This is a genomic window from Brakhagea baltica (assembly GCF_052161605.1).
Lineage (GTDB): Bacteria > Planctomycetota > Planctomycetia > Pirellulales > Pirellulaceae > JBKCUI01.
Genome location: NZ_CP197409.1, coordinates 1,441,790 through 1,557,132 on the forward strand (window position 1 = coordinate 1,441,790; position 115,343 = coordinate 1,557,132).

Sequence of the window (115,343 nt, forward strand, 5' to 3'; positions counted from 1 at the left end):
GACTAACGCTTCGTCTTGGTAAGCGAGTCTATGTTTATCTTGGTACTCCGAGACGGCGTGATCTCCGGCCGCCTCGACCTCGGCTGGAATAGGGAGTTCCGAGATGGGACGGCCTTTGTTGAGGCTCTCATCGAACCATGTATCGTAAAGCTCCAGAAAAATCCACTGGGTCCAGCGAAAGTACTCTACGTCTGTCGTAGCCAAGCATCGATCCCAGTCGTAGCTAAAGCCCAGCATCTTGAGCTGACGGGTGAAATTCGCAATATTCTGCTCCGTGCTGACCCGTGGAGGCGTGTTGGTACGAATCGCGTACTCCTCGGCTGGGAGTCCGAATGCATCGTAACCCATTGGGTGCAGGACCGTTTTACCTTGCATCCGGGAGAATCTCGCGGTGATGTCGGTCGCTGTGTACCCTTCAGGGTGCCCTACGTGCAGACCGGCACCGCTCGGATACGGAAACATATCCAGGATGTAAACTTTTTCACCGGCTGGCATTTCCGGGCAACGAAACGTCTTGTTGGACTCCCAAAAGTCTTGCCATTTCGGCTCGATTACCGCAGGGTTATAGCGAGGCATAGAACAACAGTCTTGCTTATAATTGTCGAGAAACTCATTCCAAGGTCGTCAGTTAAACATCTGAATCCCGATTAAGCAAGCTCTAGCTGAGCAAACTCAGGAAATCCGATCTGCCGACCAACTCCGAATGGCTTCGCAAAACCGTCGCATTAGCTCTGGCGACTTGATTCCAGGGGAAATCTCGATTCCAGAGGCGAGATCGATCCCGTCGGGGAGAACTAAGTCCAGGGCGGTTTGAACATTCGCCGGGGTGAGTCCTCCCGCAAGCCAAAACGCTTTACCCCTGAGGGGGGCGGGACGGGGGCTGAGCAAATCCCATCGGGCGACTTTTCCGGTCCCCCCTCTCTGCACCGGATCGTGGGCATCGACCAAGAGCCCCATCACTTGCGGATTCGAGCTCCATGAGCTTGCGATCTCCTCATCCTCGGGGTGGCTCTCCCCGCGCCAACTTAGGGCGCGCAGGATCGGAAAACTCGCGAGCCTAGGTAACTCGCGAGCCTCCTCGAGCCAATCGAGCGTCTCGTCTCCGTGCAGTTGCACGACATCTAGCTCGCAGGACTCTACGACACTCGCCACTTCAACGGGTGTCGCATTCACGAAAACGCCAACACGGGTCGTTCTCCCCTCTGCAATTTTGGAAAGTTCTCGACCTTGCTTTATATCTACATAGCGTGGACTCCTCTCGTAAAAGTTCAGACCAACGGCATCGACCCCCAGCTCACAAGCCACCTCCAGATCTTCATGACGGGTAAATCCACAGAATTTGATCTTCGGGGTGGTTGAACTTAGGCTCGTCATGAAAACTTGAATCAATTTGTGTTGGGTCGTTATGACCGGATCTCGAAACTAAAAATGATCTACCGAAATGATGTGGCCGACAAGTAACCATACTCCGACGAAGAGTGAAGCCATTGCGGTTGACAGAAATTCGATCGACATGATTGGTGGGACCTTTCTGGAAAACTTGTAGAAACGGTCCATCCTTAGATTTAGGTCCACAACGGTAGCGGACCTTTCGCCTTCCTGCGAATTGTCGACATCGGCAGTTCTTCTGCCTATTTTTAGAGATTTTCTAAAGCTCGCTGCTATTTACCTAAGCGGTATGATTTAACATACGGCCCCTTTGCTTTCTCCCTCTGGGTTAATCGAAGATCATGGCGAGCTACCAAGACTCGGACGACGATCATAGTCGCACGATTTATCACGAGGCAGGCCATTGCGTCATGGCGGTTGTCTCGGGGGCAAGGGTCGATCGAGCCACAGTCGCGCCGGAAGAGGATGGATTCCACGGAATCGTTGAGATTCAGTGGTACTCGAAAAGCAAGCGAACAGATCATATCGCGGTGGCTTTAGCTGGCCCGGTTGCGGAGATGATCTATCTAGGGGAACCTTACCACCCTGGCTTTGTACCGGAATGGGCTCACGATTGGAAACAAGCTTGGACGATCGCCCGCACCTCGACTCGTTCCGACCGCGACTGCCTGCAACTGCTCGAACAAATCGTTGCTAAACTATATCGAGTATTCCGCCAAGATCGATGGTGGGCGGCCGTGGCAGCTGTAAGCGATCTGCTAGATGCACACGAGGAAATCGATCACGATGAGATTGCGTACGAAGTAGAAAACTGGATCCACGAGTAGATCAACGAGTCAATCGAATGCCAAAAATTGCAGCCTTTCCCAAAGCTTATATGCAAGCCCTTTGCAAAGACGGAACCATGAACTTGGCCCAATGGTTCGCACTCGCCAAGAGCATTGAGGTTGACGGCGTAGAGTTCTACGCCGGTTTTCTGGAAATGCAGGACCGGAACAATTGGAGCAGTGTCCGAAAGCAACTCGATGAATCAGGTCTGCTTTCACCCATGATGTGCTGCTCCCCCGATTTTACGCATCCCGACCCAAAATTTCGGGCTGAACAAATCGCGAAGCAACGCTATTGGATCGATATGACTGCCGCCGTGGGAGGGCAGTTCTGCCGTGTTCTCAGCGGACAAAGGCGACCTGAACTGACGATGGAAGAAGGAGTCAAGCTGGCTGCTGACTGCATCCATGAGTGCTTGCCTTATGCCGAGCAGCACGGGATTACCTTGATTCTGGAGAACCATTACAAAGACGATTTCTGGGAGTATCCGGAGTTCGCTCAAAAAATGGATGTCTTCTGCGCATTGGTCGATGCGGTGCAAGCTCCAAACTTCGGGGTCAATTACGATCCCAGCAATGCTTATCTGGCAGGCGATGATCCTATCGAATTGCTCAAGCGAGTCTCGCATCGAGTCGTCACCATGCACGCCAGCGATCGCTATTTGATCGAGGGGACACTAGAAGATCTCCGAAACGAAGAGCTCGGTGTAGCCGGTTACGCAAAGCGATTGCGGCATGGAGAGATTGGCAAGGGTCTCAATGACTATGATGCGATTTTCACCGAACTCAAACGAGTCGGCTTCGATAGCTGGATCAGTATCGAAGACGGTGTCGATGGAATAGAACAGCTCGCCGCGAGCGCGAACTTTTTACGACGGAAGGTTTCCGAATACTGGCCGTAACAGCCGAGATTTGGCTATTTCTCTGTAAAGGCAGAAAATCTTTCTTCCGCTTCGGCAGCACTCCAAGTATTTCGATGCAGAATGACTCGATAAGCGAAACTCAGCGATTCGCCTGCTGCTAGCTTGTAACCGCCAATCTTGGGGCTCGCATCGTTGAGCGAACTTGAAGCGGTATCGAGTTTTGGAAAGTCCTTCACTCCAAACGGATCGTGAGCGAACAGCCCATAGGTACGAACATGCCAACGTCCATTCGCTTGGAAGCTATCCGGATGTACAAGGATGGCAATGCCGTAGATTTTGTCAGAGTTTCTTTCGACCCGCCCCGAGTAGTCGACCCAGCGAGCTGGGTAACCCCACGCTTCACCATCCTTGCGGCCTTCGCTTGACAGGATGTGCCCACCCGCCTTGTCTGCTCTCATCGGCTCAGGAATTCGAATCGCGAACATCCCCTCCTTGGTGTCACCAAAATGTAGGTCTTGACTCGCTGTCAGAACGTAAAAGAAATCCATGATTCGCTCATCTTTTGTACCATGGATTACGTAGGTGGCGTCACAGCTTGCAAGCGTCTCTGCGGATTCGGTGCACCCGTCTGTTAACGAAGTGGAGACTGAGCTGACATCTTTTACTCCTCCTTTCCATAAGTGCTTGGCCAGCAAGGTTAGCTTTCCGTTTGATACCACGACTTCAGGATCTCCAACCTGGCATACAACACCTTTGCCTTTTCCTTCGGCCCACAGATCGTGTTCGTTGACCTCTCCAAAGGTCATCCAAACCGAACGATGGTGTGGATGGTCGTGCTCCTCATCTTTTGAGTCTGGGACCATCGGATAGTCGCGAGAAAACTTTTTCCCATCAGGTCCGATCAATGGCCAGAAGATCGGCTTGGATCCGGAACGGTAATGATACGTGGTTATCAACTCTGCATCTTGGTAGATATCGATGCTTTGAGCGTTTTTTTTGATTTCGAAATCTTGGGAGTGGAGTTGTGGCGAATTGATTACGAAGGTGACGTAAATCAGTAGAACGGTCAGGAAGACTTTGCCTTTATGCATGGCGATCTCGAAGTTGTTGTACGGGGAGGATGTGATGCGGGGAGGATGTAGTACGAAAATTCGTGGAAGGAAATAACCATCGACGAATATCATTCTAACGACTCCACGCCCCAGATGTGGGCTGCCAATCCAGCCCCTAAGCAAAAATCTGCTTTACATCAACAGTTACGTCGGTTTGTCCGATGCGAATCGAGGTCTGCATTCCCGCAGTGATAAGACTTGGTGGCTGGAGCTCTGATGTACCGAAAAATGGAAAGCGTTCGATACACTGGGAATCGACATTCGCGATCCAGTATTCTTCGACACCAGCAGAGTGATAAATGGCGGCTTTGGCACGATCTCTTTCTAAAGAGGTTTCGGCAACCTCGATAATTAGTCGCCACAACTAGCTTGGAGTGCTGCAATCCCTACCTTAATCCGATTGTACTTCGCATAGGAAGAGGGCACAATTGCCCGAGGCTATGATCAAGCCTGAAAGGCGTTTGGCTGCCCATGCAGAATTACTGCCTGTTGGGAAAGTTTCTCGGCGAAGGTAGCGTGGGTCCGTTTGTGGGAGGGGGCGTCCCGGGAGTTCCAACTCCGGGCGGACTGGCTGGATAGGTGCCTGCTCTTTGCATGTTGCTTGGCAAACGTCCCTCCAAGCTGCCAAGTGTCGATTCAAAGTTGCCTGTCTTGAGCTGAATAGCGAACGTCCCAACCTTGAGCTTCATTGGATCGTTCGGATTGTCCGCGTTCGGCAAAAGAATCGAGGCGTTCTGAGGAGCACCGCTTATTCTCAATACGTCACTACCTGAATCATATTTTAGTTCATCACCCGATGCAGCGAAAAGTCCTTTGTCGGTTTGCGAACGCACAGTCACCCGTTGTACGGCTTTGACTTCCCAGGAATTCGCTTGTTTGCGTTGGGTGTTGCTGCGATTCCAGCTTAGATCAGAACTGTCAAACAGATCGACACGATCCGCGATCAAATGCGTTTGGTTCTTTGCCAAGGTGTCAGCATACTGAACATTCACCTCTTGATCCCAGTTGGCAATCGGTCCCATCAAGGCTTCGACGCGATCCGAGAAGCTTACTGTCTTAGTACGGAAATCTCCCTCCAAGCTTCGCATAAAGCTCAAGTGCATACACTGAAGTCGATTGTCACTTTCTGACGTTGTTGATGATTGCGCTGCATTGATGCTAGCGAGAGGATTAGAGCCGCCAAACCGTCGTGTCCAAAGTTCGCCTGGTCCATAGCCTTTCATGGTTTGTCCTGGAACGTAAACGTCTAAACGAGGCAACTTCAGATGCTCCCTCGAGATGCGATTCAGGTCTCGATCGGTTTGAAAAGCATTGATGTCAACGTTATTTTCGAAGCGCAGGGTCGCAATCTCCGCCTTGGGAAGCCCGCTCGTTTCCTTCGAGTCCAATGGAATCGGATTCACCATTTCGATCCCCATTGTGCCAGCATGCAATGCGACATGCCAATGAACATTGGGGGAAGTCTCGATTTTGCAATGAAGCGAGATGTTGCCGCCAAACATAGCCTTCTTCCCATCAAACACCATGCGATCCCCCCATTTGAGACGAGGGGCCTCGAGCCATCGAACAGGATTGCTTGGTGCGAGGGTTGGCATCAAGGGAAGGCTGCTGGAGTTTCGCGACGCATCGGCTCCGGAAGTGCTAACCAGCGAGCTTGTAGGTGGTGAGCTTGTAGGTGGTGAGCTTTGTGAACCGAGGAAGCCGCTGAGTGGAACGGCTTCTTGTGGAAGTAGTAGTTCACCTGGATGGTCGATCCAAAACGCATGCTCCGTCTGCGAGAACGAAAACTCAGGTGCAACGATCCAACCGCTCCCCAACGCAATACTCGCAGGAGCTCCAACCAGATGGACGTTGGCGAGATCCTCGGGAGTTCGCTGCAAACGGAATTGTTCCCCACGAGCTTCGAATAGCCAAGGAGACGAATCGGAAAGCTGCTGCCGCTGTACTTTAAAGTCACCTTGAACGGTCAAAGCATGAACCGCTGCTTCGCCACCGGTGTTCCGGATAACAGCCTCTAGACTTTTAGACAAAACGACATAGGGTGTCTGCGGCTTGCTTGGGGAGCCCATATGGGCAGGCGAAGGGCTCACCAGACTGCTACCTGGCTGTCGCACTGCCGGAGTTGAAAGAGCACCTAAAACCGTTGTTGCGTTCGCGGTATCAATTAAGCGATCGAAGACGTTGTTCGTATTGGCTGACTCTGCCCCCCCCATGGCACCGATTGTCTGGGGGGAATTACTTTGAAAGCTGACCGGTGCAACATTCTGTTTTGTTGGCACCGCACCGGCTGCGTCAGAATCCTTGGTTGGATAGATAAACGCGACTTGCATATCCTCCACTTTGGCCTGAAGCGTAGGCGATTGAATAACGACATTTCGATTCGCCACCATGCGATCAGCTAGCCATTGCGGAACTTTGCCATTTTCGTAGAAAGGTTCCAGTTGTTGACGGAGCTTGGCATCCACGGGATGAAGCCAAAAATCTAGGTGGTCGGCCGAGAAATGTCCTTCGCTACGATTGCTAACATTGGCGCTCCCGTCGAGGGTCACAACATCCTTCTCACCGTCCGGGCGGACCAAGAGTTTGTTGCCCCAGGAAATGGTCCAGGGTTCATTCTTAGTTTCCAGTTGAGCCGTTCCTGGACCGCGAGCAGAAACAACACCCAATCGATTACCGCTATTCGACGACGAATTTACCGTTTGTTGAAGGTTAGCGATTTGTGGGTTGTGGTATTGGACCTCGGGACACCATATTTGCAGACCTTCTCGTCGCAAATAAACTCGAGATGAATCCTTGGGGGTTGTCAGTGGCAGCGTATTGCGAAGGGCCACTTGACCGTTGGAAAAGTCCATGAACAAAGTAAGCCCCATAGCTTGGGCCTGCATGCCCGGAGCATTGAGTTTGAGCCAGCGTGAATAGTCAGATTGATCCCGACCTACCGCACCATAAGCAGTTAGCTCTTCGATGGCCCACGGGGATTTGTTTTCCTTAGCCAATTGATCTTGGCCGGGAATTGATGGGATGTTGCCTGATTGGCCAGTTCCCCCAGAGAACCCAACTCTTAGGTGCAACTCTTCGCAATCAAACGTATCAACAGGCAATCCTTGCACGATGTGTTCCATTCGAACGCCGCCGTACAAAACAGCTTCCTGCTGATGGAATTTGAATTCAAATCGACCGCCGCATTTAAGTATCGCATGGGCGGGGCGAAGGGGTGCGCCTAGGGAATCCTTGCTCGGCCACAAGCCACCAGGTTTTAAGCCGACGTGAACTTGATCAACATAGAATAGTTCCATGCTATCGAGTCCCTCAAAAGGGCGTTTTTCCTTGCCGAGTGGGGCTTGATTGGGTTGTTTTTGAGAGAGTAGGTTTTGACCGAGAAGTATGGTTAGGTGTCGACCGTCGATCAAAGTATCGCCCATTCGCATCGAGATAGCTTTGTCAGTCCATATCTTACGGTTCTCGATTCGTATTTCGCTCGTCTCAATTTGGAGCCCATCACCTGAATCGGGAGTCTCCGGGGGGGCATAGAGTAAAGTTTTACCTAACAGCAAGCCGGTCTCGAGTGGAGGTGGAGGCGCGTTCCATTCGGGTCTGTATTTGAATTGAATCTCAGCCCCTTCAGGGTTCTCGATGAACATCGCCCTGCGTACTTTTCCACCTGGTTCATGCCCCTGCGGAATCAGAATTGTAAGGGGCTTGATTTTCCAGCGGCGATCCGAGATCTCGACACGGTCCTTGTAAAGTAGGATACCGGACTCTGTTTCCAACGATTGTGGGCCACGTCTTTGCCAAGAGTCTTCTTTAAAATGAGGCTCCCACCAATTCGACGCCAATTTCAGCGGTGGGGTTTCCCATCGCTTGCCTTGTATTCTCGGAGCCGAATCGATCCACTTCGCAAACGTGAGACTATAAAGGGCGAATAGAATCGCCAAGGGAACGAATGCTCTGAGGTACTCGCTACGAAAGGTCATGACATTCGATTGGGAACAAAATCTTCCCATCGCCCTTTGGCTTTAAGCAAGCGTTCGATCAGCTCTCGTACAGCCCCCCTGCCACCAGGGGTGTTCATAACCCAGTCCGCAGCTTGACGAACTTCGAGCGCACCGTCAGCCGTCGTTACAGCCAAACCGACTTCATAAAGAACAGGGAGATCAGGGAGGTCGTCACCGATATAGCAAACCTCCGACAAATCTAAACCAGACTGCTCGACCATCTCCTTGGCGGCTGGAAGCTTCTCCGCAAATCCCTGCCTGACCATTGTGATTCCCAACTCGGCAGCTCGGATTTTCACGATTTGCGAGTTCCGAGCCGTAAGCAGTCCAAAGTGGAACCCTGCCTTGCACCACAACCGAATGGCATGGCCATCTCGCACATTAAAGGTTTTGCTCTCGATTCCAGCGTTGTCAATTGTGATCGCCCCGTCAGTAAGGACTCCGTCGACGTCTGACAGGATCATTTTGATAGGTTTCGCGGTGTCGAGATCTTTGTTCGCCATGTTGATCGGTCAGCTAGGTTAGTCAGTACTGGATTCGTTTACGCCAAACAGTCGCAGTGTCAGTGGGGCTTCTGGCCAATCGTCGTCGGCAACCTCTGTTGGGGAAGGATCGTGCGCCAAGTGGTGGTAAATGCTACTAGGGCTATTCGGTTGGTCTTGTTGGATCTCAAGAACGTCGGTTACGTCGATGAGACCGACCGGGTGATCATCTTCATCCACCACGGGAAGCTCACTGATCTTGCGATGTGCCATGATGGCCGTGGCGTCCGCTAAGCTCGCCTTGGAATGAATCGCCGTAAACGCCTTGGTCATCAAGTCTCTGATCGGCTTATCCAAGTCGCCATCCCGTCGTTGCTCCATCAGTCGAGCCAGGTCGCTATCCGTGAAGATTCCTTCCAAATGCCCAGCGTCGTCAACGAGCATGACGGCCCCGGTTCGTCGCCCACTCTTGGCTACATCAATAAAAATGTTTCTTATCGAATTAAGGCTAGATGCGACTCGACATTCACTCAATGGACGCATGACGTCGTCCACAGTGGCTAACGATCGACCGAGCGCGCCTCCCGGATGAAACTCGGCAAAGGTTTCTTTTGTGAACCCCCTTGCCTCGCTAACCACCAAGGCTAACGCGTCTCCGAGGGCAAGCATGGCGGTCGTGCTGGTAGACGGAGCGAGATTGTGCTGACAAGCTTCTCGCACGGGAGGCAGGAGCAAGGTCAAGTCCGAGGCGCGTGCCAAGGGACTGTTGCATTTGCTGGTCATTGCGATAATCCCAGCGCTCCGTCTCGACAAATAAGGGAGTAGTCGCACGATCTCTTCGGTGGTTCCACTGTTTGACAGAACCAAAAGTAGATCGTTGGGACCGAGACATCCTAAGTCGCCGTGCACCGCTTCGGCTGGATGAAGAAAATGCGAACGCGTCCCCGTGGATGCGAAAGTAGCGGACAGCTTCCTGCCAACCAAGCCAGCCTTGCCAATGCCGGTCACGATGAGGCTGCCCTTGAGGGATCGAATCTTCTCTACTGCAAGCAGAAAATCCTCATCAAGCGTTTCAGCCAAATGCCTGATCGCATTGAGTGATTGATAGAGGATCTCGACTCCTCTGTCTAAACGCTTTTGTCGATTGGAGGAAACATCTTCCCCTCTTCGAATTGGTAACCCCATATCGCCTTCCTTGGCAATGTCGTACGCTGGCTGATGGATTTGTCGGACGATTAGCCGTTCAATGTAGCAGATCTAAGCCTTTTAGGACAACAGCGAACGACCGAGGATCGCAGATGCAAGTTGGTTGGTTTTTTGCGTTCAAGATGCTTTAAGAACTGACTGGCCGTCGGGCGATTGAGTCAGCGTTTCTTCGCGAAGTGCCGGAAAGCGAATGCTGAATGAAGTCCCTTTTCCCACTGTGCTTTCGACGCGGATTCTGCCATTGTGGTTTTCCACAATCTCTTTGCAGGCGCTAAGCCCCAGCCCTGTACCGCCCTTGCCTGATGTGTCAGGACCATTTTTGGTTGTAAAAAATGGCTTGAAGATCCTTGGTAGGACATCTTTGTCGATACCACAACCGGAATCGCGAATAGAAAGAACCACCGAGTCCGCAGCAGCATCATGGACGATTCTAATTTTGATCATCCCGCTTTCGCCGATTGCCTGTCTCGCATTGGTTAGGAGATTCAGCAGCAGTCTCTGGATTTGATCCGGAGATGCCATAATCATTGGAACTGCCGTCCAATCTTTTTCCACCAGGATGCGGTACTTCTGAAGCTCTCGCTCCATGAGCACAAGCGTATCCTCGACGAGAGAAACTAAATTGGTAGGAACTTTATCACCGGGGCTACTACGAGCCAATCCGAGTACCATACTCGTGATTTTGGCGCCACGATTGGCCGCATCCAAGATTCTTGTAAATGCTTTTTCCCGGGTTGCCTCATCTTTGTTGTGGAGACCCATGCGGGCGTAGTTTAGAACCGTCATCAACAGATTGTTGAATTCGTGCGTGGTGGTGCTGGTAAGCTCCCCTACAGACGCCAACCGCTCTAGGTGCAACAAACGATTCTGAAGCTCTTCAATCCACGCATCTCGAGAGTCCAATGTTGCGGGAGCATCTGGTTCTTTCGAGCTGGATTGAGTCATATTACCGTTGATGATCTTCGTATCGTGTTTCTGGGACGAGCAAAAAGGCTAATGCTTGCAAACAAGTTGCCTTCAGATAGCCAAACGCCGACGACGTTTGCCGAGGACGAAGGCTTGCACAAGAATTTTCCGAAATGTTGAAAAAGCAGTGATCTGGCATCTGCTTTGAGCATCTCGTAAACTTCACCCCGCAAAGGCAGGTCCCCGTCTTCAGTTCGAGTCATAAGGGATTCTCGGTCCTGGAATCAATAGAAATCCAATCGCAACTCGTAAAATACGGTTTATCGCAGAATGCTCGGAACCCTGGATCGTCTTGAAAGATTGCTAGAAATCGTATCCAGCGAGGGAATTCACGTCCGCCGAGAATGGTTGCGGGGCGTCCGCGGGGGGTTGGTGCGTATGGGACACTCCCCGATCCTATTTGTTGACGAATCCCTTGCGATACCGGAACAATTCGAACAGGTTCGTCAGGCCTTGCGACAGCTCGATTGGACCGAAACGGAATATGGATTAGAGATGGAGCAATTGCTGGCCGAGTCGTAGATTTCCGATCGTCGAGCAACACGCTGCTAGATGCAGGAAGTGCCCTATGCTAGCCATAGAATTCCAGAATCTGGAGTCCTTGGGCTAGCCAATACAAGACAAAAACGTTATCTAAATGCACCAATCGGGCGAATCGTCGGATTATTCGGTAATAAATCGATCCGAATACGGCGATGAACGGAGCGATCGCTCTGTTTTGGGTGGACGGCTACGCTTCGGTGCGGCATTCGTATTGGTAGCGTCGCAAACTATCGTCGTTCTCCCCATTTCCCCATGTAATTTACGTAAGCCAAGGTTTGAGGAATCATTGAGATGCCAGTGAGTGAAGAAATCTTTTCCAAGGTCCAGGAAGCATTGACCGATGCGTTGGGAGTCGACGATTCCGATGTGACCGAGGATGCGACTATGGTCGGCGACCTAGGGGCCGAATCGATCGACTTTCTTGATATAGTATTCAAGCTTGAAAAGGCCTTTGGCATCAAAATCGCCACTGAGGATCTGTTTCCTAAAGACATCTTGACGGACGGCAACTACGTTAAGGACGGCAAAGTTACCGAGACGGGCTTGGCCGAACTCAAGAAACGAATGCCTTGGGCTGACCTGAGCAAGTTTGAACAAAATCCGCGAGTTCAAGATTTTGGTGATTTGTTGACGGTGAGCGATCTTTGTCGCTACGTAGAGTCCAAATTGGCTGCTTAAGCAATTTTACTCAGCCTTGGGGATTTATTTCGATGCGTTGGTTTTGGATCGATCGGTTTACGGAGTTTGTTCGCGACACGCGAGCTACAGCCATAAAAAACGTCTGTTTTGGCGAGGAACCGATCGATGACTACTCTCCCGGGCATCCCCATTACCCTCATTCTTTGATGATTGAGGGGATGGCTCAGACGGGTGGGCTGTTGGTCTCCGAGCCGGCTGGTTTTTTAAAGAAAACGGTCTTGGCAAAGGTTTCCAAAGCCGTTTTCCACCGATTGGCTGTGCCAGGTGACCAGCTGATACTCAAGGCAGAGGTGCAGGATAAGCAACCTACTGGGGCGGTGATATCTGGAGTCATCACTGTTTCCGGCGATTTGGTTGCGGAACTCGAACTTTGGTTCGCGTTTCTTGATGAGCGTTTTGGTGAGACAGCTCTTTTTCCTCCAGAAGATTTACTGCGAACTCTACGCATTCTGAAATTGTTCGACGTTGCTGTCGATCAAAACGGCAATAAAATAGAGCCTCCTCCACACATGGTTGAGGCCGAAATAGAAGCAGCCAGAAAATTTGCCAGCCAGCTCTAAAACGACCTGGTCAAGTCGCTGCACTTTTTTGATTCGGTCCGTTTTTTGATAGACAGGAATGTTACTAATGCGTCGACGAGTTGTCGTTACGGGAATCGGAGTGATCAATCCGCTGGGTCACGACGCTGAAACCGTTTGGACTGGCCTGAAGGAAAGCCGCAGCGGCGTAGGTCCAATTACGGTCTTTGATGCGACTGGATACCCGACTACGATCGCCGCAGAGGTAAAGAATTGGGATATCAGCCAATGCGGCGAGAATTCCGAAGAGTGGAAACATCGCGGACGTCACACTCGATTCGCCGTGGGGGCTGCCCACCAGGCCATTAAGCAATCAGGTATTCTCGACTCGGGATTGGATCCTCGGCGATTGGGAGTCTACATGGGGGCCGGTGAAGGCAACCAGGATTTTTACAACTTCACAACGATGATGGCCGCCGCCGTCCGAGAAGGGGACTTTGACCTAGCTGCCTTCCTTCGAAAAGGCCGTGAAGTTCTCGATGTGAACGCAGAACTCGAGCAAGAACCCAATATGCCATCTGCACACTTGGCTGCATTGTTCAATGCTCAAGGCCCTAACTCCAACTGCTTAACCGCGTGCGCAGCGAGCAGCCAAGCGGTTGGCGAGGCGACCGAGCTTATTCGATCAGGAGATGCTGATGCCATGATAGCCGGGGGGGCTCACAGCATGATTCACCCCTTTGGACTGACAGGATTCAGCCTGCTGACCACCCTCTCCCAGCGAAACGGCGATCCCACCCGAGCGTCTAGACCTTTCGATAAAGATCGAGACGGTTTTGTACTCGGTGAGGGAGCTGGAATTGTCATCCTCGAGGAATACGAACACGCACGCAAACGTGGGGCATCCATCCTAGCCGAAGTCTACGGGTACGGTAGCACGGCTGATGCTTACAGAATCACCGATATCCATCCGGAGGGACGCGGTGCCATCGGCTGCATGAAACAAGCAATTGCAGACGCAAAGCTCAATCTGGATGAAATCGGATACGTGAATGCTCATGGTACATCTACCTCAGTAAACGACCGCACGGAAACCCTGGCGTGCAAGGGCGTTTTTGGTGAGCTGGCCAAGTCGGTACCTGTGTCGAGCACGAAAAGCATGATGGGGCATCTCATCGCAGCTGCCGGTGTAACGGAAATGATCGTCTGCATGCTGGCCATTCGGGACGGAGTACTACCCCCTACGATCAACCAGGAAACTCCAGATCCCGATTGCGATTTAGATTATGTTCCGAACGTAGCTCGCCCCTCCAAAATCAAAGTCGCTCTCAACAATAGCTTCGGTTTTGGTGGTCAGAACGTCACTTTGGCAGTCGGCCAGCTTCGAAATTAAAGGCGTTCGCTTATGCACACTATCAGTGACGCAACACTTCTGGCTTATATCGAAGAGTCCCTGCCTACCGAGCAAATGACCAGTTTGGAAGTTGCGCTGCGGAATAGTAGTGAGCTTCAGTCTCGCTTAAGCGAGCTTATCGCGAAGCGAGAGAGCGGCGTCCATTCCGTTGGCGATATTTGGCGTCGTCATCGGATCAGTTGCCCCACTCGAGAAGAGTTGGGTAGTTATTTGCTTGGTGCAATGACAGACGACAAACACGACTACATCAAATTCCATATCGAGGAAATTGGTTGTCGTTTCTGTCAGTCCAATTTGGCCGACCTGTCCGAGAGTCAACACAAAGAAGCTGTTTCGGCCCGACGTAAGAGATATTTTCAAAGCAGTGTCGGTCGATTGAAGACCGAGGGGTAGCAGAAACAATGCGGGTTGGAATCATCATTAAGATCATCGCGGACAAAAAGTTCGGCTTCATCCGAACCGATCACTTTCGCGACGATGTGTTCTTTCATCAATCCGTCTTGAACGGATTGCAGTTTCGACACTTGGAGGAGGGGACCCCTGTAGAATTCGAAATAAACGAGATTCTCAGAATGGACGAGCAAAGACTCGAGGCGACCGTCGTTCAAAAACCAGCTCGTCCCTTGTCTAAGTCTCTGGATGAAAATCCTCAACGGGAAATTCTCGCAGCACATCATCCACGAGCCCGACAGCGAAAACCTACGTGGAGAGAGAAAGAAGATAAATCACCTGAAGAGAACTCGGAGAGCCCCGAATGATACGCGTTGGTTTAGTTGGTGTTGGGTTCATGGGCTGGATTCACCATCTTGCCTATCAACGTAGCGAGAAAGCTCAGTTAGCCGCGTTTTGCTCACGAGATCCGGTCAAGCGAGCCGGGGATTGGCGAACCATCAAAGGAAACTTTGGGCCTCCCGGCGAGCATATATCGACCGATGGTATAGCTGTGTACGAGACCTACGAAGACATGCTCAAATCCCCCGACATTCATGTCGTGGACATTTGCTTGCCACCTCATCTCCACACAGACGCCGCACTCAAAGCCATAGAAAACGGTAAAGACGTCTTTCTGGAAAAGCCGATGGCCCTCACTGCGGAAGACTGCCACAAAGTGCTCGATGCAGCACGAGCCAATCATAAGCTCGTAATGGTGGCGCATGTTTTGCCTTACATGGGCGCATTCGCCCACACAACCGAATTAGTCCAAAGTGGCAAATACGGTAAGCCGATTGGCGGATACTTCAAACGGGTCATTTCCAACCCCACCTGGATATCGGATTTCTTCGAACCAGATCGAGTTGGTGGTCCTCTGGTCGATCTTCACGTGCATGACTTGCATTGGATCCAATTGCTCTTTGGTACTCCCACCAGCGTCGATGTCGTCGGTCGAATGCGAGGCTCCGTCGCCGAATACGTGCACGTTCTGCATCGCTTTTCCGATTGCGGAATTTGTGTCTCGAGTAGCTCCGGAGTGATCGATGCACCCGGGCGACCGTTTACTCACGGTTTTGAACTTCATCTCGAACATGCCTTGGTACAGCATGAGTTCGCGGCTTTTTCCAATGGAACAGAAACCATGAATCTCAGAATCGCCACGCAATCCGGAGAAGTCTTGATTCCGGAGCTGCCAGCCGCCGACGAAATTGACGCGTTCCGTGCCGAAATCGACGACATGGCCGATAGTGTCAAAGCAAGGAAAATTGCACCGCGACTCGACGGTGATCTCGCTTCGCGAGCTGTGGAACTCGCTCTGACGATCCAATCCAAACTGACCAGGTCATGAGGCCGCCAAACCTGATTCGACTGACACTGCATTTGGCGACAATCGTCACAGTCACTGTCTTTGCGTTATCCGCCAAGGAATCGCTATCCCAGTCGAATCGAAATGAACCACGCCAGGAGGACGGTTTCAATAGATTCGAAACCGATCGGTTGACGTTGATCACCGATCTACAGATTGATGACGAGCTCAAGCTATGGCCGGTCTATCTCGATCAAGCAATAGAGCAATGGCAGCGAATCTTTCGACGAGAATCTTCGAAGCAACGTAAATTGCACACAACGGTCCACTTGATCGGCGATCGAAGGAAATGGGAGGCCGCCGGGCTTCTAACAAACGTTCCCGCATTCGAGGAGGGGTATCAGTTTGGTAGCAAGCTCTATCTAGTCGAACAACCATCGACATTCTACCGGCGTATGCTGTTCCTCCACGAAGCAACTCATTGGATCATGTCGGAATGGTTAGGGGGGGCCGGCTCTCCTTGGTTGATGGAGGGAATGGCTGATTATCTGGGGACCCATCGGCTTGAGGGGGATCGGATCACCATGGGTTACTTCCCAATCTCCCCCGACGAAGTCCCGTGGTGGGGACGTATTCTCCAAGTTCAAAAATCTATCGAACAAGGAAATGCGCCGAAGCTGTCGGAAATTTTGTCTTTCCCCAACTCTCGGACGAGCCGGATGGAACAGTATTGCTGGAGTTGGTGTGCCGTATATTTTTTCGACAACCATCCAGAATATAACGAAGACTTCAGGCGACTCTACCGAGGTGATCTGGACTATTCTCTCGCTGCATCGAAACAACTCTACAGCTCGCTCGCAGAGGTATGGCCTAGACTATCCATTCAGTGGCGGTGCTTTTTAGACGATCTGGATTTTGGTTACCAGCCACAACTCATGCTTCGTTGGGGAGAAGAACCGGTTCAACAGCTCAAGCCGAATGATGCTCGCACGATTTCCATTTCCTCTGACCTTGGCTGGCAATCGACGGGAGTTGTCCTGGAACCCGGAGACAGTCTTCTGGTTCAAGCAAGCGGATCAGTCGTGATTCGGCAATTTGGGGACGGAACCACTTGGGAATCAACACCCAAAGGAATATCGGTCGAATACGTCCGTGAGAACCGACTCGGGGCTCTAGTTGGAGCACTCGCTCCGTTGGACGAGGAGCAGCCCAGCCGACCTTGGGAACGAATCTTAATTGGAACAAATCAAACCATCATCGCCAAAGAGCGTAGCTGCTTGCTGTTACGGATCAACGACACCGCAGCCGGCGTGAGCGATAACTCCGGTTCTTATGAAATTGTGTTAAGGCGAGCGGAGAATAAAAAAATACCGGACTAACTGTGGCTGGTTCGGAAGCGAATCCCGCTGGCTCGTCCAGCGGATCGTTAGGGCTCTCGCTAACGAAACGATTGCCCATCATGCCCCTCGAATCCCGCCTCCAATACCGCAGGAGCGGTCGTAGAATGTGAAATGGTCGCTGGTCGAGGCAGCTTCTATGAGTTTTAAATTCTGCCTGCCTAATCCTCTGATGACTCGTTATCCTCAGGCTTTGCACTCTCCGATGCGTTGACCACGTTTTGTGGTACCAACATCGTGTAGTGAGCTCGCCCCTTAGCATCTTTCAAATCAAACTCGTCTTTGCTGTCTACTCGATCCGTGGAAACGACCACTACGCGAGCTAAACCATTGCGAGTTAGGATTCTTGATACGGTACCCAACCCATAGTCGCTGTGAAACTTGCCACACAAATGCACTACCAATACAGGTCGGTGACTGTGACAAGCCAAAAAGTCAGTGATGGATTCCGCCATCGTATCATCCTTCAGACACTGCGACTCGAAGAATAACCGTGCCGCATCGGACCCGTCCATACCGCCATGCCCCTTCATGGCATTCACAAAGTTTTCCCAGTACAAATCCTTACCCGCTGACGTAGATCGGGCGTGAAACGGCGACAATGGACTGGGAATAGATTCCCCCTTGGAAACCATTGATGCGATCTCACGAGGCGTATTGCTTGCAAGGACAGGTAATCGATGAGACTTGGCTAGTTCAATGATCGGTCGATAATGTTGAGCGTAGTTCCGCCATGGGCGACTTGATGCGAGAAAGGCTTCTTCATCGATTCGATCTGCCAAATACTCGTTCAGAACACCTTGGCAATCACGCTCGAACATTTCCGTGCTAATGGCAATGTTTCGCCCCGACTTAACGAGCTCCTCGATAATCGCGAGCTGCATTCGATGAGCTCCATCGCTATCGTGCTCCTCGCCGAGTACCAAGACTTCCACACCGTGTAATTCATCGGCGAACGCCTCAGTTGTCATCTCCGAGCCGTCCTTGAGATCGACGATGACCGAGGTGAATGCAGGTTCATCAGCTATCGCTGTGTGTGGCAGAAACATCAGAATGGCCAAGGCACCAAGCAACGTCTTCTTCATGTCGTTTTATCCAGTTGAGAAGTGTCGAATTAACGGTCCCCTATTTTAGCCTATCGGAAAGGCAATCTATTCCTATTTCCAAGATTGCGGGGCAAACGCTGCTTGAGAGCTGGCATTGCTGAAATGGATGCTTCGCAGGTCATGTGGAACCGATTTTAACGGTTGGGGGACTCTTGCTCCGATTTTTCTTTTGCCCTCAGCACGACGGCGATCGGAAGAGGACGAGTCATGGTAATCCCCCCGGGAAGCCGATCAGAGGGGCGATTCGCGGTTACCAGCTTTGAGGATCCGGCATCCGAGAGAGCCATGATGCTACTCCCTCCCCCATCCAAATTCGCTGCATCCCAGCAGCCTATCTCCAAGAAGAACTCTGCTAACTCGACCGTGGTCATCCCCTCGCTATACCCTGGTTGTCGACCATCGACGACCACAAAGAACATCGATTCTTTCTGTGGATCGAAACCAACACCGGTTCTTGGGTGCAACGAAGAGTCATTTTGAACGATTCGCTCGCCATCCCGGACGATCTGTTGAAAACCGCCAAAGCCCTCTTCGACAGATTCAACATTATCCACGGCATTGTTCATCTCATGACGCCCACTTTTGCCTCGCCAAATCGATACATATCCCTTTTGCGGCTCGCTCCGAACGAGCCCCCGGCTAACCGCAAGACCTGAAATGTCCACGGGTCGACCAGGATACCAGATCGCTTTCTCAGCCGTCTTACCTGACTCGGTTGGCATCTCACTCCATGGGTTGGTGTTCACCACTGCGAGAACGTGATCGGTCTGCTTGGCGAGTTGAAATGGACTCGTAAGTTCTGCTTCTGCCGGGCCATCACCATCTGGATCTTTACCTAACACGACCCGCCATTCCAAATCTTGCTTTTGAAGATTCAGCTTGAGAATGTGGATGTGCAGCGGTCTAGGTTGACTTCGTTCGCGATGCTCATAGGACAAGGCTTCGCTGACAATTTCACGTCGTTCCGCGACGACGCTATCTGTTGGATCGTCGTTCCCCAAGCAGTCTCGATGGACCGATGTGATCCAAACAACGACCAACAAAGAAATAACTAACTGCTGGAAATTCAGCCATACTCCAGTCATACGATGCAGGTCTGGAGAGATCAGATAGGAGATTTGCATACTTCATCGGTCCTAAGGTCATGGGTTAGGAACTGTCACAATTCACTCTTCCCCTAAGAGTAGTCGATTCTACCAAATTTGATTCCTACGGAACGAAAGAATTTCGGGGGCGTTGCTCGTCCCATTAGGGACGAAATGTTGGTAGCACGAGCGTTCCCCCAATCACCCTCGTCCCGTTGGGGACGCAATCCTCTCGCCAAAGGTTTCACACCCAGTACTAGTTGGATAATATGCGCCGTTGGTGGATTCGGTGGCAATTTGGGTAGTTGGGACACTGTCCCTGGTGACACGGTATCTTTTGGTTTTTCAACAAGTGTAGGGAAGTGGTCTGTTCTCAACTAATGCTAGCATTCATTCCGCACTAGAATCACTTTACTCAATAGAAGCAGTCCCGCTGGAGCACTGACTACTCCTCTGCCGTCGAATGAAAGTGAGTACACTTCGACGATCGATAAAAATACTGTGTCCCTTTAGTGGGCACATCAGAAATCTGTAACCAAACTTTTGCGGATGCAGGGAAAATCTTTACGGAGTCGAAATCCGCTAATGAACGTGAATGGGAAAGCAAGCAGACCATAACTACCAAAAGCTTAACCACTACTTGATTCATTTCTAGGCTCGCAAATAGATAGTCGTTTGGAGTAGTTGAGTATTGTGCTTCGATCTTAACACGGGCCGGCTCAAGCTCGAAGCCGATAAAAGTGCTGTGGCTTCAGGTGCTCTTACCAAGCGGTTTCTATACTTCGTATCGGCGGTGTTCCCTCAGCTTGACACGATTACAGCCGAGATGATACACGTCGACATAGGTATGCGATCGAATGCTTTCTGCCGTTAATACTAGGATGTCTTTAGAAATGCGAGCAACAGCACAGTTTGTAATGATTTTATCAACGATGTTTTTGGCTAGCATTTCCTCGTTGCCATATCTTCGTGGGCAAGCGGATATGGAATGCCAGCTTTTGCGTTCGCTCCATATCGACTGCGAAGATTCCCGAGAAACCGCCAAGATTCGCTGGAAGCTCTTGATGAACAACGAACTCAGGAGATCCGCGGCCTCTAAAGACTCTATTGAAAAGCAATGTCAGATCGTCTCGCAAATTCTCGAAGCGAACTATCAATCGGAAGGATTCCCAAAGGTAACTTGCGAAGTCAGGTACGATGAGGATCTGTATTGTCTAGACGTCAAGATTGAAAAAGGCCCTCAATCCAAGCTCTCGGACATACAAATCAGCGGACTCTCACAGGACCATCAAGAATTGCTTAAGAAGAGGCTGACGTCCTCAAACAAAGAAGAAGGTGAAGTCTGGGCCCCTGGCCTCGACGGTCGATGGATGGGACGTCATGCTTTAACATTCAAGCCGGGTGATGTCGCAAGTTTCCCTTGGGAAAGGATCGTGGGGTTGGGCCGAACCATCTCTCCAAACGCTGAACACAAGATGCGAAGCGCCGTACATGATTTCTTTGTCAGCATTGGCTACTTTGGCTCCATCGTTGATGTTCGATTAGAGAAGAACGAAGATACGCTTGAGAACAAGCTACTCATCAATGTCTCGCAACTCGGCACTCCACTCACGGTCCAGGAAGTTCGATTTCACGGATTGAAGATCCATGATGCTGATTCTCTTTCCAAGTTCTTGGAGCTTCGGACGGGAGACAAGTGGAACCACGACCAAGCACTTCGGGTACAGCGAGCTTTGTTCGATTCAGCAAGGTTTCGCTGGCACAATGTTGCGTTTAACCCGTACATTTTTGACCAGTCTAAAGTCGTCGTTGACATTACACTTATCGAGTCACCGTTGTTGCCAACTATCGATCAACCCCTGACAGAACGACAACAGCAATTGATTGCTAAGGTTAATGAATTGACTAATGGCGACATGGCGTTTGAGTTGAGCTGTCTGCGGGAAGGCTCCCATGAACGCTGGCAGGTTTGTAGAGGTGCTCTCTACAAAAAACAGCTTCTCTTGGAGGAGTTTCTCATGGAGGAATTCAGCGAACGTAAAGCCTTTGGGTATCCAAGCCTCGTGATGATAGGTGGCACTTCTTTGGCTAAAGAACACTGTTTTTGCTTGAGTGGAGTGATTCGATCGTCTGAAGAAAGCGAAGGCTACCCACCATTATTCATCGCACCGGTTGTAGTTGCGGAAGCAGCCAATGGAGAAATCGTGTCATCGCAAGAAGGTGATGTCGGGATTCTTGACTGTGGTCGTATTCGCGTGGAGTGGGACATTAAGACAGGAAATCCCCTTTCTGCGATTGTTCGCGACAAAAGCGCAGAACGAAGAGAACGTCGTGTTGAGTTTATGCTCAAGAAAACGGATCCGAATGATAGGCTACAAGTTAGAGAAGATCAAAACCAACTCGTTCATAGCTCGCTTTACGAGAGCGTCCAGCAAATCTTAGAAGCTTATGCTTTTTTCGTTCAAGCGTCTGAATCAAAAGGCGATCAGGGCATCGTCTATCAAGAATTATTCCTTCTAAAGGCTGCGGAATTAGCGATGGACTGGTATGGCAGCGATTCTGATCCCATGCGACTGATCGAAACCATAATGACTTATCGTCCCGAGTCGGATATTCAGGTCACTGCGAGGATCGAGAGTTGCTTTAAAGATTCGCGACCAAGACCTCTTCTGGCTTTGATATTAGGATACGCCTGTCAGGGCGAACGTCAGGGAATGGCGTATCCGCTTTGGTCCTATGCCGCAAGAAACATGACCGACAAGGTTATCGAGAACGAGATCGATGATCTTTTTCGTCGGGTCCCAGGTCTGCTGCAAACGCACGATCGTTTCGTTTCGTTGGTTGGTAGGGTCTCGGACGAGCAATTCAGATTGCTAGAACAAGAACTAGCATTTCCGTATTCTGATCAGTTCAGCTTGCTGCGAACTGCCTGGTCTGGAGAATTGGAAAACAAGCGAATTGATGCCACCGTAAAGTTGCTTGCCAGTTACAGTGGACACATTCGCAGGCAGCTCGATGAGCACTTTGAGCAAGTGGTAGCCGCGCAAGAGAAGGATAAGGAAAAGCGATGGCAGGCGCACCTGGCCAAAACAAAAACGGACGAAAAGAACAAAGGTACGGAAGATAAGTCAAGAACCAAAGAATCTATCTTTGGTCGAACCTCAATCCAAGAACCACTTAGATTCTCGTCACAACAATACGATTTTATCAAGTAACTTAAGTCTCATGCCACATACCATTTGTAAGTAAACTATAGCCGATTCCCTGACTCTTAATCCCAAGTACAAAAAACGCAACCCACTTGCCGCATTATGTTCCACTTCAAATGACGCAAGCACAGTTTGGTGCCATCCACCCGTCCTCGTCATTTCGTAAACTGGAAGCATTGGAACCTGTGCCTGGCGTGCGGAGTCTTGCAAAATTTACCTTAGCCCTCTCTTTCTCGTTCACGCTCTATCTTCGGGTTAGCATGATGTACTCTCGTCGGAAACCATTTTGGTTCTTTGAGACAGCTCCTCCAACAGGCCCAAGATCTTCTGCCATGGAGCGGAACAAGTCATCGAATGTCTTTGCGCCTAGTATTCCTAAAAGCGTCCCAATCGTAGAGTTTTCGAAACTATTTGCCGCGTTCTCTAGCAATGGTGACAAATCCCAATAATCCAATGCAAACGCCTTCCCTGAAAACTGCTCATCCAGCTTCCGTCTAACCATTTGATAGGAGATTGATTCACTCAGGGCATCTTCGGGATTGAGCGGTAGTTCTCGGAAATATTTTTCTGAATTACGTACGATGAAATAGTCTCCACGAATACCATAGTACTTGGGGCGGGGGGCGATCTTAGACTTATCAAGCCCCAATTCTGCGGGGAACTCCACAGGAATGTTGATTATTTCGGTATGATAGACGCTCGCGGATCGTTCCGCTAGTATTGGTATCGCTGCACGACGAAGCCAGAATAAATCCGGTAGTTTTCCATCCGCCGCTCGCCTTCGTGCAGGAGCTTCCGCATGCTCCCGTCAGGTGATACAAGACCGAAAAGATCTGATAGAAGATTCGAATACCTCATCGATCCTTTGGTCACAGACTCGGGACTGTCACAATTCGATCTTCCCCTAAGAGTATAAGAGTCAGCTCGACATCGCTAGCCTTCAAACCGTATTGCTTTTGTATCGCCGTACCATAGGCACGAAGCTGAGGGCCGTGATACATGACGCGCTCACCTATCCACTCACCCAGATCCTTTTTCTTGGGACGCATATCGGTCTTAAAATCGATAAGCTCCGCACGTACCACTCTATCACCATCAATCCCAAGTACACAGCGATCGATGATGCCGGACAAGAGTTGGTCCTCCACAATTTGCAGCAGCCTACGCTCGGTACTGACTTCAAGCTTTAATACGCGAGGGTCTTGCCAGCGGGCGTATCGTGTTTGACTCAAGCACTCTCGGATCGATTTCGATTGGCAGAATCCTAGAAATCGATCAAGCCAATCGTCGATCCGAATATAATTAAGCTCCTCGGCGGTTAAGTGTGATGACGCGATCTCGCGAAGGTGTTTTTTGTTCGGTTTGTAATCTTCGATCCAGCCTCCGATCTCCTCAAACCATCGGTGCACTAATTTGCCAATCGCAGCTCCCGCTCGATCTTCAGTTCGCCATTTCGAAGCCAAAGGAATCCGATCGACCGACTTGTTGAGCGAACTGGGACGCAACCAAGGTATCGTTCGCTTTGCTCCCCCATCTGACTTGATGGCGATACGCCTTTTTGACACCTGAGATTGATTCTCTGTCGATTCCTTTACCTCCTCCGCGATGATATCGCTATGCCAGTCGGGATCCCCCCATTGCTTGATCACTGCTCCCTGCTCAGCCGCTTGTTCTGCTGTGGCAAATATGGAGTGCAACACCGATCCCCATCGCTTCTTGCTCGATTTCGAAGGTGCCGTATACAAATACAAGGCTCGCTTGGCCCGGGTCAGAGCGACGTAGAAGACACACAATGCTTCCGCGAGTTGCTGATTGCCAAATTCTCGAAACGCGATTTGCCATGAATCGCTTAAGAACTTTTGCAAGCCTCGATTCATGTAGCGAGTGACTCCGATCGGTGGTTTCGTCCGGTCTCCGTACATCGCAACATACAACGGTGGGCGAGAGGAAATGGTCTGATCCAAAGTCGGCAAGAAAACGGCATCGAATTCGAGACCTTTCGATTGATGGATCGTCATAACTCGCACTTTGCTGGCCCCTGGCAACGCGACTTTGTGCTGTTCAATGTATTCGATAAATCCGAATAGATTGTCTGCCCCCATTGCATCGTAACGGTATCCTAACTGGATAAGCTGTCGCAATCGCTCTTGGTCACGTTCGTGGCATTCCGGAGCTAATCGGCTAGAAAGCGTACCGAGGGTATGCCCAAATCCTCGCGCGATCAACACCGATCGCACCGCTTCGGACAGCCGATTCGGATTGTTCCATATCTGTCGCGAAAACAATGGTTCGCTCGTGTCATTCGACTCAACACTTGGCATCAAGGGAGAATTTGTCACATGGAAATAGGCCAGCGAATCACTTGGATGATTGGCAAGTCGCATTAAACTTAGCAGCAATAGAACCGCGGCGGAATCAGTTAGTGGGTTTCCTCCCTCCTGACTTGCTTCGACCCCTCGTTCTCTCAGTAACAAGATCATCTTGCCGACATCGTGATTCGTTCGCGAAAGAACGCCAATCTCGACCTGCGGATTGGCGAGATGCAGTTCCGCGATTCGATCGGCGACTTCTTCGAATAATCCTTCGGCACTAGACTCGCCATCATCGCGACGCCCCTTGGGATCGATATTGGCATTTCGAAACTCTACGTAGCCAGGAAGTTCGGCTTTAGCGGTTTCGTGTACTTGATAGTTTCGTGCAACCCAATCGACGATTGCGCGCGTGTCGCCATTCTTGGCATCCTCTTCATCATCGTCGTTGTAGTTTTCGTGGCGATCGAGTTGGGTGAAAACGTCATTTACAAAATTGATGATGATCGGTGAAGAACGTCGACTCAGACTCAACTTTTCCTGAACTACATTTTGGATTTGCTGACCAACCGATTCAAAAATCTCTGCGACCCCACCTCGCCATCCGTAGATAGCTTGCTTAGTATCCCCCACGCAGAAAAAAGAGGTGCGCGACGATTGGTTTTGAACGATCGCCTCGGCAAAAGGCTTCACGATTTCCCACTGTACTGGCGAGGTGTCTTGGAACTCATCCAGAAGCAAATGGCTCACTGGACAATCGAGTCGATGTGCAACAGTGTCCAAACTCACTCGACTCGATTCTATGCCGACCGTTTCGCCTGCTATCTCCTCCATTGATTCGAGATCCTGTTGACTCGTTTCACCATCGACCGTCAACTCCATTTCCGATTGTTTTTGCGTCGTGATACACGCGGCCATCCAATTCGCTAGCCGTTCGGAAATGTCGTCAAATGTGACAACGCGGCGTTTCGCTTTAACAACGTTGAGTTGATCATGAAAGCTTTTGATGACACTAAATGAGGCTTCGTTTTGCGCTCTTCGGCTAGCTAGTTCGCCTGATGCCGCCTTGCGCGATAAGATGCGGATAGCACGAATAAGATCCGCTTCAAAGGGTTTTTTGTAGTAGGTGACGCTATCGTTCTGGCAAGCTCCAACGAAGGTTGTGGTGAGAAAGTCGAGCCAATTACCAGCTTCAAAATTTTCAACCGCTTTATCTCGGGCGGTTAAGTAACTTTTATGACCGATGGCAGAGGTCCGAAAAAACTCGAGGGCTGCGTCTAAATCTTCTTGCTTTGGACTAGTTGGTACATCCAACTGATGCCAAGCCGCCTCGTTGGTTCTGCGAAACAGATCGTAACCATTCGAAACAGCTTGATCGATCTCATTTCGAATGCTTCGTGTGGCTTCGCTTTTCGATAGTTGCGATACGAGCGATTTTAGAGCCGTTCGATCGATATGGTCAAACATGCGATTGATGGCTTCGTGCTTCAACTCCTCGAATTGGAACGGATCGCATAGACTCCAACCGGGAGGCAGCTTCAGCTCTAATGCAAAAGAACGTGCGAGCTGCGAGTAAAAGCTATCGAGCGTGCTGACCCGAAACCGATGCAAATGCTGACAGAGCCTTGCTAGCTGATACTTGGCAGTTTCCCGATTAATCTCAAGAGGTTGGAGCAGTGATTGAATCTGGTTCAATGCCGATTCATCCTCGACCGCATTTGCCAACCACGACAAAACGCGATGCAAAATTTCTCCAGCAGCTTTCCTTGTGAAAGTGGTTGCCAAAATGGAATCGATGGGCTCTTCGGAAAAGAGTAACCGCACCGCACGTGCTGCGAGGCTATAAGTCTTACCTGTCCCCGCTGATGCGAGAATCATCTCGGGTCGAAACCATTTGCTATCAGGAGTTCCGACTGCGGGATGGGGATCGATTCGGAGCTTATGGGGTTCCCAGTTCCTGCCAGGACGTTCAAGTGGTACCGTGCTCTCATCTTTCTCAGAGTGACTTTCGGCATGGCCACTAGGGAGCTCCTCCTCTGAAGCGACTTGCGAAGCTACCGACTCGTCCGAAGCGGCCTCAGGTTCCCAACGACGCGCTACTGTCTGCTGGGTAATCGCTCCATACTCATCCATGGACGCATAACCTGTATACGCCGGAGGCCAAAACTCTGCTTGATACACTTTGCGTGCGAGATCCTTAGCGGACTCGATTGCGGCTCGGTGTTCTTCGAGCGTAAAGTCGGCTTTGACGAACTCGGTGTACTTAGGATCACGGGGCAGAAGTATGTAACCAAACGTAACCTTGGATAGATCGGTAATTCCTAGCTTCTCAATCAGCAAACCGTAGAGTGGTAGCTGCCAATCGATCCATTCGCCGTCCCTTCGCAGGTGATTATCGCGAGGCTTCGTCGTTTTGTCCCCCGTCTTGTAATCCCATATCGCATACTGCTGAGTCTTAGGATTGAAATCGATACGGTCGATCCTGCCATGAATCATCATGAGCTGACCGTTCCCCAAGTCGAGAGGAACTCCCTCATCTCGATTCACATTGAACTCAATCTCTCGAATCTCCCAATCTTCGACGGCGTATCGAGCTTGATGTTCCGCAAAGGCGACAAGTCTCCTTTCCGCTTGTTCAATTTGAATCTGGATGGCTGGTGGAGGATGCACGCCGAAGCTTTCCCGAACGGTCTTTCGGAGCACCTCGATCAAAAAGTCGGATATAACACGAGGTTCGGTCGATCTCTCTGCGATAGAACCCTTTAAGGACTCGAGAACGATGTGTACCAGATCACCAAATCCACCACCATCGAGCTCGAGCCGTTCGTGTTCATAGGTCTTGGCCTTTTCAATACGACGCAGATAGAATCGATAAGGGCACTGCGAGTAACGCTTGAAATCGGTGACCGCCATGTCTCGAATCGAGGCCTCTGGTGAAGGCAACGGAATCGGGATATTCGATTGTCCTTCGCGCGGTCTCCAGATCGTAGCCACCTCTTGCGATACATCGATTGGCTTAGGATCGATAAGCCATCTGACTCGCTTTGCTAATTCCTCCCCTGGTACAGACAGCAACAATCGACTCGGTGGTTGCGGATCCCCCTCAACGCTTAATTGATTAAGAATGATTTGCAAATGTTGGCGTGTGTGTAACAAGGTCAGCATGACATAGCAATCCCGCGCGTACCGACGGAGGTTATCCATCAACCCGAGTGCTGTTCGAAGCTTGTTCGGGAGGAACGCGTCGCCGTTGACCGACTCAGGAATCACACCATCATGCATTCCAGTCAGCATCAAAACAGGTGCATCGTCCAAGGCCAACTCGAGCCAACCGAGCATTTCAATCGCGTCATCACGCTGAATCGGCGGGATGGTTGCGGAGTCCAATTGACCAAGCACCCACGTGTAGGCTTCCCCAAGAGTTACAGCAACATCCAGATGGGAAGGGACCGTTGCCAAGGTTTCGAAAACCTCGTTAAGTCCATCGCTCGCTCTCGCATAAATATTCCCCGCCTCGTCAGCAAGGGAAATTTCTTGGTCGGCGTAGATTGCCTGAACCACTTCTCGAAGCGGTGTTCCCCACTCGGAGATTTTTTGCGAGCTCACTCGAAGCGGTTGGAGCCACTGATCGAGAAGTGACAGTGTGGCTTGTAACGTTTCCAGCCCCTCTTTGCGCGGCCACTCTGGCTGATTTACGCTGTTGATTAGCGTTACAGCTAAATACTTATCGATCTCCGCTAAAAAGGATTTGGGTTTTATAGAGGACGGCTCATTGGATTGTTGCGAGGAGCATTGTTGTTCGGTGAGATTCTTTATGATCCAGTCTTCCACGCTAGGAATTCGAATCAATCGATGAAACGCCTCAATGCTTCCTTCGCTTACGTATTCTATGATCGTATCGATAAGACGGATCGGTGGAGATTGAAGCAATGGCGTCCCCGGGCCATATCGCAACGGCACCCCATAACCTTGCATCGATTCTTGAAGAATAGGAACCAACGTGGGGTCCGGAATTCCAACCGTGATGTTTTGGAGAGAGTACTGCGAACCAAGGTTAGCGAGTTGGATCGCCAATTCCCGTGTAACATCAGTCGGAGTTGAACGCACATGGATCATGTCGGGATCGATCCCAATCTCGAGGTCTTGCCAATATTCAGGTAGCAAGGTCCCTTCATCACTAAAGCCAGGTGAATAGGATTGTGGTGCGCCGACCAGAATGGTTACGTTCATTGAGATCGCGCGGAGGAACGACCGCTGAGCTCGATTCAAGTCGACTGCTCCGAGGACCAGGACTTCTTTATCGGTGTGAACCTCGTTGTGCTCGATGGCAAACTTTCTTGCGGTTTGCACATCCCACAGCCCGGCATTGTGAAGCTGGTCCAGGTACATACGTTGCAGACTCGCGAGTACCTGCCAACGGACCAGTTCCTGCTCTTCGGTGATTTGGCTTGCTACGAACGCGAAATCGGTAAGATCAGATGCCAGCTCGCGATGAAGCTTGCCAAGCATCTTGCCGAGTTCCATCCAAGCCCGAAGCTCGTTAGCATCAGGTAGTTCGAGAAGCAGCGGGCGGATAAAGTCAGGATCTGCAAGACGAAGCACGTTGGTCCACGCCAGAGTTTGTTCCAGTTCATTAGCGAACGGCAGTTTGGCTCGATACAGTTTCTCGGGTAGCGATCCAATAGTAAGAATCTCGGGCGGGCGCAGGACCAAGCCTTGTTCATTGGCGGTGACGGCCATAAGTTGGGCCAAGCGTCTGCCTGCGTAGGAGCCTGGTAGTACGACAATGCACGGATCAAGGTTCCAGTTCGAACCACGAGAGAATCTTTTGAGTAGATAGTCGCGTGCCGAGTGGAGGAGTGGACGATCCCAGCCGAGGTATTCGATCTTCATCGAGCGGTCATCATCGAACAGATTGCGTGTTTTCAGAGGGGCAGTCTTTTTGGTAATCATTTCATACTTCCGTGTGTGGAGCCCCCTCATTGTCATCGTACTCTTGCTGGGGCATTAGTCTATTCTAAAGATATCGCCAGCGAGTGACACGTCTGGTCCCAAGCCTATCCCTGAAGGCGAATCCGGCGGATTTTCTGTCGAATAAATCTAATCCGGTGTACTCCGCGGAGCATGCATCGGTCGGGCGGAATAGGGTGTCGTATGCGATTCTTTACGCGTGAGTGTTTTGGTCGAATCTCCGCGAGTCTCGCGGATCAAATTCTCGAATGGATCGCCATTAAAGCAAACTTCATTGAAAAACGTGAACACGGATGCGTTATTGGTTACGAACATCGGTGCTAGCTTGCCTGCCGTTGTGGTGTAGCTGAAACCGCCAAGGATTTCGCTCGACGCTCCGCTGCGGGATTCGAGCAATGTTCCCCCTCGCTCCGTCTTGTATCCTAGCACCCAAAGCCTCCCTCCATCGTTAACGATATGCGTTCCCTCATTCTCAACATTGAGGTGTCGTGCCCAGACCTGTTGGTTATTGAGGGACAAGTTGTGCGTTACAAAATCTTCGAAAAAGAGTTCGCCACCTCGGGCATTGGGACCAAAAGTCAGATCACAATCGGAGACACTCCGAAAGTAAACCGCGCGATTGGTATCGATTTCGACACCACCGTGAACCGTGGAAAAATGTTCAAACACAACCACGGGTGATTCTCCATCGACAACTCGGAAGTCGGGGTTTGCCTTTTTGAAATAGTCAATCCAGCCTCCCAAGCCGACAACACGGCGAACCTTGGGACCGAGCGTAACGGTTGATCGCAATTCATAGAATCCCGGTAAGAAAACCGTTGTGGCCCCTGAGTCCATGGCTTTCTGGATCGCCGCCGCAGAATCTGTTGCTCCGCTCGGATCGGCACCAAAATCATCCACATTGGCCCACGTTTCGATCGGATCGTTTGGCACTAGTGGTGGATCTTTGACAGGAAGTCTTAGAGACGCTGTGTCTGCGGGAAAAGCCGTGGTGACAGGCAGCGAAGAATATTCATCCACATGTGGGCCCAGACTGCCGGGTTTATCCTCGCCCGAGATTCGTAGAACGGCAACCCAGTCTGGAGTTGCTACATCACCTACCGCACGTGCATAATTTTTTGTCGCAACATCTCTAAGAAAGATTCTTCCACCGTTGTAGTTAATAACGGCTGGCCATCGATTCGCGTCGCCGAATCCAGATAGCTCAGCGTCTATCAAGCAGAATGTACCGTAACTGCGAACGGCTGGTACCGAATTCTCGCTGAGCAGTCCACGTACCGAAATCGCTTGCCCTGCGTTATCAAAGCCGAACTCCCTTTGATTGCGTAACGTGATGTGTTCAAAGGTCTGCCCGTTTACGGCACGGGCGGTACTTATCCCTCGTTGAAATCCAATGACTTCACAATGACGAACGAGCAAAGGTCCATTCATATCACAATGCCCGAGATCGAGTCCAACGATACCGTTATCCCCCTCAGCAATGAAGCGACAGTTGCGGACAGCCCCTGAATTGTTCGAGTAGAACTGCAACGCGATCGCGCCGGGATTGTTTTCGCCTATATCAAAAGTGAAGTTCTCAACGTAGTTATGAAACCAATCGGCGGAGCCGAAACCACCGCACCACATCATACTGGCAGGTTTGTTCGGATCGGTAAACGAACCATCCTTTAAGCGGATTATCGTTTTGTGTGCGTTCTGACCACACAAGAAATTCTTTCCCCAAGCGTTACTTCCCGAAGAGTTCTTATTCGACCATTGCAGAGTGCTCGAAATAAGATAGGTTCCGTTCGGGAAGTACAGCATCTTGTGTAGGCCCATCATGTCAGATAGTGCTTGCTGAATAGCGGCCGTATCGTCGTGCACGCCATCTCCCTTGGCATTGTAGGGTGGTTTTGTAACATTGATGATTCTCGAACTTGGTGGATACTCCACTGATTCGTTGATATCAAACTTTGCACCCAGTTGAGGTTGGTACGCCAAGCAGTTGCAGCACGTTATGCAAAACCAAACCCATAAAATTGCAAACGGTCTAAGCAAACTTGACGGCATGCAAGTAAGCATCGCTTGAAGTGCACCATTTGAGCCAACATCTGCGCCGTGATCGCTTATCGCTGCAGAGACCATGTCTCAACCTTTATTACTGAGAGAAAGACAGAGTTCAAGAGGAATTCACTCGAAGGACGTCAACTGATGGAAATGATACTTCCATCCACGCTCGAAAGGAACGAGGATTTCGGGTACGATTTTGACTATTGAGAAGATGGCGACAAGTATGAAATGAAAATGGATTAACAATGTGGCGATGGATTAAGATTGTAGCTTGGACAACGTTGGCGTTGGGAACCGTTGTGGTTTCGGTGGCAGGATTTCTGTGGTGGTACTATCACCCGGCATTCGATAGGCAGGATGGTGTTCAGTATGGGGAGCGAAATGGAAAAGCGTTGACCATGGATATCATTCGCCCCAAGAATCCAAATGGCTTGGCTGTCGCCTTTATGGTGAGTGGTGGTTGGAAGTCCAAAGCAGCTGGAGAAGCAGAGGCATGGTTGATGGCTCCGCTCCTGCGACGTGGCTACACGATCTTTGCCATCTGCCACATATCTCAGCCTGATTCGACCGTTCCCGAAATCATTGAGGATGTCACTCGGGGAATTCGTACTATTCGTCATCGAGCCAAGGAGTACGGAATCGATCCTGAACGAATCGGAGTTACGGGAGGTAGTGCTGGCGGTCATCTAAGCTTGATGTTGGCAACTCGTGGCAAGGAGCCGCATCCCGACCCTCGCGATGATATAGATCGTGAGAGCGCGAGCGTTCAAGCTGTCGCGATTTTCTATCCGGTCACCGATCTTCTGAATCTCGATGGCTCAACGGAAGATCTCGGCGATGGTGGCCCACCCAAGAGTTTTGTCAATGCCTTTGGACCTGATGCACAGGACAAAGAACGTTGGCAACAAATCGGTCGCGAGGCGTCACCCGTTTATTTTGTCGACAACGATTTGCCCCCCACGTTGATCTATCACGGGGATTCCGACACGCTCGTGCCCTTAAAACAGTCCGAGCGATTCCGCGATTCGGCTCAAGTGTTCGACAGAGAAGTAAGGGTCGTAGTTCACAAGGGTGGCAATCACGGTTGGGCAACCATGGTATGGGATATTCGAACCTTTGGAGATTGGTTCGATCGTCATTTGCAAAATCGATGACCGTCAGTTCAAGCTACTCTTACACAGCTATGAACCATGAAATGCACGGGAGAATGGCTTGCGTGGTTTTGAAGTGGAGAGTTTCTTGTCCGTCTCCCGTGAGGTCCAACCGATCCCCGACAGAAAGCCAATGGAGCCCTTAATACTTTGCGAATGCTACAGCAAGAGGTCAAAGGATTCGTTTCGGTGGAACTAGTGCTGATGAGGCAAGGAGTCCACCGACCAACGAGATGGCGACAACAATCATCCCAAAAGCGAATTCGATTCCTTCCACGGTCTGATGGTGAAGCAACGCCGATAGAGAACGATACCCCAGTGAGCCAGGCACCAATAAAATCAAACCTGGAGCGAGAGGAACCAACGATGGTCTATCCCTAATCCTTGCAAACAAATTGCTGCCTGAACCGACGACTAACGCTCCAAGGAACGAGCCCACCTCAACGCCATATCGGGTACCGAACCAAGTTGCCGTGAAGTAGCCGCTGAGGCTTACAGCAAAGACAACCGGCCACAATGACAATCGAACCCTAAACAATATCGCGAAAGCCGCCGGAGCGATGGACAAGGCAAAATAATGTATCCACTTGCTAACAGGCTCCACAACAGGTGACTCGATTCGCCAATCCCCAGCAACTCGCCATGAGATGGCAACGCCCAGGAACAACGTTACCAACGTCACCGATGCACCTGCAAGTCTAGCGACTCCTGCAGATAAATGCCCAATCGCCAATTCCGTCAATGCCATCGTTAGCGAGAATCCCGGAAGCAAAATGATCAGCGATGCCAAAGTCACCAGCCTGTCATCAATGGGATGGATGAATTGGCTAATCCCGAGGGATGCGATCCCTGCAAAAAAACCTGCCACGGGAAAAAGCAGCCCTACCTCCCAACCAAGCTTTGACTGCGCAAGCTCAATGCCGGCGATGCTCAATCCAATCAAACCAGCTGTGAGTATCTCCTCCCAGCCTCCGCCGAAAAAGACCGCGACGCAGGCACAGCCGATGCCACATACCACCGAAGTCAACCAGGTGGAATACAGCGGCTTGGCAGCGGCGGCGTTCTCCATGAGTTCTGAAGCAGAGGCAATATCAATTTCTCCTCCTTCAAGTCGCTCCAAGATCTCATCAAACTGAATCAGTTTTTCTGCGTCAACCGACCCGGAGTCGACCCTCCGCATAAAGGTCTTTTCTTCACGCCCCTCCCCAAAGGCCGCGACAAGAGCGGTCGGGGTGTAAAGAAAAACACTTTCCACCCCAAGCGTTCGAGCGATTTTCGTCATCACTCTTTCGAGTCGATGTGACGGGGTTCCATATCTATGGAGCATTTCGCCCGTCCTAATGAGAAAGTCATACTTGAGCTGATCCAGCTCAGAAGCTGGAGATAACGAAGGATGCGAGTTCTTTAGATTGAGAGGAGAGCGAAGCATAAAAAGAGTGACACAAAACCCACAATCAGGGTTCCTTAAAATAAAAAAACACCCGCTACCAAGGCGATAGCGGATGCATGCATGTGATCGGAGTTAATGGGTGACTCCCGTTAACTCCGAAAATAAACCATCGAAGTTAAATTGATCAAGCACCGGCTGCAGCAGCAGGTTGACCTTCAGTATTGGGTTCGCGCAATTCGCTCTTGAAATCCAATCGGGTAATCTTGCCATTTTCGTCTTTGAAGACGTCCACGACAATCGTGTTCTTGCCCTCGAAGGTTCCTCGGAGCAATTCCTCGGACAATGGATCTTCGACTCGTTGCTCGATTGCTCTTCGGAGCGGACGAGCACCGTAATCGAGATTCGACCCTTGCTTGATGATGAACTCTTTGGCTTCGTCTGTCAGGATCAAGTTGAACCCACGTTCCTTGAGCCGTTCCATAACCTTTGCCATTTCGAAGTCGATAACCTTCTTGAGATCCTCTTTGTTGAGGTGACGGAAGATGATCACATCGTCCAGCCGGTTCAAGAACTCGGGTCGGAAGACTCGTTCGATTTGATCCATCACCCGGGACTTCATGCTGTCGTAGGAGGCATCTCCCTCCGGCTTTTGGAATCCAAAGGCCGACTCGTTCTTGATCGCTTCTGCACCAGCATTGGTAGTCAAAATCAAGATCGTATTTCGGAAGTCGACATTTCTGCCGAAACTGTCGGTCAATCGCCCTTCTTCCATAACCTGAAGCATCATGTTGAACACGTCAGGGTGTGCTTTTTCGATTTCGTCGAGAAGAACCACAGCGTAAGGCCGACGACGAATCTTCTCAGTAAGCTGACCACCCTCTTCATAGCCCACGTATCCTGGAGGAGCTCCGATTAGTCGGCTGACATTGTGCTTCTCCATGTACTCGCTCATGTCGATATGAACCAGGGCATCGGAATCGCCGAACAAGCTTTCCGCCAAGGCCTTGGCGAGCAAGGTCTTTCCGACACCGGTAGGACCGGCAAAGATAAAGCAACCAGTTGGTCGCTTTGGATCTTTCAGTCCTGAGCGACTTCTGCGAACTGCCTTAGAAACGGCCGATACCGCTTGCTCCTGACTGACGACTCGCTTATGCAGATCCGCTTCCATGTTCATCAAGCGAAGCGAGTCTTCGGTTGTGAGTCGGGTCAGTGGAATGCCTGTCATCTTGGAGACGACTTCTGCAATGACTTCTTCGTCGACCACCCCGTCCGTTTCGCGACTCTTTTCTCGCCAATCGCGAGTAATCTGTTCTTTCTTTCGACGGAGCTTGTCAGCTTGATCCCGCAAGCTGGCAGCTTTCTCGAAATCTTGATTGGCCACCGCATCTTCTTTTTCCCGGTTGAGTCGCTCGACTTCGTCGTCGATATCCTTCAAATCTGGTGGCTTGCTCAAAGTGCGAAGTCGGACCCGAGCGCCTGCCTCGTCAATGACATCGATCGCCTTGTCTGGCAAGCATCGTGCGGTGATGTATCGCTCGCTCATCTCGACAGCGGAAGCGATGGCATCATCGGTGATTTGCACACGGTGGTGCTCTTCGTACCGTTCCTTGAGTCCCTTGAGGATCTGGATAGTTTCTTCGGTGCCGGTAGGCTCGACCATGATCTCTTGGAATCGTCGGGCCAGAGCATTGTCCTTTTCGATATATTTTCGGTACTCATCCAAGGTTGTCGCCCCGATGCACTGAATCTCGCCACGCGCCAAGGCTGGCTTGAGAACGTTCGCTGCATCAATCGCACCTTCGGCACCACCAGCACCAACCAGCGTGTGCAATTCGTCGATGAAAAGGATCGTGTTTTTCGCACGTCGAACCTCGTTCATCACCGCCTTGATTCGCTCTTCGAACTGACCTCTGTATTTGGTACCGGCGACCATCATGGCCAAATCGAGCACCACGATTCGCTTTTCCGCTAGGATCTCAGGCACTTCGCCATTGACAACTCGTTGGGCGAAACCCTCTACAATCGCCGTTTTACCGACCCCCGCTTCACCTAGCAAAACGGGGTTGTTCTTTGTGCGTCGGCAGAGGACTTGGGTCGCTCGTTCAATTTCTCGTTCTCGACCGATCACCGGATCCAACTTCCCTTGGCGAGCCAGTTCGGTGAGATCGCGACCAAAACTATCGAGGGCAGGCGTCTTGCTCTTACCACCCTTTGCCGACGGGCTGGACTCGGAACTGCTCGTGCCTTCCCGTCCGCCTCGGTCTCCCACCTCGGCGCTCTCCATTCCGTGGCCGAGTAAATTCAGCACTTCCTCGCGAACATCGTCGAGCTTCATTCCGAGATTCATAAGGACCTGGGCAGCGACTCCTTCTTGTTCGCGGAGCAGTCCCAAAAGAATGTGTTCCGTGCCCACATAATTGTGGTTCAGGTTGCGAGCCTCCTCCATGGAATACTCAATCACTTTTTTGGCCCTTGGAGTCTGCGGCAGCTTGCCAATGGTGACCATTTCTGGGCCGCTCTGGACCAATTTCTCCACTTCGAGACGGATCTTACGCAAGTCAACATCTAGATTTTTGAGGACATTTGCAGCCACACCGCTTCCCTCTTTGACCAAGCCCAAAAGGATGTGTTCGGTGCCGATGTACTCGTGATTGAAGCGCTGGGCCTCTTGGTTAGCCAGTTGCATAACCTTTCGAGCGCGGTCGGTGAATCGTTCGTACATGTCTAAAACCTTTCTAAGTCGGTCGTCAGCGTATTTCTAACGGTCTAAAAGCCTTACTCGAGCGAGCATCGTGACCAGCGCCAGCCTTTCTCACATTTGGAGCCAGGATGCAGTAGCCCAATTACGTCGCATCGGTATCTAATATTGTTGCCGCGAAGTCCCAGGAGAACAGGTGTCTTTGGCGGGAGAACCAAAACAAAACAAAGCTATTCTTGGAACTTAATGTCACAACTCGTATCAATCACCAAGTCAGGGTGCAATCTGCGTTCCAAAAAGCGAAAAAATCCTTTTCTAGATTTTTTGGGTCCGTATTGGATGGCTGCGTCGCATAACTTGCCTTTTCGCAAAGCTTGACTCATAAATCAGCCACAACCACCATGTCGCATCAAAGGAAACCGAGAAGCAATCCGTTATTGGTATGATTATTCGGAGGTTACCAAAAGTTCCCGTAGGAATTCTTCCACCGAATAGCTGGATGGTAACGGTTTTGTCATGCTTTGGGAGGGGGGATCGTAAGGGATTGCCGTTTTGTTCGTATGACCCTCTCCTTTTCTAGGACTATTTCGGTGCCCCAGCGAATTGCCCCGTCGCGGAGTTGCAGTTGATTCAATGTCTCCAGAGCTTCCCCGAACTTCCCTGACCTACGGTAGACTGAAGACAAGAGTAACGCTGATTCAATATCCGCATCATTAACAGACAAGTTTTTTAACAAGTGTTGCTCGGCTTCGAAGTAATCTCCCTGAAGGTAACTCTCCTGGGCCAATCTAAAGTTTAGCTCGACTTGGCTCGCTAAATCGGGGTTGAGCCGCGGGACTGTCTGTGATTGCCCCAGCAATAACGGGCGAACGCCGTGTGCCAATGAAGTGATCACAAGGGCCGCCAATAGGCAATTTACAATCCAGCTTGGGTACCACTGCGCCCAGTAGAAGCAGTTGAGTCCCACAAAAATCGAGCACCAAGCAAAAAGGATCGCAACCATGGCTGCTTGATGATCCATACAATCCCATGCTTTGCGAAAGCCTGGCCAGAAGTGGCTTGCGATTCTAGGTATTCCGAATATCAGATTCATGCGAAGCGGTTGCGATTCTTGTGTTGGGAAGGTTGAATTAGCATCGCGCGTGAAGTCGCTGAAAGCTTCCCCACTGGAAAACTAGCGAAACACGACACATGAGTGCAGATCAATTTGAGGATGCTTCAGGAAAAGCCTTAAGAATTTTCGGATTTTGCCAAAAAGTCGCTCTTGACTCGCATAGTTCGGAAGATTTTGAAGATGCTTAACCAACCGAAGATTCTTTCTAAAGTAATCCCCCCATTTGAATCGAAACTAGGTGCAGAACGGCCTTTTCTGCGCTGGACAACTTTTACGAGTTTGTCTGGCAAAAGGAAGTTGCCGAACTGTATAGGGGGGAAAGTGCCAGCAATCCGTGAATCCTCATCACGGAGGCGGCTGTCGGTATGTACGTACTTGCTTCGTGTACGGCCTGATCGATCAGTCACCGCTGAATCTATGCCCTTCTCTCAGGGCGGTGGCGATGCGGTCAGGAATCATTGCAAACGGAACGGAAGCGAACCGTCGTAGGGGTGCGGTCGCTCGCGATCGTTTCCTTGGCAGCCTGACAGTCCCTCAGAAAAAACTTTGGACCGCAGCGAGGAGGAAACGGAATTTCACTTCGCTCGACGCAAAGCGCTGTTCTTGATTGTTAAGCCCAGACCCAGTCGTTGGCAGCGGTAGAAAGATAGGCATTCGCCAATCTAAAGCCTGCACCAACAAGGGCGACTACTGTCAAGCATAGGTCGACATAGCGACCGTGCGGACTCACTCACTATTGGAAGGTAACGGAGACCAAAAATATGAAGGTGTTCACCACAGGACAGGTCGCGAAGATCTGCAAGGTGGCCCCGAGAACCGTTAGCAAGTGGTTCGACTCCGGCCGTCTCAAAGGATATCGCATCCCCGGTTCGCAAGACCGACGTATCCCGCGAGAATATCTGATCAAGTTCTTAAAGGAGCATGGTATGCCCCTCGGAGACTTGGAAGATGAGGCCATGGCGAAAGTCCTGATCGTTGCGCAAGATCAGGTTTTGATCGAAAACCTAAGGCGAGAACTCCCACTGGAGAAGAGCTTTAAGGTTTCGGTCGCTGCAAGCGGTTTCGAGGCAGGCATTCAAGCCGAGAGTTTTCATCCAGATTGCATGATCGTCGACTTTTCCGTTGGAAAGCTCGAAGCGTTGCAAATCTGTCAAAACCTACGGAAGAACTCGGACTTTACCGAGATCGTTTTGATTGCCCTGCTTCCCGATGATGGCAACACGATGAGTTTTGATCGATCGAGCATCAACGAAACGTTCAAGAAACCATTTGACGCACGTCTTTTGGCTGAACGACTTCGCACGCTGATCGGTGCTAAGAAAGAACTTGTCTAGTTCTCGGGCTGCTCCTTAGACTGAAAAAAGCGAATCAAACCTTTGCTGCTGCAGCAAAGGTTTTTCGCATTTTTACTCAAGATATGGAGACGTTTTCCCTGCTATGTGTGTGTTGGGCGGTGACATTGATCGGACGAGCGATCTGTTTCAACAAGGACTCCAGCTTACTAACTCAGTACGATTCTTAGCATCCTGCGAAGTGGCTCGGCTGCACCCCATAGCAATTGATCGCCAACCGTGAATGCCGATAGATAATCGCCACTGCCCGTCTTGTCGAGCTTCAGCTTTCTGAGCCTGCCGACCGGACATACCAATCCACCCGTCACTGCAGCAGGTGTAAGCTCTCGCATCGACGCATCTCGTTCGTTAGGTACGACTTTTGACCATGGATTGGCGGTATCAAGAATTTCGGAGATCTCGTCAAGCGGCACGTTCTTCTTTAACTTGATCGTCAACGCTTGGCTGTGACAACGCATTGCACCGATGCGAACGCAGATGCCGTCGACAGGAACGGTATCCGGTGCATAACCTAGGATTTTGTTGGTCTCCACACACCCTTTCCACTCTTCTTTGCTTTGGCCGTTTCCCAAATCTTTGTCAATCCATGGAATCAAGCTCCCCGCGAGCGGGACTCCAAAGTTTTGCGTCGGAAACTCGGGGGTTCGCAAGGTATCAGCGACGTTTCGGTCGATCTTTAGTATCGCAGAGGCTGGGTCGACAAGTTGATCGCTGACGCGGCTGTGAATAGTACCCATTTGCGAGATCAGCTCGCGCATGTTTTGGGCACCGGCCCCCGAAGCAGCTTGGTAGGTCATGCTGGTAGTCCAGTCCACTAAATCCTCTCGGAAGAGACCGTGCAATGCCATAAGCATCAGGGAAACGGTACAGTTCCCGCCGACATAAGTCTTGATGCCACGGCTAAGGCCATCTCGAATCACGGCCTCATTGACAGGATCTAAAATTATGATTGCGTCGTCTTTCATCCTTAGAGTGGAAGCCGCGTCGATCCAATAGCCAGCCCAGCCCGTCCGACGTAATTCGTCGTAGACTCGCGAGGTGTAATCTCCTCCCTGGCAAGAAATGATGGCATCCATCTTGGTGAGTGCGGTCAAATCGGTTGCCGATTGCAACGGACCTGTCGCTTGGCCGTTCACGTTCGGTCCGGCGCCTCCGGAGTTGGATGTTGAAAAGAAAATGGGCTCGAAGTGTTGAAAATCTTGTTCTTCCTGCATGCGCTGCATGAGCACCGAACCGACCATTCCCCGCCAACCAACTAGACCAATTTTCTTCACGACTCTACTCTTCTATTCACTCGTATTGTTTACTTGAAAGATGGTTTCGACGTTGCCTCGCAACAATTGTTTTCCAAACTCCAGAGCCTTGGTTTCCGTCCAGCCGCGACCTTGGCAATAATCCTCCGCGAGCGATTCCGCTAGAATTCTCTTGAACATTCGGAATTTGGGCAGGATGAACTCTAGCTTGTAGGCATCGCTGTAATAGCCGATTTGTTTGTTGCGCGGAACAGCCTCCATTCGTCCCTTGAGGTCGTGCCGAATGTAGGTCGGCGTATTGCTGTACCACCAGTGACCGTGAGTGATCACGTTGGGAAAAATCCAGGCATAGCTGACTAGCTCCTGGTTGGTAACAGATGCCAGTACCGAAATGGGAAACATAACTTGTGGAAACGCATTGAATAATTCCCGATATTGAATCAGCGAAACGCGGGAATCATACAAATCCTGGCCTTGAAAGACCCCTTCCGGATAGACCTTGCGATTGACTCCAATCATCAGATCAAAAGGAAGCTCATACTTCTCTGCATGCTCCGCTATGGTCCAAAACACCCATTCCGAAAGCATGCGGCTCGATTCCTCACCGGCAGCGTAACCCTGAGCCAGTACCTCATCCAGCGACTGAACAAGTCGCTGCGCCGAGTTTCTATGTTTCGCCGGAGTGAACCATGGGGGAAGAGAGATGGCGCATGCACGAGCTTGCTTGGATACAAATTTCTGGAACAACAATTCGATGCCGTCACGAAGCTTCTGGAGCGATGTCGGCTCCAAGCCGGTGGCTTTGGTGAATCGATCTCGCACTGTGGAGTTCGCTAAATGGAACACCAAATCATCTGTTCGCAAGCAGGGAACATATCGCTGCGTATCGAATCCCGTCAATGGATCGTCAAAATCGTTGGTTAAGAAAACCTTCTCGACGTTGCTCGCTTTCAGAACGGTTTCTTCCCAATCAGCCGAGGACATCCGTTCGTATGCCAGCTGGTAGACTTCCTCCCAGTTTGATTGGTCGATCGTTTCACCTTGGAAACCGAACAGTTCCCGCGACAGTTCGAGGAACCACGACCACTGGATCGTGTTATCGATGTTCGCGAGGTGGCCGAATAAACGCTCCACCTTGTCGCGGCTCGAGATGCCAGCCTCCTCGATGCGATTCTTTGGCATGCCGCTGGAATGAGCTAGCTCCGTGTAGTAATGATATCCCAGCAAATCTCCCAAGTCCTGTGAAGCAGGGCTGTGGGGATTAATGTGGGAATGCGAGTCGATCAAGACGATTTTGTCCAGCTCGTAGAAGAGAGATTTAGCAAGTGAGTTCATAGTTATTTCAACCGCCGCTTACGGGAGGAATGATGGCGAGTTCTTTTGGTAAATCCGTAGCCTCGATGCGTTGCTGATCATCGATAAAGACGTGCCCCATCGCGATGCGACTGCAACGTAGGATCGATTGAAGCTGAGGGTATTTCTCTCCAATCGCCGTTTTGAGCTCACGCGAAGAAACCGGCAACATAATTTCTAAATCGATCCGATCAAGCCCTACAGCATCACGAGCACCTGCAAAGAGTTGTATCTCGAGTTGGTTCATGATAGCTGCTTTAAATTGTCGTAACGAATCCACATTAACTCGAATATCGACTCTTGCCGGATCCCTCTACGGCTCGTCCAATCACAAAACACTGGTAACCGGCACTTTGAATCTGGCTGCGAATACTATCGGCGAAATGCTCACTGACGATAAAGGTGAGACCGAGCCCCATATTGAAGACATGCTCCATCTCATTTGGTTCGATCTGCCCTAGACCGGCTAGCCAAGGGAAAATTGGCGGGATGTCCCAAGTGCCGCGATCAAAGATTAGATCGACCGTTGGTGGCAAAATGCGTTCCGTATTTTCCAGCAGCCCGCCACCGGTAATGTGACCGATACCATGCACAACATTCTTTACTTTGTATCGATTCAGAACCGTTCGCACCAATTCGCTATAAATGACGGTTGGTGTCATCAGTGCGTCACCAACCGTTGTGCCAAGCTCCGCGACGTAGGAGCCCACGCTTAGGCCAGCTTTATCGAAAACCACTTTTCGGACCAAGCTAAAGCCGTTGCTGTGAAAGCCTGATGAGCTGACCCCAAGGATTACGTCCCCGGGGGTGATCGACTGTCCTGAAACCAGCCGCTTCTTTTCTACAACACCAACGCAAAAGCCGGCCACGTCGTACATGTCGCCGTGGTAGTGGCTCGGCATGATGGCTGTTTCGCCACCGAGCAGGCTGCACTCGGCCTGGATGCAACCATCCGAGATGCCACGTACAATCGCTTCCAAAAGAGGTGGGTTATCTCGCCCCATGGCGATATAGTCCAGGAAGAACAGCGGCTCGGCTCCAACGCAAAGCACGTCGTTGACGCACATGGCCACGAGATCGATCCCAATCGTATCATGTCGACCGAGCATCTGGGCCACTTGGAGCTTTGTCCCTACTCCATCGGTACCCGAGACCAGGATCGGCTCCTCATAGTTTCGGGAGAAAAGCGACTTGTTAAAGTCTAGTGCGTACAGCCCTGCAAATCCGCCATCATTGCGAACCACACGAGGCGTAAAGGTGCGCCGCATCAAAGCTGGCAGCTTCTGCATCGCTTGTTCGTAAAGCTCCAGATCAACGCCACTGTCTTTGTAAGTTGTCGTCATTGCGTCGTGCAGCGTTTCCAATCGAAACGTAAAGGGCCGGAACCGAGGGAGTTGCAATCATCCGATGCGAACGATCGTCACGGACGACGTGTAGCAGGATTTTCAAGGCTTTTTGAGAAACGACCGCCAGATGATAGACCTCGAACTCATTGAAAGCCGTGTCCTCGTCTGGAGGTACCCTCCTCAACCGTCCGCATTATGGGCATTTTTTGAAAAACGTGAAGCCTTACAGTTCGTTTGCTGGGTTACACCAAAGACTCGCAAACACAAACCCGATTGCGTCTATGTGTGCCATCCGCGGCATGCCACGCCGGGGCAAGCGTTGAAAAATATGAGTTATCATCTACTATTGGGGTAGGCAAAAATGACACTCACACCTCGAAAAGGCAAAATTCATGAGAAAACTCACCCTTGGGCTAATGGCTGTTGGTACCGTAGCATGCTTGGCAGAGAACACCTTTGCACAAAAATGGGCCGATCTAAAAATGACTATCGTGCTCACTGGCAAAGCACCCTCGGCAGACGACCTGAAGGTAACCGATCCAGGTTGCGGCGTGCAGACCGTTAAATCCGAAACCATGGTCGTCAATCCAGCGAATGGCGGTCTCGCGAACGTCGTCTTCACTCTCGACACGCGAAAAACAAAGCTTAAAGAGTCGGACATTCATCCCGATCTACTAGCCCTTCCAGCAGACAAGCCTGTTTTGGACAACGTAAAGTGCGTGTTTGTGCCCCACGTGATGACGATCCGAGCCGGACAAACCTTGGAAGTCAAGAATTCTGACACTGTGTCGCACAACGCGAAGATGGCCTTTTTTGAGAATAAAGAAGTAAACCCCGTCATTCCTGCTAACTCAAGCGTGGAGATCAAGACGGAACTCGAAGAGCGAGCACCGACGCCTGTGGAGTGCAATGTTCACCCATGGATGAAGGCCTGGGTCTTTGTAACTTCCCATCCTTACACCGGAATCAGCGATGAGAATGGTGTGATTACGATTTCCAACCTGCCTGCTGGCACCCCCCTAGATTTCAGAATTTGGCACGAAAACCAAGACAAATCGATTCAGGATGTGACCGTAGCTGGCAAGAAAGAAAATTGGGCCAGAGGGGTTACAACCCTTACGCTAAAAGAAGGCATGAACGACCTTGGTAAAGTCGAAATCGATGTGAGCCGATTCCGTAAGTAAATCATTGGTCGCAACCCTTCACACCAGCCCGGGCGCTGCATCGCAGGCGTTGCCTGACGAAACGGCGGAAGCTTAGGTTGGCTGGGAGAATTTTCGATTAAGACAAGCTTTCCGTCCGAAAGCATCAGTTCCGGGTGGCACGCCCTAAAACAAGCCCTTCGAATAGTCAGGTTCGAAGACTCAGGGACGTGCCACACGATAATCACGTTAACAAGCGATCGATTTCATTGGTCACACACTAAGCCTGGTGTTATCCAGCCGGGTGTCATCGATCGAGCTTGTCAGACCACCGATCGGCGAAAGACTTTGCGTTGATAGACGGTTCGCTTTCTTGAGATATCTCGAGCGCTTGTTCGAGGATGGTTGGTATCAGGTCGTAAGAATCCGCCAACGCCGCGCGTTGGACCAGTGGCCAGGTGAGCTTTGCCAGTTCCGGATGCTCCTTGGACCATGCATCCCAAAATGTGCCGCTGGAAGTTGTACAGGTAAGTGCATCGATAAGAATTTTTGGCGAGCGAACCTCACTGCGAAAACCCTCAGTGACGGTCACCACATCCCAGCGTTCGCCAGGAAGACGCTGAACATGCTGCAGAACAGCGGATGAGACGGGGAGTGATTGCGGACTTAGGATGGTTGCGGAGACGATTTTGTTGATCCGCGGGACACGGCGGTAGTAGAAAGTGCGGTACTGGAATGTTTGCGGACAGAACTCCTCTCCAGAAACCGCTTGTCCAGACAAGAACCAGAGCAGCGTCACGGAAGTGATGATCACGACCCCAATGCCGACTCCGACAAGAATCACGACGGAATTCCAATTCGTTTGGGGCACTGGTTGGGTAATGATGGGTTTTGAGGAGAGTTGAGATGCGTGGGACATTTCCTGAGCCTGAGACCTGGAGTTGCACAAAAACGTGCTGGTGTAGCCGTTAATAACGGTGTGCAGCACCGACTATATACTAACAGATCCACTTTCTTCGCATCGTTTCTTTTTACGAACTCGGAGGTTTCGGAGCCAGCAGTGTCGCTTGCGAGTGTCGTACGGTAGAATTTCCGTCGGATTGGTCGATTCGATCATTTGCTCCAGGGAGGGTACCGAAATGTCGGAAAAGATGGAAATTCGGTGTAATCATTTGCAAAGAGTTCTGGCCACAGGCTTGGTTACACCGCATCGGACGCTTGCAGCCAATCGGTTCGATCTTGGTTTCCTTCGTGGGACGTCAGGGGAGGAACGTCTGCGTCAGTCGAGAAGAAAAAGCAGATTTCGGTCCTTGGGGGACGAAGAGGATCAGTTCGGGAATCGGCTGCCAGAACAACTTGGTAAACAGGAGCTTGTCGAGGCTATTTTGTTTGTTTCCCGAGAGCCGATCTCGGCCAGGAAGCTTGCAACATTAGCAGAACTTGACGACCCAACAGAGGCGCGAACGATCGCGCGACGGTTAAACGATCTTTATGATTCGGAGCAATACGCGTTTCGGATTGAAGAGGTGGCTGGCGGGATGCAGATTTTGACCCGGCCCCAGTTTGCTCCATGGTTGAGGCGATTGGAGCTGGTTCCTGGCGAGACGGTGCTCAGTGCCAGCATGCTGGAAACGTTGGCCATTATCGCTTATCGCCAGCCGGTTCCGAGGGTTGAAATTGAGGCTATCCGCGGCGTTGGGTCGGATGAAGCTCTGCGACAATTGATGCAACGCAATTTAGTTAGAATAGAAGGCCGCTCCGAGGACCTTGGCAGAGCTTATTTATACGGTACAACCAAACGATTCTTGCAGTTGTTCGGACTACAATCTCTTGATTTTTTGCCGAGAGCCCAGAAGATTCGGGAGGCCGAAGCCGAAATTGCATCGAGAATTTCCGTTCAGCCAGAAATGTCGACTTCCGAAAAAGGGGTGGACGCAGAGCCGGGGCTGGAAATAGGGTTGAGCGAAGATGGGAATTAGGGAAGAAAAATTTGGCTTCTAGGATCAAATTTCCCTTCCACCCCTCCGTGTTCAACACTAGATTGCCCGTTAAGATACACCGTAAGTATTGATCGACCTCACGTTCAAAGGAAATAAAGGAGTCCACCAGTGAAGATGACGTTAACGGCAAAAAAGTTGAAACCGCGTAGCAACTCTGAGCGGTTACTTTGGAGCGATGCCCTCGTGGTACCAGACGCTCAACCGCTAGTCATGACTGACGATGATGATGACGACTTCGAAGATGACGAGGACGAAGAAGACGATTTTGAGGACGAAGAAGAATTCGATGATGATGTAGAGGACGACTTCGAAGACGAGGACGAGGACGAAGAGGAAGAGGACCTCGACGAAGAAGAACTCGAGGAGGATGAATGGGAGGAAGTCGACGACGAAGAGGACGAAGAGGAAGGTGAGGACGAGGAGGAAGGCGAGGACGAGGAGGAAGAAGAATGGGATGACGAAGAGGATGAAGATTGGGACGACGACGATTTCGACGACGACGACGAAGATGATGATGACGACGAAGACGAGGAGTGGGATTAGTCTCGTTTCGTAGAGGCATCAGAAGAGCCACGGGCCTTGCGACCATTCGCGAGGCTCTTTCCTTTATGCGACAATACTCCGATGCCAAATGTAATCTGCTTTCTTTTGTCGTATGCCGCCCTCTTTATTATGGAGCTGATCCGGGGACGATTCCGGAGCGGGGCGATAGGCTCGTGGCTAACGTGGATTCTTTTGGTGGGGGCCACTGCCTCGGTTTTCACGCATTCGCTGTACCTTCTTGATCGACTATTCTTAGCATTAGCAAATGAAGAAAGCCCGCTGTATTTGTCGTGGCACGACTGGGGGACGTTGAGTTCTTGGCTTCTCGCAGTATCGTATTATTCGATGTTGCTCCGGCGCCCCGACAACAGAATTGGGGTGTTCGTTATTCCTTTGTTGCTTTTGCTGGTAGCAGGCACATTCCTTCTTCCCTCGGATGTCGGGATTCGAAACAGTTCCGCCTCAGGCTGGAGGTTAGCTCATGGTGTCGGAATGACCTTGGGAACCATGCTGATCGCTTTAGGCATGGCATCAGCCATCATGTACCTGATTCAATCGAACTGGTTGAGAAGCACGAAACCTCGGCGGTTCAAGCTGCAACTACCTCCGCTTGAGTATCTGGAGTCCTTGGGGCGAAGATGCCTTCTGGGGAGCGCCGGCTCTATCGGTTTCGGCATGGTATCCGGCGTCATCATGAACATCGTGAAGGATGGCCAGGTCGAGTGGCTCGACAGGGGAATCCTCTTTTCCGGTGGTCTTTTCTTGTGGTTGCTGGTCGCTTCGGTCATCCAGTGGCAGTTTTCTCGTCGTGGTCGAGGTCGGTCCACTGCGGCGATGAACATCATTTCATTCGTTGTGGTGGTAGCTGCGGTTGCTTTGGTTTTGAGCACTCCGCACGGAAGCAATACCGCAGAGCCTAGATCGATCGAGAACGCGGAAAAGGGGTCTCGATGAAGATCCGGATGATCGGGTGCAGTCACCACAACACGCCGGTAGAAGTGCGAGAAAAGTTCTCATTTACCGACGCACAAGGCGAAGCCGCCCTGAACTTGCTCAAAGATCGGTATGCGGACTGTGAAAGTGTTTTGCTCAGCACATGCAATCGTGTGGAGCTTTACGTAGGGACTGCTACCACCGATGCACAGATTCCCGAACGAGAGGATTTGATATCGTTTCTAGCTGATTTTCATCAGCTATCCGCATCGAATTATGAAAGTTATTTTTCGTCTCACCATGACTCTAATGCCCTAGCGCATTTGTTCACAGTCGCTAGCAGTATCGACTCGCTAATCGTGGGGGAGTCTCAGATTGCTTCCCAGGTGCATACCGCTTACGAACGAGCCGTGCAGCTAGGTTTTGCCGGGCCTGTGATGCACGCCGCATTTCAACATGCCAACCAAGTCGCCAAGCGGGTAACCAATGAGACGGAGATTCATCGTCGCCGCATTAGCGTCCCCAGCGTTGCCGTTAGCGAGATTGCCACGGAGCTTTTTGAGCGATTCGATGACAAGCAGATCCTCTTGATCGGAAGTGGTGAAATGGGGCGGGAGTCCCTCGTATACCTTATGGATGCGGGGGCTAAGCTCGTCACGATTGTCAATCGATCGGTGGATAATGCTACCTTACTGGCTCAGGATTTTGGAGTCGGAACCGGCCGCTGGGAGGATCTCGATGCTGCGATTGCCGAAGCGGATTTGATCGTTAGCACCACGGGCGCCACCGAGCCGATCATCACCGAAGAGCGTTTTCGAAAGATCATGCAATCTCGACAGAAGGGAGATTTGTTAATTCTCGATCTGGCGGTGCCACGTGATTTTGAAGCTTCCATCGGACGCTTGCCCGATGTTTTTTTAAAGACGGTCGACGATCTGCAGGCCGTTTGTGACCAAAACCGAAGCTTTCGAGAACAGCAATTGCCCCGAGCACGTCGCATCATCGCGGAAGAAGTCGAAAGGATCACGGCCGACTGGCAGCTGAGGGCATCCGGTGAAACGATCCGGGCTCTTCGCAGCCGCGCCCTTGAGATACGGGACTCAGAGCTAGCTAGGCTACTAGGCAAGGGGAGCATGCAAGGGCTTTCCGAGGAAATGGAACGCGAGATCACTCACGCCTTCGATCGCCTGGTGAACAAACTCTTGCATCAACCGCTCCAGTCGATCCGGGAAGTGGCCCAAGCGGACCAGCGAGACTCCCTCATTTCGGCTGTCAGGCGGCTGTTTCAGATCAGGTAAATGCCCTGAGCTAGTCCTTTTCTGTTTGCCGACTGACTCTCTCAATGTTCGCGTTGCAAGCCCGCTGCTGTGGTAAATTTGCAAATTCCGAGTACAGTTTTATGGGCGGAATATGCTCGCAGTCTGGTCACCGTGTCCAAGATTTTGAATAAGCATGCGAACTATAAGAACGTACAAAACCATGATCAACGCGGATACCACATGCGACTTTGGGTGAAGCTATTAGCCACGATTGGCATTCTGGGCGTTATCGGCGGCGTCAGCTATCAACCCATGGCCAACTACCTCAAACAGAGGAACATGCCCCAATGGGAGACGGCCAAGGTTACTCGTGGCGATGCAAAGCGCTTTATCACTTCGACGGGCAAGATTGAACCTGTCCTGAAGGTCTCCATCGGTGCATTTGTTTCCGGCCCGATCGTGAAAATCAATGTGGATTTCAATGATGAGGTGAAAAAAGATGACTTGCTAGCGGTGGTCGACCCCTTGCTATATCAGGCGGCAGTAGACCGGGATCAAGCCACGCTGAGCACAAGAAAAGCCGAGTTGTTACGCGTTAAGGCCCAGTTGTTGTTGTCAAAAAACAACCTGCAGCGAGGTGAAAAGCTCAGGCTGAAAAACGAAAAGTATCTATCCGATCGAGAGATGGATAGTCTACAGGCTGAGTATGCCGCCCAGGAGGCACTTTTAGAGGTAGCGAAGGCTTCGATTGAGCAAGCCCAAGCGCAGTTAGATAACTCACTGACTAACTTGGAGTACTGCAATATTCGCTCTCCTGTGGATGGCGTTGTCCTCGAAAGGATGATCGATCCTGGCCAAACTCTGGCGTCTCAGTTTCAAACTCCTGTGCTCTTTACGGTAGCCCCCGATCTAAGGAAAAAACTGAACGTTTTTGCTACAGTGGATGAAACCGACATTGGTTTGATTCGGCAAGCCTATGAAAAGCAATTGCCGGTCACTTTTACAGTAGATGCTTACCCTGAGGAAACGTTCAAGGGACTCATTGAACAGATTCGATTCAGTGCGACCGAAACGCAAAGTGTTATCACTTACCCGGTCGTGGTTACGACTGCGAACCCCGACATGAAACTTCTCCCCAGTATGACCGCTCAGCTGTCATTCGAGGTGGATTCGGTTTCCGATGTTCTCAAAGTGCCTAACGCTGCACTTAGATACTACCCCGATAACATTCGGCTGGTCCGGGAAGAAGACCGGAAGCTGCTCGACGGTTCGCAATGGAATCGAGCTGGCGAAGAAGAGAAAGATACAACGAAAGAGACAGAATTAGATCAAGCCAAGAAGAACAAGCGGCATGTCTGGGTGTTCAAAGATGATCAGCTTCAAGCGATCGAGATTGAGATTGGCTTTGCAGAGAGTCGTTATACGGTGGTGACAGCCGGTGAGCTAGAACCCGGCATGGAACTGATTGTTGGCAAAAAGTAGTAGTTGGGAAAAAGTAGAATTGGTGCTTCGCAGTCGATGGAACGGATGAATTAACATGTCCATTTGGGATACCTTTCGCGTTTCCTTTCGCGCGTTGCTCAAAAACAAAATGCGGGCGAGCCTAACCGTCTTGGGGGTTGTGATCGGAATCGCGGCCGTCACGACGATGGTCTCCATCGGGCAAAGTGCATCGGCACTGGTGCAAAATCAATTCATGGCTCTCGGAACCAACGTGATTGTGGTGTTTCCCGAGGCACCCCGTCGAGGGGGCGTGCGGCAGGCACTCTCTGTCACATTAACTTCAGCGGACAGTCGTGAGATCTCAGTTCAGTGCGACGCCGTAATGGCTGCGTCCCCTGTGGTGGGGACTGCTGGGCAGCTAATTTACGGCAATACGAATTGGAGTCCTAATGAGATCTCGGGCGTTGGTGCAGAGTATTTGACCGTTCGGAATTGGCCAATCTATGCGGGGGAGTTTTTCACCGACGAGGATATCAAATCGGGCGCGAAAGTCTGCGTGCTCGGGCATACCGTGGTGACCAAGCTATTTCAAACCGGTAATCCGATCGGGGAGGTGATCCGAATTCGGAACATTCCGTTTCGCATAATCGGTGTCCTTGAAAAGAAGGGGGTTGATATGGTGGGCAACGACAAAGATAACATCGTGTTGATGCCCTACACGACGGTTCGAAAACGATTGCAAGGCTCGAATTTTGACAACGTCAACGCGATACTAGTTTCCGCTATTACTCCTGACCGAATGAAGCAAGCTACCAAGCAAGTCGAGGATTTGCTCTACGAACGACACGCCATCAAGCCAGGACAAGCAGCAGATTTCCGAGTCCAAGATACCACCGAGATTGCACAATCTCTGGGTATCATCACAGGTGTGCTGACGCTGATGCTTTCCGCTATCGCGGGAATTTCCCTTCTGGTGGGCGGAGTTGGCATCATGAATATCATGCTGGTTTCTGTTACAGAACGCACCAAGGAGATTGGCATACGGATGGCTGTGGGAGCGAGCGGTGGCGATATCCTGCGTCAGTTTCTGGTCGAAGCCATCGTGCTCAGTCTGATCGGAGGCTTTATCGGCGTTACACTTGGTACGATGGCCTCCGTTGGTGCAACGCTGCTTATCAACCATTTAAATCCGGGGCAAGACTGGCCGATCATCATCTCCATTCCCGCTGCATTAGTAGCTTTGGCGTTTGCGGCCTGTGTGGGAATCTTTTTCGGATTCTATCCTGCTCGCCGAGCTAGCAAAATGGACCCCATCGATGCCCTGAGGTACGAGTAGCATGGCATTGATCGAGCTAAGAGATGTTCGCCGGAGCTACGACCTAGGAGAGCACACCGTTCATGCTTTGCAGAGTGTGACCCTCAACATCGAGCGTGGCGAGTACGTCGCATTGATCGGCCCCAGCGGTTCGGGTAAGTCGACTCTGATGAATACCCTAGGTTGTTTAGATAGGCCGACGTCTGGCAGCTACCTCCTCGATGGAGAGGAGATCGTGACCATGACGCGGGACCAGCGTGCCCGAATTAGAAACCGACAATTGGGTTTCGTTTTCCAAAACTTTAATCTGCTGAATCGAACCACGGCCGTAGAAAACGTCGAATTGCCTCTCATGTATCGGCCTGGAATGACCACTCGAGAGCGGCGAAAAATTGCTATCGAAGTCCTGCAGAAAGTTGGATTAGGCGAACGATTGTATCACCATTCGAGTCAACTCTCCGGTGGGCAACAACAGCGGGTAGCTATTGCGAGAGCCTTGGCAACCAGCCCCTCGATCCTGATGGGAGACGAACCTACCGGCAACTTGGACTCCAAAACGAGTCGAGAAGTGATCGCCATGTTCCGAGAGCTCAACGAGAAACAAGGGCTCACGGTAATCTTGGTCACGCATGATCCGGCGGTGGCCAGGAATGCACGTCGTATGATAGTCCTTCGCGACGGCAGCGTCGTGCAGGATACGAGCGACTTCGATAAAGCTATGTCAGCGCTAAACCAAGAAGCCTATTAGACGAGCGGCATAAATAAATCTACCGTAGTGGGATTAGCCAGAATTCCTTGAACGGGTATTTACCCTCCCAGCGAAGCGACCGGGAGGGTCGGCAATCGAGCCTTAAGCGAGATTGCCGGGGGAGGGCGGGGCGCCGTCGATGTCGGTCCGACGGTGCATCGCACCCCTCCCCAGCCACGCTTTCGCGGGCTGACCCTCCCCAAACTTTTGGGGAGGGTGAAGTCGGTGGCGATCACCGAGAATTGTCCAATAATGGCGTAATTGCACGAGCAATACGGTAGGGATCCAACAAGCTAACCGCCCATTAGCCTAGCCGGGCATCCCTCTCTCCCGGCCCGTTATATATCGCTTTATGTGTCCCGGTAGGTAAGACTCGGGTGTGACCGGCTCATCGTTGCTTAGTCGGTAGTGAGTCGCGATTTGCTAGCACAAGATATTGTGGCATCATTTCCGGCGACAACCAATTGGTTTCGTTTTCAGTATTGAGAGAGATAATAAGGGTAACGGCGAGCTTTTTCGTCGGTTCTCAATCACGGAGTCAAATCATGAACGAATCGTTGGATTTCCAGAATGTAGATTGTATTGTCGCACAGCTTAAAGAGCTGGCTAACACAGCTTTTCGTACGGGGCAAGCGATCGACCAAACGGAGCTTGATTTACACAAGCGACTAATGGCTCTCGGACATGCATTGATTGGAACAATCATCGAGCAAGCAGGCCAGGGAGATGTTGGACCTACCATCGAGAAGAAAGGGCGAGTCTATAATCGAATGCCCAAACGGACTCGGAGGTATCGCTCCATCTTTGGCGATTTCAGAATCGAACGCTACGTCTATGGAACAACACCCGATCAAGCGATCCAAGCCATTCCTTTGGACGAGCATTTAGGGCTCCCGCAGAATGATTATTCCTTGGTCTTCGAGTCGTGGGTCGGAACTCATGCGACCGAATCTTCCTTCCATAAAGCGGTTGGGTTACTGGAACGAATCACGTCACTCCACGTCCCAGTCGACAGCGCCGAACGGATCGGAAGCCGATTGGGAAAATCAGCGGCCTTGGTACTCGATAATCCGCCATCGATCGATCGAGCTACCGAGGCAGAACTCTTGGTCCAAACCAGTGACAACAAAGGCATCCCGATGGTACGCAAGCAAACGGAAAAAACACCTGTGGGTGCTTCTGTCGAACGCATGGGCCCCAAGCCGGGGCAGAAACAAATGGCGTGCATGGCCGGAGTGTATACCGTAGATCGCGATGTTCGAACGGCTACAGAAATCATTGATGCTTTATTCCATGAGCCTGAGTCAGGCGAGACAAGTAGATCAGAAGCTAAGCCGAAGAATCCTCGGTACTTTGGGGCGTTGACCAAGCATGATTCTAACGGAAACGTGATCGGTAAGTCCGCTGAAGAGCAAGCTCAGCAATGGCTAACTGCCAATACGCTCCGACGCCACCGAGAGGGTCAAGAGATTTTGGTTATGCACGACGGGCAACCATCACTTTGGAACTTAGCGCATGAGTACCAGGAGGGATGGAACACGATTGAAATACTGGACCTGATGCATGTACTTCCGCGAATCTGGGCAGCCGCGAAGATCATCCAACCAGATTCGCAAAGCTCGTATGTTCGCGAACAGCTGCTGCTACTGCTTAAGGGAACCGAAGGTCTAATGATCATAGGAATCAAGACTGCGATGAGACGCAAGGGCATAAAAAAAGCACAACGCGAAGAGCTTGGCAAGATCGTGAAGTATTTGGAAAACAACCGCTCACGAATCAAGTACGGTGAGTATTTGGCAAAAGGCTATCCGATATGCACTGGGTATATTGAAGGAGCCTGTCGGCATGTGCCCAAGGATCGAATGGAAAAGAGTGGGATGAGATGGAAGGAAAAAGGAGCCCAGACCATGCTGAACCTTCGCTGCATCGAAGCGAGTGAGCTTTGGGATGTCTTAGCCACAACGCACCGAACGGTAAACCTCTCGATCTACGGTAAGAAACGAGTGAACTATAGCGATCAGTTCTTGGCAATGGCGTCGTAACTAACAGAACAACCGGTCACACCCGTAAGACTCATCCTTGCTTGGTTAGTGATTAAAGAGGAACTCTTTGCTGTTGAGCACTCCCCACACCAAGTCTTCATACGCTTCTCGCAGTTGCTCTAGCCTTTGCGTAATGTACTCTGTCGCGGTCGCCAATTCATCCTGCCCTGGTAGACGTGCATAAGCGAGCTTGTACAGTTCCATTACATTATCCGTCGTTGCAGTTTGGAATACTTCTTCGCTGGGCTTGCTATCAGCATGCTTTGCGACCCAAGCGGAAATGCGACCACTGGGATCCGAAAGCTTCTCGTTAATCTCTTTCGAGTTCATGAGGTGTAAACTCTGGGCTAAGTTTGACTCGGTTGTTCTCTCACACTCACATGAGGTCGCCGATTCAGGACGACCGAAGACCGTCAAAAAGTAGGATGCAAATGAAGTGCTCGGCAGCTCCATCGCTCTGGTACCAACCGGTAGTCCATCGAACCGAGAATGGATCCCCAACACATCATCAATGGAATCTAATAGTAACTCCGCATTGAGTCGCTTGGGATAATAGCGGGAGTAGCAAGTGGTGTCATGCAAATTCTCCGAATTGCCTTCTTCACTCAACTGGTAGGTCTGCGACAAGCAAATCTCCTTGACAAGCTTCTTCAGGTCAAAACCTGACTCAATCAGAATCTTGGCCAACGCATCCAGTAACTCTGGATTGGAAGGTGGATTGGTGATTCGCATATCGTCTTCAGGCTCGACCAAACCACGACCTAGAAAGTGTTTCCAGTAGCGATTGGCAATGGATTTGGCGAAATAAGGGTTTTCTGGTGCAACCATCCAGTCCACCAACTCGATCCTTGGATCACGAGATGGTTTGGGGCTTACAGCGTCCGCGTCCAAGCCGGCAGGCTTAAGGGGTGCACCCGTTTTTGGATGCCTCGAACTTGGCGTGTTAACTTGGGCGACGAAGCGTGGCTCCTGAGGTTTACCGCTATCGCGTCGCTCGACGGTGGTTAAAAAGGCTGCCATGTGATAGTAGTCTTGCTGCCCCCATTTCTCATAAGGATGGTGATGGCAACGCGCACATTGCAATCTCTGCCCCAAGAATAGTTGAGATAAATCCTCGATTCTCGAGTCGGTATTGTCTACTTGGCGAAACCAAGTAACAGCCGGGTCGAGCTCGATTTGCCCAGACGCGGTCAGCAGCTCGCGAACCCACTGATCAAAGGGTTTGTTGTCGCGAAAGCTGGTCACGAGCCAATCATGAAACACAAAAGAAGCATACTTGCTCTCCGTTGAAGTATGGCGGTTACGGAGAACAGCGGACCATTTGTTCGCAAAATGATGAGCATAGGAATCTGTGCTGAGCAAGTAATCGACGATCTGCTCGCGCGTCATGGTGCTGCTTGCTTGAACCTCTTCGCGGGTAGGCAGCCTGCCTGCAATGTCCAAGGTCACTCGCCGGAGAAACGTCGCATCATCACATGGATTCGATGGGGGGATGCCAAGTGTTTTCAGTTTGCCGAAAACGGCTGCATCGATTGGGCTCGAGCTCTCCGGCCAAACGACATTCAAAGTACCAAGCGGTATGCTGGCGCGAAAAACGGCCACAGTTCCTTGATAGCGAGCCATGACGGAAACTTCTCCCGCGCGGTCCCGCAGCGTGACCAACCCCGCTGGCGTCACATCGGCCATATCCAGATTGTTCGATTCGTACTGAACGGTCCGGGTGATATCCTCTTTTTGACCATCCACATAAGTAGCGATCACGGTCAACTGCTGGCTGCTATTTCGCTCGAGCATACGCGATTCAGGGAAAACGGCGATGCTCGCTACTTTGCGATGGTTCTCGTCGCCGTATGGCATCCCTTGTCCAATCCAACGCTTCATGAGTCGGTAATCATGGGAGTCGACCTCCATCCGCTGACCACCACCGTGAGGCACCGTCCCAACCGATTTTTGGAGCAGCAAACTCGAATCGGGAGCGGGTGGGAACAAACGCCGACCACGCGACTCTAGGACCAGATGTTCATAATCTTCTCGCGGCTCAAATCCGAGCAAGGAAAGACGAAATCCGTTTTGCCCCGATAGCTTGCCATGACAACCTCCCCCGTTGCAGCCATACTTTGTAAAGAGTGGTACGATTTGGTTCGGAAAGTTGACCAGCGGCTCTTGGTCCGGCAAATCCACTTCTAGAGAGGCACTCGCGATCGGTTGACCATCGACCAATGCTACAATCTTGCCGCTACCTGCTTCTCGTGGGGTGACCAGCCCGGAGGCATCGATTTCTACTAGTCCCTCTGGCTCACTTCGATAGGTGACGTCGCGGGTGATGTCGTGTTTGACACCAGTATCCGAACCGCCGGCAGCCTGCCTGGTAACTTGCAGTTGTATCCTTGCGTCGCGATCAACGATTCTCACCTCTGCGGGATGTAATTCCACTGGCAATAGATTTCGTTCCTCCTCTGCTGGAACGGATTGGACTGCAAATGGTGCGATAAGCATTGCTGCCAAGCAAAACGCAATGCGACCAGGTCGGATTGTCCGGGAAAGGGGGGATTTAGCCATGCTGGGGATTGGATGTTGCATAAAATTCTCGGCTAATTTTCGGTTTAGATCAATTCTTTAATTGGCTCATGCTCGACCAAGAATTGAGGACGCCCGGTTGGATCTGCGATCGTGGTTGCGGAAACGTTGATCCCCAAGTTGTGATACAGCGTGGCAACGATCTCTTGCATGTGAACAGGCCGGAGAGCTGCGTATTCGCCCAAACGGTTGGTTGCACCGATCGCTTGTCCAGTTCGCATGCCTCCACCAGCCAAGTAAGCACAACTAACTTGCGCCCAGTGGTCGCGACCGGCATCGTTGTTGATCTTAGGAGTTCGCCCAAATTCGCCCCATACGACAATAGTGACGTCGTCCAACATGCCACGAACCTCCAAATCATCGATCAAGGCGCTGACGCACTGATCCAGCTTGCTGCCGTGGTCTCTCACCAAATCAAAATTTTGGCCGTGGGAGTCCCACCGACCATAGCTCAAGCTCACCACCCGAACGCCCGCCTCAATTAGCCGTCTTGCCAACAGTAGATGGTCGTTACAAGTCGGTGCGCCGTCGTATTGGTACTTGTAAGGCTTTCCATCGCCATAGCGTTCCACAATCTTGGGATCTTCTTTGGAAAGGTCGAGGGCGTCAAGCAATTTGCTGCTGGTGAGCACATCGAGAGCACGCTGCTCAAAAGCGTCCATCCCGCTCATGATGCCGGATGTGTCGATATCGCGACGCATTTTGTCGAGGCTAGCCAGGAGTTGGCGTCGATCTTTGAGGCGGCTCATCGGAATGCTGTTCAGCTTCATATTGTCCATGCCAGGACCATCTGGTTTAAAGGCCGAGTAAGCGGCACCCAAGAAGCCCGCGTCACCAGAATGGGACCAAGGGACGTGTGAGGTTTTGGCTGCGAGTCCAACAAACGGAGGCACAGCAGGATCGACTGGCCCATGCAGTTTGGAGAGGGCAGATCCGATAGACGGGCGACCGCCCAAAGCCCGGAGGTCGTCCGGAAACCATCCACTCATGCACTGATCCGCTTCATGTCGATCTTTGCAACCGACCACCGAGCGGATTACAACCGCTTTGTCCATCCTCGCGGCGAGTTGTGGGAAGACTTCGCAAATCTGGATGCCTGGTACATTGGTTGATATGGGACGGAATTCGCCTCGAATCTCTGAGGGGGCTTCCGTTTTGATTTCCCACATGTCTTGGTGGGGAGGCCCACCACCTAGAAAAATATTGATGAGACCTTTATGGGATTTCGGTTTCCGGATCGAATCCGGCTTGGACAGGGCATCCTCGGCCCTGAGGAGGTCCGCCAAGCCTAGGCTCCCCATGCCGAAGCCCAACGAACCGATAGAAAGGAAATCCCGTCGCGTAAGACCACCACACAACTGGTTTGAACCACCCAGAAAATTTAACATGGTTTGATATCCTTTGGAGGGAAAGTTTGGTGGGGACCGTCTCGGGGGCGTGCAGATACGCGCGAAAGGTCGACGGTGAAACCTTTTTCGCCACTATTCCTATATTATCCGATTTTGGGGCGTTTGGGGGCAAGACAAAGACGGGTTTTGGCCAGACTTTTTTTCTTATCTTCCGCCCCGACAGCGTCCGACACGAGAAAATCTACCGGACGGTGCAGTTGTGCTGAGTGTATAGCGACAGTTATACCCCCCCATTTTTAGGAGTCCAATTCTAATTGTCGCCGAACAGTTGGATTCGATCAACGGAGGAATCCCCATGCGGTTTCGGAGTCTAGTGACTGTACCTGGGGTGCAGCCCAATTCGGCTGCCAAACGAGTATCCGGGACTTTGCCCAATCTTCGCTTTTGAGCCTCGGTCAGACGGGGGAAATGGTACATAGCTGGATTCGTCAATGAAGATCACATCTAAATCTTTCTCGATTTGCATTGCCACACTTTGGGCACGCGGTGCAACGTTTAGTTTCGCCAAAAATCAAGTATGTAAGGTACCAATTCCGGTTCGCGAGTATGCTCAGCTAACCAAACCGTTGCGTCGACATAGTTCGAGATAGACTCGACCGCCCCATCCAGCTTACACACATTAACAAGCGTTGGATGTCGACTACGGGAGGTGGCGATAAAGTTGGCTTGATTGGCTGTCATCGTACAAGGCATCTTCTCTTTTTCTAACCATTCACGACCGAACTCTATGAGCAGTCGATCACACGAGTGAATCGCGTCACCAATTGTTCGAGCATTAGGTCCACCCGGGTGAGCCGCTGTAACACTCGCTCCGATTGAACCAAGCGACCAAACACCACGCGGATCGACGGGAGAAAGTCCGATTCGAACCTCCTCGACGGCGATCAAGTTCGATGTTCCATTCGCGATTTCTGCTAAACGTATGAATTCGTTAAAACCACCAATGCCACTCCCACGAATTCGACTTGCAGCGCCCATAATATCAGGTGAATCCGATTGAAAACCAGCTAGACAATTGGGGTGGTGCCGGAAACAAGGTGTGTTTACGCCCATATTCATGGAATAGTTTCCTCGTTCATACTTTTGTCCTGATAGACCAGAAACAAGCCCACGGTCATAGGGCCCAGTATACGTATCGCTAGGGCACAGAAACGATGGAACACGAGTCTCTCGGACCAGCCGATTCGAAGCATGGCTCAAGCTCAATCTCGGATCGAATGAGTTAGCCAAAGGTAGTTGATCGAGATAGGATAGAATTGCGACCAGCCAATTGCCTTGCAATCGATCGAGACTTATGGAATTCGGCGATAGGCGGCCTCGTAAGCGTTGATCGCAATGCCTATGTGCTTCAGATTGTTTTGGCATTGAATTCTTCTCGCAGCTTCTCTGGCTGACTGAACCGCAGGAACGAGCAATACAACGAGAAGTGAAATACATGCGATAACCACAAGTAGTTCTATAACCGTAAAGCCACGATGCTCTCTACCACGAAACTGACTAAGCCCTACAATCCAATTGAAGTAATCACGCATTCTTCAGCCTTAGCCCTTTTTCGAACTTGACCACTAGGATCGATTTCGACAAACCCAAACTGATAGAATCGTTGAGGTTATTACAAAAAAACAACTCCCAACTTTGAGCCCCATCCCACAACTCGTCTTTATGGATCATTTCCCCAGCCCCTATATACGTTGATACTTCCTCCACTTAATCCAGGAAGCGAAACACACCGCGCATGTAATCGCCAGAGCAAGGTACAGCCAACTTCTGCTATTCTCAAATCGCGGCTCACTTAGTCCATAGTAACTTAATTTGAATATCGCATCGTCCGGTCTAGAATCTTTCACGAAAATTGTCCACTTGTTGGTAGCCCGAGCGCCTTTTGAATCGACATCGCTTTGAACTACCGATACAGCTAGAGGGAATCCGTCGCTTAGCAACTCCAGGGTGTTTTGACACCGAAGATCATGTCGCACTTTATCTTTACCCTCAATAGTCTTGGTCTCAAACTCAACAATTCCCCAAGATTTGCTCGGATCACAAACAAAAAACGATGGCTCGACAATAACAGGGTAATCCCCTTGCCAATTGTATTCGTATTGAAAATCGACACGAACCAGTCCCTGATCTTGTTTCTCAATGCCGATGAGTCGAAAGTCCTGATTATTGATGAGATCTCGAAGGGGCATGCTGAACAACGTAACCCCGGAATGGATCGCTTGAAGCGGCTCGCTTAATTTCTTTTGATCCTGCAGGATCTTCTGGCCAGCTTCCGTCCCAAGCGACTCAATCGCGACCAAAGCGAACTTTCCCTTTTTCTCCGTTAGGCCAAACAAGTAGCGGTCGTTTACGATTCGAAGAGTCGCGGAATTGCCGGACTTAGAAAGCTCCTTCAGCCGGAGCTTCGATCCGGCAATTTCCACTTCGTATCGTGCAGAATGCTGCGATGTCGAACTTCGCGAGGCAACCCCAAAGGATGCAGCTACATCAATAGATACCATCAGCTCGCCGGTAAACGCTATTGGCATTCGACCGACCGCTCTCCTGAACTCATTCTCTAAAGCTAGGTCTGTAAAGGATGGTGATGCAGGCGTGGGTGAGAGCCAAAAAACCAACAGCAACAACAGCGTTAGAAGTAACTTGAACCTGAGTGTCATGATAGTGCTACAGCTAATCGTGAATAGTAGAAGTGGATTCAATGAACAGAGCGAGAGCAACGAAGAGCGGAATCTACCATTTTCTCGGGGGGGACCTTAAGCTGGGCCACCGCACCCAATAATAGCAAACGACAACTGATAGGTACTTAGAGTTTCCCGCGAAATCGCGTACCACTTTTAGTGCCAGCCTTCCGCCATTCGCATCTCTGCCCCAGCTTAATATCGAGGCGTTTTTATATTACCACCGAGTGTAGCCTCTGACCGCTTCCACTCAGAAATCGACGTACTTTTGCTATAATCGCTGGAAACTTAGCCCGTACGCGGCCTTGTACAGGCTAAGCCTTTACATGCTTCTGTACCTCAAGATCTTCGAGAGCACCGATCTTCATTGGCATCTCATTCTGCAACTGCAAGCAACCACACGTCGACTGAACTCCCATTATCTCGATCGCCGATAAACCTGCATTTCGAACACGAAAACGAATGGGAAGTCGGCTTGACTTCTGAACCGCTCCTAAGTCAAAATTTTCCAGCGTCAAAAAGACGCGCTGCCCACCCAGATACCGCCTCGAGTTTTCGCAGCTACCCGAAAACACGTAACCAATACAGAGGGAAAAACTCGCGACAATTATAAACACCGATGCACACGCAACAAGATTACGCTTTTTCACGTTGACTATGCTTCTATTAGAGAAAACACCAACTGACAGCGAGTCGCTCATGCTCCACCTCCTGCATTGGTAGGAGCAGAGGTAGAACGGTTGGTGTGAAATATTAAAAAGGTGACGGACTTCTTGGCTCCACCCACGTATTGAACATTGACAATCACTCCCAAATTCTGCGGTCGAAATGCTTCACCCCCTGAGGTGTGCGCCTCTTTCCGAAAATCAAGTCTCAAAACACGCTCTGCGGAATGGAGAGATTTCTGCACTTCACAAACACTGGGAACGACACAATCGCACGACGATGAAAGACTTGTAATTTCTCCTACGGAATCCAACCCTAAATCGGCTAGCGGAAAAGCGACATAGCTGGCTTCGTCGATGAAGATTACGCCAAGATCTCTCTCGTGTTGCTTAGTCGCATTTTCAGAAACTCGAGCTAAGGTTTCCTTTCCTGAATCGGGAACACTTGCCGTGCTGGGTTGGCAAGCAGAGAAGAAACCGAGCAAGACGATCCATCCTGCTAGGAACCCGCTAGCCATGACCGGCGGTGAGCGGTGAGCGGTGAGCGGTTTTCAACATTTGGCGTGTTCTCCATTGCAGGCTGTCAATGTGGGTTTAAGTCCCGATAGATGCCACTAGAGCAGATTCCAAAACCCGTGTCAAGAAAAATCCAGAAAAAATCCATTCGGGGGGGAGGGGCGGTTTTAAGCGGGGGGCATGATCAACTAGTTCGGTGCAGTCGTTTGTTCTGTCTGCGTAAACAACTGGTTGAACCGATCGCGAATCCCGCAGGCTCGTCCTGCGGTTCGTTAGGTTTCTCGCTAAACCCGTGATCGCCCCAATCCGCCATCGAATCCCGCCGACTCGAGCGGCGGATTGTTAGGCTTCCGTATGGCTTGGCAAATCCGGCTAATCGAACCGGAATCGTAACGATCTCCTAGGTAAACCAGGAGCATTCTTGGAGTGTGTGGGGAAGCCGTTATGTGTAGCGAGAAACGTAAGCTTCACCTGGGCAAGCCAGGTGCATTCGTCAGATGCCATCCCAGTAGGCCTCCTGCGCAGTGTGCAACAAATCGTTTAACCGCATGCCCATCGGGCCGCGCTGGAGCGTTCTAACCCGGATCTGAGTGCGCTGTTCAGATGGCGATCCACTGTGAACGCTACTATGGGCTGCCCCTGGGAGCATCAACGCAGGGCGATGCCCGTTCGGTTAAACGAGGAAGCCGCAGGGCGTCGCCCGTGCGGTTAATCAACAGGCCCAGAGATCGCGTGGCGTCTAGCAGAATTGGTTAGCATCTTGTGCGTAAAATCAGGTATAATAAGAGGTCCCGAGTCCCACCCTTTATTTCCCCACCATGCGATCAACCTCATACATTTCGCCCCCCACTTTCGGGTTGGCTTTGTTAATTGGCTTTTTGTTGTTCGGCGAAAATGCCCTTGGACAGATTCGTTTCAACGAGTCGATCCGGCCCATTCTCTCCGACAAGTGCTTTTTTTGTCACGGCCCCGATGCCGCCAACCGGCAAGCCGATCTGCGACTAGATGATCGTGAGGACGCCATTTCCCACGGAGCGATCATCCCTGGAAACCTCGAAGACAGCCAGATTCTGGCTCGCATCCATTCGGACGATCCGGATCTTCAAATGCCTCCTCCTTACTCGAAGCTGCCTAAGCTTACCCAGGCGGAGATCGAGCTTTTGGAACAATGGATTCGCGAGGATGCTCCCTATCAAAAGCATTGGGCGTTCGAGTCTCTCGATTGGGAACGTCTAGCAACCTTTTCAGCAACCGGTCCATCTCAAGCTTCAAGCTCAACGTCAGAGTCCCCTAACTCCCCGATCGATTCGTTTGTTCGTTCTGCACTTGAGGTCCGAGGCTTGCAACTGCAACCCTCTGCCGATCGAAGAACCTTGGCGCGGCGGGCTGCGTTTGATGTCACGGGCCTACCACCCGATCCTGGTTTGTTGAATGAATATCTAAACGCTCCCGATGAGCGGCAAGCTTACGAAAAATACCTCGACAAACTTTTGGCTTCCCCACACTTCGGCGAAAAGATGGCGGTCGATTGGCTCGATATCGCTAGATATGCAGACAGCTTTGGCTTCCAAGTGGATCGCGATAGACCTATGTGGCAATGGCGGGACTGGGTGATCCGCAGCTTCAACGAAAACAAACCCTTTGACCAATTCATTGTCGAACAGATCGCGGGGGACATGCTGCCCGGTGCGACCAAGGATCAAATTCTGGCGACCGCCTTCAATCGCTTGCATCAACAAGAAAGCGAAGGGGGCTCGGTGGAGGAAGAGTATCGAGTCGAATACGTCGCCGACCGTGTGCAAACCTATGCCACCGCATTCCTGGGGCTGACCTTTGAATGTGCACGTTGCCATGATCACAAATACGATCCGATCTCCCAAAAGGAGTATTACGGTCTGTTCGCCATGTTTCAAAACATTGATGAAGCCGGATTGTACTCCTACTTCACCGACTCACCTCCAACACCAGCCATGCCACTCTCGAGCGACGAGCAAGACAAAAAGCTCGACGAGCTGGCCGGTTCGGCAAGACAAGCTTGGGAATCGCTGAAATCCCATCAGAAATCACTGACATCTCAACCAGAAGCTTTGTCAGTAGATGCGTTCGAGCAATGGCTCGCCTCCGAACGCCCCCCGATGGCTCATTTTGACTTTGATACGCTGGAAGATCGCAAGCTTATAAATCTAATCGCCGCTGATAAGCCAGCGACAGTCGACGGCGAAAACGCACTTGCCCCTGGCAAGTGCGGTATGGCGATCCAATTCACCGGGGACGACGCGGTCAAAACCACCCTCGGCAATTTTCAACGTGAGGAACCGTTTAGCATCTCGCTATGGCTCAAGACACCCGATGTCAAAGAAAGAGCTGTTGTCTTTCATCGCTCCCGAGCTTGGACCGATGCCGCGAGTCGCGGTTACGAACTTTTGATCGAAGACGGCAAACTAAAGTGGAGCTTGATTCACTTCTGGCCAGGAAACGCTATCTCCATCAAGACCGCCGTCGACGTGCCTGTCGATGCGTGGACTCATGTCGCAGTCACGTATGACGGGAGTAGCCAAGCCAAGGGGCTCCAGATTTTTGTGAATGGCACACTGGCCGCTACGACCATTGAGAAAGATAATCTTACCAAGACGATCGCTGGCGGCGGTTACGATCATATCGATTTGGGAGAACGCTTTCGGGATAAAGGTTTCAAGAATGGACTTATCGACGAATTCCGCGTCTATCCCTTCACACTGACAACTTGGGAAGCTCTCCAACAAGCTGATCCAGCATCGGCCAAGACTTGGTTGACGAGAGCTTCTCAGGATAGCGATCTTTTTGAACGATGGATTGCACCGATTCTGGCCCAGACCGATAAGGCTACGCAATCGCTGGCTGCTGAGCTCAAAATCGCACGAAAGCAGATGTATAGCCACCAAGACTCCTTGTCCGAGATCATGGTTATGCGAGAGCTACCAACTCCCAAACCAGCGTATGTACTCGTTCGCGGCGAATACAATCAGCGTGCCGACGAAGTCTCAGCGATGACTCCTAAGGTTTTGCCACCTTTGGCAGAGGGGCTTCCCAACAACCGGCTAGGGTTAGCCTATTGGACTGTATCTCGCGATCATCCTCTCACAGCTCGCGTGACGGTGAATCGAATCTGGCAAAGCATTTTCGGAATTGGGCTAGTCAAGACGTCGGAGGATTTTGGCAGCCAAGGCTCGTTGCCCCTATATCAAAATGTGCTTGATGTCCTCTCCGCACGGTTTATCGCTTCAGGCTGGGACACGAAGGGTTTAGTGAAAACGATTCTCAGCAGCGATGTCTATCGACAAAGAAGCGTCTCTGATCGTCAAGATGTTATGGCTGACGATCCCGATAACGAATGGCTCGCGCGGGGTCCTCGGATTAGGCTTGGAGCAGAAATGATTCGGGATAATGTGCTGGCATCTGCTGGGCTGATCGATCTGTCATTGGGCGGTCCACCGGTAAACCCCTACGAATTGTCGGAATCGTTTAAGCCCGCAGGACCTTCGGGCGGAAACGGGGTATACCGTCGCAGCTTGTACACCAATTGGCGACGCACTGGCCCGCCGCCAGCCATGATCGCTTTTGATGCCCCAAGAAGAGCGGTTTGTACACCCAAACGGGAGCGAACTGAAACAGCTTTGCAGTCCTTGATTCTTCTCAATGGTGTGCAGTATGTCGAGGCAGCACGTGCCCTTGCCGCCCGAGCTTACACTGTTAGTCCCGATGATGAACGAAAGCAAATCGAAACCATTTTCGAGGCTTGCTTGGGACGATTACCCTTTGACCGTGAAGTCGAGATTTGTGTGCAATTGCTCAACGAACAACGTGAAATATTCCAGGCCACTCCGGAAAGAGTCAAAGAGTTTTTGAGTGTGGGACGATTTGTAGCAGATCCGTCCGTACCCCCAGAAACGCTGGCTGCATTGACGGTATTGTGCCAAACCGTTTTCAATCATGACTCTTGCATCATGAAGCGATAAGAGGAACATTAGCCATGGATTACCAAGATTTGAAACGTGCCAACCAATGGCGTTCTCGGCGTTCGTTTCTAGGCCATACTGGATTGGGGCTCGGCTCTTTGGCGTTAGGTACGATGCTGCAACAAGATAGCCGGGCAGACGATCTTCAGATAGACAGCCAAGGCGGAAGTCTATCTCGCTATCACCATCCTCCCAAGGCGAAGCGGATCATCTATTTGTTCATGTCAGGTGGTCCATCCCATCTGGATTTGTTCGACTACAAACCCAAACTCAACGAGCTCCACGGCCAACAGTTGCCCGATTCCGTACGGGGTGGACAGCGACTTACCGGAATGTCTGGCAACCAGTCGTCGATTCCTTTGGTGGGTAGCCCTTTCAAATTCGAACAGAACAAAAACTCGGGGGCTTGGTTCTGTGAGCATCTGCCTCATACTGCGTCGATTGCAGAGGATCTGTGCATGGTCAATTCCATGTACACCGAAGCCATCAATCACGGACCAGGGGTAACATTTTTCCAAACGGGAACGCAGATCGCGGGCCGACCAAGTATCGGATCTTGGCTGAGCTACGGGCTTGGGCAGGAGAATCAGAACTTGCCAGCTTTTGTGGTCATGGTCACCAAGGACAAAGGGGGCCAGCCGCTGGGGGCACACTTATGGGGCAGCGGTTTTCTGCCGAGCAAGCATCAAGGTATTCTTTTGCGTGCAGCCAAGGATCCAGTGCTTTACCTCAGCAATCCATCCGGGATCGATGCTAGCGGGCGGCGAATGATGTTGGATCGTCTTCGAGATCTACACGAGTTACAAATGGCCGAGCAAGGAGAACTCTCCATTCAAAACCGCATCGATCAGTATGAAATGGCGTTTTCGATGCAATCCAGTATTCCGGAGGTGTCAGACCTGTCGTCGGAGCCCGAGGAGGTTCTCGCTAGCTACGGTCCCGACGTCAAGACGCCTGGTACGTTCGCTGCGAATTGCTTGATGGCTCGTCGGTTGGCGGAGCGTGGGGTTCGGTTTATTCAGCTCTATCACCAGGATTGGGATCATCACGGCGGTTTGCCAGGTGGCCTGCCCGGTTTGTGCCGGGAGACCGATCAACCTAGTGCGGCTTTGGTTAAGGACCTTAAGCGGCTCGGTTTGCTAGACGATACGCTCGTGATTTGGGGTGGTGAGTTTGGCCGCACGAATTACTGCCAAGGAAAAATCCAACCCAATTTCGGCAGGGACCATCACCCACGATGTTTTAGCATGTGGTTTGCTGGAGGCGGAATCAAACCGGGTATCACTTACGGAGCAACCGATGAGCTTGGATATAACGTTGCCGAGAATCCGGTCCACATTCACGACATGCAAGCCACCTTAATGCATTTGTTAGGCATTGATCACGAGCAATTGACTTACAAATTTCAAGGACGCCGGTATCGGCTCACCGATGTACATGGCCATGTCGTCAAGGAGATCTTGGCCTAAGCACAAAGCGAACTGTAGATGAGTAATTTTCCGATTGCTTCGGATTCTTTCATGCTGCGAGGCGGATCCCCACGTAAAAATCCCTATCGTGATGGTTTAACGACGACCTTAACTTAGTATGCCGTGCAACACTTCACCATGCACGTCGGTCAATCGAAAATCTCGTCCACCGTATCGGTACGTCAGCCGTTCGTGATCGATCCCTAGCTGGTGCAACACTGTCGCCCACATATCATAGACTGTGCAGCGATTCTCGATCGCATAGTAGCCCAACTCATCCGTCTGACCGTAAATCGAACCACCTTTTACTCCACCACCTGCAAACCAAACCGAAAAGCCGTAGGGATTGTGGTCGCGACCATGTGTTCCTTGCGAAAACGGTGTTCGTCCGAATTCACCAGCCCAGACAATGAGTGTCTCATCTAGCAACCCTCGTTGCTTCAGGTCCTGAATCAGAGCGCTGATTGGCTGGTCAACTTGGGCTGCCATCGCAGCATGCCCCTTTTCTAGATCGCTATGTTGATCCCAAGGATTAGGTCCGTTGCCGGCACCAATACCACGTGTGAGGCAGCTTAGCTCGATGAAACGCACCCCGCACTCGACAAGCCTTCTCGCCATAAGGCATTGTTTGGCATAAGCGGACTTTTCAACATCAGTCGAGTCGACACCGTATAAAGCCAACGTACTGGCGGATTCCCCTGACAGATCGCAGAGATCAGGAACGGCAGTTTGCATACGAAAAGCTGTTTCATAATTCTGTACTGCTGCCTCGATCTGGGGATCAAACTGGCTTGCGAGTAATCTTTTATCGAGTTGTTTGACCAGTTCCAATTGCCTCCTCTGTGCATCCCTATTTTTTGAGGGCTTGATGTTACGGACCGCTTCGACTTGATCCGCTTGAATGATCGATCCTTGACGATGAGCGGGTAGGAAGCCCGAGCTGAACAGACTAATGCCTCCGTGCGGTGCCACTGCCGATCCGCTTTGCAACACAACATAAGCTGGCAGATCTGCATTCTCCGAACCGAGGCCATAAGCCGCCCAAGCTCCCGCGCTGGGGTAGCCCATAATCGGGAATCCTGTATGCATGAAGAAGTTCGCTTGCGCGTGCTCATTAAAAGGTGCTGTCATCGAGCGGATCAACGCAAGTTCGTCCGCGACTTTGGCGATTTCCGGGAACATGCTGCTGATGGGCATGCCACACTGGCCAGCAGGAGTGAACCGAAAGGGACTCCCCATGATGTTACCATTGTTGTTGAACATGGTTCGCTCGATCTTCACAGGCATCGGTTTTCCATGATCCCTCGTCAGCAGTGGCTTGGGATCAAAGGAATCAATGGCCGAAACGCCGCCCGACATGAAACAGAAGATTACATGCTTGGCCTTCGCGGGCCTATGCGTCTTTGGCAAAGCAGCATCCCCGGGCAAGGTACGATCTGCAGCGGCTCCATCACTGGCTAGCAGGGCCGTCAATGCTGCTGCTCCGAACCCCATGGATGCTCGTTCGAGTGCTTGCCTTCGCGACCAAAATCCATTCGGTAATCTGTTGTTCATGCTTCTTCCTATTTGATAAATAGGAACTCCTTCATCATAAAAAAGGATCTGGCGATATCACTCCAAACTCGCAACTCCGGATCGACGCTCGATTCCAAGGGGAGAGATTGCAGGAGGATCGTCAAGTTTCGCGATTGCTCTTGTAGTCGTAACCAATCAGTTACCTGATCCTCATCGAGCCACTGAGGCACAGTCGAAAGCTGGAACCCATAATGAAACGATTGATACGATGACTCAACCTCAACCGGGCTCAAAGCATGATCATAGAGTCGCGCTTCAAAGATTTTACCGACTAGCATTTTACCATTCGATGCGGGCAAATGTCTGACCCCCAAGCTAAGGATGGTATCGCCCGGCTCAAAGGCACGAACCCCATCTGCTCGATAGGACTTTCCGTAAGGTTTCCCGTCACGGTAGGCAAGTATGGTGCTATCCTCTTCATACACGACGGCTAAATGAACCATCCGCTGGCTAGCATCCGATTCGACGAACCCATTAAAAGGCTTTGTTCTAGCAAAGAACTCGCTTCCCGCCATCCAATGTCCTGGCGTTTGCTCGCCAAAAACAATCGCATCGAAGCCTGCCCCATCCCTTGTTTGTACGCTTATCACCCCTCCTCCCCGTTGCTGAAAGCTATCGAGTTGCACCCAAGCTTCCAGGGTCTTTTGTCTAAGAGTTCTCGGCATTGCAGAAGGTGGCAAGGGCTGTGAAATAGCGAAACCTTTCCCATCAACAACCAGAGCCCCATCGATCACCTGTGCACCGTTTTGCAGATCGAGCCGGACCGCCCCCTCCTCGTCGTGGCGGTTCGAATGCAATGCCGCACTATCAAAAGAAAAACGAACTATTGGCTGCACCGGTGGTGCAGAGATCGTGTCTTCGTTGTTCTGTTGCAACATCTTGTCGCGAGCCACACCTACAAGAAACGCAATTTTAGATTCGACTAACGATTTCGCCTCTACAATTTCCATTGCTTTAGCCGCTTGCAATGCGAGATCTTGTAGCGATTCGTCTCGATATCGTTGGATCAAATCGAGTTCTATTGGTTCTGGATTCCTGGCCAGGGCCGCAACAAACATCTTTGCTATGCGATCTCGTGTGCTGAGATCGGCATACTCAGAGCTTTCTAGTAGTCGCTTGGCCCATGCCGTGGTAAGCTTGGTGATCTGAGGGTCGTTCATCAACGCGAGCGATTGAGCAGGCACGTTGGTGGAGTCCCTGCGACCGACGGTAGCAAACGGCTCAGGAAAATCAAACGCTCTTAAGAATGGATCCAAACTGTTGCGTTGCACTCGGACATAGAGCCCGCGTCGATTGGATTCTCCTGAAACGGTGGGGCCGAATCGCTGTAAACTGAGTTCGCCCGAAACTCGTAGCAGACTATCGCGAATTCCTTCGGCATCTAAGCGTCTTACCATCGCGTGGGACCATAGCCGATTGTCGGGATCCAGGGCTGCTGCTTCGGCGGTCGGTACGGAATCAGCCTGCCATGTTTCAGACAGCACTAATTGTTTGATCAAGGACTTGAGGGAAGTATTCTGAGACCGAAACGCTATGACGAGAGCATCGAGCAACTCTGCGTGAGTGGGTAGCTCGCCTAGGCGTCCGAAGTTATCAGGCGTAGGAACTAACCCTCGGCCAAACAAGTAATGCCATATTCGATTCACGATGACGCGGTGAGTTAACGGGTTCTCTCGACGCAGCATTTCATCCACCAGCCGCAATCGATTGAAGTCATTGTCTGGGTCGGTCACGTTCAGAGCAGATAAAAATCTAGGTGGTACCTCCTGCGCTGGTGATTTGTGGTCCCCTCTTACGTAGAGTTGCTGCTTTCGCTTGCGTGCCTCTTCGATCGTTGGGACTCGGATTGGTACCGGTATGGCAGCCTCGAGGCTGCGATACTCTGTAAGGAGCTGAAGAATCCGTTGGGATTCCTTTCCCGTTAGTTCGCTGGCTTTGTTCTGAAGAATGTTGGCTGTGACGAGTTCATCGAGCATGATCGCCTGCGCGTCCGAGATCGTGCCGTTCTTCCATACCATGACGGCTTGCAAGATTTCGTCTGCCAACTTAGTGGCATCGTCCGAGTCTTTCACGACTTGTAGCAGCTCGGTCAGTCCCCTAGTCCCTCCCAACTTACTTCGCGGTGGCGAGGTACTTGTTGTCAGCGCAATCTCGCGGATACCGAACCAGGAACGCTGGCGATCGCTTACGGGCATGGCCGTATCAAGTGCATGCGCGATTTCAAAATGGGCGGAATCTCCCTCCCAGTAAGTCATATCAAGTCGTTCCCATCGCCATTGGTTGCTGGGCTTTAAGAATGGATAGATACCTCCCATGCGAGGGTAATCTTGGACAACTGCTCGGAGTGTGGCTTCGCCTCCCCCTCGAACTAATGCCCAAATATATTGCCCTGGTTCAATTCTGATATCGATCGATGTCAAGCGAGCAGAGTGTTTATCGCTAATGAGTCCCGAGTAAATCCCTCGTGGTAAAATCTCGCTTAGTATTGAGTCTCCTTCGACTGCGATCCGAAACTCACCCGAAGAGGAAACCATCGGCTTTCGATCGTGAGTCGACGGGAGTCCTACTCCACTTGCAATCCAATCTGAGGTGTCGTCATCTTTGCTAAGGTCCCAGGCTCGTTGGATACTGTCCGGATCTATAGAGTCAGAATCGCCAGTCGTTTGGAGCAACGGCTGTTTGCGCTTATTAGGTTCCTCCATCGGATCTAGAAGCCGCTGCACCAAACGATCTTTGTCACCAAGCCACAGATCGCACAGTCCCTCGCGAATCTCGCGTTTCAAGAGCTGCAACTTCTCAACATTCATTTCTTGTCGCTCGGAGGTGTCGATCACGATTCGTGCTGGTCGGCATTGATTGAGGGCCGCATACAGTGCGTAGTAATCTTCTTGGCTAATGGGATCAAATTTATGATCATGACATCGTGCACAAGACACTGTCAGCCCGAGAAACGCTTTGGAGAAGACATTGATTTGATCATCAAGGAACCTAACTTTCTCATCGAGCGCATCGGTTGGAAAAAAGCCATGAAAAACCATGCGCCAATGCGACATAGCAATCGAAGACTCATTAAAGCCGAGCTCTGCGTCCACCCTCGGATCGGGGATCAAATCTCCTGCGATGTGTTCGCGTAGCATTTGGTCATAGGGTACGTCGTTATTAAGAGCGCGAATCAGATAGTCGCGATAGTACCACGCATTATCGATTGCTGGGTCGCCTTCGGAACCATGGGAATCTGCATAGCGAAGCCAATCCATCCAGTGCCTTGCCCACTTTTCGCCAAACTCCGGTCGAGCCAGCAAACTGTCCACCAACGGTTCCAGGCTCCCTGCCTTATCGATTTCGGAAACTGCAGCGTTGAGTTCTAACTCAGAAGGCGGTAAACCGATAAGGTGTTGATAAAGTCTTCGCACCAATTGATGATTGTTGGCGCGGTTTTGTTTCGGGATGTGTGTTTCGGCCAATTTTTGATCGATGAAGTAATCGATCAAGCTGGGCAAGTGATTCGAAAGTACACGTGTATCCGATTCCAATGAAGCTTGAGAAGAAAGAAGCTTCGGCGCAATGGGTTGCAAGCTCCACCAGTCAAGTCGACGGGCAAAGGTAGCATCCCAGGAAGTCTGCGATTCGAACTCTTCTTTGGTTGGTGGTGATTGCCTAGGATCAATCAATCCATCTCGGATCCATTTTTCGATATCGGCAATCGCTGTAGCGGAAAGTTTAGCGCCTCCTTGGGGCATTTCCATCCCCTCGATCTCGTGCTTGATGACGGCAAGAAGTTTGCTGGTTGCCGGCTCACCTGGTTCGACAATAGGACCATCATCACTGCCAGCGAGTAGACCACCTCGCCAATCGAGAACGACACCGCCATCCGATTGCCCGAGAGAGTTGTGGCACGCGTAGCAGTGTTCCACCAAGATGGGCCTGATTCGCGATTCAAAAAACTCAAGTTGGGAATCGTTTCCGTATACAAGCCCCAGAGTTAACGTCAGAGCGAACCCTATCGAATAAGGAACGCGCGTCAGAAGTACGAATAACGATCGATTAAAAAGCGGAAGGCACGGCATTTTGCGGAGGGGCGAATTGCTTTCGAGTTTCCTCATAGGCATGATTCGCGAAAAGGGGAGGACAGGGGGCTCCCCTCCATTATGCCACAAATTCCTCCTCGCCGTCGTTTCCTGGGCGAGCTAATTGGCCAGATTCTTCTAGTGAACGAACGACATCCACGATCTTTTGCTGAACCGATTCGACATCGCTGAGTTTGACTCGGCCCAGGAATCCAATCTCCTCCTTGAGAATTTCTGAAGCCCGCTGGGACATATTCTTCATGACCTTGTCCTGCAAAGCTTGGCTTGCACCCTTGAGTGCCATAGCCCATTGGCTGGTTTCGACATTCTTGAGAAGGGTCTGAATGTCTTTGTCCGCGAGCTTTTGAATGTCTTCGAACACGAACATAAGCCTTCGAATTTCCTCGACGAGCTCTGGGCTGTCCTTGGCCAGATTCTCGAAAACCATACGTTCGGTCGCGCGATCGGTGACGTTGAGAATCTCTGCCACGGCAGGCACACCACCCGATTTCTGAAACGACTGATGCATCACCATCGACATTCGGAACTCGAGAGCCCGCTCGATATCCGTAATCGCCTCGGGACTTGTTTGTCCCATCTTGGCAATTCTCTGGATGACCGCGAGTTGTTTTTGTTGTGGCAATCCGTTTAGGATACCTGCACCGGTAGCGGGTGGAACGTGGCAAATCACGACCGCGATCGTTTGCGGATGCTCGTCCATGATGAACGAAAGAATATTCTGCGCATCCGTTTTTTGAAGAAATCCAAACGGCAACGACTCGATCGTCTGTTGCAAAATGGCCAACATGTCGGCTGCGTCTTTTCCTAGTGCTTTCCTAACCAGGGCTTTAGCCTTTTCCAGACCACCACACGCATGGATAAGGGAGCTAGGCTGTCCGCCAAAGAATTCCTGAATCACCTCTTCCTGAACTTGTCCAGGAATATCGTCGATCTGAGCGATGGCGAGCGACACCGCTTCAACGTACTTGGGAGGCAATCGAGCCAGCAATTTTGCAGCATCGTCCTCTTCAAGCGCCATGAGCAGGATGGCGGATTTGTGAATCCCCTCTTCGACCATACTCGTATGCATTTGGCGGCTCGACTGCACGATTTTATCTACTCCCACTCAACAATCGTGTCGTGCAGGAAGAAACTGTCCGGCTCTTTTCGTCGACTGTTTGCGTTTGGGAAACGATACTTTCTGAAGCCGCAGGATTAGCCGTTACAGATCGGCAGACCAGGGTAATCGGCAATACCCCCACTGTCCGTTGTTTTCGTCGACTCCGATTTCCAGCCATTCGAGCCGGTTGCCTATGCTGGGGTAGAGCTCTCGCATCAGTTCTTTGCCGATCCAGCCTGCTATTTCTTCCGCTGTTGTGTTCACAATGGGGAGTAGCATGCAATCCTCGGCTGGAAAAACCCAGCGTTTATTCTTAAAACGCACCGTGATTTCATCTCCCTCTGGCTCGACGGAAATCAGGCTGTGCTTAAGGGGTAAAAGCATATGGTGATCAAGCTGTTTGACGATTTTAGCTAAATTGTCTCGAAAAGCGATAAAATCGATGACGTAACGGTTTTCGTCTAGTGCCCCCTGGACCTCGCCTCGAACGCCATAATTATGCCCATGCAAACATTCACAAATGTCACCCGCGAACGTGATGAAGTGGGCAGAAGAAAAGACGAGTTGCTCTTTTTGAAGCAGAACTCGGTAGGTCTCGTTAGTCATATGCAAATAGCAAACTTGGATGAATGGAAATTAGAAGGAGGCCGAAAATCGGTTATAGTGTAGCAACCTGGTAAGGTTGCCCAAAGGTGAGGTCAGACAACGAGAGATTTGATGCAAGATAATGTAAAGTTTAAGCCCCATTACGATGTTGCAATCGTCGGCGGTGGGCACAATGGTTTAGTGGCCGCCAACTATTTGGCCCTGGCGGGACTAGATGTTATTGTTCTAGAACAAAAATCTCACCTAGGTGGCGCATCGGTTTCTGCCAAAATATTCCCAGACTACGATGCTTTGGTATCGAGGTACGCTTATCTGATTTCCCTTTTTCCAACGGAAATTCTCTCGGAATTGAAGATCGACTTTCAAACTTGCCGACGGCGGACGGCATCGTTTACGCCCTATGTTGAGCAGAACGGCACCCCTTCAGGTCTGCTTCTCTCCAATGTTGATCCAGAATTATCGCGGCAGTCGTTCCTTGCTTGGACGGGTAACGAGAACGCTTGGACTCGATATCAGCAACTGTTAGAACTCGAGTCCTCGATTGCCAAATTGGTATGGCCAACGATGACCCAGCCCCTTAAGAGTCGCGAATCCTTTCTAGGTCAACTTCAATCTGATGCCGATCGGCAAGCATGGGATTGGTTCGTTGAACGCCCCTTGGGCCAAGCGATCGAGCATTTCATAGATGACGACTTGGTACGCGGCTTGGTCATGACCGATGCAAAAATCGGGGTCTTTACTCACCCTCATGATGAATCCCTGATTCAGAATCGTTGCTTCCTGTACCATGTTATTGGTCGCGGGACAGGGGAGTGGCAAGTTCCGATCGGGGGCATGGGAGGGCTCGTTGCTGGCTTATCCAAGGCTGCTCTTGCGCGTGGGGCAACGGTGGTTACCGATGCAGAGGTGATTGCTGTAGGGCTCGGTAATGACACGCACTCCGTCCAGATAGTATATGGACCGTCTGGCTCATCACAGCAAACAGTCACGTTTGATGCAACACGCGTCGTCTTCAACGCCAGTCCGAAACGAACCGCCCGTATTCTCAACCAATCTTGGCAACCTACCACAACCGACGAGGGTTCGGTGGTCAAAGTCAATATGCTGCTCCAAAGACTACCAAAGCTTCGGTGCAAGGAAATGTCATCTACTGATGCATTCGCAGGCTCTTTGCACATCAACGAAGGTTATCAGCAAATGATCGGATCGTATGAAATCGCGAAGAGTGGACGTGTCCCTAAACCTGCACCGTGCGAGATTTATTGCCATACGTTGACCGATCCGACGATCTTGTCTGCCGACCTTCAGCAACGAGGTTTTCATACCATGACCCTATTCGGGCTCGATGCCCCGTATCGATTGTTCGAGAAGGATAACCATGAAGCCGTTCGAGCCGAGTTTCTGCAAAGCTACCTCGATGGATTGAACGATTTTTGTGGCGAGTCGTTCGAAGACTGCTTAGCTAAAGACTCGCATGGCAATCCTTGTATCGAGGTGAAGTCGGCACTCGATTTAGAGACCGAGGTTGGTTTGGATATGGGGAACATCTTTCATAATTCGCTTTCTTGGTTCTTCGCAAGCGATCGACATGCAATCGGATCATGGGGAGTTGAAACCGAACAGGATCGCGTTTACATTTGCGGTTCCTCTGCGATGCGAGGTGGGGCGGTGAGCGGGATCCCTGGCCACAATGCGGCGAAGAAGATCTTTGAAGAACTTGGGATCAACCAATGAGCTCGACCAATCTTTCTTGTAGGTATGTGATTTCTAACATGAAGCTTCGTTTGATTATTGGCTTGACAGTTGTTCTCAGCGTTTCGTTCAGCGGCTGTCGTGAACAGGCAGAAGTGGCCGAGCCCGTTCGGCCTGTACGAGCGATCCAGGTAAATGCACTGGATCTAATGAATGACAGATGGTTGCCAGGTCGGGCCATAGCCGCCCAAGAAATCAATCTTGGGTTTCGTGTTTCCGGGCCGATCGTCGACCTAGCGGTGCTGGTAGGTGATCCGGTCAAGAAAGGGCAAATCATTGCACAGATTGATCCACGCGATTTCCAGGTAACTCTAAGAAACGCACAAGCCAATCTCGATGCCGCCCGCGCGAGGCTACAGGCAATGCGTGCGGGGGCGAGACCTGAGGAACTCGAGCAACTCAAAGCGATGGTTGAACAAGCCGAAGTTCGGCTACAGACTGCCACCAGCGAATTTGTTCGGGCCGAGGGTCTAATTCAATCACAAACGATTAGCCAGTCCGAATATGATCAGTTTTTTGAAGCCAAGATTCGCGCCGATACGGATCTGCGGCGGGCGAGAGAGCAGTTGCAGATTGGCATGGTCGGTGCGAGGGCTGAGGATATCGCCGCTCAAGAAGCGGAGATCCGAGCTCTGGAGGCGGCGACAAACTCCATAGAAAACCAGCTTGCAGACACCACCCTTCGAGCCCCTTTTGACGGTGTTGTGGTCAGTCGATACGTCGAGAATTTTGAACAGGTCCGGGCCAATCAAGCTGTCGTACGAGTGCTGGATTCCTCTGTTATCGATATGGTAATCAACGTGCCCGAAGGCTCGATCTCTGTCGTACCTTACATCACTGATATTACTTGCCGCTTTGACGCTTACCCCGAACTAAGGTTGCCAGCAGAAGTCAGAGAGTTAGGCACCGAGGCTTCCAGAACGACGCGTACGTTTCCAGTCCGGCTTCGTATGCAACAACCTGAGGCGGTAAGAATATTGCCGGGAATGGCAGGTGGAGCAACCGGTCAGATCGTTTTGCCGAAGGAGCGAAGCAACGGCCCAGAAATTCCTGAATCGGCTGTATTCGAGCGCGATGGCAGCACTTTTGTTTGGGTTATTAACACGACCGACGGACGGACGGGAAAAGCCGAAGCCCGCCAGGTTGACATTGGCAGTCTTTCCTCTCGAGGTTTGCGTATTGTTCAGGGATTGGACTCTGGTCAATGGATCGCCACCGCTGGTACAACTGACCTACAAGAAGGCCGTTTGGTGCGAATATTGGATCAAACGACACAAGGAATGTCGCCGTGAGCATTGCCACATTCGCAGTACAGCGTACCAAACTTACATGGTTTGCCACCATTATCCTTTTAGCGGCTGGATCAATCGCCTACTTTCAGCTAGGCCAATTGGAGGATCCCGAGTTTACGGTCAAGAGCGCTTCCATCGCCACACTCTACCCCGGCGCGAGCGCTGAGGAAGTCGAGTTGGAAGTAACAAATCCACTGGAGATCGCCCTCCAGAGTATGCCGCAGTTAAAGTTTGTCGAATCGATCTCCCGTCCTGGTTCTTCCATTATTCGAGTGGAAGTACAGCCGAGGTATCGGTCTGCCGAGTTACCTCAGATTTGGGACGAGCTCCGAAAAAAAATCCGAGACGCGACGCCCAGTCTTCCTCCTGGGGTACAGGAACCAATTATTGGTGACGATTTCGGCGACGTATTCGGATTTCTTTTAGCGGTGACGCGAGATGAGGGGTTCACCGACGCAGAGCTGGAGCGCTACGTGGATGAGATCAAGCTAGAAATGAGCTTGATCTCTGGCGTTGCGAGGGTTGAGCTTTGGGGAGTGAGGAGGCAGTGCATTTACGTTGATGTTCCGACCACCCAGCTTACGCAACTGGGTATGTCGCTAGAACAACTCCAGAACACTTTGGCCAGACAGAATTTAGTGGTTCAATCCGGAGGTGTGGAGCTGACGAACGGACGACTAAGAATCGAGCAAACCGGCACCTTTGCCTCCCCGGAAGACATTGGCGACCTAGCGGTCAGCGGCTTTGGACCAACTCCAGGACCAATCCATGAAATGGTACCGCAACCAAGCGGTTCGGATGAGCTCATCCGTCTGCGAGATATTGGCCAAGTGCGTCGCGGCTACATCGATCCGCCGCAGGCGTTGATGCGATACAACGGTCGTCCAGCAATTGGCGTTGCCATATCCAATGCACCTCGAGCCAATATCGTCCAATTAGGCTCGGCCATCGATCGGCGGCTGGCAGTATTATTCGAGGAGCTTCCGGTCGGTATCGAGCTACATCGTATTTCCTGGCAGTCGAGACTTGTCGACGAGTCGATTCGCCAGTTCATGGTCAGTTTGCTTCAGGCGGTCGCCATTGTCTTGGTGGTGCTATGGGTGGCGATTGGATTGCGAACAGCGATTGTTGTTGGGCTTTGCGGTTTGGTATTTGTCATTCTGATGTCATTCTTGGTTATGCAAATCTGGGGCATCGACCTACAGCGGATGTCGTTGGGAGCACTGATCATTGCCATGGGCATGATGGTCGATAATGCAATCGTCGTGGTCGACGGGATTCTCTCGCGCATCCAGAAGGGCATGAACAGGATCCAGGCTGCTGTGGAAGCAGCCACACTGCCATCGATGCCACTGTTGGGAGCCACTGTAATCGCAGTGATGGCTTTTTATCCAATTTATGCATCGACCGAATCGGCCGGTGAATATTGTGCGTCGCTATTTCAAGTGGTCGCTGCTTCGCTTTTGCTGAGCTGGGTTTTGTCCGTCACGATCACGCCACTGATGGCGGTTTGGCTGTTACCCAGAACCGATCCGAACGCCAGTTTCGAGGAGCAGCACAATGGCTTCCTCTACCTTCACTTCAAGCGGTTGTTAGCGTTAGCGTTGAGACATCGCTGGCTCATATTAGGCAGTATGACTGCTGTGCTGGCCCTAGCTGTCTGGGGTTTTCGGTTTATCGACCGTACTTTTTTTCCCGATTCGGCTCGCCTTCAGATCATGGTCGACTACTGGGCGCCGCAGGGAACGCGGATAGAAGCCGTCTCCGAAGATCTTAGATCGATCGAACGCCACCTGCTTAACGACGAAACAGTCGAGTCCGTCAGCTCATACATCGGGCAGGGGCCACCGCGATTTTACTTGCCCGTCGAGCCCGAAAAACCATATGCCTCGTACGCTCAATTGATCGTTAATGTCAAGGATCTTGCGGGACTCAACCGATTGATTCCGGAGTTCGATGAATGGGCTCAGCAAAATGTCCCTGAAGCAACAGTTATCGTGCGGCGATACGGTCTTGGCCCAAGCAAGACTTGGACGGTAGAGGGGCGACTCAGTGGACCTGGAACGGCCGATTTAGTTGAATTAAGGCGAATAGCCGACCAAATGTCCGATATCGTTCGGAGCAGTCCGCACGCTAAGGTAACTCAACACAACTGGCGGCAACGCGAGCTGAAAGTCGTCGTTGATTACAATCAAGAACGAGGGCGCTGGTCTGGAATTTCTCGCGATAATATCGCCCGCGCCACTCGCCGCGCTTATGACGGATTTCCGATGGGACAATATCGCGAAGGAGATAAGTTGCTACCTATTCTCATGCGGTCCCCACCAATGGAGCGTGAGCAATTTGCTGGTACGATCCCGCTACTCCAGGTTCACCCATCCTACTCTTCGAATGCAGTACCGCTATCCCAGGTTGTTGACGGTGTTAATGTCCAGTGGGAGGACTCGATCATTTGGCGACGTGATCGTCGTCGAACCATCACGATTCAAGCGCGCACCGCCGATGGTGTTCCCGCATCAGCCCTGCGAGATGACATACAGGCAAAACTAGAAGCAGTCCCCTTGCCCAGTGGGTACCGGTTTGAGTGGGGTGGAGAATGGGAAAGCTCGCGAGATGCCCAGCAATCTCTCTTACCAGGAATCATACCGGCAGCGATCATCGTCGCCATCACCATCGTTGCCCTATTCAATTCGTTTCGCCCTCCGCTAATCATCGCACTGCTGATTCCCTTTGCCCTCATTGGCGTCACACTGGGGCTTTTGATAACCGGTCAGCCTTTCGGTTTTTTAGCATTGCTGGGAGCGATGAGCTTAGCGGGAATGATGATCAAGAACGCTATTGTATTGCTGGATCAGATCAATATCGAAAGGAATTCGGGAAGAGACATCTATGACGCAATTATTGAAGCGGCTACTTCTCGGTTGCGCCCAGTTCTTTTGGCGGCGGGCACAACCGTACTGGGCGTGGTTCCCCTGCTCCAAGATGTATTTTGGGTTGCCATGGCAGTGACCATAATGTTTGGTCTGGCCTTTGGTACCATACTCACGATGATCCTTTTGCCCATTCTGTACGCCTGCCTGTACCGAGCCAAGCCAACGCGATAGAAGTTTTTACGACAGGTTTTAATCGTCGTTCCGATAAAGGTCGCCCCAACTCGGTTGGCGTATTGAGAAAGTTTAAATCCCAATGGCAACTTAGGAAGCTACTCAGCAAGAATCCCATCTACAAGCGGTTGCTTACGGAGTATCCAACAGCCTTAATCGCTTGCACAATCCCACCTAGCACCTAATTTTCATCGGGCGAATAAGGGCGTTGGTATCCGCAGTCTCTACCCCAGGTAAGCTGAATTAGGAAAAAATTGCCATCAAAAATTTGACTGTCTATTCTCAAAACCTAGCTTTTGCCATTCCATTTCTGGTGCAACCCAAGCGCCCTCACGGCTCAAAGCGAGGTTTTTACGATGAACAGTCTCCCATCCAACAATTCCAACAACAGCGGATCCAATCCTTACGCAGTCGCCCCCGAGGCGTCTAAAGGACGTAACTGGCTAGCGATTATTGCGGTACTGCTAGGCATTTTCGTCGTCAGTCCCTTTGTTTTGCTGGTTGGAGCTGTCGTTTGTTTGTCGGTTGTAGCCGGTGTCGGATCGCGAGCCCGTATGGAGCAGTCTCAAACCGAGACCTTAGAGCGTCCTGTCTCTGCTCAATCGACAGAAGTGATCGACGAGTTCGCTAACTAGTGGATTGCTACAAGTCGCTCGAGGCTCCTCAATCCTAACAATGGCGAGAAATCCATCGACAAATCCTGAACGGGTTACTTTTTAACCCAAAGCCTGCTATAATTTGGGATTGACAAGCACTATTAGCATTAGCGAGTCCTGCTTGAGATCGCCCTGTTAAAAGCATTTGTTGCAGGAGTGATGCGAAATGTCATCCGATTGGTATTTTTTGAAGCGGGGATTTTTTCGAACCAAAAAAGTTGGGCCGATATCGGAACCGGATTTTCTACACAGAATCGAAAAGGGAGAAATCAGCCCTGATACGTTGGTGTGTAGCACCAGCAAGACTCATGGGCATTGGCTGCACGTTCGCGACATCCAAGCTGCCAACAAGCACTGGAACAAGACTCACCCGACGGCAAAAGATCCAGCCCACTAGATTGGTCGCTGAATGGATCGGTAAGGAAGATTGCCCTCCCAGCGGGTGCGATTCTTGCTATCGTTTGTGGACCGCTCACTTAGGCTGATCATCCCCAAAGGTTAGAAAGAAAGCTGTTCCATGTCTGCTGTCTTGGCGTCTTCTGCTCTGGCTTCCCGATTTGAAACTCTGAGGAAATCGTTTCCCTCGCTGTCGAGGGTGGATTCGGTGACAGGGAAACCCGTCGTGTATTTAGACGGACCAGCAGGCAGCCAAGTTCCGCAGCAAGTAATCGATGCAATTTCGGACTACTATTTGCATCATAACGCCAACTCGGCGGGCATGTTCCCCACCAGCCGTGAAACCAATGCAATCCTTGGTGAAGCTTTGGCGGCGGCTGTAGACTGGTTTGGCGGAAGCGATGAAAACGAGTGCTTTTTCGGCGCGAACATGACCACGATTACGCTCGCATTTTCAAGAGCCCTTTCTCGCACGTGGGGCTCAGGTGACCGGGTTCTCGTGACGCAGCTCGATCATGACGGCAACGTGACGCCATGGCAACTCGCAGCGCGCGACGTTGGGGCAGAGTGTGATGCAGTGCGAGTCAATGAATCAGATGCCACACTAGACGAAGACGACTTCTTGAAGAAAGTAAAGCTTGGCCCCAAGCTCGTTGCTTTCACGGCGGCTTCGAACAGCGTCGGTACCGCGAATCAAATTCAAAGACTTACCGATATCGCTCATCAATACGGGTCGGAGGTTTACGTCGATGCCGTGCACTGGGCTCCTCATCGACTGATAGATGTACGCGAGTGGGATGTCGATTATTGTGTTTGTTCAGCCTATAAATTTTTTGGCCCGCATGTGGGTATGTTTTGGGGTCGCAAAAAGCGGCTAGAGGATCTTATCCCTTATAAGCTCCGAGCTTCGCCAGCAATCGGCCCAGGCAAATGGATGACGGGGACCCAGAATTTTGCGGCTATATCAGGGGTAAGGGCTGCGATAGACTACATGGCGTCTATCGGGGATGAACCTACGGATGTGGTTGTAAGTGTGTCCCGTCGAGAGAGGCTGAAGCGATCATTTGAGCTGATTGAATCCTATGAACTGGGGCTACTGACTCGGCTTATCGCTGGGCTCAAGGCGATCGATGGGATCACAGTCTTTGGAATCACCGATGAGGATCGATTCGGCCAAAGAGTCCCGACTGTCGTCTTCGATGTGGCAAAGGCACCTTCAGCAGAGGTCGCCAAGAAGCTAGGAGAGGCTGGGATTTTTTGTTGGCATGGACATTATTATGCGATCGACATTTGCGAAGCTCTCGGGCAATCCGGTCGTGGAATGGTGAGAGTGGGAATTCTCCATACCAATACCTCAGCGGAAATTGATAGGCTCCTCGAGGAGCTGAGGGCTATCGCGTAATGGCTTGCAGATATCTCCTGGCGAGAAACAGTCGGCAGCTCATGCCGTGAGTTTCTTTTCGGTCAATTTGGCAAGAGCCTGTCTGAGCTCTCGCACCTTGAGCGGCATCGGAATCAAAACGTGTTTCTCTGATGTTTTCGCTCCACGAATAATGTGGGTTTGCTTTGGATCAACGAGCAAAATAGCTGGAATGTCTTTGGTGTGAGCATCGGAAGCGAACTTGTTAAACGCTTCGAGAGCTTCATTCCCAAGATCGGCGGCACAAATCACCAAGCAATCAGCCACCATGGTTTCGTCAGGGCTAAACTTTCCGACAGCCCGCTCAGGATCGCTAAAGATGAGGACTCGGTAACCACGTTTTTTTAACTTTTCGCGAAGCAAGTCCTGGAGTTCTTGTTTGCTCTCCACGACCATCACGGTCTTGCCCTGTCCCTCTTTCGCATCTTCCTCGTTGGCCTGGGTGAATTGGTGATGGACATCCCTTCGGACTTGTTCGTTTGGATTCTCAAGGTTTCGCAAAGCGACTTGAATGTCGCTTAGCATCGCGCCAGGGGTTTGGTAGCGTTTCTCGGGGTCGAACTCCAAGGCCTTGGAGCAGATGGTGTAAACTGACTCCGGTAACTCCTTTACCAGTTCCCCGAGATGAGGAATTTCTAAGAATCGACTTACGTTGAGTCGCTGTGATCGCTCCCGTGTTTCTATCAAAGGAGGGCGGCCAGACAAGATATGATGCATCATCACACCCGTGAAGTAGATGTCGCTTCTGGGATCACCTTTTCGCACATTCGTTCCTCGTTCTAAAGCAGCGTAATCGATCGCTCGTGCACTCGGGCAATCAGCAATCGCTTTGTCCGAGGATGTATCCGCCAAGGCAGCCAAGCCAAAGTCCACCAATTTGCAACGCCCGCTTGGATGCACCAAGACGTTAGAAAGCTTCAAGTCGCGGTGCGAAATCCCTTGCTGATAGGCAAAGTCTAACCCTTGGCAAATGTCGCGAATGATTTGCAATCCCTCTAATGCGCCAAACTGCTTGCGAATCTTCAAGATTTCGCGGAGGGTTTCTCCCTCGACAAACTCCATAACCAAAAAAGGAGCTCGCGGGTCGTTTTGGATTTCGAAGATGGAAACGATGTTGGGGTGTCGCAGCTTCAATCCCATGCGACCTTCTCTAAGAAACTGCTCGATATGCGTGACGTCGCCACGATGCCGACTTCGCAACACTTTGACCGCTACGACTCGCCCCGTATCACGGTGGACGGCTCTGAAAACCCGGGCAAAGGTACCGGCCCCGATCATGTACAACACTTTGTAGGGCCCGTAGTAGTAACCGAGCCTCTCGCCGGTGAGCATCCTTTCGAGCTGAAAGTTGGTCAGGAGCCCCTTTCGAAGTAGCATCCCTTTGACGTCTTCCAGCGTTGCATTCTCCGTGCGCAATTCTGCCCAAAGCTTCTCGATATCCATGGGAGAAGCCAGATCCAGGTCGATGACCCGCTGAGTCAAAGAGCGCGGAGAGATGTCCATGAGAAGATTAAGTGCAAACAGGAGGAGGCTTAAAAAGTCAAACGCTAGATTAAGGATAGTCGATCGGAAGGATGTTGGCCAACTGATTAAACCCGGATTAAGCCAACGAGCCGTCGAAAAGTGGCGACTTTTCGACGGCTCGTTCTATAAGCTGTGGGATTTGGTGCCGAACGCCTTAGATAGGTCGGAGGCTATCCAGGGGGAGGCACTCAATCGATCCCACGGCGAATCTTGCCTGAGATTGCCGACTAGTCTTGGTTTTCGTCCGGTGTTCCTTCGTCCTCACTGGTGTAGCCGTCGCCGTTCAATTCCTCGAGTTGCTTTTGGTACAAGTCGCGTTCTCGACGGGTGGCCTCGAGGTCGAAAACGAGATACTTCATGTCCAACCGGAGCTGACCAATCGACTCTTGAACCAATTGAAGAATTTTTCGTCGGCGATTGGTGCTCTCTACGACTCTTTGGAAGGCGGGCAAAACAGTGACGCGTTGAGCGGGGGGCAGTGTATCGATCACCTTTTGGAGATCGAGGAGTTCCGCAGGAATGTCATTGACCATGTTGTCGGAGGATGGAACTGCTTGGCTCATTGGGAGATTCCTCGAGTAGTAGTGAAGCGGAATTTGCTTAAAGTAGGGTGACCGAAGATAATCCTCAAGAATTGCAGCTCGCGTGCCGTCAAACCGAGAGGTGCGTTAGCATTCACGCTAAATCCATGCTAGTCAAGGACTTAGGATATTCTACTCAATCCGAGCGGTTTTCCTACGTCCTACAGGCTGTTGTATTCCTGCAACGCCATTCGATATAGATTTTCATCGTAAGTCTTGGTAAATACAACACTTAGGCGAAAGATTCCCCTCAGAGTCACGATGATTCCATTTCTCCACCAACAATTCGCGATTCGTTGCAAAAAGTCAACCACCAGGCCACTTGTGTTGGTCGCGTGGTCGTTTTGCTTCATGCTAATCTCGCTGGTTGGTCCGGACAGGCAAAGATTGCAGGCCCAGTTGGTCGAGACCTTCGATCGTCCTGGCCCCTACTTCTCGCTTTGGCGAGATGACTGTTCTGCTCAACTGATTCCGCAGAGACGCCCCGAGCCTGGAGTGGAAACCATCGAGGTCCAGTATCGCGCCGGGACTCATGTCCATTTAGCTATGCCAATTGCTCCCTCGGCTGTGGTCGAGGAGTTTCAAGCTTCGATCCGAATTCGTTGCGGCGAAGGGGGGATCCGGCTTGGCGTTCGCGTGGTCTACCCTCGAAGCACTCATCCTGCGACGAGCGACCCACTTTCGGTTGCGGTATTCGGAACGCCCGGCCCAGCCGGTGGCTCCTGGGGGACCTCGGTTGTCAGGAACATCAGGCTTGGGCTAGAACGCGAAGAACGAATTCTGCGGGCCCGCTTTGGCAGCACAGTGGATCTTTCTGACCCGTACATCGACGCCCTCGTTCTGGACGTTTATCGAAATCCTGGAACCACAAAGCTTCAAGTCGACGATCTGCAGGTGGAGGGCATGCTTCCGCCACAAGTCACCACGCGAGACTCAGTCCTGTTTCCCTCCGACGCCCCAATACTGAAGGTCTCAGAAGCCTCAGTCGCAGAACAATTACAGGCGATCAAGCAATCGGTTCCGAGATGGGTCCAATACCAGGGAGAATCCCTAGCCTACCTGAGCGATCTGGGATTTACCGGCGTTATCGTTCCGCGAGCCGATGATCAGCTCGTCGCTGAACAAGCGAACGAGTCCGGCATTAGCGTCATTGCACCTCCACCCCAACTTGTTCCCTCCGAGGATTTGACTGAAGCCTACCGACACATTTCGGCATGGATGCTAGGTTGGGAGTTGAATGATGCGGCTATCCCAACCACAAAGAACAGGGTTTCTAAGCTGGTAAGTTACCCGTCTTCATTAAACCGGCCCACCGTAGGGGAAGCGATGGAGTTGTACGGTGCCTACGGCAGACTCACGGACTGGCTAGCTATACCGTCACCACATGCAACACGAGTTCGGTCCTCCGCAGAAATGATTAGCTTGGCTCAATCGGATGCACGAATCATGATTGGGCGGTCGGAACCTTTGGCCTCGCTGGTGACCGAGATGCCTCTCGAATGGGCAACTCAAAAGGCGGAGATACGTCGTGCTGTCGGTGGTGTACCGCTTGGGATGCCCGATCATGATTTACTTCAAACGAGATTAGCCTTTTATCGTGGATTAATGCACGGCACGAAGGGGTGGATCTTTCGTTCGTCGATTTCACTCGATTCGGGCGACCCGACCAATATGTCCAGGGCGAGCAGCTATCGGGCTATCAACAGCGAAATCGATTTGTTCTCCCCCTGGATTCGCTCCAATCAGACTCCTTGGACCAAGGTGGAAACCAACTCTGCATCCCACAAAGCGACTGTGTTGACCACTCCCAACAGCCAGTTGATAATCGTTGTGGCCGAGGGCACTATGGATCAAGTCTGTATGGTCTCTCCCCCCGTCTCACAAGTACAATTGAAAATTCCGTTATCGGGTCAAACACGGCATGTCTTCCGGTTAACGCATGGTCGATTGGATCCCTTGCGAAGTGAACGCCAGGCAGATCGATTGCTCGTCCAGATTGATGAACCCAGCTTGATCGAACAAATCGTTACCGTCGTCGATCCGAAACCAATCGAGTACTTAAGAAATTCGCTGCTGAATAAGCAATCCGTGCTGATGGAATCACGGGTTGATTTGGCCCACCAAGTCTTACAGCTAGCGCAGATGTCTCTCGGTAGCCAGCGTTTGGCAGCTACCCACGAGCACTGGGATAGCCTCAGGCGAGCGGAATCATATTATCGCGAAGCTATGCGCGGGCTTCAATCAGCCGACATCAGCGCTGCTCTGCGGGCGGCAGATCAATGCACGGTTCTCGCACAGCGGATCGTTCGTAGCTCTTGGGAAGAGGCATCAAAGCAATTTTCCCAACTTCAAAGCAGTCCATTGCTTGCCTCGGCGATGAGTGTTCCATTGCACTGGGAGCTGAACCGTCATTTATATGGGCGCCCCTGGCAATCGTTAGTTGTTCCCGGGAGCAGCTTTTCATCCTGGGAAACCTTGAGAGAGTTGGGCTGGACCATGGATCAACGCTTGCAAGATCGCATTGCTACCACAGCGGCTTTAGCACGTGGCGATGCGACCTCCGGTGGTTCGATGATTTTGACCTCCAAGCCTGCAACCGCACAACCGATCCCGTCCGGATATGGCGGAACAGCCATGCGCATTTCCACCGGTCGCATCTCCGTACCAGCCGGAGCCTTGGTGCACGTTCAAGGAAAAGTGAAGATCCGATCGAAACCTGACGAGCCTCAAAGTGGCTTGTTCATCAGCGATTCCCTTGGGGGGGATGCAATGGGTGTACTGGTATCCAGTTATGATAAAAAGGAAGAGGAGTGGCAATCGTTTGGTTTGTTTCGCGTCGCCACAAACGACGATGGTTTTCGAGTCCACTTGGAAACGCGAGGGGACATGTCAGCTACCATCATGGATCTAAAGGCTGAATTCATCATGCCAACGAGGCGTGGCGACTAGCGAGCTGGCCTCTCTCGGCTTATTGTATGATGTAGTTTTCCATCCCGAAGAACGATGTTCCTTTAGAGCAACACGTTCCTCCAGGGTAAACCGCCACCGATTCCCATGCATCCGAGCTAACTCCTCGAGTACCGACCATGAGTTCATCAAAACCATCGAAGCCCGGAACTCAGAAGGGAATGGATCAAGCTAAACCCAGATCCAGAAGCCCGCTGCTACCGGCTCGGCCCATCCAGCCAAACAAGCCGAATCGCTCGGATGCTGACCTCAGCAATTCCAACCGTTCCTCGATCGAGTCGATTCTCGGCGGAATCCCACTCAACCGGTTGGAATCATTCTGTTCGCGAATGGCGACCGGGCTGAAGTCAGGCGTTGACATACTGAGGCTGCTCGATTCCGAATCCAAGCATGGCTCTTCGCGACACCGACAGGTCATCAGCCACATGATTCTCAGTGTCCGTGACGGAGAATCTCTTTCGGGAGCCATGGCTTTGCAAGGGAGCTATTTCCCTATGCTTCTTATCCGAATGCTTCGAGCAGGTGAACACTCTGGTCGCGTCGAGCACTGCTTTCTAGAAATGGCCGAGCACTACCGCAGATTGAAACGAGCTCGCTCAACTTTTTTGAGCCAAGTCTCTTTTCCACTGATATCTTTCGGAATTGGTCTCGGTGTCATTACCCTGGTGATTTTTATCAACGGATTTATGAAGTCAGGCTCGCCAAGCGAACCAGCCTTTGATCTAACGGGGATTGGACTCCGCGGTGCTTCGGGCGTCCTAATTTTTTGGACTGCCCTGCTTTTTGTTGGCGGATTGTTAGGTGTAACCACATTCGGAATCTGGAAGAACTGGTTTGGTTGTCATCAAAAACTCGTCCCATTGGTGAGAAATGTGCCAGTCATAGGGCCCGTTTTTACGACATCGGCGTTATCGCGATTGTCAATGACTCTTTCCATGATGCTTGGTGCTGGTGTCGATGCTATGAGAAGTGTACGAGAAGCCCTCATGGCAACGGGAAATTTTTATTACATTTCCGGCATCGAACAGGTTGAGGAAGCCGTCCGCCAAGGGAAATCTTTTTCTGAAGCACTTGATGCACCGAAGCTATTGCCGGCGGAGTTCATTCAAACGGTCGAGATAGGTGAGTTAAGTGGTTCCGACAGCGAGTCTTTAGAGAGGTTGGCGATCGTTTACCGAGAACAATCCGAAGCGGCTTTGGCTCGCCTAGCTGCTGTAGCAGGAGTCGTAGTCTGGATGATGATCGCGGGACTAATCATCTTCGCGATATTCACCATCTTCTTTCAGATCATGAAGGTTTATACCGACGCTTTGAACTTTAAGTAAGCGTTGCTAAACCCTAGGTGCCAAGGATCGAAATGTGCCCATCTTGCCACGATTACTGACAGCCTTGAGACTCTATTGGAGCGGAACTGTCAACACGTTGTCGCGGTGACCTGCCTGTTAATCAGATTGGGGAATTCTTGGTGTCCGGATTGTCGGACTGCGTTGCCGCATACGAGGCTATGCTGTTGTCTAGATGCCGAGCGTTCGACCGCATATCAACCTTATCTGCCGACAGGGAATCTACCTACAGGGAATAGTCGGGTTTAAAGAACTCGGACGAGGAATTCGTTCTCGGCATCTCGCACCACCATTCTTAACGAACGAGCCTCCATCGCTTGTTCAATGGCCGAGTAGAACTTTTCTGGTGTCGAAATCGTGGCTCCGTTAACGGATTTGATCAGCAAGCCGGCAGGGAGCCTTCGGAAAGGTCCTCGTTGGTTAACCGACACAACCTCCACCCCCTCGGGCTTGTTCATTCCCAACTCTCGCATCAACTGCGGCGAAACATCGTCGACTTCAATTCCGTACTTATTCAACAACTCCAATCTGCGATTCACGAGAGACTCGTCAAACTCCGAAATTTTTACCGTGGACTCCATCGTCTTACCGTTCCGCAAGAAGCTTACTTTCACAGAATCACCGGGTTTGGTTTCGCCGATGATTCGCATCACGGCAGTGCTGGTGGTGATCGTGTTGTCATCGATTTTGGTAATCACATCACCGGGAAGCAGCCCAGCGGACTCGGCCGGTGAACGTCGCGATACGCTGGCGATGCGAACTCCCTTGGTTTGTGTGGGTAACCCGAGTTGCGAGACCATATCCTGAGACAATGTCTCGGGCGAGATCCCGATATAGCCTCGCGAGACTCTCCCCTTGGAGATGATGTCCGATACGATGCGTCGAGCGGTATTGGTGGGGACGGCAAATCCAATGCCGTTGTATCCACCGCTTCGAGAAGCAATCGCCGTATTGATTCCAATAACCTCTCCTCGCAAATTCACGAGAGGGCCGCCGCTGTTCCCTGGATTGATAGCTGCGTCAGTCTGAATAAAGTTGTCGTAGTCCGTGATTCCTTGGTCGGTTCGCTCCGTTGCGCTGATGATCCCAGCCGTCACAGTCTGTGCTAAACCAAAGGGGCTCCCAATGGCGAGAACCCAGTCGCCAACCTCCATCAGGGCCGAATCTCCGAGCGGTGCGTGAGCCAGCCCAGACGCCTCGATCTTCAGCACGGCCAAATCGGTTTTAGGGTCCGTGCCAACCACGGTGGCATCGAACTGCCTATTGTCACTCAGGTATACCTCCAGCACCGTCGCGTTTTTAACGACGTGGAAATTGGTGAGGATGTAGCCATCGGGCCGGAAGATCACCCCGGAACCGAGGCCGTTTTCCATGCGCCGCTTCTCGACCTCTGCCATCTCGGGATCAGAGCTGTACCCTCCGATCAGGTCCTCGATGGATCTGGGGGCGCCTCGCCGAACGATGCTGGCTTCTACGACATTCTTAATGCTTACAACTGCCGGCTTAACCGATTTACTGACGTCTCGGAATAGTCTTGAGAGCTGGTCCGCGCGAGCTACGTCTTCGGCGTTGAGCGAATCTCGCGATGCCTTGGACTCGGCTAATTGCTGAGCGTAAGCGGCGGAGTGTTCGTAGCGGTTTCCAAAGAACCAAAATCCGCTGCTGAAGGCCATTGCTCCGATTACAACAAGCCACTTCCAATTTTGCGACAAGCTAATCATGGTTCTCTCGCGTGTTCGTGTTGCTTAGGTCAAATACGCTTGCTTCCCCCGTAGTACGTTGAGCAACGGGAGTGGTTGACGCCACTTTTGGCGGTTCATCATCGGACAACTCGTCTCGAGCAACTTTCGTACCTTTTACTGCGGAAAAGCGGCTTTGATAAACATCAATTTTCCGCCCCACTGACTTCAGATACTCGACAGTCGCGGTCAATCGCTTCATCCCCAAAGATTTCGGGCGGAATGATTAAAAAATCGGTCAATTTGAGATGCCATAAACCATATCCGCCGGAGATTGCAGCTCTAATTTGCTGGTGAGAGGGTAATTGGGCCGGTTGGTGAAGGTTCGATTTGTTCCCCACACGCACCGAACAGTTTTTAGCCTTCGCCCTAAGCAGGGTCTAATTGTTAATGTCAATCCTGTCAACGAATTCGACACGGGTGTGACCGGCTCATCGTTGCTTAGTCGGTAGTGAGTCGCGATTTGCTAGCACAAGATATTGTGGCATCATTTCCGGCGACAACCAATTGGTTTCGTTTTCAGTATTGAGAGAGATAATAAGGGTAACGGCGAGCTTTTTCGTCGGTTCTCAATCACGGAGTCAAATCATGAACGAATCGTTGGATTTCCAGAATGTAGATTGTATTGTCGCACAGCTTAAAGAGCTGGCTAACACAGCTTTTCGTACGGGGCAAGCGATCGACCAAACGGAGCTTGATTTACACAAGCGACTAATGGCTCTCGGACATGCATTGATTGGAACAATCATCGAGCAAGCAGGCCAGGGAGATGTTGGACCTACCATCGAGAAGAAAGGGCGAGTCTATAATCGAATGCCCAAACGGACTCGGAGGTATCGCTCCATCTTTGGCGATTTCAGAATCGAACGCTACGTCTATGGAACAACACCCGATCAAGCGATCCAAGCCATTCCTTTGGACGAGCATTTAGGGCTCCCGCAGAATGATTATTCCTTGGTCTTCGAGTCGTGGGTCGGAACTCATGCGACCGAATCTTCCTTCCATAAAGCGGTTGGGTTACTGGAACGAATCACGTCACTCCACGTCCCAGTCGACAGCGCCGAACGGATCGGAAGCCGATTGGGAAAATCAGCGGCCTTGGTACTCGATAATCCGCCATCGATCGATCGAGCTACCGAGGCAGAACTCTTGGTCCAAACCAGTGACAACAAAGGCATCCCGATGGTACGCAAGCAAACGGAAAAAACACCTGTGGGTGCTTCTGTCGAACGCATGGGCCCCAAGCCGGGGCAGAAACAAATGGCGTGCATGGCCGGAGTGTATACCGTAGATCGCGATGTTCGAACGGCTACAGAAATCATTGATGCTTTATTCCATGAGCCTGAGTCAGGCGAGACAAGTAGATCAGAAGCTAAGCCGAAGAATCCTCGGTACTTTGGGGCGTTGACCAAGCATGATTCTAACGGAAACGTGATCGGTAAGTCCGCTGAAGAGCAAGCTCAGCAATGGCTAACTGCCAATACGCTCCGACGCCACCGAGAGGGTCAAGAGATTTTGGTTATGCACGACGGGCAACCATCACTTTGGAACTTAGCGCATGAGTACCAGGAGGGATGGAACACGATTGAAATACTGGACCTGATGCATGTACTTCCGCGAATCTGGGCAGCCGCGAAGATCATCCAACCAGATTCGCAAAGCTCGTATGTTCGCGAACAGCTGCTGCTACTGCTTAAGGGAACCGAAGGTCTAATGATCATAGGAATCAAGACTGCGATGAGACGCAAGGGCATAAAAAAAGCACAACGCGAAGAGCTTGGCAAGATCGTGAAGTATTTGGAAAACAACCGCTCACGAATCAAGTACGGTGAGTATTTGGCAAAAGGCTATCCGATATGCACTGGGTATATTGAAGGAGCCTGTCGGCATGTGCCCAAGGATCGAATGGAAAAGAGTGGGATGAGATGGAAGGAAAAAGGAGCCCAGACCATGCTGAACCTTCGCTGCATCGAAGCGAGTGAGCTTTGGGATGTCTTAGCCACAACGCACCGAACGGTAAACCTCTCGATCTACGGTAAGAAACGAGTGAACTATAGCGATCAGTTCTTGGCAATGGCGTCGTAACTAACAGAACAACCGGTCACACCCATTCGACACTCGGGAATTTCCTTCTCAGTTCGGATATTTTTGCCTCGGTTACTTTAGTATTCGCGATCATTAGCTTCCGCAGCTTCGGCAATTGACAAATTTGCTCTATTCTCTCGTCTCCAACATTAGTCCCGCAGAGGCTAATTGTGTCGACAAGGGGTAGCCTCATGAGATAAGGAATAACTTCATCGCCAACCGTAGGGGAGTCAATGATGTTCACGCCTGTCAACGTTCGCAACTCCGACATCGCCTTAGGCCACTCCTTTCCATTAGATGTCGCGGTGCCCGCACCGATGACTAATTCCTTCGGAACGGCAAAGAAATACTCACCTAACATTCTCTTGAGTACCCAATGCCCAGGGGAAGGCATTTGTGTAGACGAATTGGTAATTGAATTCCATTCGTGCTCAAAGCAAACAAAACCGCCTGCGGCGCCGATAATATTCAGATTCCGAGCCTTTTTCCAAGCAAAGAGACCAAAAGATATGACTAGTAAAACAACTAGTGCTGCCATCATAATTGAAATCTCCATCATCTCCCTCTGCATTCATAGGTCACATGAAAATTTGAGCTAAACGAACGCATGACACCTCTGCTCTTTGAATGGGTTCGGCAACGATTCAAGAACTAGGTACCTGATAGCCCCAAATCATTTCAGTACCTCCGCGATATGCTTTTCCAGAAGGTCGCGCTCGTCGATGTCGAGCCACAGATAGGAACCGACGATGTTTCCCTCGGCGTTAACGAGGCAGAAGCGGTCGGGATGCCCGCGTTTTTCGACGCCATCGAGGAAGAACTTTTCGATTCCGACCCGCTGTGTGTAAGCCATGTCGCCTCGAAGGAAGTGCCATTTTTCAGGATTCGCTCCGAACCGCTCTGCGTAGTCTTTGAGAACCTCAGTCGTGTCAGCTTCTGGGTCGACCGTGATGCTAACAAAGCGGATCGGTTTGTCTTTGTATTTTTTTGTAAGGAGCTGCATTTGGGAGGTCTGTCGGGGGCAGCTCCCGGTGCAGGTTGTGAAGAAAAAGCAAGCTATGTAGGGCTGTCCCTTGAGAGATTCCGAGGTAATCGTCTTGCCCAGCTGGTCTGTAAACTCAAACTCTTTGAGCCACTTTTCCTCTGCCGCTGCGGATTCCACCAATTTTGCGAGAATGGATCGCTTTCCCGGGTCGGGAGGGGAAACTGAATGTGGGTTCTCCCAAGGATCATCGTCCTCTGTGCCAAAGCGAGGGCCTGATGAAACACCTGAGCTGCTAGCGTCGCGGGACGGGCTGCGGAGGATTTTCGTTGTAACAGCGGCGATTGTCCCCAGGACGACCCCCAAGCCTACTCCAAGCAATCGAAACCAAAGACGATTCACGTAAGTACCTTTTTCTATTTCTAGAGCCCCCAATCGGCAGGATATTAGCCGCACAATTGTATCCGGCGAGGCGAGTCCAGTCAGGGGGCGTGAACTCGGCTATTCAAGACTTACCAATTGGGGCAGACGAATCGGTTTTTCCGATCGTCAGGGGCCTGAAATTGGTTTGAGGGGCTTATAAATCCCCATTTTGCTTGAAAAACCCGACGTGTGCGACTTCGTGGCCTACCGTTTACGGTACGCCTTGCATTTATCCCCGCGATGCCATGAGACGATTCTTTAAAAAAATTCGATTGAAGGACTTGTTGTCCGACCAAGAGGGGGCGACGGCGATCGAGTACGCACTCATGGCTTCGTTGATCGCGGTTGCGGTGATTTCGAGCGTCGGTTTGCTTGCAAACAAAACCAAAGACTCGTTCAACACATCCGGAGACGCGATCAATCCCGTTCTGGGAAATTAAGTCGTCGCCAATTTCCTTTTGCTATGTTCTGGTGTCCCCGGACCGCCCCTGATAAGGAACCTTCTCAGAGAGGTCAGTTTTGCAAGTGCTCTAAGAGTCGTGACTTATGAAGTTCGAGACCGGATCGGTCGTGATTCGTTGCAGGTCACGAACTACCTAACTCAGACCTTGCTCCATGCTCGAACTTTCGAGCCGGCCTAATGGTTGAATGGATAGGAGATTCAACTACCGCCGAGTTCTCGAACGCATTTTTCCAGAATGTCCCGCAACGCCGGAGCGTTACGCGCTACTCTAACTGGGGCTGGCTGTTAGAAGAATTCATTGCCATAGGTAGCTCCCGAAAAATGAGTCCCTGTAGACCTCGCTCCTCTGTTGTTCTGCGAAAAACATCGTCAACGATAAGCTCCGAACCCGATTTGTTTGGCAACTTGAATATATGAGCACCATCAATCAATTCATGCTTAAATGCGTATCGAAGCACCCGCCGAATCCTTGGGTCTTCAAATGACCTCCGCTCAACTTCACTTAGATTTTCGTCTAGAGCATCAATCGTGCGAAGTACGTGAATAAGAAAGTACTCGCCTGGAAAAGGGTGTTTTACAGGTAGCCGCTCACAGACAGTTTCAATCACCGGTCGTAGAGCATTCCATGCCTTAGAACTCATCATCGGAACCCGATTATAGTCGCTGACACTTGGGAAATCCCCTAATCGTAGGGGATTGTCGTCAAAACCAATACACTTCAGAGTTCTCCAGGATGCGCCATATCGAGTGTCTTGCCAATGTAGGTCTGCAACTGTTGGTCCATCATCACCAGAAATGGAATCGACAAACGTAACACCTGCAAACTCATCAGAATCAGGCTCGTACGTATAGTAACGCCGCTTGCTGTGATGATCTTTTTTCATGGGAATGTTCCTCCAGCAATCTCTGCTTTTAGTTTTGAAAGTTCGTCTAGTATTCTCTGTCTTCCGGTCGCCCAATCAGGCGCACCTCGCACCGCATCTTCGAGTCTCCTGTTAACTTGATCGATTCCAGAATGAGAATGCAATCCATGTCCATGATGAGCGGGTTTAGGACCTGAAGGCTTGAGTCCGACCCCATTTACAGCATCGTTGATATCGATTTGATACTTATCAAGAAGCTTACGAGAAGCTGCGGCGCGAGCGTGGGTCGACTGAACAATATGATGTGCGCCTTCCCCTGCCTTTACTGCGTCCCCCATATTCTTTCGAAGCAATGTGGAATTTCTCGCAGTATCCCACGCGATGCTTGATTGCCATCCCTTAGCTGGCCCCTTCCCGAAAATGCGGTCCCAGGCATTGCGGAACCAACTGGAGTTTACCTTCGCGGGGCCTTGAGTGGTAGCCTTGATTCCAACGGTCACCTTGTTGAGCTTGTTGCCGTTCTTCACGATCGAAGCGACACAGGCATCGCCTCAAGGAATGTATCAAGCATGCCCAACGCACCATCGTGGGCAAGCTGAATTCGCTCTTGATACATCTCATCCTGCGGTAAGAATCGTTTGGCAGAAAGAACACTTAGCGGTCGATTATCGTCCTCACGCTGTTGTTGCTTAAGTGCCCCCTGCCGGGCGGCTTCCTCTTCTTGGCGACGGCGTTGGTCTTCTTCGTCAAGCTCGACCCCTTTCGATTTACGTTCCGCTCCGCTGTAAAGACTCGAACGCTTGACGGTATCTTGAACTGTTGCGAAATCCGTTCCCACCGTGGGAAAGAGTTCTTTCGCCTCAGTGAAGTGTTCGTTCCAGCCGCCGTTGAAGATAAACGGTGCGTTCGGTTGACGAAGCGCGTTCCAGTTGGCTGTTAAATCGACTAAGTTCTGGAACGCACCTGCATCGGGGAAAGAATAGTCGGGCAAGTCCTGAAAGTAGGCGTACGACCCGCCCCCAAGAACAACGGTCGACGAGCTTGATTTTCCCCCGCCCGCCGAGTTCTCGAACGCATTTTTCCAGAATGTCCTGCAGCGCCGAAGGAATAGCCTGCTCGCCACTGGCGGAGTTGCTGGCGGATAATCCGAAACCGCTTCATGTACTCCGGCGCTCGTCCGTGTTGCGAGACGTCCATGCGAAAGCGGTTGGGCTAATGGAGATCATCGGTACATTTCTAGAAGTTGCCCAAGCAGTTCTTCTTTTGTCGCGCCCCTTATCCCAAGGGCCTTTAAGTCGATCGGTTCCGCTTGCATGGTCTCGACGAACTGCTCCATGTCCTGGCCAATCTTTGTCGGAATAGCAGTTTGGTAATCTGGGTCCATGACAGTCAGCAGCCTGAAGACATCATTCTTGTGCTTCTTGATGTGGCGATCATCGACTTGGCCACCCGCCGCCTTGCGTTCTCGGAGATCGAGCCAGGCGCGTGCCTTCAGTGGAATCAGGTGTTCAGACCTGGCAAAAGCGATCTTGTTGCTGACGGTCCGAGCCTGTTGAATCCATGCGGAGTAGTCGCCATCCATCAAAATAGCTGACAAGCTCAAGATATCCTCCGAGGCAGGTATGGGCACCAGATGGCCGTCTCCCAAGTAGTTGTCTGTGTAAGATTCAAAGTGGTCAGCAAACTTGTCAAGTCCTTCTACCATGTCATTCCTTTCAGTAAATCATCCAGCGCCGCTTCAACGCGTTCGTCTCGGATGTCTTGCATGGACAAATAAAGTGACAGTGGATCTACACTGGCACCCTGGGAAAGTGGGCAAGGGTCGTAGCGCCAAAGCTCAACTGCGATCGAACGCTCTGGCTCATCGTCGGGTATGGAGAACCTGGCAAGCTCTGCTCGACACTCTTTCTCTGCGGTTGGGCCTATGGCAATTGTTTGGATCGCACCCTTCGAAATGTCTGTGCGACTGGCCAGCGCGGTCTGTCCGGCTACACGAGACCGGTCGGGAATCGGAAAGTCGTGGAAGACTCGCAGTCTCTTACGCACGGGTGTACGCCAGAACTTCGTGCCGAACTCCCAAGTCTCTTTAGGAGTCCGTGTGAGCTGTAACTCGCGCGAACGACCGTCTTTCTCGATGGTGACCAAGTCAAGCGTCTCTAACTCACTGAAGGAACGGCTTATGGACATCTTCGAACAATTCAACAATTGCGGCATGCGCAGCATGGGAATCGGAAGATCATGCTTGTGATAGATCGCAAACAGAATGGTGGCTTGAGCAAGCGGGCTCAAATTGTCCGTAGGAATCTTGGCCTGTCGAAAGTATTCCCGCAATTCCATTCCGAACGTGGGGAGGTACAGCTGATTTCCCGGTACGATGAACGCAACCTTTTGTTCAATCAGCCTTTTCCGCTGGTATGCGTCAATCTGATCGCGAACATAGACGAGTTCGCCATCGAATTTAGCCTGTAGAACCTCAAACTGTTTCCGTATGCCGGCTGGCGATTTCTGCTGTTCGCTTGCATGCACGACCAGAACCGGGCGATCGAGAATCTGCGTTGTAGCGAAGTCAAATTCTTGGCGAAGGAAGCGCGGTAGCTTGCGTTTATCGAGCCAGTCGCGCAGATGTACGCAGAGGCCCAACGTCTCGTTAATATAAGCTTCTGTCTGTTTCCAGGTGGTTTTCATGCGATCCTCTTCGTAACACTCCACCTGCACTGTACCATACGTAGGGGTACAATGCAACTTTCGTGGTACGAGTCCTGCGGTTTTCCACGAAAACAAGGAAAAATGCCGGTTCGTTCCCAGGAAGTATGCTCACATGGACTCGCAGATCTCAGTTTCGACTCGACTTATCTAGGACGTGGCGTCAACGGAATAATCGGCGCTGAATCGGTGCTGAATCGGCGCTCCGGTAGCGCCGAAAAGCTCCTGCAATGGCTAGAACCCCTTCTTTTTCCAATGATTCCGCCAATCGCATTAGGTGGCCATCCGTCCGCCGAGTTCGCAACCGTTCTCATCCGGACTCCGGACGATAACTCTGTATTAACTCTGGAGGCCCCCGAAAAGAGAGAGCCAGAGAGTTCGGGACTGATTTTTCGCACCGGCGGACGAAACCTTGAAGGTTGCATTCGAGAGACGGTAGCGGTTACCAACGCTTGCCTCAGTGGGGGCGATAAAGAAAAACTCCTTCGATCTCTCGACCGCGCAAGCCGCTTCGTTCGACTACCTAGATTATTTGCCTTCACAGGACTCTCTTCTTCACGCTACTACGATTGGAAGAACGCGCAAGAATGTGGATTGGATGATGTCTCGTCATGTCCCAAATCTTCGCCGGGGCAAATGACCGCAACCGAACGCTCGGAAATGCGATCTATGGTGCAGTCCGAAGCCTATCGTCATCTCAGCGTGGGATCGATTGCTCGATTGGCCGCACGTTTAGGAAAGGTCTACGCTTGTTCCTCGACTTGGTACCGAGCGATTCAAAATGGAAACTGAATGACACTTTCGAAACAGGTACGACAGCCGATCTCCTCAAGGAAGCAGCGAAGGGACTTCCCGAAGGCACCGTACCCTCGACGGTAATGGATTCTGGCGTTGAAAACGTGAATGGCACAGTAAATGAGCTTGTTTCTGACGGCACAATCAAACGCATCCTAGCGCAAGTCGACATTGTGGAATCGAACAGCACAACTCGGTGGTTCCCCATTTTGCCTTTCAAGGGCAGACACCCGACGAGATGGCCCTTGGGACTGGAGCGAATGTTCCGCTTGATCTGAAAGAGAAGCGAGCCACAGCGCGAGCTGCGAGATTAACGCACAATCGCGCTCTATCGTGTGATCGATGCAAAGCAAGCGAAAGCGAACCAACACTTGTATCACTCCAAATCAACACGAGCTAAGCCTTATGCACCTTCGTCTTGTACCAAGAAAAGAGTGTCACCAAGCGAGCAGCAAGCTCGATGGATGTCTGATTGATCGTCTCAAGCCGGAAAATCGAGGTAGAACCAACTCACAAAACTATAGAAACACCCCAACAGATCGCCCATTTGCACCGAAGTGAGCCTAGGTTCATCGATTGCACAAGATGCGTCTCAGGGAAACTCTAGCCGCACTATCAACTCATCTAATAGCGCCGAGTTCTCGAACGCATTTTTCTAGAATGTCCTGCAACGCCGGAAGGTTACACCCCAACAAAACCTTTCGGAACAATTCCCTTTGCCATGAGCTTCAACTGGTCTGCCGTGAACCTTAAGACGCTCTTAGGATCCTTGGCCAGATTCTTGAGGAATTCAGCCCTCTTTGAATTATTGAATTCCTTGCGGAGTTTTTTTGTCGACGCGACAGATCGAGTACGATACTTATCAAGCCAATTTGCATTGTGCACCAACACTCCAAGTTCGCTGACTTGGTAGATGTGGTGCCCATGCACTTCCAGATTATAAACGCTCTCGCCTGTACTGAGGAGACGAGTTGACGAAATCTCGATCGGACCAGCTTCGGTCCAGAGATGCTCACCGACCTCTAAATCACCCAGCTCTGCCCAATCTTGACGCTCGATCGACCAAATCGGGTGCTGCGGAGTCCCCGTAAGCGTCTCACCACCAACGAATTCGATCTCCACCAACTCAGCTACTTGCCGAGTGACAATCCGTGCCGTAACCACTTGTCCCGACCCGCTTGCAATCGGAGGACAGGGCTCAATGGACGTTACCTTGGCAAGTCCCGATGCTTCGAGTTCCGGGAATTCCACGTACGTCAGCTCTCCGGGAACCGCTCCTTGCTGTTCCCAGTACTCGGCAGGCCGAATCATCTCGACATCGATCCAGCTCCCATCCTCCTTCTGCAACGAGAAGCGAGCTAGGGACCAAGTCGCCGAATCAGGCTCCGAGAATTCACCATCGTATTCCCACGGACGAGGATTCTCCCCCGCCACACGAGAACCGATCGCGACCGTTTCGATCGAACGTCACCAGAAGAGTAGTAGACACGGAATTAATCGGTCTCGTCGCTAGCAGATACGAATAAACGATACCGATACGTAATGAATTCCCAAAAAACGTTAGGTGTCCAACTCAACGTCGTCCCAGTCAAGGTCCGACAGAAGCCATGTAAATGCACGATCTCGCTCGACGACGACTCCTGGAACAATGCCCAGCTTCTGTACCTCCGACGGGGAGTCAACAACGGCCCAATGATATCTGTAATAAAGGTCTGCAAATTTGACAATTTCCTCGAAATCCCTTAGAGAGGCTTCTCCTCGAAAACGAGTTGCTCCTCGCTCCCTCAGTATCGATTCCGCGAGTTTCACGTCGCAAAGCATGGTGGGCTCCGATAAGGTCGGAATGAACCGCAGGACCCACAATAAGACCCAATAGGATTCGACAATCCAGCTATATTGCACGTTTGAGGACATTGCAGGAAGCTCGCAATTTACAAACTCCAGCTCTTTGGTAGTTATAGAATATTCTGCCTGGCAAACTCGCAAACTCGTCAGTGCATCGTCGCGAGACATTCCTTGGGAACGCGAATAGACAATACACGTGGCGATCGCACGGTTGGCGATTTCTTCGATGCTTCGAATATTGCGTTCATCGGAAATTTCAAGCAGAGGTAAACTATCCATAACAGGTACCCTGCGACTATGTAAAAATTCGATTGAGCAACGTCTCGCGTCCTCAAGAATTGGCTTCAAGGAGCTCATGGGTTCCTACGCTAGTTGCAACTCGGAACGGTGCTTGAATCTTCATCGACATATCGACCATCCGCATCAAAATGGTTGGGAAGCCTCGCCGCCTCGACGGCAAAAAACTCATCTAATGAATCCCAAGAGCATAAGACGCTGCCTTCGTCGGGTTCACGAACACTTACGTTGCCGACTTTGGATACCACTACAAATGAACCGTCCCAATTGTAACTACCAATAATGAGCTCACCATCTGAAAGCCAGTCTGGACGTTCAAGAGTATTGGGTGTTAGCACGTCATATGGTTGCCCTGCTGGGGGGTGATTCCAGTCTTTGTATCCGAAGATACTAAGAGTATCGTGAAACAGCCCCAATCCGTTATGTTTCAGGAGAAACTTTCGATAACCCGTCGGCAGACTTGCGTTTAACTTACATTCTATCTCCCGTATTTGGTTCTCTGAGCACGGAGGCATTAGATCATGTAAATACGCTTGCTTTCCAAAGTGTGGTGCTTTTCCTATACCAATAGCGCCGTTTTTGTAATCGCGCCGCCCAAGTCGTTCAAACGTTTTCATAACGGATAGTAGCTTTTTAAAACCATTCATCAATGCATTTCACCTCAATTTGGAGTATACGGGCCATGAGTCGGATTTCGGAAATCACCTCCGTGGGCCATCTTGTGCTGCTATACAGTTTCGTTTACATAAAAACAATGGCCCTGAAGAATCATTCAAATCGACCAATACTGTCCGATATTGAACCAAGAATTTTCGCTTCCTAACTTGATGAAATCGGGGCTGCAAAAGTATACGACGGCTCAAGAAGGGGGAACAACATACTGAACATGCTTCATTACATCAGCGTAGCTGAAAGGCGATATCGGTGGAATATCGTCGGAGGACTCTAAGATTTCTAACGCTAAACACACTTTTAAAGGTGAACTTCCATTGATGATCTCGGTCACGTACTGAAATGGAAGAATCATTAATCTTCGATCCTCTGTGACTACCGCAAGCTGTTCACGAGCGATCCACTGATCGCTTTGTAATTGCACCCAACACCATCCTAAATCCTTAACCATTATTTCACCTAGGTAACTTCCTAGGATATCAACTTGATCGAAATCCCGAAGCTTATCCTGGGACAGCCATTTAGGCTGACCGGAGGCGATCACGTCAGCGCAAAACCGTTCGAATTGTTTTAGCTTCTCTTTCGTGGAGGCTCCATCGTCAATATCGAGTAACGAAGCACACTGATTAGCATTTTTCTTAGCCCACTGGAGATATTCCTCGGTAACGGGTTCTTCCGAGTAATCATTGGGTTCTTCAAAATCCTGGTACGCTTCTGATTCTTTCGACGACAAGCACCAATTTAGAGATTGGGGAAATTTCAGCATGACTTCGCGGATTCCGTTTTCGGCAGCGACGACATCAGGGCAGGTAATATTAACGGTAAACTCACCCTCAAATTCAAATACTTCATCTATTGCCGCCAAATAACCCGTTCCATCCGGATCTGTATCTTTGGAAAAGAAAAAGTCGTCTAGGGAGTCTATAATCTTGACTGCCAACCGATCATCGGAAACGTTCAGGGTTAAGGTTAAGATGTAAGCATCGACAAAACGTCCGTTGATTCGCATTCCGTTTTTTATTGCATCGGCTTCAGCTGAACGCCAGGAGCTGTCTCCATTTAGGGGCCACAGTTTTGTAAACATCAATCCAAACAATTCAGAATCGACACAAAGATTATAGAAGACATCAGATACAAATATCGATTTCGGCTCATCAACAATTCGAAAAATTGCGGGTAGAGAGTCCGCTTTCGGGACGTACTTGTTGATCCGATAAGGAAACCTCTCTATGGGTGAACTGAACTCCATGTCACAATCCTTACGATCCAAAATATCCAGCACAGACGTACAGTTAAAAATAAAATGGTCCGAGTTCGTGGAAAGTAGTTCCCCACTTTGAAGCAAAACGTCTTCGAGAGCTTCAACAGCACGACCACTAAATACGGGAATGAAAAAACCTAGCATCGAAAAATCAAGAAATGAACGCAGCCTTCCTTGTATAAAGTCGCTCTTCCAATCTTCTTTCAGCGAAGGGATTACGAGTTCACCACGACACGAAGGGAACCCAATTGGGAGAAAATCATCGATCAACCGATCATTTCCCAAAAGCGATTTTGCTTGCTCCGCTACCGTAAGTCCATAGTACCGTGGGTTGTCTGCCGGATATGACAATTTGTAAAGTTCCATTATAGCCTCCCACTAATGATATATTTTTTGAGGGACTTAAGGGCTGCGGCAACGTCAGTTGAATTATTTATGCGATCCGCAATCTTTCGGAGGTTATCAGCCGAGTGAGTGCCTTTATGCCCCGGCTTAGCCCAAAACCCATTTTGTTTACCATCCAAATCAATACCCGCTTTGCGGAGTTTTTCCCGGGCCTTTGCTAAATCATCTAGTAATTCCTGAGTTCTTTTTCCTCTTGCAATTTTCCACCCCGGATTTGGAACGATATGCGCCGCTTGGTATCCTCGACTTGTAATTCGGTTTCGTTTTGCTACGTTTCCACCAGCTAGGGATACGCCAAGATTGTAGCTGTGAATCCCTGCATTATGCACCAGTACCCCAAGTTCACTGACTTGGTAGATGTGGTGCCCATGCACTTCGAGATTATAAACGCTCTCGCCTGTACCGAGAAGACGAGTCGATGAAATCTCTATCGGACCAGCTTCGGTCCAGAGATGCTCACCAACCTCTAAATCACCCAGCTCTACCCAATCCTGACGCTCGATCGACCAAATCGGGTGCTGCGGAGTCCCCGTAAGCGTCTCACCACCAACGAATTCGATCTCCACCAACTCAGCTACCTGCCGAGTTACAATCCGTGCCGTAACCACTTGTCCCGTCCCGCTTGCAATCGGAGGACAGGGCTCAATGGACGTTACCTTGGCAAGTCCCGATGCTTCGAGTTCCGTGAATTCGACGTACGTCAGCCCTCCGGGAACCGCTCCCTGCTGTTCCCAGTACTCGGCAGGCCGAATCATCTCGACATCGATCCAGCTCCCATCCTCCTTCTGCAACGAGAAGCGAGCTAGGGACGCTCAATCGATGGATGCCACCAAATTGTTCCGCCCTATGCCTCTTGAATAACTCTCGCGCATGCTTGGAGTATTTTTAAGCGATGCTTGCTTGGACGGAAGGCTTTATGGCTTTGACGGGAAATAGCCACACGAGCAAACGGTTTAATGGAAGAATCGATTTTTCCTTCATCAATAAGTTGTCCCAAGCAAATAGCGATCACGCTCACATCTAAAACTCCAGGATCGTACTCCTTTCCAAGAAAAGCCTTCTTGGGACTCTTGACGGACTGAATGATTGCGTCGTCGGTGGTGAGCATTTCGTTGTACTCCGCAGAACGCTCATACATCACTGCATCAAAGAATTCTGACACTTTCGCCTTGGGATTCTCGCTGCGCCAGTCTCGAAACGAGTAGTAAGCCTCCCAGCCCTCATCGCTACCGAACGGAGCGTCTTCGTCTACACAGTCCCAAAAGAAATCCTCTTTCATCAACGCGCTAGATCGCCTGCTCCGTTGCTTCGGTTCATTGAACGGGTCGTGCTCTTCGTCATCTATTGTCATAAACGTAGCTCTCAAAGTTGTCGAGAAAAAGCGCGACTATTTCCGTTTTGCACCATTCCTCTGGCACATTCATATCAAATTTTCTGAAAAACATGCCCAACGTATCAACAAGATGTTTTACGCCACTGGCAGTTCGTCTTTTTGGGATTCTATCCGAGGCAGAATAGGGCAATATCAATCTAAATTCGGCTTCAGTTCGGCGAGCATCGTAGTCTGTGAATCGAACAATTCCTTTGTCTATCTTCGCTGAGGCGTCAATGTAAAAACAAAGCTTGCAGACATTAGAATATTCTTTAGAAAACTTCTCGGATGGGAGCATTTTACGAGAAATTCTACGTTGCAGTTGCGACAAAAACCTACCGCTGAAGTGATACGACGCTCCGGGCTCAAAATAAAATTGACTAAAATCTACAGCTAGCTTTCTCATGGTCTGTAGCTCTTCTTGTTGCCATGGGGGATCGCATTTTTGCCAACTTTACCTGCTGCCACATTTTCAGCGACGCGTTTTGCAATTTGGGCGTTCTCCGCAACTTTTGCCACACGCGTACTGCTGTTCTTTAGGGAAAACCCGAAGAAGTGAGCTCCTTTTTCTCGTTTCTACGACTCAAATTCTGGAAGTATTTCACCGCTATTCAATCAAAGAATCCAAAGCGCTAAAGCGAGCAATCCATCCTTCCTCAGTAAATAACTCTCCCGCTAAACCATCGCTTATCTCATTAAGATCGATTAGTTCGTCACCATCTTCCTTAGACGTCAATAGAAAATCCTGGCTTCCCTCGAAAAACGCGAGGAAATTGTGGATGGTAGAGTCAATCATCTCCGTTGCGTATTTCTCAATCAACAATCGAGTGTTTTCGGGAATCAATGAAAGCTCTCGATGCAATTCTTTCGATTCATCAGACTTCATCTGTCCACGAAGTGACTTAAGTGCGACAGCAACCGAAATATCACGAACCTCGTGAACGAGTGATTCCCCAAATTTATCCAATATCTTCTTCATGGTTTGTGATTCTCAACTAATTCCAAGGAATCCTTGTGGGCACTCTCGTTCCCATCGATCTTAAGTTCCAGAGGGCCTGCGCTACAAGCGAGCGAGCTTCTGCTCGAGTCGCACCTCCAGCAATCAACGCACGTACGGCAATGCGGGTATGTGCTTTCAGTGAATTTGCTGCTTTACTTTTTGCTAATCTAGTGAATAGTTCGCGCTGTTTAGCCGTCATCTTGACGTGCTTCCAACCTCGTTTCACCATTTCGGTAGCGGAGATTGACAACGCATTCCATAAATTATAGCCTGCGGCACCCTCGAAGCCCTTTTTCGAGTAGATGTGGTGACCCTTGACCTTTTTATATTCGCCAATCCCTGCATTATGCACCAGTACCCCAAGTTCGGTGACTTGGTAGATGTGGTGCCCATGCACTTCCAGATTATAAACGCTCTCGCCTGTGCTGAGGAGACGAGTCGATGAAATCTCTATCGGACCAGCTTCGGTCCAGAGATGTTCACCGACCTCTAGCTCACCCAGCTCCACCCAATCCTGACGCTCGATCGACCAAATCGGGTGCTGCGGAGTACCAGCAAGCGTCTCACCACCAACGAATTCGATCTCCACCAACTCAGCTACTTGCCGAGTGACAATCCGTGCCGTAACCACTTGTCCCGTCCCGCTTGCAATGGGAGGACACGGCTCAATGGACGTTACCTTGGCAAGTCCCGATGCTTCGAGTTCCGGGAATTCCACGTACGTCAGCTCTCCGGGAACCGCTCCTTGCTGTTCCCAGTACTCGGCAGGCCGAATCATCTCGACATCGATCCAGCTCCCATCCTCCTTCTGCAACGAGAAGCGAGCTAGGGACCAAGTCGCCGAATCAGGCTCCGAAAATTCACCATCGTATTCCCACGGACGAGGATTCTCCCCCGCCACACGAGAACCGATCGCGACCGTTTCGATCGATTGCTTGTCAATCGTCCCTGCAAGGAGTGCTACCTCGGTAAACTTCGTTGGATCGGAATCGCGGAAGGGTGACGAAGCAAGGTTGGCGTGAGCGCTACCCACCGAAGCGTCCACTGTCGCCGACACCCAGACCTTGGTACCTGCAACGAAACAACCGGTGCCGGTGACCTTGCACTTGACCCATTTCCCAGCAGCCAAAATGTCATCGGCTTTGTTGATGAGAAACTTCGCCGCTTTGCCTCCCTTGCCGATCGCATCTCCCACGACCGGGATCATAGAGGTGAACGACAAGGCTGCGTCGGCATAGTTCCCGCGGGCCAAGTGAATCACGCCGTTGATCCCGTCAGCGATCTCACCAACCACGGGGATGAACCCGACCACATCGAGAGCTACTTGCACACCATCGAGGATGTCGCTGGCGCTCATGTTCGAGATCGTATCGATCATGCTCCCTAGGGTGCCGGGCCAATTGACCATCGCCCCCAAGACATCGCCAACACCACTGACCAAGCCTCCTACAAAGGAGCCTGCCATGGCAAAGCCACTCCACCCCGTAGCTTCACTGGGTTGCTTTACTGGCCCAAGCCCCCGCATCCTCGATCCAGCCCGCTGCGGTGTTGAACAACTCGCTCACCTGATCGCCTGCCCAAGCGTACACATCTAGTACGGTATCGACGGCATCCCAGAACGTTTCGGCGGCCGAGAGGGCGGCCCAAGTCGAAAGCCCCAGCGAATTCAATCCCTGAACGGAATCGATGCCGAGGTCGGGGATGCCAACATCAGGAACCGATGCGTGCGGCAGGTCAGGGGATTCCCCTGTGGGCAACGTATAACCTGCGGACCAGCGTTGTTTCCCATCACCGAATGGCCCGCCCCCTCCAGAGCTGGGAGGATTCGCAGGTGTCGAGGAGGAGGATGGATAAGACCAACTCGAACCATCCGAGCTGCCTGAACTCCATCCACTGGCATGTGTTCCGCCGGTACTATAGCTGCCACCTGACCCTGAACCAGAACCCGACCCAGAACCAGAGCCACTTCCCGACCCGCCTCCATAGTACCAAGGTTCTCCCCAGGCTACGTTATAGTTGACGGCGAACGAGCTGCTCCAATGGTGCGAACCCCCCGAGACTCCGTTTTGATCAGTGCTCCCATCGTGGTGTTCTTCCCAAGACGAATTGCTCCAGGTTGTCCACAGGTCGCTTGCCTCGGTGCTCGTGGAGGAGGAGCCGGTATTGAAGCTCGTGTAGTTAGTGCTCGTGTATTGATTATTCCAGGAGTAGGTATCATCGTTGGCCGTCTCGACCAAGTGCTCACTGCTAGCCGAGTTTGCCCCAGATTTGGTCCATGTGAAGCCACTAGCTGATTGGACTTCAATATAGTTTTCCGTGAAGGCAGCACTCGAACGGTTTTCCTCGACAAATGACCCATTGCCGTAGTTGGACGACTGGTTGTTGTGCCCAGACTCGGTGACCACGGCGGAGGCTCGCGAAAATCCATTCGAGTGGTTTGTCGGGTGATCGTACTCGCCTGCTCTCGAGCTTGGACACCGAATGTCCAAGGGCAAGTTTAATTGCAAGTCGCCGCCTTCGGTTTCTACCTTAGGATGTGTTGCTTGGTCTGACTCACTCGTTCTAGTGGTCTAAAAACTTCGCAGGAGAATGTGGTTTCAATTCGAGGAGGCCGTCCCTAGGAAAATCATGCGATACGCAAGTTTCGCACGACGAATCTTCCTCACTAAGCGACTGCCTAGCTATTAAATAAGACTTCTCTGTAAAACAGAGAATTTGAGAGTTGCAGACGAATTTGCGAGGTCCGGTCGCGGAAATGCGATTTTGGGGCGAAATGAGATCGCTCTCTGTTTGGCGATCGACGGGTCTAGAAACTCCAAAACCCTTGGAAAACAAAGAAAAAAGCCGAGGGGATTAATCTTCGGCTTCTCTGTTAAAACGTGCCCTCGGAAATTCCGAGGATTTGAAAGGCTCCGCATTCCGAACTTGAACAGCCTACTAGTCGTCTGGGCAGGAATCGGCAAAATCGCTATAAATAGGGAATGCGGCAGGTGTTCCTAGGGCCGCGATGGTTTTCTTTCGGCCGAACTGACGAGGGATTGTTTTCTGTTTAGTTCAGGTCGCTGTTGGTCGGAGCTTTTAGCGAGCAATGTTCGCGTTTGGTTCGACTGGTTTTTTGATACCAAACAGGGAGGCGGTTTCGGTGAGGACTTTCATGCACGGATTTTTTGGTTTGATATTTCCCTTTGCGATTTTGATCGCGTTTGGCTCCTGGGGTTTCTCTCAGCAAAATCAGCAAGGCGGGCGGTCGACTCCTGCCACCGCGACAAGTGCGTCGACCAGCACTGACTTGGTAACCGATGGAACAGCGTTGCCTAACAACGCGAACTCCCAAGCAGCTTTGATGCGATTGCTGGAGTCCTTGGAATTGTATCACCCCGCGAAGCAGTTAAAGGGAACTATCGTACTGGATGGTTCCACGACTATGATGCAATTAGGCAAGGCGTGGGCAGATCGGTTTCGTCAATTTCACAAGGACGTTGTATTGACGCGTGGGGTAGATGGCACCAACGCAGGATTAACCGAATTGGCCAAGGATCCGACCAGAATCGTTGGAATTAGTCGCCCATTGACAGACGCGGAAGTGGCGATGCTCAAGAGTGGAAAGTGCGTTGATCCTATCAGTATCGTAGTCGCATTGGACCCTCTCGCGTTATACGTACATGAGTCCAATCCTATCAAAGGAGTCACCCCCGAGGAATTCGAAGCCATGCTTCGCGCCCCTGGACAGGCGGGGCCTCACATTGCCAAGTGGTCGGATCTCGGACTCAATGGTGAATTCCAGGACAAACCCGTGCGTTTTCATTGTCGCAGCGACATTAGCGGAACCAAGTCCTTCATCAAAAACGTCATTCTTCGGGGAGACACTTTGACCAAGGAAGCAGGCAGCCACGAATCGAACGGAGCGGTTTGCGAATCGATTGCTAAGGATCCTTACGGCATGGGGCTTTCGGGATTCGGTTGCATTAAGCCTGGCATTCGGGCTGTACCATTGATTTTGAACGGCGTCGTCGTGCCAGCCAACGAGCAGAGCTTTCTGATGGGGCAGTATCCTCTGGTGCGTCCCTTAGTGATCGTTTTTGATCGAGCGGAAATGAAAAATGATGGCGGCCTCAGAGAAGAAATTCTGAGATACATCCTCAGCCGCGAGGGACAACTGGAAGCTATCCGAGAGGGGTTCTTTCCACTGGATCCTTCCTTTGTGCGGCAAGAATTAGACATCATCTGCGGTCCTCGCGTCCGATAAATTCACCATGTCTCATCTAAATCAAGGGTCTTTCATCATGACGAACAAGACGTGGACGCTACTCATCGGCCTTATGCTTGGATTCACCCCTGCGGCAGATATTTTCGGACAAAACTCGTGGCTGGGCGATCTCTCATCGGCGATTCCTCGCGTTAACCCGGCTGCCCCAACCGCCGCTGGAGGTGTCTGGAGCCCCAACGCTATACCGAGCAATGGAAGCCTCGGGATGGGGACAACCGGGATTCGGCAAGATTGGCGAATCGGTGTTGTAATCGAGAATCGAGACGTCGGTGCGGTCGTTACCCAAGTTCAGCCGGGTAGCGCCGCCCAGCAAGCGGGCATATCCGCCGGTGATGTCATTGTCGGAGCAGGCCCAAACCGGATAGGATTTGTCGATGGCCGAGTGGTAGACTTAGCCGAGGTGGCGAGATCTTTTGCGGACAACTTTGGTCGGATTTCACTGGTCGTTCTCGACAATCGCACGCGACAGCTCCGAAACGTTTCCGTCAACATGATGTCCAATGCGACTTCACTTTCCGGCAATTTGGTCCTGCAAGACAACGGCTTCCTGCCTGCGGACGCTGTTGCAATTATCGAATTGCGAAATGTGACTCGTCCTTTCTTTCAAGTTCAGGGTGGGCAGGCGATGTTCAATGTCAGCCGACAAGGTCCGTTTGCTTACTCGCTCAACATCGATCCTCGATTCCTGGACCCATTGGATCAATATGAGTTGCGAGCTTCGATATCCTCACGAGGCCAGATGCTCTACTCCACTCAATCTACCCTATTGAGATCAACCGACTTGAATCGTCGATGGGACATTCTTCTGCAACCATCGAATTTCTCGACCGCGACAGCGGGCGGGGTTGTTAGCGCGGCTTACCCCAGTTTTGGGTCATCCAACCCGAACATAGTCCAAGAGCTACAATCCCTGCTCGGTCGCCAACCGATGGCGAATGAGATTACTGCATGGGATTCGTTTTTGCAGAGCGGCAACACGCTGCAAAGCATGAGGCAAAGAATCCTGGCAAACCCTCAGTTGCGATCTAATTTCGGAAATGATGCGATGTATGTCCAACACATCTTTACCAATGTAATGGGCAGAAATCCTAGCCAGACCGAGCTCAGTTTCTGGCTCACGAGACTCAGGGCGACGAATTCCCCGGACGTGGTAATCAACGAGATGTCCCGACAGTAAGGTCAGGAACTCAAGGTTGCTGGATAGATTATCCGAACGGATAGTCTCTTTCGGATAGTTGCTGAGAAAGTAATTTCGTGACTGCAAGTCGATTTCCATTTGAGTTAGTTCATAAAGACCCGAGCACCCATGCTCGTCGCGGACGGCTAGCACTAACGCATGGTGTGGTTGAGACCCCTGCGTTTATGCCAGTTGGGACGCAAGGGACAGTCAAAGGGCTCACCATTGGACAGGTGCGCGAGACAGGGGCTGACATGATCCTTGGCAACACCTATCACTTGGCGTTGCGCCCGACAAGCGAGTTGATTGCAGAGATGGGAGGTCTCCATCAGTTTATCGGCTGGGATAAACCAATTCTGACGGACAGCGGCGGCTTTCAGATATTCTCATTGGGGGATTTGAACAAGGTAACCGAAAACGGTGCTACCTTTAAGTCGCATTTGAACGGTGCAACGATTCGTTTAAAGCCCGAAGATTCCATTCGCATTCAGCAGGAATTAGGTAGCGATGTTGCAATGGTGCTTGACCATGTCATCGCGTTGCCGGCGGAGCGGGAAGCGGTGCTCGATGCGATGGATCGCAGCATACGGTGGGCGGAGCGATGCAAGTCTGCCTCGACGAGACCCGATCAAGCCTTGTTTGCTATTGTACAAGGAGGCCTGGACCTAGAACTGAGGACTCGCTGTGCGGAGGCGCTCATCGCGATTGGATTTGACGGCTATGCCATTGGGGGGCTCAGTGTAGGGGAACCGCCGCCCGAGATGTATCGAGTACTCGATGGCACGTGCCCGGTACTACCTGAAGATCAGCCTCGATACTTAATGGGGGTCGGAACCCCTATCGACTTGGTAGAGGGGATTGCCCGAGGAGTCGACATGTTTGACTGTGTCATGCCTACCAGGAACGGTCGAAACGCCTTGGCCTTTACGCCTGATGGTCACATAAAAATACGCAACAGTCGGCACCAACGAGATCCAGCACCGATTGACTCGACCTGCCCGTGCGTCGCATGTAAGCATTCGCGATCGTATCTGCGGCATCTTTTTATGGCCAAAGAGATGCTTGGCCCCATTTTGCTTTCGATCCACAACGTCACGTTCTATCAAAGGCTCATGGCAGAGGCAAGGCAAGCCATCGAGGCAGGCCGTTATGCTGAATTTCTCGAGGAAAAGCGGAGCAGATTTCAGTCTGGGAACTCGTGATCTGGGCAGAAAGATCGTTTCGAGTTTTAGGTTTTCCGTTAGGCCACTGGCAGTTGAAAAAACTACCGAATTATCTTTGGGCTGCTAAATTGCCTCCTCGCCTTGCGGAAATCCCGCTGGCGCGTACGGCGGATCGTTCGGTTTCAAGCTAGCGAGCCAAGTCCGGCTAGTTGGGGCTGGAAACGTAACGCCCTCTAACCTCTTTTCGATTTGGGAGGAGCAGCAAACAACCGCTTGGCCAGGTGAACCGATCCGATGGAAATCCCCTCACCTGTCAGATTGGCGATTCGTAAGAACAGTGCGAACAGCAAAGCGACCGGGGGAGTCAAGATCGGGGCCAACAGCCACGCCACAACAAGTTCGCGAGCGACGGCACCACCCGGGAGCATAGAAAAGAAACCAGCAACTGCACCTAAGCAAACAGCGGACACCGCAGTGCCCCAAATTTGGAAAGAAAGCATATCGGGAGAATCATTCAAGCCAAGAATGATGAGCCAGCCCACGGTTCCTTGGATCAGCCATCCGGCTGCCATGCCCGCGCAGACGCGCAGCATGAATCTCCAGGTGAACGTAGAACTGAGAGATTTGGGGATCTTCCCAATCTTGCTTTTCGCCAATGCAAAAAGGATTAGTCGGAAAAAATAGGGTGAGAGAACGATTGCGGCTCCAGGTGCGGCGAGCAGCATCGACCACTTTATCCAGTTGGGAACATCGATCAAGAAAAGAAATAAGACGCCGAGAATTGCGGCCGTGCCAACGCCGGTAAGAGTCTCGACAAAGACGCTTAGAATCGCAGGCTTGATCGACACCCCGTAGGGTTGAAGCTTGCCGACTCTAAGCACTAGGACCATGGCTTTGCCAGGAACATACTTGCCAGCATGCCCAAGGTAGTAGGCGTCCAGCGCGGGGAGCATTGGGAAGGATTGTCCAAAGGCTTTTAAGACTGCTAACCAAGTTATAGCGCCGGGGATCAGGGCTAAAACCGTTGCGAAAACGCCAGCGATCAGAAACGGATAGCGAATGGGAATGGAGGACAACAGTGGCTCTTGGTCGCGCAGTTCGCCGACGACCCTATAGATGGTGACGCAGAGGAACAGCAGCACTAGGCTTGCGATGACAA

General features: G+C 51.2%; 91 protein-coding genes and 1 pseudogene (2 of these 92 running past the window's edge). 38 read left to right on the top strand and 54 right to left on the bottom strand.

From position 1 onward, the window contains the following. A protein-coding gene (gene leuS / locus SH449x_RS05655; protein ID WP_482380350.1) for a leucine--tRNA ligase crosses the window boundary here: on the bottom strand, positions 1-576 show its 5' portion. The gene continues 2,256 nt to the left of window position 1, outside the view; 576 of the gene's 2,832 nt are visible here — the first part of the coding sequence; its start codon is at positions 574-576; the stop codon falls past the left edge of the window. 96 nt (positions 577-672) lie between these two features. Continuing rightward, complete coding sequence (locus SH449x_RS05660; RefSeq protein ID WP_482380351.1) at positions 673-1,374, bottom strand: phosphoribosylanthranilate isomerase; 702 nt, start codon at positions 1,372-1,374, stop codon at positions 673-675. Positions 1,375-1,730: 356 nt separating this feature from the next. Here SH449x_RS05660 and SH449x_RS05665 point away from each other — a divergent pair, with 356 nt between their 5' ends. Together SH449x_RS05665 and SH449x_RS05670 are read left to right on the top strand one after the other, a co-directional pair. Further along, a complete protein-coding gene (locus SH449x_RS05665; RefSeq protein WP_482380352.1) occupies positions 1,731-2,216 on the top strand; it encodes a hypothetical protein in 486 nt (161 codons plus the stop codon). 17 nt (positions 2,217-2,233) lie between these two features. Then, positions 2,234-3,118, top strand: a complete 885-nt coding sequence (locus SH449x_RS05670) for a sugar phosphate isomerase/epimerase family protein (protein WP_482380353.1) — start codon at positions 2,234-2,236, stop codon at positions 3,116-3,118. A gap of 14 nt (positions 3,119-3,132) precedes the next feature. Here the strand turns inward: SH449x_RS05670 and SH449x_RS05675 are convergent, their stop codons facing one another. From SH449x_RS05675 to SH449x_RS05700, 6 genes are all read right to left on the bottom strand, one after another. Then, positions 3,133-4,170 carry a DUF6807 domain-containing protein gene (locus SH449x_RS05675; RefSeq protein WP_482380354.1) on the bottom strand — a complete coding sequence of 346 codons (1,038 nt, stop codon included), beginning with the start codon at positions 4,168-4,170 and terminating at the stop codon, positions 3,133-3,135. Positions 4,171-4,306: 136 nt separating this feature from the next. Then, positions 4,307-4,555, bottom strand: coding sequence for a Uma2 family endonuclease (locus SH449x_RS05680; protein ID WP_482380355.1), 249 nt, complete (start codon positions 4,553-4,555; stop codon positions 4,307-4,309). A 115-nt stretch (positions 4,556-4,670) separates the two neighbouring features. Beyond that, complete coding sequence (locus tag SH449x_RS05685; RefSeq protein WP_482380356.1) at positions 4,671-8,165, bottom strand: hypothetical protein; 3,495 nt, start codon at positions 8,163-8,165, stop codon at positions 4,671-4,673. After that, complete coding sequence (locus SH449x_RS05690) at positions 8,162-8,689, bottom strand: KdsC family phosphatase (protein ID WP_482380357.1); 528 nt, start codon at positions 8,687-8,689, stop codon at positions 8,162-8,164. Before SH449x_RS05690 ends, SH449x_RS05685 begins: the two co-directional genes overlap by 4 nt. Positions 8,690-8,707: 18 nt before the next feature. Further along, on the bottom strand, positions 8,708-9,853 hold the full coding sequence (locus tag SH449x_RS05695) for a KpsF/GutQ family sugar-phosphate isomerase (RefSeq protein ID WP_482380358.1): 1,146 nt from the start codon (positions 9,851-9,853) through the stop codon (positions 8,708-8,710). Positions 9,854-9,991: 138 nt separating this feature from the next. Continuing rightward, entirely contained in the window at positions 9,992-10,819 is an 828-nt protein-coding gene (locus SH449x_RS05700) for a sensor histidine kinase (protein ID WP_482380359.1), read from the bottom strand. Between the two features lie 291 nt (positions 10,820-11,110). Between SH449x_RS05700 and SH449x_RS05705 the strand changes: the two genes are divergently transcribed. The 8 genes from SH449x_RS05705 (at position 11,111) to SH449x_RS05740 (ending at position 17,131) form a co-directional block, all read left to right on the top strand. Continuing rightward, positions 11,111-11,362: a hypothetical protein gene (locus tag SH449x_RS05705; protein ID WP_482380360.1), complete on the top strand. Its 252-nt coding sequence runs from the start codon at positions 11,111-11,113 to the stop codon at positions 11,360-11,362. A gap of 312 nt (positions 11,363-11,674) precedes the next feature. Next, a complete protein-coding gene (locus tag SH449x_RS05710; protein WP_482380361.1) occupies positions 11,675-12,061 on the top strand; it encodes an acyl carrier protein in 387 nt (128 codons plus the stop codon). Positions 12,062-12,093: 32 nt separating this feature from the next. Continuing rightward, positions 12,094-12,642: a 3-hydroxyacyl-ACP dehydratase FabZ family protein gene (locus tag SH449x_RS05715; protein ID WP_482380362.1), complete on the top strand. Its 549-nt coding sequence runs from the start codon at positions 12,094-12,096 to the stop codon at positions 12,640-12,642. Between the two features lie 67 nt (positions 12,643-12,709). Continuing rightward, on the top strand, positions 12,710-13,993 hold the full coding sequence (locus SH449x_RS05720; RefSeq protein WP_482380363.1) for a beta-ketoacyl-[acyl-carrier-protein] synthase family protein: 1,284 nt from the start codon (positions 12,710-12,712) through the stop codon (positions 13,991-13,993). Positions 13,994-14,005: 12 nt separating this feature from the next. Beyond that, positions 14,006-14,407: a hypothetical protein gene (locus SH449x_RS05725; RefSeq protein WP_482380364.1), complete on the top strand. Its 402-nt coding sequence runs from the start codon at positions 14,006-14,008 to the stop codon at positions 14,405-14,407. 8 nt (positions 14,408-14,415) lie between these two features. Continuing rightward, entirely contained in the window at positions 14,416-14,772 is a 357-nt protein-coding gene (locus tag SH449x_RS05730) for a cold shock domain-containing protein (protein WP_482380365.1), read from the top strand. Next, the gene (locus SH449x_RS05735) at positions 14,769-15,794 is read left to right on the top strand and encodes a Gfo/Idh/MocA family oxidoreductase (RefSeq protein WP_482380366.1); all 1,026 of its coding nucleotides are present in this window, start codon (positions 14,769-14,771) and stop codon (positions 15,792-15,794) included. Before SH449x_RS05730 ends, SH449x_RS05735 begins: the two co-directional genes overlap by 4 nt. Continuing rightward, the gene (locus tag SH449x_RS05740) at positions 15,791-17,131 is read left to right on the top strand and encodes a hypothetical protein (RefSeq protein ID WP_482380367.1); all 1,341 of its coding nucleotides are present in this window, start codon (positions 15,791-15,793) and stop codon (positions 17,129-17,131) included. The genes SH449x_RS05735 and SH449x_RS05740 overlap by 4 nt, the downstream gene beginning before the upstream one ends. 179 nt (positions 17,132-17,310) lie before the next feature. Here the strand turns inward: SH449x_RS05740 and SH449x_RS05745 are convergent, their stop codons facing one another. After that, positions 17,311-18,234, bottom strand: coding sequence for a ChaN family lipoprotein (locus tag SH449x_RS05745; RefSeq protein WP_482380368.1), 924 nt, complete (start codon positions 18,232-18,234; stop codon positions 17,311-17,313). A 155-nt stretch (positions 18,235-18,389) separates the two neighbouring features. Then, complete coding sequence (locus SH449x_RS05750; RefSeq protein WP_482380369.1) at positions 18,390-19,379, bottom strand: phosphodiester glycosidase family protein; 990 nt, start codon at positions 19,377-19,379, stop codon at positions 18,390-18,392. A gap of 854 nt (positions 19,380-20,233) precedes the next feature. On the opposite strand from SH449x_RS05750, the gene SH449x_RS05755 reads away from it, so the two are divergent. After that, entirely contained in the window at positions 20,234-22,555 is a 2,322-nt protein-coding gene (locus SH449x_RS05755) for a hypothetical protein (RefSeq protein ID WP_482380370.1), read from the top strand. A gap of 238 nt (positions 22,556-22,793) precedes the next feature. Here the strand turns inward: SH449x_RS05755 and SH449x_RS05760 are convergent, their stop codons facing one another. From SH449x_RS05760 to SH449x_RS05770, 3 genes are all read right to left on the bottom strand, one after another. Beyond that, positions 22,794-23,216 (bottom strand): hypothetical protein, encoded by a 423-nt coding sequence (locus tag SH449x_RS05760; RefSeq protein ID WP_482380371.1) that lies wholly within the window; start codon positions 23,214-23,216, stop codon positions 22,794-22,796. Between the two features lie 202 nt (positions 23,217-23,418). Then, positions 23,419-29,811 carry a PD-(D/E)XK nuclease family protein gene (locus SH449x_RS05765; protein ID WP_482380372.1) on the bottom strand — a complete coding sequence of 2,131 codons (6,393 nt, stop codon included), beginning with the start codon at positions 29,809-29,811 and terminating at the stop codon, positions 23,419-23,421. A 147-nt stretch (positions 29,812-29,958) separates the two neighbouring features. Further along, on the bottom strand, positions 29,959-31,953 hold the full coding sequence (locus SH449x_RS05770; protein WP_482380373.1) for a glycosyl hydrolase family 28-related protein: 1,995 nt from the start codon (positions 31,951-31,953) through the stop codon (positions 29,959-29,961). Positions 31,954-32,123: 170 nt separating this feature from the next. Here SH449x_RS05770 and SH449x_RS05775 point away from each other — a divergent pair, with 170 nt between their 5' ends. Next, positions 32,124-33,032, top strand: a complete 909-nt coding sequence (locus SH449x_RS05775; protein WP_482380374.1) for an alpha/beta hydrolase fold domain-containing protein — start codon at positions 32,124-32,126, stop codon at positions 33,030-33,032. Between the two features lie 169 nt (positions 33,033-33,201). Here SH449x_RS05775 and SH449x_RS05780 read toward each other — a convergent pair whose 3' ends face one another. From SH449x_RS05780 to SH449x_RS05790, 3 genes are all read right to left on the bottom strand, one after another. Beyond that, positions 33,202-34,458, bottom strand: a complete 1,257-nt coding sequence (locus SH449x_RS05780) for a threonine/serine exporter family protein (protein WP_482380375.1) — start codon at positions 34,456-34,458, stop codon at positions 33,202-33,204. 145 nt (positions 34,459-34,603) lie between these two features. Continuing rightward, complete coding sequence (locus SH449x_RS05785) at positions 34,604-37,141, bottom strand: ATP-dependent Clp protease ATP-binding subunit (protein WP_482380376.1); 2,538 nt, start codon at positions 37,139-37,141, stop codon at positions 34,604-34,606. Positions 37,142-37,631: 490 nt separating this feature from the next. Then, positions 37,632-38,210 carry a tetratricopeptide repeat protein gene (locus SH449x_RS05790; protein WP_482380377.1) on the bottom strand — a complete coding sequence of 193 codons (579 nt, stop codon included), beginning with the start codon at positions 38,208-38,210 and terminating at the stop codon, positions 37,632-37,634. Between the two features lie 782 nt (positions 38,211-38,992). On the opposite strand from SH449x_RS05790, the gene SH449x_RS05795 reads away from it, so the two are divergent. After that, positions 38,993-39,565: a response regulator gene (locus SH449x_RS05795; RefSeq protein WP_482380378.1), complete on the top strand. Its 573-nt coding sequence runs from the start codon at positions 38,993-38,995 to the stop codon at positions 39,563-39,565. Between the two features lie 167 nt (positions 39,566-39,732). Here SH449x_RS05795 and asd read toward each other — a convergent pair whose 3' ends face one another. From asd to purM, 4 genes are read right to left on the bottom strand one after another with little or no spacing between them, the layout of a single operon-like run. Next, the gene (asd, locus tag SH449x_RS05800; RefSeq protein ID WP_482380379.1) at positions 39,733-40,857 is read right to left on the bottom strand and encodes an aspartate-semialdehyde dehydrogenase; all 1,125 of its coding nucleotides are present in this window, start codon (positions 40,855-40,857) and stop codon (positions 39,733-39,735) included. A gap of 12 nt (positions 40,858-40,869) precedes the next feature. Then, complete coding sequence (locus SH449x_RS05805) at positions 40,870-42,171, bottom strand: glucuronate isomerase (protein WP_482380380.1); 1,302 nt, start codon at positions 42,169-42,171, stop codon at positions 40,870-40,872. A 7-nt stretch (positions 42,172-42,178) separates the two neighbouring features. Further along, complete coding sequence (locus tag SH449x_RS05810; protein WP_482380381.1) at positions 42,179-42,436, bottom strand: MoaD/ThiS family protein; 258 nt, start codon at positions 42,434-42,436, stop codon at positions 42,179-42,181. 34 nt (positions 42,437-42,470) lie between these two features. Continuing rightward, positions 42,471-43,532, bottom strand: coding sequence for a phosphoribosylformylglycinamidine cyclo-ligase (gene purM, locus SH449x_RS05815; RefSeq protein ID WP_482380382.1), 1,062 nt, complete (start codon positions 43,530-43,532; stop codon positions 42,471-42,473). A 395-nt stretch (positions 43,533-43,927) separates the two neighbouring features. Here purM and SH449x_RS05820 point away from each other — a divergent pair, with 395 nt between their 5' ends. Continuing rightward, complete coding sequence (locus SH449x_RS05820) at positions 43,928-44,719, top strand: cupredoxin domain-containing protein (RefSeq protein WP_482380383.1); 792 nt, start codon at positions 43,928-43,930, stop codon at positions 44,717-44,719. A 265-nt stretch (positions 44,720-44,984) separates the two neighbouring features. Here SH449x_RS05820 and SH449x_RS05825 read toward each other — a convergent pair whose 3' ends face one another. Beyond that, positions 44,985-45,596 (bottom strand): hypothetical protein, encoded by a 612-nt coding sequence (locus SH449x_RS05825; RefSeq protein ID WP_482380384.1) that lies wholly within the window; start codon positions 45,594-45,596, stop codon positions 44,985-44,987. A gap of 220 nt (positions 45,597-45,816) precedes the next feature. Here SH449x_RS05825 and scpB point away from each other — a divergent pair, with 220 nt between their 5' ends. The 8 genes from scpB to SH449x_RS05865 all read left to right on the top strand — a co-directional run bounded on the left by scpB (position 45,817) and on the right by SH449x_RS05865 (position 54,960). Next, the gene (gene scpB / locus SH449x_RS05830) at positions 45,817-46,656 is read left to right on the top strand and encodes an SMC-Scp complex subunit ScpB (protein ID WP_482380385.1); all 840 of its coding nucleotides are present in this window, start codon (positions 45,817-45,819) and stop codon (positions 46,654-46,656) included. A 231-nt stretch (positions 46,657-46,887) separates the two neighbouring features. Then, the gene (locus SH449x_RS05835; RefSeq protein WP_482380386.1) at positions 46,888-47,220 is read left to right on the top strand and encodes a hypothetical protein; all 333 of its coding nucleotides are present in this window, start codon (positions 46,888-46,890) and stop codon (positions 47,218-47,220) included. Positions 47,221-47,301: 81 nt separating this feature from the next. Then, positions 47,302-48,174, top strand: coding sequence for a hypothetical protein (locus tag SH449x_RS05840; RefSeq protein WP_482380387.1), 873 nt, complete (start codon positions 47,302-47,304; stop codon positions 48,172-48,174). After that, positions 48,171-49,451 carry a glutamyl-tRNA reductase gene (hemA, locus tag SH449x_RS05845; protein ID WP_482380388.1) on the top strand — a complete coding sequence of 427 codons (1,281 nt, stop codon included), beginning with the start codon at positions 48,171-48,173 and terminating at the stop codon, positions 49,449-49,451. Before SH449x_RS05840 ends, hemA begins: the two co-directional genes overlap by 4 nt. Before the next feature lie 132 nt (positions 49,452-49,583). Continuing rightward, positions 49,584-50,894: an efflux RND transporter periplasmic adaptor subunit gene (locus SH449x_RS05850; RefSeq protein WP_482380389.1), complete on the top strand. Its 1,311-nt coding sequence runs from the start codon at positions 49,584-49,586 to the stop codon at positions 50,892-50,894. 55 nt (positions 50,895-50,949) lie between these two features. Then, positions 50,950-52,191 carry an ABC transporter permease gene (locus SH449x_RS05855; protein WP_482380390.1) on the top strand — a complete coding sequence of 414 codons (1,242 nt, stop codon included), beginning with the start codon at positions 50,950-50,952 and terminating at the stop codon, positions 52,189-52,191. A 1-nt stretch (position 52,192) separates the two neighbouring features. Next, positions 52,193-52,918 (top strand): ABC transporter ATP-binding protein, encoded by a 726-nt coding sequence (locus SH449x_RS05860; protein WP_482380391.1) that lies wholly within the window; start codon positions 52,193-52,195, stop codon positions 52,916-52,918. 545 nt (positions 52,919-53,463) lie between these two features. Further along, entirely contained in the window at positions 53,464-54,960 is a 1,497-nt protein-coding gene (locus SH449x_RS05865; protein WP_482376812.1) for an ISKra4 family transposase, read from the top strand. 45 nt (positions 54,961-55,005) lie between these two features. Here the strand turns inward: SH449x_RS05865 and SH449x_RS05870 are convergent, their stop codons facing one another. The 6 genes and pseudogenes from SH449x_RS05870 to SH449x_RS05895 form a co-directional block, all read right to left on the bottom strand. Beyond that, positions 55,006-57,519: a DUF1549 domain-containing protein gene (locus tag SH449x_RS05870; protein ID WP_482380392.1), complete on the bottom strand. Its 2,514-nt coding sequence runs from the start codon at positions 57,517-57,519 to the stop codon at positions 55,006-55,008. Positions 57,520-57,563: 44 nt separating this feature from the next. Beyond that, positions 57,564-58,925 carry a DUF1501 domain-containing protein gene (locus SH449x_RS05875; RefSeq protein WP_482380393.1) on the bottom strand — a complete coding sequence of 454 codons (1,362 nt, stop codon included), beginning with the start codon at positions 58,923-58,925 and terminating at the stop codon, positions 57,564-57,566. 516 nt (positions 58,926-59,441) lie between these two features. Beyond that, positions 59,442-60,478, bottom strand: a pseudogene (locus SH449x_RS05880) (DUF1559 family PulG-like putative transporter). Positions 60,479-60,628: 150 nt separating this feature from the next. Further along, positions 60,629-61,603 carry a hypothetical protein gene (locus tag SH449x_RS05885; RefSeq protein WP_482380394.1) on the bottom strand — a complete coding sequence of 325 codons (975 nt, stop codon included), beginning with the start codon at positions 61,601-61,603 and terminating at the stop codon, positions 60,629-60,631. A 335-nt stretch (positions 61,604-61,938) separates the two neighbouring features. Continuing rightward, complete coding sequence (locus tag SH449x_RS05890; protein ID WP_482380395.1) at positions 61,939-62,325, bottom strand: DUF1573 domain-containing protein; 387 nt, start codon at positions 62,323-62,325, stop codon at positions 61,939-61,941. Beyond that, complete coding sequence (locus SH449x_RS05895) at positions 62,322-62,807, bottom strand: hypothetical protein (protein WP_482380396.1); 486 nt, start codon at positions 62,805-62,807, stop codon at positions 62,322-62,324. The genes SH449x_RS05890 and SH449x_RS05895 overlap by 4 nt, the downstream gene beginning before the upstream one ends. Positions 62,808-63,623: 816 nt before the next feature. On the opposite strand from SH449x_RS05895, the gene SH449x_RS05900 reads away from it, so the two are divergent. Beyond that, positions 63,624-66,800: a DUF1553 domain-containing protein gene (locus tag SH449x_RS05900; protein WP_482380397.1), complete on the top strand. Its 3,177-nt coding sequence runs from the start codon at positions 63,624-63,626 to the stop codon at positions 66,798-66,800. A gap of 14 nt (positions 66,801-66,814) precedes the next feature. Next, on the top strand, positions 66,815-68,269 hold the full coding sequence (locus SH449x_RS05905; protein ID WP_482380398.1) for a DUF1501 domain-containing protein: 1,455 nt from the start codon (positions 66,815-66,817) through the stop codon (positions 68,267-68,269). Between the two features lie 108 nt (positions 68,270-68,377). Here SH449x_RS05905 and SH449x_RS05910 read toward each other — a convergent pair whose 3' ends face one another. From SH449x_RS05910 to SH449x_RS05925, 4 genes are all read right to left on the bottom strand, one after another. Continuing rightward, on the bottom strand, positions 68,378-69,823 hold the full coding sequence (locus SH449x_RS05910; RefSeq protein ID WP_482380399.1) for a DUF1501 domain-containing protein: 1,446 nt from the start codon (positions 69,821-69,823) through the stop codon (positions 68,378-68,380). Positions 69,824-69,831: 8 nt separating this feature from the next. Further along, entirely contained in the window at positions 69,832-73,947 is a 4,116-nt protein-coding gene (locus SH449x_RS05915; RefSeq protein ID WP_482380400.1) for a DUF1553 domain-containing protein, read from the bottom strand. Between the two features lie 43 nt (positions 73,948-73,990). Then, positions 73,991-75,001 carry a flagellar motor switch protein FliG gene (gene fliG / locus SH449x_RS05920; RefSeq protein WP_482380401.1) on the bottom strand — a complete coding sequence of 337 codons (1,011 nt, stop codon included), beginning with the start codon at positions 74,999-75,001 and terminating at the stop codon, positions 73,991-73,993. A gap of 132 nt (positions 75,002-75,133) precedes the next feature. Beyond that, positions 75,134-75,637 carry a 6-pyruvoyl trahydropterin synthase family protein gene (locus SH449x_RS05925; RefSeq protein ID WP_482380402.1) on the bottom strand — a complete coding sequence of 168 codons (504 nt, stop codon included), beginning with the start codon at positions 75,635-75,637 and terminating at the stop codon, positions 75,134-75,136. A gap of 111 nt (positions 75,638-75,748) precedes the next feature. On the opposite strand from SH449x_RS05925, the gene SH449x_RS05930 reads away from it, so the two are divergent. The 6 genes from SH449x_RS05930 to SH449x_RS05955 all read left to right on the top strand — a co-directional run bounded on the left by SH449x_RS05930 (position 75,749) and on the right by SH449x_RS05955 (position 84,239). Next, positions 75,749-77,371: a phytoene desaturase family protein gene (locus SH449x_RS05930; protein ID WP_482380403.1), complete on the top strand. Its 1,623-nt coding sequence runs from the start codon at positions 75,749-75,751 to the stop codon at positions 77,369-77,371. Then, entirely contained in the window at positions 77,368-78,681 is a 1,314-nt protein-coding gene (locus SH449x_RS05935) for an efflux RND transporter periplasmic adaptor subunit (RefSeq protein ID WP_482380404.1), read from the top strand. The genes SH449x_RS05930 and SH449x_RS05935 overlap by 4 nt, the downstream gene beginning before the upstream one ends. Then, entirely contained in the window at positions 78,678-81,785 is a 3,108-nt protein-coding gene (locus SH449x_RS05940; RefSeq protein WP_482380405.1) for an efflux RND transporter permease subunit, read from the top strand. The genes SH449x_RS05935 and SH449x_RS05940 overlap by 4 nt, the downstream gene beginning before the upstream one ends. 356 nt (positions 81,786-82,141) lie before the next feature. Then, the gene (locus tag SH449x_RS05945) at positions 82,142-82,420 is read left to right on the top strand and encodes a hypothetical protein (RefSeq protein ID WP_482380406.1); all 279 of its coding nucleotides are present in this window, start codon (positions 82,142-82,144) and stop codon (positions 82,418-82,420) included. A gap of 187 nt (positions 82,421-82,607) precedes the next feature. After that, positions 82,608-82,838 (top strand): DUF4339 domain-containing protein, encoded by a 231-nt coding sequence (locus SH449x_RS05950; RefSeq protein WP_482380407.1) that lies wholly within the window; start codon positions 82,608-82,610, stop codon positions 82,836-82,838. 120 nt (positions 82,839-82,958) lie between these two features. Then, positions 82,959-84,239 (top strand): cysteine desulfurase-like protein, encoded by a 1,281-nt coding sequence (locus tag SH449x_RS05955; protein ID WP_482380408.1) that lies wholly within the window; start codon positions 82,959-82,961, stop codon positions 84,237-84,239. Positions 84,240-84,278: 39 nt separating this feature from the next. Here the strand turns inward: SH449x_RS05955 and SH449x_RS05960 are convergent, their stop codons facing one another. The 3 genes from SH449x_RS05960 to SH449x_RS05970 all read right to left on the bottom strand — a co-directional run bounded on the left by SH449x_RS05960 (position 84,279) and on the right by SH449x_RS05970 (position 86,715). Beyond that, complete coding sequence (locus SH449x_RS05960) at positions 84,279-85,760, bottom strand: protein kinase domain-containing protein (protein ID WP_482380409.1); 1,482 nt, start codon at positions 85,758-85,760, stop codon at positions 84,279-84,281. A gap of 248 nt (positions 85,761-86,008) precedes the next feature. Continuing rightward, positions 86,009-86,344 (bottom strand): transcriptional regulator, encoded by a 336-nt coding sequence (locus tag SH449x_RS05965; RefSeq protein WP_482380410.1) that lies wholly within the window; start codon positions 86,342-86,344, stop codon positions 86,009-86,011. A 179-nt stretch (positions 86,345-86,523) separates the two neighbouring features. Then, positions 86,524-86,715, bottom strand: coding sequence for a hypothetical protein (locus SH449x_RS05970; protein WP_482380411.1), 192 nt, complete (start codon positions 86,713-86,715; stop codon positions 86,524-86,526). Here SH449x_RS05970 and SH449x_RS05975 point away from each other — a divergent pair. Together SH449x_RS05975 and SH449x_RS05980 are read left to right on the top strand one after the other, a co-directional pair. Continuing rightward, positions 86,714-89,311, top strand: coding sequence for a hypothetical protein (locus SH449x_RS05975; RefSeq protein ID WP_482380412.1), 2,598 nt, complete (start codon positions 86,714-86,716; stop codon positions 89,309-89,311). The genes SH449x_RS05970 and SH449x_RS05975 overlap by 2 nt on opposite strands. Before the next feature lie 137 nt (positions 89,312-89,448). Further along, positions 89,449-90,654, top strand: a complete 1,206-nt coding sequence (locus SH449x_RS05980) for a type II secretion system F family protein (RefSeq protein WP_482380413.1) — start codon at positions 89,449-89,451, stop codon at positions 90,652-90,654. Positions 90,655-90,917: 263 nt separating this feature from the next. Here the strand turns inward: SH449x_RS05980 and SH449x_RS05985 are convergent, their stop codons facing one another. Then, positions 90,918-92,393 (bottom strand): Do family serine endopeptidase, encoded by a 1,476-nt coding sequence (locus SH449x_RS05985; RefSeq protein ID WP_482380414.1) that lies wholly within the window; start codon positions 92,391-92,393, stop codon positions 90,918-90,920. Then, on the bottom strand, positions 92,386-92,613 hold the full coding sequence (locus SH449x_RS05990; RefSeq protein ID WP_482380415.1) for a hypothetical protein: 228 nt from the start codon (positions 92,611-92,613) through the stop codon (positions 92,386-92,388). Before SH449x_RS05990 ends, SH449x_RS05985 begins: the two co-directional genes overlap by 8 nt. Positions 92,614-92,999: 386 nt before the next feature. Between SH449x_RS05990 and SH449x_RS05995 the strand changes: the two genes are divergently transcribed. Continuing rightward, a complete protein-coding gene (locus SH449x_RS05995; RefSeq protein ID WP_482376812.1) occupies positions 93,000-94,496 on the top strand; it encodes an ISKra4 family transposase in 1,497 nt (498 codons plus the stop codon). 16 nt (positions 94,497-94,512) lie between these two features. Here SH449x_RS05995 and SH449x_RS06000 read toward each other — a convergent pair whose 3' ends face one another. Together SH449x_RS06000 and SH449x_RS06005 are read right to left on the bottom strand one after the other, a co-directional pair. Beyond that, positions 94,513-95,055 carry a hypothetical protein gene (locus SH449x_RS06000; RefSeq protein ID WP_482380416.1) on the bottom strand — a complete coding sequence of 181 codons (543 nt, stop codon included), beginning with the start codon at positions 95,053-95,055 and terminating at the stop codon, positions 94,513-94,515. 114 nt (positions 95,056-95,169) lie between these two features. Continuing rightward, positions 95,170-95,880 carry an SCO family protein gene (locus tag SH449x_RS06005; protein ID WP_482380417.1) on the bottom strand — a complete coding sequence of 237 codons (711 nt, stop codon included), beginning with the start codon at positions 95,878-95,880 and terminating at the stop codon, positions 95,170-95,172. Positions 95,881-96,146: 266 nt separating this feature from the next. Between SH449x_RS06005 and SH449x_RS06010 the strand changes: the two genes are divergently transcribed. After that, the gene (locus SH449x_RS06010; RefSeq protein ID WP_482380418.1) at positions 96,147-96,341 is read left to right on the top strand and encodes a Flp family type IVb pilin; all 195 of its coding nucleotides are present in this window, start codon (positions 96,147-96,149) and stop codon (positions 96,339-96,341) included. Between the two features lie 286 nt (positions 96,342-96,627). On the opposite strand, the gene SH449x_RS06015 is transcribed toward SH449x_RS06010, so the two are convergent. The 5 genes from SH449x_RS06015 to SH449x_RS06035 all read right to left on the bottom strand — a co-directional run bounded on the left by SH449x_RS06015 (position 96,628) and on the right by SH449x_RS06035 (position 99,912). After that, positions 96,628-97,248, bottom strand: coding sequence for an imm11 family protein (locus tag SH449x_RS06015; protein WP_482380419.1), 621 nt, complete (start codon positions 97,246-97,248; stop codon positions 96,628-96,630). After that, a complete protein-coding gene (locus SH449x_RS06020) occupies positions 97,245-97,754 on the bottom strand; it encodes an AHH domain-containing protein (protein WP_482380420.1) in 510 nt (169 codons plus the stop codon). The genes SH449x_RS06015 and SH449x_RS06020 overlap by 4 nt, the downstream gene beginning before the upstream one ends. Further along, complete coding sequence (locus tag SH449x_RS06025) at positions 97,751-98,350, bottom strand: hypothetical protein (RefSeq protein WP_482380421.1); 600 nt, start codon at positions 98,348-98,350, stop codon at positions 97,751-97,753. The genes SH449x_RS06020 and SH449x_RS06025 overlap by 4 nt, the downstream gene beginning before the upstream one ends. Positions 98,351-98,449: 99 nt before the next feature. Then, positions 98,450-98,932: a hypothetical protein gene (locus SH449x_RS06030; RefSeq protein ID WP_482380422.1), complete on the bottom strand. Its 483-nt coding sequence runs from the start codon at positions 98,930-98,932 to the stop codon at positions 98,450-98,452. Beyond that, entirely contained in the window at positions 98,926-99,912 is a 987-nt protein-coding gene (locus SH449x_RS06035; protein WP_482380423.1) for a hypothetical protein, read from the bottom strand. The genes SH449x_RS06030 and SH449x_RS06035 overlap by 7 nt, the downstream gene beginning before the upstream one ends. A 51-nt stretch (positions 99,913-99,963) precedes the next feature. On the opposite strand from SH449x_RS06035, the gene SH449x_RS06040 reads away from it, so the two are divergent. Beyond that, a complete protein-coding gene (locus SH449x_RS06040; protein WP_482380424.1) occupies positions 99,964-100,722 on the top strand; it encodes a hypothetical protein in 759 nt (252 codons plus the stop codon). Between the two features lie 684 nt (positions 100,723-101,406). Here the strand turns inward: SH449x_RS06040 and SH449x_RS06045 are convergent. From SH449x_RS06045 to SH449x_RS06090, 10 genes are all read right to left on the bottom strand, one after another. Beyond that, a complete protein-coding gene (locus SH449x_RS06045) occupies positions 101,407-102,159 on the bottom strand; it encodes a Hint domain-containing protein (protein ID WP_482380425.1) in 753 nt (250 codons plus the stop codon). 126 nt (positions 102,160-102,285) lie between these two features. Further along, positions 102,286-102,927 (bottom strand): DUF4272 domain-containing protein, encoded by a 642-nt coding sequence (locus tag SH449x_RS06050; RefSeq protein WP_482380426.1) that lies wholly within the window; start codon positions 102,925-102,927, stop codon positions 102,286-102,288. 11 nt (positions 102,928-102,938) lie between these two features. Next, entirely contained in the window at positions 102,939-103,514 is a 576-nt protein-coding gene (locus tag SH449x_RS06055) for an SMI1/KNR4 family protein (protein ID WP_482380427.1), read from the bottom strand. Positions 103,515-103,726: 212 nt separating this feature from the next. Next, a complete protein-coding gene (locus SH449x_RS06060; protein ID WP_482380428.1) occupies positions 103,727-105,070 on the bottom strand; it encodes a hypothetical protein in 1,344 nt (447 codons plus the stop codon). A gap of 95 nt (positions 105,071-105,165) precedes the next feature. Further along, complete coding sequence (locus SH449x_RS06065) at positions 105,166-105,960, bottom strand: polymorphic toxin-type HINT domain-containing protein (protein ID WP_482380429.1); 795 nt, start codon at positions 105,958-105,960, stop codon at positions 105,166-105,168. An 89-nt stretch (positions 105,961-106,049) separates the two neighbouring features. Beyond that, on the bottom strand, positions 106,050-106,556 hold the full coding sequence (locus SH449x_RS06070) for a molybdate metabolism regulator (protein ID WP_482380430.1): 507 nt from the start codon (positions 106,554-106,556) through the stop codon (positions 106,050-106,052). Then, the gene (locus SH449x_RS06075) at positions 106,543-106,983 is read right to left on the bottom strand and encodes a hypothetical protein (protein WP_482380431.1); all 441 of its coding nucleotides are present in this window, start codon (positions 106,981-106,983) and stop codon (positions 106,543-106,545) included. The genes SH449x_RS06070 and SH449x_RS06075 overlap by 14 nt, the downstream gene beginning before the upstream one ends. Before the next feature lie 201 nt (positions 106,984-107,184). Beyond that, the gene (locus SH449x_RS06080; protein WP_482380432.1) at positions 107,185-107,556 is read right to left on the bottom strand and encodes a hypothetical protein; all 372 of its coding nucleotides are present in this window, start codon (positions 107,554-107,556) and stop codon (positions 107,185-107,187) included. 16 nt (positions 107,557-107,572) lie between these two features. Continuing rightward, the gene (locus SH449x_RS06085) at positions 107,573-109,042 is read right to left on the bottom strand and encodes a polymorphic toxin-type HINT domain-containing protein (RefSeq protein ID WP_482380433.1); all 1,470 of its coding nucleotides are present in this window, start codon (positions 109,040-109,042) and stop codon (positions 107,573-107,575) included. Between the two features lie 25 nt (positions 109,043-109,067). Continuing rightward, positions 109,068-109,982 carry a hypothetical protein gene (locus tag SH449x_RS06090; protein WP_482380434.1) on the bottom strand — a complete coding sequence of 305 codons (915 nt, stop codon included), beginning with the start codon at positions 109,980-109,982 and terminating at the stop codon, positions 109,068-109,070. Positions 109,983-110,731: 749 nt separating this feature from the next. On the opposite strand from SH449x_RS06090, the gene SH449x_RS06095 reads away from it, so the two are divergent. The 3 genes from SH449x_RS06095 (at position 110,732) to tgt (ending at position 114,223) form a co-directional block, all read left to right on the top strand. Next, the gene (locus SH449x_RS06095; protein WP_482380435.1) at positions 110,732-111,823 is read left to right on the top strand and encodes a PstS family phosphate ABC transporter substrate-binding protein; all 1,092 of its coding nucleotides are present in this window, start codon (positions 110,732-110,734) and stop codon (positions 111,821-111,823) included. A 37-nt stretch (positions 111,824-111,860) separates the two neighbouring features. Further along, entirely contained in the window at positions 111,861-113,021 is a 1,161-nt protein-coding gene (locus tag SH449x_RS06100; RefSeq protein ID WP_482380436.1) for a DUF4214 domain-containing protein, read from the top strand. A 77-nt stretch (positions 113,022-113,098) separates the two neighbouring features. Continuing rightward, positions 113,099-114,223, top strand: a complete 1,125-nt coding sequence (gene tgt / locus SH449x_RS06105) for a tRNA guanosine(34) transglycosylase Tgt (RefSeq protein WP_482380437.1) — start codon at positions 113,099-113,101, stop codon at positions 114,221-114,223. Between the two features lie 194 nt (positions 114,224-114,417). Here the strand turns inward: tgt and SH449x_RS06110 are convergent, their stop codons facing one another. Beyond that, positions 114,418-115,343: the 3' portion of a lysylphosphatidylglycerol synthase domain-containing protein gene (locus SH449x_RS06110; RefSeq protein WP_482380438.1), read on the bottom strand. Its footprint extends 136 nt past the window's final position; only the last 926 of its 1,062 coding nucleotides appear in the window; its start codon lies off the right edge, out of view; it ends in the stop codon at positions 114,418-114,420.

What these genes read in the sequence shown, in the direction of transcription:
- SH449x_RS05660 (WP_482380351.1), bottom strand. Translation starts at nt 1,374, where the DNA reads ATGACGAGCCTAAGTTCAACCACCCCGAAGATCAAATTCTGTGGATTT.
- SH449x_RS05665 (WP_482380352.1), top strand. Translation starts at nt 1,731, where the DNA reads ATGGCGAGCTACCAAGACTCGGACGACGATCATAGTCGCACGATTTAT.
- SH449x_RS05670 (WP_482380353.1), top strand. Translation starts at nt 2,234, where the DNA reads ATGCCAAAAATTGCAGCCTTTCCCAAAGCTTATATGCAAGCCCTTTGC.
- SH449x_RS05675 (WP_482380354.1), bottom strand. Translation starts at nt 4,170, where the DNA reads ATGCATAAAGGCAAAGTCTTCCTGACCGTTCTACTGATTTACGTCACC.
- SH449x_RS05685 (WP_482380356.1), bottom strand. Translation starts at nt 8,165, where the DNA reads ATGACCTTTCGTAGCGAGTACCTCAGAGCATTCGTTCCCTTGGCGATT.
- SH449x_RS05690 (WP_482380357.1), bottom strand. Translation starts at nt 8,689, where the DNA reads ATGGCGAACAAAGATCTCGACACCGCGAAACCTATCAAAATGATCCTG.
- SH449x_RS05695 (WP_482380358.1), bottom strand. Translation starts at nt 9,853, where the DNA reads ATGGGGTTACCAATTCGAAGAGGGGAAGATGTTTCCTCCAATCGACAA.
- SH449x_RS05700 (WP_482380359.1), bottom strand. Translation starts at nt 10,819, where the DNA reads ATGACTCAATCCAGCTCGAAAGAACCAGATGCTCCCGCAACATTGGAC.
- SH449x_RS05705 (WP_482380360.1), top strand. Translation starts at nt 11,111, where the DNA reads ATGCTCGGAACCCTGGATCGTCTTGAAAGATTGCTAGAAATCGTATCC.
- SH449x_RS05710 (WP_482380361.1), top strand. Translation starts at nt 11,675, where the DNA reads ATGCCAGTGAGTGAAGAAATCTTTTCCAAGGTCCAGGAAGCATTGACC.
- SH449x_RS05715 (WP_482380362.1), top strand. Translation starts at nt 12,094, where the DNA reads ATGCGTTGGTTTTGGATCGATCGGTTTACGGAGTTTGTTCGCGACACG.
- SH449x_RS05720 (WP_482380363.1), top strand. Translation starts at nt 12,710, where the DNA reads ATGCGTCGACGAGTTGTCGTTACGGGAATCGGAGTGATCAATCCGCTG.
- SH449x_RS05725 (WP_482380364.1), top strand. Translation starts at nt 14,006, where the DNA reads ATGCACACTATCAGTGACGCAACACTTCTGGCTTATATCGAAGAGTCC.
- SH449x_RS05730 (WP_482380365.1), top strand. Translation starts at nt 14,416, where the DNA reads ATGCGGGTTGGAATCATCATTAAGATCATCGCGGACAAAAAGTTCGGC.
- SH449x_RS05735 (WP_482380366.1), top strand. Translation starts at nt 14,769, where the DNA reads ATGATACGCGTTGGTTTAGTTGGTGTTGGGTTCATGGGCTGGATTCAC.
- SH449x_RS05740 (WP_482380367.1), top strand. Translation starts at nt 15,791, where the DNA reads ATGAGGCCGCCAAACCTGATTCGACTGACACTGCATTTGGCGACAATC.
- SH449x_RS05745 (WP_482380368.1), bottom strand. Translation starts at nt 18,234, where the DNA reads ATGAAGAAGACGTTGCTTGGTGCCTTGGCCATTCTGATGTTTCTGCCA.
- SH449x_RS05750 (WP_482380369.1), bottom strand. Translation starts at nt 19,379, where the DNA reads ATGCAAATCTCCTATCTGATCTCTCCAGACCTGCATCGTATGACTGGA.
- SH449x_RS05755 (WP_482380370.1), top strand. Translation starts at nt 20,234, where the DNA reads ATGCGAGCAACAGCACAGTTTGTAATGATTTTATCAACGATGTTTTTG.
- SH449x_RS05765 (WP_482380372.1), bottom strand. Translation starts at nt 29,811, where the DNA reads ATGATTACCAAAAAGACTGCCCCTCTGAAAACACGCAATCTGTTCGAT.
- SH449x_RS05770 (WP_482380373.1), bottom strand. Translation starts at nt 31,953, where the DNA reads ATGGTCTCTGCAGCGATAAGCGATCACGGCGCAGATGTTGGCTCAAAT.
- SH449x_RS05775 (WP_482380374.1), top strand. Translation starts at nt 32,124, where the DNA reads ATGTGGCGATGGATTAAGATTGTAGCTTGGACAACGTTGGCGTTGGGA.
- SH449x_RS05780 (WP_482380375.1), bottom strand. Translation starts at nt 34,458, where the DNA reads ATGCTTCGCTCTCCTCTCAATCTAAAGAACTCGCATCCTTCGTTATCT.
- SH449x_RS05785 (WP_482380376.1), bottom strand. Translation starts at nt 37,141, where the DNA reads ATGTACGAACGATTCACCGACCGCGCTCGAAAGGTTATGCAACTGGCT.
- SH449x_RS05790 (WP_482380377.1), bottom strand. Translation starts at nt 38,210, where the DNA reads ATGAATCTGATATTCGGAATACCTAGAATCGCAAGCCACTTCTGGCCA.
- SH449x_RS05795 (WP_482380378.1), top strand. Translation starts at nt 38,993, where the DNA reads ATGAAGGTGTTCACCACAGGACAGGTCGCGAAGATCTGCAAGGTGGCC.
- SH449x_RS05805 (WP_482380380.1), bottom strand. Translation starts at nt 42,171, where the DNA reads ATGAACTCACTTGCTAAATCTCTCTTCTACGAGCTGGACAAAATCGTC.
- SH449x_RS05810 (WP_482380381.1), bottom strand. Translation starts at nt 42,436, where the DNA reads ATGAACCAACTCGAGATACAACTCTTTGCAGGTGCTCGTGATGCTGTA.
- purM (WP_482380382.1), bottom strand. Translation starts at nt 43,532, where the DNA reads ATGACGACAACTTACAAAGACAGTGGCGTTGATCTGGAGCTTTACGAA.
- SH449x_RS05820 (WP_482380383.1), top strand. Translation starts at nt 43,928, where the DNA reads ATGAGAAAACTCACCCTTGGGCTAATGGCTGTTGGTACCGTAGCATGC.
- SH449x_RS05825 (WP_482380384.1), bottom strand. Translation starts at nt 45,596, where the DNA reads ATGTCCCACGCATCTCAACTCTCCTCAAAACCCATCATTACCCAACCA.
- scpB (WP_482380385.1), top strand. Translation starts at nt 45,817, where the DNA reads ATGTCGGAAAAGATGGAAATTCGGTGTAATCATTTGCAAAGAGTTCTG.
- SH449x_RS05835 (WP_482380386.1), top strand. Translation starts at nt 46,888, where the DNA reads ATGACTGACGATGATGATGACGACTTCGAAGATGACGAGGACGAAGAA.
- SH449x_RS05840 (WP_482380387.1), top strand. Translation starts at nt 47,302, where the DNA reads ATGCCAAATGTAATCTGCTTTCTTTTGTCGTATGCCGCCCTCTTTATT.
- hemA (WP_482380388.1), top strand. Translation starts at nt 48,171, where the DNA reads ATGAAGATCCGGATGATCGGGTGCAGTCACCACAACACGCCGGTAGAA.
- SH449x_RS05855 (WP_482380390.1), top strand. Translation starts at nt 50,950, where the DNA reads ATGTCCATTTGGGATACCTTTCGCGTTTCCTTTCGCGCGTTGCTCAAA.
- SH449x_RS05860 (WP_482380391.1), top strand. Translation starts at nt 52,193, where the DNA reads ATGGCATTGATCGAGCTAAGAGATGTTCGCCGGAGCTACGACCTAGGA.
- SH449x_RS05865 (WP_482376812.1), top strand. Translation starts at nt 53,464, where the DNA reads ATGAACGAATCGTTGGATTTCCAGAATGTAGATTGTATTGTCGCACAG.
- SH449x_RS05870 (WP_482380392.1), bottom strand. Translation starts at nt 57,519, where the DNA reads ATGGCTAAATCCCCCCTTTCCCGGACAATCCGACCTGGTCGCATTGCG.
- SH449x_RS05875 (WP_482380393.1), bottom strand. Translation starts at nt 58,925, where the DNA reads ATGTTAAATTTTCTGGGTGGTTCAAACCAGTTGTGTGGTGGTCTTACG.
- SH449x_RS05885 (WP_482380394.1), bottom strand. Translation starts at nt 61,603, where the DNA reads ATGACACTCAGGTTCAAGTTACTTCTAACGCTGTTGTTGCTGTTGGTT.
- SH449x_RS05890 (WP_482380395.1), bottom strand. Translation starts at nt 62,325, where the DNA reads ATGAGCGACTCGCTGTCAGTTGGTGTTTTCTCTAATAGAAGCATAGTC.
- SH449x_RS05895 (WP_482380396.1), bottom strand. Translation starts at nt 62,807, where the DNA reads ATGGCTAGCGGGTTCCTAGCAGGATGGATCGTCTTGCTCGGTTTCTTC.
- SH449x_RS05900 (WP_482380397.1), top strand. Translation starts at nt 63,624, where the DNA reads ATGCGATCAACCTCATACATTTCGCCCCCCACTTTCGGGTTGGCTTTG.
- SH449x_RS05905 (WP_482380398.1), top strand. Translation starts at nt 66,815, where the DNA reads ATGGATTACCAAGATTTGAAACGTGCCAACCAATGGCGTTCTCGGCGT.
- SH449x_RS05910 (WP_482380399.1), bottom strand. Translation starts at nt 69,823, where the DNA reads ATGAACAACAGATTACCGAATGGATTTTGGTCGCGAAGGCAAGCACTC.
- SH449x_RS05915 (WP_482380400.1), bottom strand. Translation starts at nt 73,947, where the DNA reads ATGAGGAAACTCGAAAGCAATTCGCCCCTCCGCAAAATGCCGTGCCTT.
- fliG (WP_482380401.1), bottom strand. Translation starts at nt 75,001, where the DNA reads ATGCATACGAGTATGGTCGAAGAGGGGATTCACAAATCCGCCATCCTG.
- SH449x_RS05925 (WP_482380402.1), bottom strand. Translation starts at nt 75,637, where the DNA reads ATGACTAACGAGACCTACCGAGTTCTGCTTCAAAAAGAGCAACTCGTC.
- SH449x_RS05930 (WP_482380403.1), top strand. Translation starts at nt 75,749, where the DNA reads ATGCAAGATAATGTAAAGTTTAAGCCCCATTACGATGTTGCAATCGTC.
- SH449x_RS05935 (WP_482380404.1), top strand. Translation starts at nt 77,368, where the DNA reads ATGAGCTCGACCAATCTTTCTTGTAGGTATGTGATTTCTAACATGAAG.
- SH449x_RS05945 (WP_482380406.1), top strand. Translation starts at nt 82,142, where the DNA reads ATGAACAGTCTCCCATCCAACAATTCCAACAACAGCGGATCCAATCCT.
- SH449x_RS05950 (WP_482380407.1), top strand. Translation starts at nt 82,608, where the DNA reads ATGTCATCCGATTGGTATTTTTTGAAGCGGGGATTTTTTCGAACCAAA.
- SH449x_RS05955 (WP_482380408.1), top strand. Translation starts at nt 82,959, where the DNA reads ATGTCTGCTGTCTTGGCGTCTTCTGCTCTGGCTTCCCGATTTGAAACT.
- SH449x_RS05960 (WP_482380409.1), bottom strand. Translation starts at nt 85,760, where the DNA reads ATGGACATCTCTCCGCGCTCTTTGACTCAGCGGGTCATCGACCTGGAT.
- SH449x_RS05965 (WP_482380410.1), bottom strand. Translation starts at nt 86,344, where the DNA reads ATGAGCCAAGCAGTTCCATCCTCCGACAACATGGTCAATGACATTCCT.
- SH449x_RS05975 (WP_482380412.1), top strand. Translation starts at nt 86,714, where the DNA reads ATGCTAATCTCGCTGGTTGGTCCGGACAGGCAAAGATTGCAGGCCCAG.
- SH449x_RS05970 (WP_482380411.1), bottom strand. Translation starts at nt 86,715, where the DNA reads ATGAAGCAAAACGACCACGCGACCAACACAAGTGGCCTGGTGGTTGAC.
- SH449x_RS05980 (WP_482380413.1), top strand. Translation starts at nt 89,449, where the DNA reads ATGAGTTCATCAAAACCATCGAAGCCCGGAACTCAGAAGGGAATGGAT.
- SH449x_RS05985 (WP_482380414.1), bottom strand. Translation starts at nt 92,393, where the DNA reads ATGATTAGCTTGTCGCAAAATTGGAAGTGGCTTGTTGTAATCGGAGCA.
- SH449x_RS05990 (WP_482380415.1), bottom strand. Translation starts at nt 92,613, where the DNA reads ATGAAGCGATTGACCGCGACTGTCGAGTATCTGAAGTCAGTGGGGCGG.
- SH449x_RS05995 (WP_482376812.1), top strand. Translation starts at nt 93,000, where the DNA reads ATGAACGAATCGTTGGATTTCCAGAATGTAGATTGTATTGTCGCACAG.
- SH449x_RS06000 (WP_482380416.1), bottom strand. Translation starts at nt 95,055, where the DNA reads ATGATGGAGATTTCAATTATGATGGCAGCACTAGTTGTTTTACTAGTC.
- SH449x_RS06010 (WP_482380418.1), top strand. Translation starts at nt 96,147, where the DNA reads ATGAGACGATTCTTTAAAAAAATTCGATTGAAGGACTTGTTGTCCGAC.
- SH449x_RS06015 (WP_482380419.1), bottom strand. Translation starts at nt 97,248, where the DNA reads ATGAAAAAAGATCATCACAGCAAGCGGCGTTACTATACGTACGAGCCT.
- SH449x_RS06030 (WP_482380422.1), bottom strand. Translation starts at nt 98,932, where the DNA reads ATGGTAGAAGGACTTGACAAGTTTGCTGACCACTTTGAATCTTACACA.
- SH449x_RS06035 (WP_482380423.1), bottom strand. Translation starts at nt 99,912, where the DNA reads ATGAAAACCACCTGGAAACAGACAGAAGCTTATATTAACGAGACGTTG.
- SH449x_RS06040 (WP_482380424.1), top strand. Translation starts at nt 99,964, where the DNA reads ATGCAACTTTCGTGGTACGAGTCCTGCGGTTTTCCACGAAAACAAGGA.
- SH449x_RS06050 (WP_482380426.1), bottom strand. Translation starts at nt 102,927, where the DNA reads ATGAGCTCCTTGAAGCCAATTCTTGAGGACGCGAGACGTTGCTCAATC.
- SH449x_RS06055 (WP_482380427.1), bottom strand. Translation starts at nt 103,514, where the DNA reads ATGAATGGTTTTAAAAAGCTACTATCCGTTATGAAAACGTTTGAACGA.
- SH449x_RS06065 (WP_482380429.1), bottom strand. Translation starts at nt 105,960, where the DNA reads ATGATTCGGCCTGCCGAGTACTGGGAACAGCAGGGAGCGGTTCCCGGA.
- SH449x_RS06070 (WP_482380430.1), bottom strand. Translation starts at nt 106,556, where the DNA reads ATGACAATAGATGACGAAGAGCACGACCCGTTCAATGAACCGAAGCAA.
- SH449x_RS06075 (WP_482380431.1), bottom strand. Translation starts at nt 106,983, where the DNA reads ATGAGAAAGCTAGCTGTAGATTTTAGTCAATTTTATTTTGAGCCCGGA.
- SH449x_RS06080 (WP_482380432.1), bottom strand. Translation starts at nt 107,556, where the DNA reads ATGAAGAAGATATTGGATAAATTTGGGGAATCACTCGTTCACGAGGTT.
- SH449x_RS06085 (WP_482380433.1), bottom strand. Translation starts at nt 109,042, where the DNA reads ATGGCAGGCTCCTTTGTAGGAGGCTTGGTCAGTGGTGTTGGCGATGTC.
- SH449x_RS06095 (WP_482380435.1), top strand. Translation starts at nt 110,732, where the DNA reads ATGCACGGATTTTTTGGTTTGATATTTCCCTTTGCGATTTTGATCGCG.
- SH449x_RS06100 (WP_482380436.1), top strand. Translation starts at nt 111,861, where the DNA reads ATGACGAACAAGACGTGGACGCTACTCATCGGCCTTATGCTTGGATTC.